Source organism: Mycobacterium senriense, from assembly GCF_019668465.1.
GTDB classification, from domain to species: Bacteria; Actinomycetota; Actinomycetes; order Mycobacteriales; family Mycobacteriaceae; genus Mycobacterium; species Mycobacterium senriense.
This window is the reverse complement of sequence record NZ_AP024828.1, coordinates 1656285-1771627: the sequence shown is the minus strand read 5'-3', so window position 1 is coordinate 1771627 and position 115343 is coordinate 1656285. Positions and strand designations below refer to the sequence as shown.

The 115343-nt window shown below is 64.8% G+C and carries 108 protein-coding genes and 3 pseudogenes (1 of these 111 only partly in view); 43 read left to right on the top strand and 68 right to left on the bottom strand.

Annotated features, from left to right (window positions below; genetic code table 11):
* A protein-coding gene (locus MTY59_RS08420) for a class I adenylate-forming enzyme family protein (protein WP_221045254.1) crosses the window boundary here: on the bottom strand, positions 1–247 show its beginning. 1253 nt of this gene lie to the left of the window's left edge; the window shows 247 of its 1500 coding nt (coding positions 1–247); its start codon is at positions 245–247; the stop codon falls past the left edge of the window.
* A 174-nt stretch (positions 248–421) separates the two neighbouring features.
* Here MTY59_RS08420 and MTY59_RS08415 point away from each other — a divergent pair, with 174 nt between their 5' ends.
* The 7 genes and pseudogenes from MTY59_RS08415 (at position 422) to MTY59_RS08390 (ending at position 8771) form a co-directional block, all read left to right on the top strand.
* Positions 422–1576 (top strand): thiolase family protein, encoded by a 1155-nt coding sequence (locus MTY59_RS08415; RefSeq protein ID WP_046183651.1) that lies wholly within the window; start codon positions 422–424, stop codon positions 1574–1576.
* Between the two features lie 26 nt (positions 1577–1602).
* Positions 1603–2823: a cytochrome P450 gene (locus tag MTY59_RS08410; protein WP_221045253.1), complete on the top strand. Its 1221-nt coding sequence runs from the start codon at positions 1603–1605 to the stop codon at positions 2821–2823.
* Positions 2824–2848: 25 nt separating this feature from the next.
* A complete protein-coding gene (locus tag MTY59_RS08405) occupies positions 2849–4339 on the top strand; it encodes a class I adenylate-forming enzyme family protein (protein WP_221045252.1) in 1491 nt (496 codons plus the stop codon).
* Positions 4336–5445, top strand: a pseudogene (locus MTY59_RS27825) (acyl-CoA dehydrogenase family protein); the annotation flags it as partial. The gene MTY59_RS08405 and the pseudogene MTY59_RS27825, both read left to right, overlap by 4 nt.
* A gap of 72 nt (positions 5446–5517) precedes the next feature.
* Positions 5518–6654 (top strand): acyl-CoA dehydrogenase family protein, encoded by a 1137-nt coding sequence (locus MTY59_RS27820; protein WP_413785355.1) that lies wholly within the window; start codon positions 5518–5520, stop codon positions 6652–6654.
* Positions 6651–7844, top strand: a complete 1194-nt coding sequence (locus MTY59_RS08395; protein WP_046183648.1) for an acetyl-CoA hydrolase/transferase C-terminal domain-containing protein — start codon at positions 6651–6653, stop codon at positions 7842–7844. The genes MTY59_RS27820 and MTY59_RS08395 overlap by 4 nt, the downstream gene beginning before the upstream one ends.
* A gap of 15 nt (positions 7845–7859) precedes the next feature.
* Positions 7860–8771, top strand: coding sequence for an SDR family NAD(P)-dependent oxidoreductase (locus MTY59_RS08390; RefSeq protein WP_221045250.1), 912 nt, complete (start codon positions 7860–7862; stop codon positions 8769–8771).
* Here MTY59_RS08390 and MTY59_RS08385 read toward each other — a convergent pair whose 3' ends face one another.
* The 4 genes from MTY59_RS08385 to MTY59_RS08370 are packed head-to-tail and all read right to left on the bottom strand — an operon-like array spanning position 8772 to position 13217.
* Positions 8772–9548, bottom strand: a complete 777-nt coding sequence (locus tag MTY59_RS08385; protein WP_036474128.1) for an SDR family NAD(P)-dependent oxidoreductase — start codon at positions 9546–9548, stop codon at positions 8772–8774.
* Positions 9549–9571: 23 nt separating this feature from the next.
* Entirely contained in the window at positions 9572–10516 is a 945-nt protein-coding gene (locus MTY59_RS08380; protein WP_221045249.1) for a VOC family protein, read from the bottom strand.
* On the bottom strand, positions 10516–11727 hold the full coding sequence (locus MTY59_RS08375; RefSeq protein ID WP_221045248.1) for a CaiB/BaiF CoA transferase family protein: 1212 nt from the start codon (positions 11725–11727) through the stop codon (positions 10516–10518). The genes MTY59_RS08380 and MTY59_RS08375 overlap by 1 nt, the downstream gene beginning before the upstream one ends.
* On the bottom strand, positions 11724–13217 hold the full coding sequence (locus tag MTY59_RS08370) for an aldehyde dehydrogenase family protein (RefSeq protein ID WP_221045247.1): 1494 nt from the start codon (positions 13215–13217) through the stop codon (positions 11724–11726). The genes MTY59_RS08375 and MTY59_RS08370 overlap by 4 nt, the downstream gene beginning before the upstream one ends.
* Positions 13218–13332: 115 nt before the next feature.
* Between MTY59_RS08370 and MTY59_RS08365 the strand changes: the two genes are divergently transcribed.
* From MTY59_RS08365 to MTY59_RS08345, 5 genes are all read left to right on the top strand, one after another.
* A complete protein-coding gene (locus tag MTY59_RS08365; RefSeq protein WP_221045246.1) occupies positions 13333–14538 on the top strand; it encodes an acyl-CoA dehydrogenase family protein in 1206 nt (401 codons plus the stop codon).
* A complete protein-coding gene (locus tag MTY59_RS08360; RefSeq protein ID WP_221045245.1) occupies positions 14535–15542 on the top strand; it encodes an acyl-CoA dehydrogenase family protein in 1008 nt (335 codons plus the stop codon). The genes MTY59_RS08365 and MTY59_RS08360 overlap by 4 nt, the downstream gene beginning before the upstream one ends.
* A 10-nt stretch (positions 15543–15552) precedes the next feature.
* Positions 15553–16695 (top strand): acyl-CoA dehydrogenase family protein, encoded by a 1143-nt coding sequence (locus MTY59_RS08355; protein ID WP_221045244.1) that lies wholly within the window; start codon positions 15553–15555, stop codon positions 16693–16695.
* A 109-nt stretch (positions 16696–16804) separates the two neighbouring features.
* On the top strand, positions 16805–17545 hold the full coding sequence (locus MTY59_RS08350; RefSeq protein WP_221045243.1) for a FadR/GntR family transcriptional regulator: 741 nt from the start codon (positions 16805–16807) through the stop codon (positions 17543–17545).
* Positions 17542–18366, top strand: coding sequence for a PaaI family thioesterase (locus tag MTY59_RS08345; protein WP_221045242.1), 825 nt, complete (start codon positions 17542–17544; stop codon positions 18364–18366). Before MTY59_RS08350 ends, MTY59_RS08345 begins: the two co-directional genes overlap by 4 nt.
* A gap of 12 nt (positions 18367–18378) precedes the next feature.
* Here MTY59_RS08345 and MTY59_RS08340 read toward each other — a convergent pair whose 3' ends face one another.
* On the bottom strand, positions 18379–20499 hold the full coding sequence (locus MTY59_RS08340; protein ID WP_221045241.1) for a tannase/feruloyl esterase family alpha/beta hydrolase: 2121 nt from the start codon (positions 20497–20499) through the stop codon (positions 18379–18381).
* 110 nt (positions 20500–20609) lie between these two features.
* On the opposite strand from MTY59_RS08340, the gene MTY59_RS08335 reads away from it, so the two are divergent.
* Positions 20610–21266, top strand: coding sequence for a TetR family transcriptional regulator (locus MTY59_RS08335; protein ID WP_221045240.1), 657 nt, complete (start codon positions 20610–20612; stop codon positions 21264–21266).
* Between the two features lie 52 nt (positions 21267–21318).
* On the opposite strand, the gene MTY59_RS08330 is transcribed toward MTY59_RS08335, so the two are convergent.
* Genes MTY59_RS08330 through MTY59_RS08320 form a run of 3 tightly spaced genes read right to left on the bottom strand, consistent with a single transcriptional unit; the run spans position 21319 to position 24518 of the window.
* Entirely contained in the window at positions 21319–22128 is an 810-nt protein-coding gene (locus MTY59_RS08330; RefSeq protein ID WP_221045239.1) for an enoyl-CoA hydratase/isomerase family protein, read from the bottom strand.
* Between the two features lie 12 nt (positions 22129–22140).
* Positions 22141–23301, bottom strand: a complete 1161-nt coding sequence (locus tag MTY59_RS08325; protein WP_221045238.1) for a thiolase C-terminal domain-containing protein — start codon at positions 23299–23301, stop codon at positions 22141–22143.
* Positions 23298–24518 (bottom strand): Zn-ribbon domain-containing OB-fold protein, encoded by a 1221-nt coding sequence (locus MTY59_RS08320; RefSeq protein ID WP_221045237.1) that lies wholly within the window; start codon positions 24516–24518, stop codon positions 23298–23300. The genes MTY59_RS08325 and MTY59_RS08320 overlap by 4 nt, the downstream gene beginning before the upstream one ends.
* A 148-nt stretch (positions 24519–24666) precedes the next feature.
* Between MTY59_RS08320 and MTY59_RS08315 the strand changes: the two genes are divergently transcribed.
* Genes MTY59_RS08315 through MTY59_RS08300 form a run of 4 tightly spaced genes read left to right on the top strand, consistent with a single transcriptional unit; the run spans position 24667 to position 28531 of the window.
* Positions 24667–25491 carry an SDR family oxidoreductase gene (locus MTY59_RS08315; RefSeq protein WP_415822208.1) on the top strand — a complete coding sequence of 275 codons (825 nt, stop codon included), beginning with the start codon at positions 24667–24669 and terminating at the stop codon, positions 25489–25491.
* A 5-nt stretch (positions 25492–25496) separates the two neighbouring features.
* The gene (locus MTY59_RS08310; protein WP_221045235.1) at positions 25497–26648 is read left to right on the top strand and encodes an acyl-CoA dehydrogenase family protein; all 1152 of its coding nucleotides are present in this window, start codon (positions 25497–25499) and stop codon (positions 26646–26648) included.
* Positions 26645–27742, top strand: coding sequence for an acyl-CoA dehydrogenase family protein (locus MTY59_RS08305; RefSeq protein ID WP_221045234.1), 1098 nt, complete (start codon positions 26645–26647; stop codon positions 27740–27742). The genes MTY59_RS08310 and MTY59_RS08305 overlap by 4 nt, the downstream gene beginning before the upstream one ends.
* 9 nt (positions 27743–27751) lie before the next feature.
* The gene (locus tag MTY59_RS08300) at positions 27752–28531 is read left to right on the top strand and encodes an SDR family oxidoreductase (RefSeq protein WP_046181857.1); all 780 of its coding nucleotides are present in this window, start codon (positions 27752–27754) and stop codon (positions 28529–28531) included.
* Between the two features lie 46 nt (positions 28532–28577).
* On the opposite strand, the gene MTY59_RS08295 is transcribed toward MTY59_RS08300, so the two are convergent.
* Positions 28578–29405 carry an enoyl-CoA hydratase/isomerase family protein gene (locus MTY59_RS08295; protein WP_221045233.1) on the bottom strand — a complete coding sequence of 276 codons (828 nt, stop codon included), beginning with the start codon at positions 29403–29405 and terminating at the stop codon, positions 28578–28580.
* A gap of 163 nt (positions 29406–29568) precedes the next feature.
* Between MTY59_RS08295 and MTY59_RS08290 the strand changes: the two genes are divergently transcribed.
* The 3 genes from MTY59_RS08290 to MTY59_RS08280 are packed head-to-tail and all read left to right on the top strand — an operon-like array spanning position 29569 to position 32382.
* Entirely contained in the window at positions 29569–30399 is an 831-nt protein-coding gene (locus MTY59_RS08290; protein WP_221045232.1) for a mycofactocin-coupled SDR family oxidoreductase, read from the top strand.
* 12 nt (positions 30400–30411) lie between these two features.
* The gene (locus MTY59_RS08285; protein ID WP_221045231.1) at positions 30412–31209 is read left to right on the top strand and encodes an SDR family oxidoreductase; all 798 of its coding nucleotides are present in this window, start codon (positions 30412–30414) and stop codon (positions 31207–31209) included.
* 60 nt (positions 31210–31269) lie between these two features.
* A complete protein-coding gene (locus tag MTY59_RS08280; protein WP_250160853.1) occupies positions 31270–32382 on the top strand; it encodes a cytochrome P450 in 1113 nt (370 codons plus the stop codon).
* Positions 32383–32386: 4 nt separating this feature from the next.
* Here the strand turns inward: MTY59_RS08280 and fadD4 are convergent, their stop codons facing one another.
* On the bottom strand, positions 32387–33913 hold the full coding sequence (fadD4, locus tag MTY59_RS08275; RefSeq protein ID WP_221045229.1) for a fatty-acid--CoA ligase FadD4: 1527 nt from the start codon (positions 33911–33913) through the stop codon (positions 32387–32389).
* A gap of 108 nt (positions 33914–34021) precedes the next feature.
* Here fadD4 and MTY59_RS08270 point away from each other — a divergent pair, with 108 nt between their 5' ends.
* The gene (locus MTY59_RS08270) at positions 34022–34639 is read left to right on the top strand and encodes an isochorismatase family protein (RefSeq protein WP_221045228.1); all 618 of its coding nucleotides are present in this window, start codon (positions 34022–34024) and stop codon (positions 34637–34639) included.
* On the opposite strand, the gene MTY59_RS08265 is transcribed toward MTY59_RS08270, so the two are convergent.
* Both MTY59_RS08265 and MTY59_RS08260 read right to left on the bottom strand, forming a co-directional pair.
* The gene (locus MTY59_RS08265; protein WP_221045227.1) at positions 34623–35234 is read right to left on the bottom strand and encodes a TetR/AcrR family transcriptional regulator; all 612 of its coding nucleotides are present in this window, start codon (positions 35232–35234) and stop codon (positions 34623–34625) included. The two genes, MTY59_RS08270 and MTY59_RS08265, sit on opposite strands and share 17 nt — an antisense overlap.
* Entirely contained in the window at positions 35224–36237 is a 1014-nt protein-coding gene (locus MTY59_RS08260; RefSeq protein WP_221045226.1) for a Rieske 2Fe-2S domain-containing protein, read from the bottom strand. Before MTY59_RS08260 ends, MTY59_RS08265 begins: the two co-directional genes overlap by 11 nt.
* Before the next feature lie 179 nt (positions 36238–36416).
* On the opposite strand from MTY59_RS08260, the gene MTY59_RS08255 reads away from it, so the two are divergent.
* From MTY59_RS08255 to MTY59_RS08245, 3 genes are all read left to right on the top strand, one after another.
* Positions 36417–37412 carry an LLM class flavin-dependent oxidoreductase gene (locus MTY59_RS08255; protein ID WP_221045225.1) on the top strand — a complete coding sequence of 332 codons (996 nt, stop codon included), beginning with the start codon at positions 36417–36419 and terminating at the stop codon, positions 37410–37412.
* 75 nt (positions 37413–37487) lie between these two features.
* Positions 37488–38270, top strand: coding sequence for a FadR/GntR family transcriptional regulator (locus MTY59_RS08250; protein WP_221045224.1), 783 nt, complete (start codon positions 37488–37490; stop codon positions 38268–38270).
* 37 nt (positions 38271–38307) lie between these two features.
* A complete protein-coding gene (locus MTY59_RS08245; protein ID WP_221045223.1) occupies positions 38308–39537 on the top strand; it encodes a CaiB/BaiF CoA transferase family protein in 1230 nt (409 codons plus the stop codon).
* A 30-nt stretch (positions 39538–39567) separates the two neighbouring features.
* Here the strand turns inward: MTY59_RS08245 and MTY59_RS08240 are convergent, their stop codons facing one another.
* The 11 genes from MTY59_RS08240 to MTY59_RS08190 all read right to left on the bottom strand — a co-directional run bounded on the left by MTY59_RS08240 (position 39568) and on the right by MTY59_RS08190 (position 51658).
* Positions 39568–40422 carry an acyl-CoA thioesterase gene (locus MTY59_RS08240; protein WP_221045222.1) on the bottom strand — a complete coding sequence of 285 codons (855 nt, stop codon included), beginning with the start codon at positions 40420–40422 and terminating at the stop codon, positions 39568–39570.
* Between the two features lie 269 nt (positions 40423–40691).
* The gene (locus MTY59_RS08235) at positions 40692–41393 is read right to left on the bottom strand and encodes a hypothetical protein (RefSeq protein ID WP_221045221.1); all 702 of its coding nucleotides are present in this window, start codon (positions 41391–41393) and stop codon (positions 40692–40694) included.
* A 62-nt stretch (positions 41394–41455) separates the two neighbouring features.
* Positions 41456–42187: an Mce protein gene (locus MTY59_RS08230; RefSeq protein ID WP_221045220.1), complete on the bottom strand. Its 732-nt coding sequence runs from the start codon at positions 42185–42187 to the stop codon at positions 41456–41458.
* Positions 42151–43626: an MCE family protein gene (locus MTY59_RS08225; protein WP_221045219.1), complete on the bottom strand. Its 1476-nt coding sequence runs from the start codon at positions 43624–43626 to the stop codon at positions 42151–42153. The genes MTY59_RS08230 and MTY59_RS08225 overlap by 37 nt, the downstream gene beginning before the upstream one ends.
* A 1-nt stretch (position 43627) precedes the next feature.
* Positions 43628–44758 (bottom strand): MCE family protein, encoded by a 1131-nt coding sequence (locus tag MTY59_RS08220; RefSeq protein WP_221045218.1) that lies wholly within the window; start codon positions 44756–44758, stop codon positions 43628–43630.
* 26 nt (positions 44759–44784) lie between these two features.
* A complete protein-coding gene (locus MTY59_RS08215) occupies positions 44785–46104 on the bottom strand; it encodes a virulence factor Mce family protein (RefSeq protein WP_221045217.1) in 1320 nt (439 codons plus the stop codon).
* A gap of 23 nt (positions 46105–46127) precedes the next feature.
* Entirely contained in the window at positions 46128–47450 is a 1323-nt protein-coding gene (locus MTY59_RS08210) for an MCE family protein (RefSeq protein ID WP_221046330.1), read from the bottom strand.
* Positions 47447–48475: an MCE family protein gene (locus MTY59_RS08205; RefSeq protein WP_221045216.1), complete on the bottom strand. Its 1029-nt coding sequence runs from the start codon at positions 48473–48475 to the stop codon at positions 47447–47449. The genes MTY59_RS08210 and MTY59_RS08205 overlap by 4 nt, the downstream gene beginning before the upstream one ends.
* A gap of 37 nt (positions 48476–48512) precedes the next feature.
* The gene (locus tag MTY59_RS08200; protein WP_221045215.1) at positions 48513–49982 is read right to left on the bottom strand and encodes an MCE family protein; all 1470 of its coding nucleotides are present in this window, start codon (positions 49980–49982) and stop codon (positions 48513–48515) included.
* A gap of 6 nt (positions 49983–49988) precedes the next feature.
* Complete coding sequence (locus tag MTY59_RS08195; protein ID WP_415822261.1) at positions 49989–50843, bottom strand: ABC transporter permease; 855 nt, start codon at positions 50841–50843, stop codon at positions 49989–49991.
* Between the two features lie 26 nt (positions 50844–50869).
* Positions 50870–51658, bottom strand: coding sequence for an MlaE family ABC transporter permease (locus tag MTY59_RS08190; RefSeq protein ID WP_221046328.1), 789 nt, complete (start codon positions 51656–51658; stop codon positions 50870–50872).
* 1491 nt (positions 51659–53149) lie between these two features.
* Here MTY59_RS08190 and MTY59_RS08185 point away from each other — a divergent pair.
* A complete protein-coding gene (locus MTY59_RS08185) occupies positions 53150–53698 on the top strand; it encodes a TetR/AcrR family transcriptional regulator (protein WP_221046327.1) in 549 nt (182 codons plus the stop codon).
* A gap of 307 nt (positions 53699–54005) precedes the next feature.
* The gene (locus MTY59_RS08180; protein WP_250160760.1) at positions 54006–54446 is read left to right on the top strand and encodes a lipoprotein LpqH; all 441 of its coding nucleotides are present in this window, start codon (positions 54006–54008) and stop codon (positions 54444–54446) included.
* A gap of 82 nt (positions 54447–54528) precedes the next feature.
* On the opposite strand, the gene MTY59_RS08175 is transcribed toward MTY59_RS08180, so the two are convergent.
* The 6 genes from MTY59_RS08175 to MTY59_RS08150 all read right to left on the bottom strand — a co-directional run bounded on the left by MTY59_RS08175 (position 54529) and on the right by MTY59_RS08150 (position 61718).
* Positions 54529–55200 carry a CAP domain-containing protein gene (locus MTY59_RS08175; protein ID WP_221046326.1) on the bottom strand — a complete coding sequence of 224 codons (672 nt, stop codon included), beginning with the start codon at positions 55198–55200 and terminating at the stop codon, positions 54529–54531.
* Between the two features lie 525 nt (positions 55201–55725).
* Positions 55726–56502: an SDR family oxidoreductase gene (locus MTY59_RS08170; RefSeq protein ID WP_221045213.1), complete on the bottom strand. Its 777-nt coding sequence runs from the start codon at positions 56500–56502 to the stop codon at positions 55726–55728.
* Between the two features lie 288 nt (positions 56503–56790).
* A complete protein-coding gene (locus MTY59_RS08165; protein ID WP_221045212.1) occupies positions 56791–57924 on the bottom strand; it encodes an Rv3169 family protein in 1134 nt (377 codons plus the stop codon).
* A 15-nt stretch (positions 57925–57939) separates the two neighbouring features.
* On the bottom strand, positions 57940–58707 hold the full coding sequence (locus tag MTY59_RS08160) for an SDR family NAD(P)-dependent oxidoreductase (protein WP_221045211.1): 768 nt from the start codon (positions 58705–58707) through the stop codon (positions 57940–57942).
* A gap of 62 nt (positions 58708–58769) precedes the next feature.
* Positions 58770–59825 (bottom strand): phosphotransferase, encoded by a 1056-nt coding sequence (locus MTY59_RS08155; protein WP_221045210.1) that lies wholly within the window; start codon positions 59823–59825, stop codon positions 58770–58772.
* A gap of 363 nt (positions 59826–60188) precedes the next feature.
* Positions 60189–61718 (bottom strand): CoA-acylating methylmalonate-semialdehyde dehydrogenase, encoded by a 1530-nt coding sequence (locus MTY59_RS08150; RefSeq protein ID WP_221045209.1) that lies wholly within the window; start codon positions 61716–61718, stop codon positions 60189–60191.
* 274 nt (positions 61719–61992) lie between these two features.
* Here MTY59_RS08150 and MTY59_RS08145 point away from each other — a divergent pair, with 274 nt between their 5' ends.
* Positions 61993–63393: an adenylate/guanylate cyclase domain-containing protein gene (locus MTY59_RS08145; protein ID WP_221046325.1), complete on the top strand. Its 1401-nt coding sequence runs from the start codon at positions 61993–61995 to the stop codon at positions 63391–63393.
* Between the two features lie 144 nt (positions 63394–63537).
* Here the strand turns inward: MTY59_RS08145 and MTY59_RS08140 are convergent, their stop codons facing one another.
* From MTY59_RS08140 to MTY59_RS08125, 4 genes are read right to left on the bottom strand one after another with little or no spacing between them, the layout of a single operon-like run.
* Complete coding sequence (locus MTY59_RS08140) at positions 63538–64374, bottom strand: NAD(P)-dependent oxidoreductase (protein ID WP_221045208.1); 837 nt, start codon at positions 64372–64374, stop codon at positions 63538–63540.
* A complete protein-coding gene (locus tag MTY59_RS08135; RefSeq protein ID WP_221045207.1) occupies positions 64371–64610 on the bottom strand; it encodes a hypothetical protein in 240 nt (79 codons plus the stop codon). Before MTY59_RS08135 ends, MTY59_RS08140 begins: the two co-directional genes overlap by 4 nt.
* Before the next feature lie 55 nt (positions 64611–64665).
* Positions 64666–65484, bottom strand: a complete 819-nt coding sequence (locus tag MTY59_RS08130; RefSeq protein ID WP_221045206.1) for a mycofactocin-coupled SDR family oxidoreductase — start codon at positions 65482–65484, stop codon at positions 64666–64668.
* Between the two features lie 4 nt (positions 65485–65488).
* Complete coding sequence (locus MTY59_RS08125; protein ID WP_221045205.1) at positions 65489–66322, bottom strand: mycofactocin-coupled SDR family oxidoreductase; 834 nt, start codon at positions 66320–66322, stop codon at positions 65489–65491.
* A gap of 152 nt (positions 66323–66474) precedes the next feature.
* Here MTY59_RS08125 and MTY59_RS08120 point away from each other — a divergent pair, with 152 nt between their 5' ends.
* The gene (locus tag MTY59_RS08120) at positions 66475–67164 is read left to right on the top strand and encodes a TetR/AcrR family transcriptional regulator (protein ID WP_221045204.1); all 690 of its coding nucleotides are present in this window, start codon (positions 66475–66477) and stop codon (positions 67162–67164) included.
* A 163-nt stretch (positions 67165–67327) separates the two neighbouring features.
* Here MTY59_RS08120 and MTY59_RS08115 read toward each other — a convergent pair whose 3' ends face one another.
* Positions 67328–68122, bottom strand: a complete 795-nt coding sequence (locus MTY59_RS08115; RefSeq protein ID WP_221045203.1) for a carboxymuconolactone decarboxylase family protein — start codon at positions 68120–68122, stop codon at positions 67328–67330.
* A gap of 118 nt (positions 68123–68240) precedes the next feature.
* Between MTY59_RS08115 and MTY59_RS27655 the strand changes: the two are divergent.
* A pseudogene (locus MTY59_RS27655) lies at positions 68241–68599 on the top strand (cytochrome P450); the annotation flags it as partial.
* Here the strand turns inward: MTY59_RS27655 and MTY59_RS08105 are convergent.
* Positions 68596–69867, bottom strand: a complete 1272-nt coding sequence (locus tag MTY59_RS08105) for a cytochrome P450 (RefSeq protein ID WP_250160757.1) — start codon at positions 69865–69867, stop codon at positions 68596–68598. The pseudogene MTY59_RS27655 and the gene MTY59_RS08105 overlap by 4 nt on opposite strands.
* Before the next feature lie 198 nt (positions 69868–70065).
* On the opposite strand from MTY59_RS08105, the gene MTY59_RS08100 reads away from it, so the two are divergent.
* The gene (locus MTY59_RS08100) at positions 70066–71091 is read left to right on the top strand and encodes a hypothetical protein (protein WP_221045202.1); all 1026 of its coding nucleotides are present in this window, start codon (positions 70066–70068) and stop codon (positions 71089–71091) included.
* 87 nt (positions 71092–71178) lie between these two features.
* Positions 71179–72207, top strand: a complete 1029-nt coding sequence (locus MTY59_RS08095) for an NHL repeat-containing protein (protein WP_250160756.1) — start codon at positions 71179–71181, stop codon at positions 72205–72207.
* A gap of 14 nt (positions 72208–72221) precedes the next feature.
* On the opposite strand, the gene MTY59_RS08090 is transcribed toward MTY59_RS08095, so the two are convergent.
* From MTY59_RS08090 to MTY59_RS08075, 4 genes are all read right to left on the bottom strand, one after another.
* Entirely contained in the window at positions 72222–73382 is a 1161-nt protein-coding gene (locus tag MTY59_RS08090; protein ID WP_221045200.1) for a thiolase family protein, read from the bottom strand.
* 73 nt (positions 73383–73455) lie between these two features.
* Positions 73456–73647: a hypothetical protein gene (locus tag MTY59_RS27290; RefSeq protein ID WP_250160755.1), complete on the bottom strand. Its 192-nt coding sequence runs from the start codon at positions 73645–73647 to the stop codon at positions 73456–73458.
* Between the two features lie 136 nt (positions 73648–73783).
* Positions 73784–74911 (bottom strand): amidohydrolase family protein, encoded by a 1128-nt coding sequence (locus MTY59_RS08080; RefSeq protein ID WP_221045198.1) that lies wholly within the window; start codon positions 74909–74911, stop codon positions 73784–73786.
* 131 nt (positions 74912–75042) lie between these two features.
* Positions 75043–75237, bottom strand: coding sequence for a ferredoxin (locus MTY59_RS08075; protein WP_221045197.1), 195 nt, complete (start codon positions 75235–75237; stop codon positions 75043–75045).
* A gap of 146 nt (positions 75238–75383) precedes the next feature.
* On the opposite strand from MTY59_RS08075, the gene MTY59_RS08070 reads away from it, so the two are divergent.
* Together MTY59_RS08070 and MTY59_RS08065 are read left to right on the top strand one after the other, a co-directional pair.
* Complete coding sequence (locus MTY59_RS08070; protein ID WP_250160754.1) at positions 75384–76220, top strand: SDR family oxidoreductase; 837 nt, start codon at positions 75384–75386, stop codon at positions 76218–76220.
* Positions 76220–77158, top strand: coding sequence for an alpha/beta hydrolase (locus MTY59_RS08065; protein WP_221045196.1), 939 nt, complete (start codon positions 76220–76222; stop codon positions 77156–77158). The genes MTY59_RS08070 and MTY59_RS08065 overlap by 1 nt, the downstream gene beginning before the upstream one ends.
* Here the strand turns inward: MTY59_RS08065 and MTY59_RS08060 are convergent.
* The 3 genes from MTY59_RS08060 to MTY59_RS08050 are packed head-to-tail and all read right to left on the bottom strand — an operon-like array spanning position 77155 to position 81185.
* Complete coding sequence (locus MTY59_RS08060; RefSeq protein ID WP_221045195.1) at positions 77155–78282, bottom strand: acyl-CoA dehydrogenase family protein; 1128 nt, start codon at positions 78280–78282, stop codon at positions 77155–77157. The genes MTY59_RS08065 and MTY59_RS08060 overlap by 4 nt on opposite strands.
* A gap of 16 nt (positions 78283–78298) precedes the next feature.
* On the bottom strand, positions 78299–79498 hold the full coding sequence (locus tag MTY59_RS08055; RefSeq protein WP_221045194.1) for an acyl-CoA dehydrogenase family protein: 1200 nt from the start codon (positions 79496–79498) through the stop codon (positions 78299–78301).
* Between the two features lie 16 nt (positions 79499–79514).
* Positions 79515–81185: a thiolase C-terminal domain-containing protein gene (locus tag MTY59_RS08050; RefSeq protein ID WP_221045193.1), complete on the bottom strand. Its 1671-nt coding sequence runs from the start codon at positions 81183–81185 to the stop codon at positions 79515–79517.
* A gap of 152 nt (positions 81186–81337) precedes the next feature.
* Between MTY59_RS08050 and MTY59_RS08045 the strand changes: the two genes are divergently transcribed.
* Together MTY59_RS08045 and MTY59_RS08040 are read left to right on the top strand one after the other, a co-directional pair.
* Positions 81338–82102 carry an SDR family NAD(P)-dependent oxidoreductase gene (locus tag MTY59_RS08045; protein ID WP_221046322.1) on the top strand — a complete coding sequence of 255 codons (765 nt, stop codon included), beginning with the start codon at positions 81338–81340 and terminating at the stop codon, positions 82100–82102.
* An 11-nt stretch (positions 82103–82113) separates the two neighbouring features.
* Complete coding sequence (locus MTY59_RS08040; RefSeq protein WP_221045192.1) at positions 82114–82908, top strand: SDR family NAD(P)-dependent oxidoreductase; 795 nt, start codon at positions 82114–82116, stop codon at positions 82906–82908.
* Positions 82909–82926: 18 nt separating this feature from the next.
* Here the strand turns inward: MTY59_RS08040 and MTY59_RS08035 are convergent, their stop codons facing one another.
* Positions 82927–84093 carry an acyl-CoA dehydrogenase family protein gene (locus MTY59_RS08035; RefSeq protein ID WP_221045191.1) on the bottom strand — a complete coding sequence of 389 codons (1167 nt, stop codon included), beginning with the start codon at positions 84091–84093 and terminating at the stop codon, positions 82927–82929.
* A gap of 4 nt (positions 84094–84097) precedes the next feature.
* Positions 84098–85123: an acyl-CoA dehydrogenase family protein gene (locus MTY59_RS08030; protein WP_221045190.1), complete on the bottom strand. Its 1026-nt coding sequence runs from the start codon at positions 85121–85123 to the stop codon at positions 84098–84100.
* A gap of 218 nt (positions 85124–85341) precedes the next feature.
* Between MTY59_RS08030 and MTY59_RS08025 the strand changes: the two genes are divergently transcribed.
* From MTY59_RS08025 to MTY59_RS08010, 4 genes are read left to right on the top strand one after another with little or no spacing between them, the layout of a single operon-like run.
* Positions 85342–86526, top strand: a complete 1185-nt coding sequence (locus MTY59_RS08025) for an amidohydrolase family protein (RefSeq protein WP_221045189.1) — start codon at positions 85342–85344, stop codon at positions 86524–86526.
* A 1-nt stretch (position 86527) separates the two neighbouring features.
* A complete protein-coding gene (locus MTY59_RS08020) occupies positions 86528–87772 on the top strand; it encodes a cytochrome P450 (protein ID WP_221045188.1) in 1245 nt (414 codons plus the stop codon).
* Positions 87772–89406, top strand: coding sequence for a class I adenylate-forming enzyme family protein (locus MTY59_RS08015; protein WP_221045187.1), 1635 nt, complete (start codon positions 87772–87774; stop codon positions 89404–89406). Before MTY59_RS08020 ends, MTY59_RS08015 begins: the two co-directional genes overlap by 1 nt.
* Before the next feature lie 12 nt (positions 89407–89418).
* A complete protein-coding gene (locus tag MTY59_RS08010) occupies positions 89419–89853 on the top strand; it encodes a pyridoxamine 5'-phosphate oxidase family protein (protein ID WP_221045186.1) in 435 nt (144 codons plus the stop codon).
* Positions 89854–90039: 186 nt separating this feature from the next.
* Here MTY59_RS08010 and MTY59_RS08005 read toward each other — a convergent pair whose 3' ends face one another.
* The 11 genes and pseudogenes from MTY59_RS08005 to MTY59_RS07955 form a co-directional block, all read right to left on the bottom strand.
* Entirely contained in the window at positions 90040–90537 is a 498-nt protein-coding gene (locus MTY59_RS08005) for a Dps family protein (RefSeq protein ID WP_221046321.1), read from the bottom strand.
* Positions 90538–91457: 920 nt separating this feature from the next.
* On the bottom strand, positions 91458–91967 hold the full coding sequence (locus tag MTY59_RS08000) for a MarR family winged helix-turn-helix transcriptional regulator (RefSeq protein WP_221045185.1): 510 nt from the start codon (positions 91965–91967) through the stop codon (positions 91458–91460).
* Positions 91968–92141: 174 nt separating this feature from the next.
* A complete protein-coding gene (locus MTY59_RS07995; RefSeq protein WP_221045184.1) occupies positions 92142–92981 on the bottom strand; it encodes an enoyl-CoA hydratase in 840 nt (279 codons plus the stop codon).
* A gap of 4 nt (positions 92982–92985) precedes the next feature.
* Positions 92986–93240, bottom strand: coding sequence for a hotdog family protein (locus MTY59_RS27285; RefSeq protein WP_250160920.1), 255 nt, complete (start codon positions 93238–93240; stop codon positions 92986–92988).
* Positions 93241–93349: 109 nt separating this feature from the next.
* Positions 93350–93463: pseudogene (locus MTY59_RS27925) on the bottom strand (acyl-CoA thioesterase domain-containing protein); the annotation flags it as partial.
* Positions 93464–93570: 107 nt separating this feature from the next.
* Complete coding sequence (locus MTY59_RS07980) at positions 93571–95214, bottom strand: AMP-binding protein (protein ID WP_250160753.1); 1644 nt, start codon at positions 95212–95214, stop codon at positions 93571–93573.
* The gene (locus MTY59_RS07975) at positions 95211–95951 is read right to left on the bottom strand and encodes an SDR family oxidoreductase (RefSeq protein WP_221045183.1); all 741 of its coding nucleotides are present in this window, start codon (positions 95949–95951) and stop codon (positions 95211–95213) included. The genes MTY59_RS07980 and MTY59_RS07975 overlap by 4 nt, the downstream gene beginning before the upstream one ends.
* The gene (locus tag MTY59_RS07970; RefSeq protein WP_221045182.1) at positions 95951–96760 is read right to left on the bottom strand and encodes an enoyl-CoA hydratase/isomerase family protein; all 810 of its coding nucleotides are present in this window, start codon (positions 96758–96760) and stop codon (positions 95951–95953) included. The genes MTY59_RS07975 and MTY59_RS07970 overlap by 1 nt, the downstream gene beginning before the upstream one ends.
* Positions 96757–97752, bottom strand: coding sequence for an acyl-CoA dehydrogenase family protein (locus tag MTY59_RS07965; protein ID WP_250160752.1), 996 nt, complete (start codon positions 97750–97752; stop codon positions 96757–96759). The genes MTY59_RS07970 and MTY59_RS07965 overlap by 4 nt, the downstream gene beginning before the upstream one ends.
* Complete coding sequence (locus tag MTY59_RS07960) at positions 97749–98876, bottom strand: acyl-CoA dehydrogenase family protein (RefSeq protein ID WP_221045181.1); 1128 nt, start codon at positions 98874–98876, stop codon at positions 97749–97751. Before MTY59_RS07960 ends, MTY59_RS07965 begins: the two co-directional genes overlap by 4 nt.
* A 15-nt stretch (positions 98877–98891) precedes the next feature.
* Positions 98892–99890, bottom strand: a complete 999-nt coding sequence (locus tag MTY59_RS07955; RefSeq protein ID WP_231588370.1) for a dihydrodipicolinate synthase family protein — start codon at positions 99888–99890, stop codon at positions 98892–98894.
* A 175-nt stretch (positions 99891–100065) separates the two neighbouring features.
* On the opposite strand from MTY59_RS07955, the gene MTY59_RS07950 reads away from it, so the two are divergent.
* Both MTY59_RS07950 and MTY59_RS07945 read left to right on the top strand, forming a co-directional pair.
* Positions 100066–100827 carry an SDR family oxidoreductase gene (locus tag MTY59_RS07950; protein WP_250160751.1) on the top strand — a complete coding sequence of 254 codons (762 nt, stop codon included), beginning with the start codon at positions 100066–100068 and terminating at the stop codon, positions 100825–100827.
* Positions 100828–100899: 72 nt separating this feature from the next.
* Positions 100900–102111: a CaiB/BaiF CoA transferase family protein gene (locus MTY59_RS07945; RefSeq protein WP_082122880.1), complete on the top strand. Its 1212-nt coding sequence runs from the start codon at positions 100900–100902 to the stop codon at positions 102109–102111.
* Between the two features lie 3 nt (positions 102112–102114).
* Here the strand turns inward: MTY59_RS07945 and MTY59_RS07940 are convergent, their stop codons facing one another.
* The 3 genes from MTY59_RS07940 to MTY59_RS07930 all read right to left on the bottom strand — a co-directional run bounded on the left by MTY59_RS07940 (position 102115) and on the right by MTY59_RS07930 (position 105350).
* A complete protein-coding gene (locus tag MTY59_RS07940; protein ID WP_221045179.1) occupies positions 102115–102810 on the bottom strand; it encodes a TetR/AcrR family transcriptional regulator in 696 nt (231 codons plus the stop codon).
* A complete protein-coding gene (locus MTY59_RS07935; RefSeq protein WP_221045178.1) occupies positions 102794–103588 on the bottom strand; it encodes an alpha/beta fold hydrolase in 795 nt (264 codons plus the stop codon). Before MTY59_RS07935 ends, MTY59_RS07940 begins: the two co-directional genes overlap by 17 nt.
* 232 nt (positions 103589–103820) lie before the next feature.
* Positions 103821–105350, bottom strand: a complete 1530-nt coding sequence (locus MTY59_RS07930; RefSeq protein ID WP_221045177.1) for an aldehyde dehydrogenase family protein — start codon at positions 105348–105350, stop codon at positions 103821–103823.
* 172 nt (positions 105351–105522) lie between these two features.
* On the opposite strand from MTY59_RS07930, the gene MTY59_RS07925 reads away from it, so the two are divergent.
* A complete protein-coding gene (locus MTY59_RS07925; protein ID WP_221045176.1) occupies positions 105523–106365 on the top strand; it encodes an SDR family oxidoreductase in 843 nt (280 codons plus the stop codon).
* A 19-nt stretch (positions 106366–106384) separates the two neighbouring features.
* Here the strand turns inward: MTY59_RS07925 and MTY59_RS07920 are convergent, their stop codons facing one another.
* From MTY59_RS07920 to MTY59_RS27265, 7 genes are all read right to left on the bottom strand, one after another.
* Complete coding sequence (locus tag MTY59_RS07920; RefSeq protein ID WP_221045175.1) at positions 106385–106633, bottom strand: hypothetical protein; 249 nt, start codon at positions 106631–106633, stop codon at positions 106385–106387.
* Positions 106634–107180: 547 nt separating this feature from the next.
* Positions 107181–107768: a helix-turn-helix domain-containing protein gene (locus MTY59_RS07915; protein ID WP_221045174.1), complete on the bottom strand. Its 588-nt coding sequence runs from the start codon at positions 107766–107768 to the stop codon at positions 107181–107183.
* Positions 107769–107945: 177 nt separating this feature from the next.
* A complete protein-coding gene (locus MTY59_RS27920) occupies positions 107946–108413 on the bottom strand; it encodes a hypothetical protein (protein ID WP_221045173.1) in 468 nt (155 codons plus the stop codon).
* Positions 108414–109581: 1168 nt separating this feature from the next.
* Complete coding sequence (locus MTY59_RS07905) at positions 109582–110205, bottom strand: Fic family protein (protein WP_221045172.1); 624 nt, start codon at positions 110203–110205, stop codon at positions 109582–109584.
* Entirely contained in the window at positions 110205–110348 is a 144-nt protein-coding gene (locus MTY59_RS07900; protein ID WP_221046693.1) for a hypothetical protein, read from the bottom strand. The genes MTY59_RS07905 and MTY59_RS07900 overlap by 1 nt, the downstream gene beginning before the upstream one ends.
* 910 nt (positions 110349–111258) lie before the next feature.
* A complete protein-coding gene (locus MTY59_RS07895; RefSeq protein WP_221045171.1) occupies positions 111259–112656 on the bottom strand; it encodes an AAA family ATPase in 1398 nt (465 codons plus the stop codon).
* A gap of 62 nt (positions 112657–112718) precedes the next feature.
* Positions 112719–113021 (bottom strand): hypothetical protein, encoded by a 303-nt coding sequence (locus MTY59_RS27265; protein WP_250160750.1) that lies wholly within the window; start codon positions 113019–113021, stop codon positions 112719–112721.
* A gap of 73 nt (positions 113022–113094) precedes the next feature.
* Here MTY59_RS27265 and MTY59_RS07890 point away from each other — a divergent pair, with 73 nt between their 5' ends.
* Entirely contained in the window at positions 113095–113730 is a 636-nt protein-coding gene (locus MTY59_RS07890) for a hypothetical protein (protein WP_250160749.1), read from the top strand.
* A gap of 90 nt (positions 113731–113820) precedes the next feature.
* On the opposite strand, the gene MTY59_RS07885 is transcribed toward MTY59_RS07890, so the two are convergent.
* A complete protein-coding gene (locus MTY59_RS07885) occupies positions 113821–114063 on the bottom strand; it encodes a hypothetical protein (protein WP_221045170.1) in 243 nt (80 codons plus the stop codon).
* A 614-nt stretch (positions 114064–114677) separates the two neighbouring features.
* Positions 114678–114938: a helix-turn-helix domain-containing protein gene (locus MTY59_RS07880; RefSeq protein WP_221045169.1), complete on the bottom strand. Its 261-nt coding sequence runs from the start codon at positions 114936–114938 to the stop codon at positions 114678–114680.
* Between the last annotated feature and the right edge of the window lie 405 nt (positions 114939–115343).

Genomic DNA, 115343 nt, shown 5'->3' with positions numbered 1-115343 from the left:
TCAGCCGATAATTCAGTGGCGTGAACGCCGTGTTCGCGCGCGCCGAAGAGAACAGCAGCAGCGGGAGTAGTACTCCGCCGGTGCCGACGTAAGCGACATGGGATGCCCCGGATGCGGCGATAACGCCTGCACCGCCGTCGGCGAGCTCGCTGAGGTCGGCAGTGGTCAATCGAATGTCGCCGTCCACCACGGCAACCCGGTCGGGATCACCCGACGCCGCCATCTCCAGCAGCAACGAAATACTCAACGCCCCTCAGCCCTCACCTGCGAGTTGATGCCCTATCGCCGTTAGTGCGTAGCGACCCGATTCTAGACCCGCACCGACTAATCAGATATATAGTTATAGGCTTAGTGGTATCTGAGTCAACGCGCGCTCCCGTCGACGGCGGGTCCAACAGTGACGCATGCTGAAGGGAACACAATGAGCAGCAGGCCCGAGATCGCCATCATCGGTGTCGGCCTTCACCCGTTCGGGCGGTACGAGGACCGGTCGGCACTGGAGATGGGTGCCGTGGCGATCAGCAGGGCCCTGCGCGATGCCGGGGTGGCGTGGTCCGACGTGGGCAGCCTGTATGCGGGCAGCCTCGAGGTGGCCAATCCCGAGGCGGTGACGGGGTTGGCAGGGATGACCGGCCTCCCGGCGCGGGCCACATTGAGCGGCTGCGCGACCGGAAACTCGCTGCTGACCCTGGCCGCGCGAGACGTCCAACTCGGCGAAGCCGACATTGCGGTCGGCGTCGGGCTGGACAAGCATCCGCGCGGCGCCTTCGGCGCCGACCCGTCGGTATCGGGGTTGCCGCAGTGGTACGGCGATCAGGGCATGTTCCTGACCACGCATTACTTCGGCACCAAGATCATGCGCTACATGCACGATCACGGCATCACCGAGGAGACCCTGGCCCGCGTTGCCGCCAAGAACTTCGACAACGGAGCGCTGGCGCCGCATGCATGGCGCCGCAAGCCGATGAGCGTCGACGCGATCCTGAGCTCTCCGGTCGTGAACGCACCGCTGCGTCAATACATGTACTGCAACCCGAACGAAGGCGCTGCCGCTGTCGTGGTGTGCCGGGCCGATAAAGCCAAGGAGTACACCGACTCTCCGATCTACCTGCGCTCCACCGCGCTGCGCAGCCGCCGCGAAGGCGCCTACGAACTGCTGCGTACCTCGATCGAGCTGCCGATCGTGCCCGGCACCACCGCTGAGGCCGCCCGCGCCGCCTACGAGTTGGCCGGGATAGGCCCCGAGGACGTCGACGTCGCGCAACTGCAGGACACCGACTCGGGTTCCGAGATCATCCACATGGCCGAGACCGGCCTGTGCAAGGACGGCGAACAGGAGGCACTGCTCGCCGACGGCGCCACCAAGATCGGTGGCCGGCTGCCTATCAACACCGACGGTGGCCTGCTGGCAAACGGCGAACCGGTCGGCGCATCCGGCCTTCGCCAGGTCTACGAGCTCGTCCAGCAGTTGCGCGGCACCGCGGGTGACCGTCAGGTGCCGAACGATCCGCAGGTCGGGCTGGCCCAGTTGTATGGGGCACCCGGAACCGCAGCCGTCGCCATCTTGTCCAAGTAGCCGCCATCCCGAAGGGAGTACTGCCGATGACCGACACCCAGGCGGAGTCGCGCCCGCGCGCCGAGGTCGACCTCGACCACCACTCACCCGGGTTTCGCGAGGACCCGTATGGCCGGTTCCGCGAGATGCGCGAATCAGGCTGTCCCATAGCACATTCCGATCACTACGAAGGCTTCTGGGCGCTGGTCGACTACGCATCGGTCTTCGAAGCGGCCCGCGACGACGACCTGTTCAACTCCTATCCGTCGGTGGGGGTGCCGGCCAGTGAGCTGCCACTGCCGATCCTGCCGATTGAGTCGGATCCACCAGAGACCCAGGAGTTGCGCGAGGTCACCCTCAAACGCTTCTCCCCGGGATCGGCGGAGCGATTCCGCGAGTCAGCCATCGAGATGACCAACGAGGCGATCGACGCCTTCATCGAGCGCGGCGAGTGCGACCTGGTCGGTGAGCTCACGACGCCGCTGCCGGCCCGGTTGATTCTGCGGCTGTTGAACTTCGACGAGTCGCGTTTTATGGACTGGGTCGGCTGGGTGCACACCACCGTGCACGACCGTGCTCACGACCCGGAGAAGGCCGCAATCGCCGGCATGGAGATGTTCGGCGAGATCGGCAAGCACATGGCGCAGCGGCGCGCCGAAGGGCTCGGCGACGACCTGTTCAGTGACATCCTGCGCGGAACGCTGAACGGCGAACCGCTGGACGACGGTCAGATCACCATGTACACGGTGCTGATGATGCTCGGCGGCATGGACACCACCAGCGGCTTCACCGGCAATGTGCTGTTGCGGCTGTGCAAGGACGACGAGCTGCGGGCCAAGTTCAAAGCCGATCCGAGCCTGGTGAAGAAGTCCACCGACGAGATGCTGCGCCTGTACACGCCGACACTCGGTTTGGCGCGCACCGTCTCGCGCGACGCCGACTTCCACGGCCAGCGGCTGTGCCAGGGCGACCGGGCGATCCTGATGTGGGCAGCGGCCAACCGAGACCCCGCAATGTTCGAGAACCCTGACGAACTCGACCTCGATCGCCCAAATGCCAAGAAGCACATGGCGTTCGGTGTGGGCATGCACCGCTGCCTGGGTTCGCACTATGCCAAGCTGATGTTCGACGTAATGATCACCCAGGTGCTCAAGCGGCTACCCGACTTCGAGTTGGCCGGTAATCCGAAACTGTTCGAGGACGCAGGCGAGGTGTACGCCGTGCGCGAACTGCCGGTCCGTTTCACGCCCGGGCCGCGGGTGGGTTGACGGCCGGCCGGGACGGGAGAACACGGTGACGGCTGGCACCATCGCCGGGCTGCTGGATGAGTGCGCCGCCAGCCGACCGGATCGTCCGCTGCTGCGCGACGTCGAAGGCGAGACACTCACCATCTCGCAGGTAGCCGCGCTGGCATCGGCTGCCGCGGCATGGCTGACCGATGCCGGTGTGCGCCCCGGCATGACGGTCGCCTGGCAGCTGCCCTCACACGTCAACGCCGCGGTGGTGATGCTGGCCCTTGCCCGCATGCCCGTTACGCAGGCCCCGGTATTGCACCTCTATCGGTGCCGCGAGGTGTGCGCGGCGGTCGACGTCGCGCGCGCGGACATCCTGCTTGTCGACGAGTCGACGGCCGCCAATGCGGCGCCGGGGCTACCGACAATCTCGGTCCCTGCCGACCTTGTCCGCCGGCTCCAGACGTCGCCGGCCGCAAGCGCCGACTACGAAGCGCCCCACGGCGCAGCGGAGCCGCGCTGCGTGTACTTCACGTCGGGCACCACCGGGCACCCGAAAGCCGTGCGCCACACCGACGGCACGTTGCTCAGCGCGGCCCGCGGTTATGTCGCTCATCTCGGTGTGGGCAGTCATCCGCGGGAAGTCGGCACCATCGCATTCCCCATCGCCCACATCGGCGGCATGGTCTACCTCGCCACCGCTCTGTTCGGCGACTTTCCGGTGGTGCTCATCCCTAAGGTTTCCGCAGCCGACCTGCCCCGGGTGCTCGCCGAACGCCAGGTGACGGTGACCGGAGCGAGCACCGCCTTCTACCAGATGCTGCTGACCGCCCAAATGGCCGCGCCCACAACGGAATTGTTGATGCCGTCGCTGCGGATGCTGATCGGCGGGGGGGCCGCGTGTCCGCCCGAGGTGCACAGACAGGTGCGTGAACACCTACGCGTTCCGGTCGTGCATGCCTACGGAATGACCGAGGCACCGATGATCTGCGTCAGCGAGGCCACCGACACCGACGAACAACTGGCCAACAGCGCGGGCCGGCCCATCCCTGGATCACAGGTGCGGATCGCAGCGAGCGGCGAGATCGAGCTGCGCGGCGACAACCTGACACCGGGATATCTGCAGCACGACCAGTGGGCCGACGCGATCACCGCGGACGGGTGGTTCCGCAGCGGCGACCGGGGCCACCTTCGCCCGGACGGCCGCATCGTGGTCACCGGTCGCACCAAGGATTTGATCATTCGCAAGGGCGAGAACGTCGCCCCTGACGAGATCGAGAACGAACTGCTGGCCCACCCCCTGGTCGACGAAATCGCCGTCCTCGGCCAGCCCGACGAACTGCGCGGTGAGCTGGTGTGCGCGGTCGTGCGTCGTTCGCCACGCCATCGCGACGTCACCCTCGACGAGCTCTGCACGTTCCTCGACGAACGCGGGCTGATGAAGCAGAAGTGGCCCGAGCGGCTCGTCCTCGTCGACGAGTTCCCGCTGACGGGGCTCGGCAAGGTCGCCAAGTCCGAGCTGGCCCGGCAGATCGCAGGAGGAACCCGATGACGGCGTTATCCGCCGACGAACGTCAGGAACTCGCGCAGTCGGTGCGCTCCGCCTGTGAGCGACTGGCATCCGAGGACCGAGTGCGCGCGGTTGCATACGGCGAGGTCGACCGGGGCGGCGTAGCCGGACGTTCCGGCTTCGACACGGTGCTGTGGGACGTGCTGTGCAACCAGGTGGGGATAGCCGCCATCGCGCTGCCCGAACACCTGGGCGGCGCCGGTTACGGCGCGTCCGCGCTGGGCGTGGTCGCCCACGAACTCGGTCGCGCGCTGGCCCCGGTGCCATTCGTCAGCTCCACGGTGCTGGCCACCGGCCTGCTGCTCGACTTGACCGAGCGCGACCCGGATGCCGATAAGCGACTCACCGGGCTCATCGAAGGTCGCCGCACCGCCGCCGCCGCCCTTACCGGCGACGGCGGGTTGTGGCGACCGTCCGCGGTGACGCTGAGCGCCACGCGCGCCGGGGATGATTGGAACCTCGACGGCACGGTGCGCCACGTGCTGGGCGGTTCCGTTGCCGACGACCTCGTCGTGGTCGCCATCGACGAAGATGGCGAGCCGGCGGTGTTCCTGCTCGACCCGACTATCGACAGCGTCGTCGCGAAGGCCGAACGCGTGCTCGACCACACCAGGCCGATGGCCTCCATCACGCTCAGCTCGGCCCCGGCACTGCGGCTCTCCGGCGACGCACCCCTGGGCGACGTCGTCGAGCGCAACGTCGACATCGCGCTGGCGGTGCTGTCGGCCGAACAGATCGGCGCCTGCGAGCGGGTGCTCGAGATCGCCACCGACTATGCCCGCACGCGTGAGCAGTTCGGACGGCAGATCGGCAGCTTTCAGGCCATCAAGCACAAGTGCGCCGACATGCTCGTAGATCTCGAGTGGGCGCGCTCGGCATCACAGGCGGCCCTGGAGGCTCTCGACGATCCGGACTCCGCTGCCGCCGGCGAAGCGGGCTGGCGGGCGAGCATGGCCAAGGCGGTCTGCTCAGAGGCGCTGCGCAACGCGACCAAGGCAAACGTCCAGATTCGCGGCGGCATCGGCTTTACCTGGGAGGATTCCGCACACCTGTACTTCCGGCGCGCCCGCACGGACGAGGTGATACTCGGCACCCCGGGCCAGCACTGGGACCGGCTATCGACGCTGGAGCCGTCGACTCAGCTGCCGGCTTCGCCAGAAGTGACGAAAGAACCCAACGACGTCGACGCCTTACGCGCGGAGATCCGCTCATTTCTGCACAGCGCACCGAGGCCCGCCGGTCTGCGGAACTACGGGCCCACGCCCACCGCGGATGATGTTGGGCCCGGCCGGATCTGGCACCGCTACCTGGCCGACCACGGCTACGCGTGCCTGCACTGGCCGCGCGAGTTCGGCGGTGCTGCAGCGACCGTGGCGTACCAGGCTGTGTTCGCCGAGGAATGCGCACGTGCCGAGGTGCCCCGCCAGCTCAACATCACCGGCGCGGACCTGGTCGGTCCGGTGCTGATCAAGTTCGGCAGCCAAGAACAGAAGGACCGCTACCTGGAGCCGATCCGGTTGGGCGACGACGTCTGGTGTCAGTTGTTCTCCGAACCGGGCGCCGGCTCAGACCTCGCCGGCGTTCGCACCCGGGCCGAACGCACCACGACCGGTTGGCGGATCGATGGCCAGAAGGTGTGGAGTTCGGCGGCCGCCTCGGCCCGATTCGGGCTGCTGCTCGCCCGCACGGGTCCAGAAAAGCACCGCGACTTGTCGATGTTCGTTGTGCCCATGGATACCTCGGGGGTCACGGTCCGCCCGCTGACCCAGATGGACGGCGAGAGCAAGTTCAACGAAGTCTTCTTCGACGGCGCCGAACTCGACGACGACGCCCTGATCGGCGACGTCGGTCAGGGGTGGACCGTGGCGATGGTGACGCTGGGACGTGAGCGCCTGACATTGGGTTCGCAAGCGGTCTCGATGTTCCGCCTACACGAACGCATGGTCGACGCCGCCCGCGACCGCGACTTGCTCGACCCGGTGGTGTCCAGGTCGATGACCCGGCTGTGGGCCCGAATGTGGCTGCTGCGCTACACCTGGCAGCGCGCCATCGACTCCGGCGACCTCACGTCGCCGGCCTTCTCGGTGCTGAAGTTGATGACCTCGGAAACCGACCAGGAACTCGGGGACATGGCCACCGAAGTGCTGGGCACCGACGCGTGCACCGACCCCGCGGACGACGGGCTGGTGCATCACATGCTGGTCGGGCGGGCGCAGACGATCCTGGGCGGCACCAGCGAGATTCAGCGCAACATCCTCGGTGAGCGGGTGCTCGGGCTTCCCAAAGAGCCTCGATGACAACAGCTTTAACCACAACTGAGTTGACCGCCGCGCTGCGCGCCGCGCTGCGCCCCAGAGCGACAGTGGCCCTCGGCGACGGGGTGGGCGCACTGCGCTGCCTCGATGACGGCGGGTCGGTCGGAGCGGCGCTGAGCGCCGCCGCCGGCGAGGTGGGCTCGGTGCGCTTGATACTGGGCTGGCTGCCCGCCCCGATCGACGGCCTCGACGCAGACGCGTTCGCCGAAGTCGTTGCGTTGATGCCCGGTTGGGGCGTGCGCGACGTATTGCGCAGCTCGAAGGTGCGATTCACACCGACGCGGCTGGCCGCGATACCCGCGCTGCTGACCGACGTCCTGCAACCCGATGTGCTGCTGACCCGGCTGGTACGTCGCGATGGTTCGCTGCAGTTCGGCACCGAAGTGTCCTGGCAGCGGGCGCTGGTTGACCGTGGCACAACGACTTTGGCGATGGTCGACTCCGCGTCTCCGGCAGCGGATGCCGGGCCTGCACTCGATCCGTCGAGTGTCGAGGTGCTCGGCACGGTCGCGGCCGGACCGCTGCGAGTACCGCACCGCGACCCCGAGCCGATACACGACGCGCTCGCCGACGCGGTACTGCAGTTGCTCCCCGAAGATGCCCGGATCCAGTACGGCCCAGGCCAGCTCGGCACCGCGCTGCTGCGCCGGACACAGGTGCCGTTGCACATCGACACCGGGTTACTCACCGACGCCGTCGTCGACCTTGACAACCGCGGCCTGCTGGTGGGTACACCGTCAGCGACCTATCTCCTGGGCAGCGACGCGCTCTACGACTGGGCCGACGGGCGCAGGATCCTGCGCGGGCTCGACTACACCCACGACCTCACCCGGTTGTCCCGCGGGTCACCGCTGGTCGCGGTGAACACCGCCATCGAAATCGACCCGTACGGACAGATCAACGTCGAGGGCTTGGGCGACAAGGTGATCGGTGGCATCGGCGGGCATCCCGACTATTGCGCCGCCGCCCGAATGAGCAGCGGCGGACTGTCGATCATTGCCGTTCCTACGAGGAACAACGGGCGCTCACCGCTCGTCGAGCAGCTCAGCCGTCCCGCCTCCACGCCCGCCCACGACGTGGACGTGATCGTCACCGAGTCCGGATACGTCGACCTGCGCGCAGCAGACTGGTCGCAACGCCGGCAACTCATCACCGGATTGTTCTCGAAGTGAAGGGGATAACGAGCAATGCCTGAAGGTCCGCTGACCGGCAAGGTCGTTTTGGTGACGGGCGGCGGCCGGGGAATCGGCCGAGCCCACTGCCTCGAGTTGGCCAAGCAGGGCGCGGCCGTCGTTGTCAACGATCCAGGCGTCGGCCGGGACGGTACTAGCAGTGACGAGGAAGGTCCCGCGGCGGAGGTCGTCGCCGAGATCGAGGCGTCCGGCGGCAAGGCCGTCGTGCACACGGGTTCGGTGTCGGCGTGGGACGACGTCGCCGACATGATCTCCACCGCCATCGACACTTTCGGTTGCCTGACCGGAGTGGTGAACAACGCGGGCATCCTGCGGGATTCCATGGTGGCCGCCTCCAGCGAGGCCGATTGGGACGCCGTCATCGCCGTACATCTCAAAGGTACCTTCGCCGTCACCCGACATGCCTGCGAGTACTGGCGCACTCAATTCAAGGCAGGCAACCCGATTGACGCGCACATCGTCAATACGGTGTCCGGCGCGGGCTTGTGGGGCAACGTCGGGCAGAGCGCTTACGGCGCGGCCAAGGCCGCGATCGCCAACCTGACGCTCGTCACCGCGATGGAGGCCCAGCGTTACGGTGTTGCAGTCAATGCGATCTCGCCACTGGCGATGTCGCGAATGACCGCCGATGTCTTCGGCGCCCGGGCTGACGATCCCGCGCTGGCTCCCGCCCGCAGCTCCGCTGTGGTGGCCTGGCTGCAATCGGCACAGTCGTCCTGGCTCACCGGGCAGATCCTGCGCATCAACGGCGACAAGCTCACCCGCATCGAGGGCTTCACCGAAGCGCCCGGCGCTTACCACGCCAAAGATGGTGCAGGTCTGGTCTTTTCGGAGATCGGGCAGGCCGTCAGCTGGCTCTACGGGACCTCACCCCGCGGACTGGCCGGCCCGCTCCCGACGGCCTGATTATGGCGCCCCGCCATCGGCGTAGATAGTCTGCCCCGTGACGAAAGCGCAGATATCCGAGAGCAAGAAGGCGATCAGCGCGCCGATCTCGTCCGGCTGGCCGGGGCGCCCGAGCGCGGCGTCGAACCCGAAGTCCTCCACCAGCGCCCGCTCGAGGGCCTCGTCGTAGGGATAGCCTTTGCTTTCGGCAACGTATCCGCGAATGGCATGCAGCGCATCGGTTTCCACTGCACCCGGGGCGACGCTGTTCGCCCGGATACCCGATTTCCCGTGCGTACGTGCGATGCCGCGGGTGAACGTCGCAACGGCCGCCTTGAGGCTCGCATACGGCAGCCGCGGCTCGTGAGGCGAGCGTGCCGAGTACGCGGCCGTGGTCACGATAGCGCCCCCGTTGACGGCGAGGTGCGGCAGCGCGGCCTGCACACTGCGAGTGGTCGCCAGTAGAACGTCGTGAAACGCGGTGTCCCAGGCGTCGTCGTCGGCGTCGATGGGCATCATCCCGGCGGTCCCCATCGTGATGGCGATGCCGTCGAGCCTGCCGAGTATCCGGGCCGCTTCGTCGACGGCGGCTGCCGCCGCTCCGGGCTGACTGACATCGAACGATAGTCCGTGTGCCGACTCCGCACCCGCGGCGGCGACTTCTTGGGCGGCGTTCTTGCCGCGGTCGGCGTCGCGCCCGACCAGCACGACGGCCGCGCCCTCGCGGGCCAGCGCGCGCGCTGCGGCCAGCCCCATGCCGGCTGTGCCGCCGACGACGACGTAGCCCTTCCCCGTCATCTGCAGATCCATCGGTCATCCACTCATCGTGTAAAGAAGCTCAGCGGCCGCTCGACGAATTCGAATACCACTCCGTCGGGTGAGCGCAGGAAGGAGATGTACAGCCCCTCGATCTTGGTGCCCGGCAACGGGCACCACACCGGATCACCCATGGCCTCAACGGAATTCGGGATCAACGCCATTGCCGCCTCGGTGTTTTCCACCCGCAGCGCGCAGCGGTACAGCCCTTGATGGTTCCCGCCCCACGGCACCGGGTCCACGTCACGGGTGCCGGGATGTTCCACAATGGTGAGGCTGAACTGATGGGCGTCCTCAGGAAGCGCGTAGCGCGACACCGCGCATTTGACGGCATCGGGTGACCCGCCAGGCGTGAGTTGGTCGCCGGCCACCTCGACTTGAGTCGGCGCCTGCACCTGAGTGAAACCGATCGCGGCAAGGAACTCTCCGGTGGCCACCGCGTCGATGGCGGCGATGCGGATTCCGGCGAACACCGCCCCCGGCTTATCGCTCGGGACTTCGGTGAGCTCGATGACCGCTCCGTCGGGGTCGACCGCGAGAACCGATTTAGAGCCGGAGATCAGGCCGTCGACCGGCCCGCCCACGGTGATGCCGGCCTCGCGCAACGCTATGACGGTTGCATCGAGATCGGCCACTGTCAGCAGCGTCGACCGGATGCCGGGACGAGTCGGGTCACTGTTCGGGTCGGCTTTCAGCGCCGGGTTGTGAAACTCGATGGCCTCCAAAGCGCAGCCGGCGCGGCCGCCTCGCGAATCGTAAAGAAACGATGTCTCACAGAATGTTTCGTCGCCGTCGATGCCGAGGATGCTGCCGTCGGTCGGAACTTTGGGATCGGTACGCATTCGCGCCGAGAGTCCGAGCTGCCCGACATAGAGCGCCTCGGTGGCGTCCAGCGATGCGCAGTTGAGATTGACGTGCAGGAAGCGCCGCGCAAGTTCCTCCGAAGCCACTACAGCACAACCGAATTGATTTTGAATTCGATGATTTCTTCCTCACTGAAGCCAAGCTCAGCGAGTAGCGCATCGGTGTGCTCACCGTGGCCCGGCGCACACGTCAGGTCCAGCGGAGCCTCGTCGAACTGCACGGGGCTGGCCGCCAGCGCGAACTCGTTGTCGTTCGCATCGGTGACTTTGGGCAAATACCCGTTGGCGATCACCTGCGGGTCGCTGTGCACCTCGTGAGCGGTGTGCATGACGTCCCACACCCCGTCGAAACCAGCAAATGCCTTCTCCCAGTGGGAGAGATCTTCGGACTCGAACACGCTGCGCAACTCGCCGATGCACTCCTGACGGTTGCCGAACCGCACGACCGCGTTAGCGAACCGTTCGTCCTCGATCAGATCGGTGCGGCCCAACCGGGTGCAGAAGTCCGCCCAGAATCGGTCGGCCTGCAGCAGCACGAAGGCGATGAACCGGTTGTCGCGGGTCTTGTAGATGCTGGCCACCGGGTTGGGCATCTCGTCGAGGTTGAACTTCGGGATGTCCTGACCGGTGACGCCTGATCCGACGATGTCCGGACCCAACTGCCAGATCGCGGCGTTGAGCAGCGACACGTCGACCACCGACGGTTCGCCGGTGCGCTCGCGCTTCAACAGGGCCGCGGCGATTCCGCCCGCGATCGCCAGCCCGCCATAGGAGTCGCCGAATGCCGGTCGCTGAATCGGCGGGTAGGTGCCGTCGCCGGCCGAATAGGCATCGCCGATGCCGCCGCGCGCCCAGTAGGCGGCCAGGTCGAAGCCGCCCTGCGAGGCGAGGTCGCCACGGGTGCCGTAGCCGTGGCCGCGGGCATAGATGATCTTGGGGTTGCGCGCCCGCACCTGCTCGACGTCGATGCCCATCCGCTGGCGCGAATCCGGCAGCAGATTCGTGACAAAGACGTCGGCGGTTTCGAGCAGCTTCATCAGCAGCTCGAGCCCGTCCGGGGTCGAGGTGTCCAGCCCAATGCTGCGCTTGCCGCGGTTCGGTTGCTCGATGAAGTGATTCACTCCCCCTGCGCCGGTGACGATCCCGGAGCTGATCAGGCCACGCTGCGGGTCACCGGTCTCGGGGTGCTCGATTTTGATGACGTCGGCACCCCAATCGGCGAGCACGGCGCCGGCGGCCGGAACGAATGTCCACGCCGCCAGCTCAACGACGCGTATTCCGCTGAGGATGTCGCTCACAGGGGGTATCCGATCGTCTTGGTCTGTAGATGCTGCTCGAAGCCCTCGATGCCGTTCTGCCTGCCTATACCGCTCATCTTGTAGCCGCCGAAGGGGGCGTCGGCGCCGTAGTACATGCCGCTGTTGATCATCAGTGAGCCCGTGCGGATGCGGCGGGCGACGGCCATGGCGCGCTCGTCGGAGCCCATGATGCCGCCGGCCAGGCCGTAGGTGGAGTTGTTGGCCAACTCCACGGCGCCGTCGTCACCCCCGTCGTACGGCGTGATGGACAGCACCGGCCCGAACACTTCCTCCTGGAAGATCGTGTGGTCCGGTGCGACGTCGGCAACGACGGTCGGTGCCACGAAGTATCCGCGGTCCAGGCCGTCGGGGACTCCGCCGCCCGTGGTGACGCGGCCTCCGTCACGCTTGGCTATCTCGATGTAGTTCAGCACCCGGGCCTGTTGCTTGGCCGAGACCAGCGGCCCGCAGAAGGTGTTCGGGTCCGCAGGGTCGCCGACGGCCAGGGAGCCGAATGTCGCGGAGGCGATCTCGACGGCCTGGTCGTAATGCGAGCGCGGCACCAGCATCCGGGTGGCCAGCGCGCACCCCTGCCCGGAGTGCATCAGGGCGCCGATACAGCCGGGCAGCGCCGTGGCCATGTCGGCGTCGTCGAGCACGAGGTACGCCGATTTGCCGCCGAGCTCGAGCATGTTGCGTTTCATGGTGTCGGCCGAGAGCCGCTGGATGAGTTTGCCGACCGCCGTCGATCCGGTGAAGGAGACCATGTCGATCCGCGGGTCGGTGGCCAGCACCTGGGCGATGTCGTTGTCCGACGCCGGGACGATGTTGACCACGCCGGCCGGGATGTCGGTCTTCTCGGCGATGATCCGACCCCACCGCAGGGCACTCCAGGGCGTCTCGATGGCCGGCTTGAGTACCATCGTGTTCCCGGTGGCCAGGATCTGGCCCACCTTGTTGCTGATGATCTCGAACGGAAAGTTCCACGGCGTGATGGCGCCGACGACGCCCATCGGCTCCTTGACCACGACGCGGTTGTACGGCACACCCATCTTCGCGTCCTGATCGAGCATCCGCTCCCACTGGAAGGTCGAGATCAGCTGGGCCGGCCACCGGATGGCGTCGGCCAGCGGCCATCCCATCTGTGCGATGTGGGTCATCCCCACCGTCGCACCGACCTCGGCGATCAGCTCGGCGCGAATGTCTTCGGCTTCCTCCTGCAGCGCGTCGTGCAACTGCATCAGGCAGCGTTGACGGAACTCGTGGTTGGTGGACCAGTCGGTGGAGTCGAAGGCACGCCGGGCAGCGGCGATGGCCTCCTCCATGTCTTCGGCGCTGGCGTCGGTGGCGAGCCCGAGGACTTCCTCGTTAGCCGGATTGATGTTGTCGACGGTCTTACCGGTCGACGAATCCCGCAGCCGGCCGTCGATAAAAAGCCTGGCCTCGGGATTGAACTGGACAGTTGTTGCGGCGACCGGTGAAGCCGTCATTGGCGCTCCCTCTCGCAGAATTGTCGGCGTGGGCTAGTGTACCTTGTTATAGATAACTGTTTAGCGGATTCAGCTCCGGCTGGCGAGACGCGAGAACCAACGAAAGGGCAGCCAGTTGTCCGCCCCTGTCGATAGCGCCCTGCACGACGGTCGCCAACCTGAATACGTGTCCAGCATCGCGGCCTACCGCGAGGACTTTCGTCGCTACCTGCGCGACCTGGACGCTGCCGACGAGTGGCGCACGGCGGCGTTCACCAGCGCCGAGGATGGCCTGACCCATGACGCCGCGGTGATGGCCCGGCTGCACGCTGACGGCTGGAACCGGTACGGCTGGCCGGAGGCCGCAGGTGGGTTGGGCGGCAACGAGATTCACCGTGCGGTGTACTACGAGGAACTGGGCCGTGCGATGCTGCCCATTCCGGCCCAACACTGGACGCTGGAGACACTCGGGCCCGCCCTGTTGAAGTTCGCCCCCGGTCTTGCCGCGGCGTATCTGCCGGGTTACCTCAGCGGCGCCGAGTGGTGGGGCCAGAGTTTCTCCGAACCCGAGTCGGGCAGCGACCTGGCCAGCCTGCGCACCCGCGCGGTCGACGACGGGGCCGGGGGGTTCGTCGTCAGCGGTCAGAAGATCTGGACCAGCCAAGGGCCCACCGCCACGCGCCTGTTGGCGTTGGTCCGGACCGGAACCCCCGAGAGCCGGCACCGCGGGCTGACGATGATCATGGTCGACGCCGACGCACCGGGCGTCACCATTCGCCCGATCGCGCTGGCCAGCGGGCGCCGCGAACTCGCCGAGGTGTTCTTCGACGACGTCCGGGTCGACCGTGAGCGGGTCGTCGGCGACGTCGGCGGCGGCTGGGCCGTGGCGATGCATCTGATGCAGTACGAACGCGGCATGTACGGCTACGCGGTGCTGAACAAGGTGCTCACCGAATTGGGTCGATTGCGTGAGCACATGGTGACCGCCGGCGCTACCGACGCGCAACGCCAGCGCTTCTCCAGGGTGTATGTCGACGTGGCGGCCGCCCAGGCACGCACTGCCACCACCGTGCGCCGATTGGCCGCGGGCGAGGCGGTCGGTGCCGATAGCAGCATCGACAAGCTGCTGTTCGGCCGCGCCGAGAAGGAGGTCAACGACCTCATCCTGGAAATCGAGCGAGAGCAGCTGATCGCCGGCACGGGCCGTGGCGGCGCGGAACTGGACACCGCGCGGGCCGAGTGGTGGTACTCACGGGCGGCGACGGTGATGGGTGGCACCGCCGAAGTGCAGCGCGGCATCATCGCCGACCACCTGCTCGGGCTGCCCAAGGAGAAACGATGAGGAAGGCGCCGGTGCCCGACGAGTCATGGCAGATGGTCGAAGAGGCGGTGTTTCGCCTCTTCGAGGAGCTGGCGGGCAAGACCGCCGGTGAGCACCTGGCAATCGGTGGGCGGCTGGCCGAGTTGGGCTGGTCGGAGATAGAGGCCGAGTACCCCGTCCAGGCGGGTGAGCTGTTGTTCCGCGCGCAAGGCAGATCACTGGCGCTGACGGACTGCTTGGACCGCATCATGTTGGCCGAACTGGCCACAGTGCTCGACGGTCCCGCGGATCACGTGCTGCTGCCCGACCTGTCCACCGGTGGTGTGGTGGCTTCCGATGCTGACCGGGTCTCGGGCATCGTCCTGGGACCGTTAGAGGGTCGAATCGTGGTGCCGGTGTCCGGGTCGACGGGCGCGGTGTCGGCGGCCGTGGTCGACGCCGGGCGGCTCAACGGCCACCGGCTGGACACCTTTGATATGTCGACGCACTGGACTCGGGTGAGTGGATCACTTGACGTCCCGCTGGTCGAGGCCTCCACCGAATGGAAGCACGCCGTCGCCGCGGCCCATCGGGGTCTGGCCACCGAACTGGTCGAACTGGCCGAGCAGGCGCTGCGCATCGCGGTCGAGCACGTCAGCGTGCGCGTCCAGTTCGGCGCACCGATCGGGTCATTTCAATCGCCGCGGCATGCACTGGCCGATGCCTCGGCGGTGCTCGAGGGCGCGCGCGCGCTGCTGGGCGAGTCGTGGCGAGACGGCGGCGAGCTGTTGGCGCTGGCCGCTAAGGCCGCCGCGGGCCGGGCACACCGCGCCGTCAGCGACGTGGCACTGCAGGTGTGCGGGGCAATCGGACTGACCGCCGAGCACGACCTGCACCGCTATGTCACTCGCGGATTCCAGATCAACGCGCTCTGCGGGTCGCACGATCAGCTCGAAGGGCTGCTCGCCGAGCGACTCTTCGAGGACTCCGGCGAGGACTGGGCACCCGGCCGCGCCCTGCCGGCCGTCGTCACGTGGGCCGAGTAGAAGGAAGCGTATGCGCCGCAACATTTTCGACGAGATTCACGACGAGTTCCGCGCCACCGCAAGGAGCTTCTTCGAACGCGAATGCGTGCCGAACGTCGAGAAGTGGGAACGCGACGGCAAGGTGAGCCGCGAGGCCTGGCTGGCCGCGGGCGAACACGGATTGATCGGTTGGGAGTTCGACGAGAAGTACGGCGGGCTCGGAGTCAAGGACTTCCGGTTCAACCAGATCATCTCCGAGGAAATGTTCCTGACCGGCTCGGTCGGCATCGGCCTGGGCGTGCAGAACGACATCCTGGTGCCGTACCTCAACGATCTGACCACCGAGGAGCAGAAGGAACGCTGGCTGCCCAAGTTCGTCTCCGGCGAGTACATCGGGTCCATCGCGATGTCCGAACCCGCGGCCGGGTCCGACCTGGCCGGCATCAAGACCACCGCGCGCGACGAGGGCGACCACTGGGTGGTCAACGGCCAGAAGACCTTTATCAGCAACGGCCTGCTGTCCAAGCTGGTGCTGACGGCCGTGAAGACCGATCCGTCGGCCCGGCACAAGGGCATCAGCCTGCTGATGATCGAGGACGGGATGGAGGGTTTCACCCGTGGCCGCAAGCTCGACAAAATCGGCCAATACTCCGCCGACACCGCGGAATTGTTCTTCGAGGATGTCAAGGTGCCCAAGCAGAACCTGGTCGGCGAGCTCAACCGCGGGTTTTACCATCTGGTCTCCAACCTGCCCAGCGAGCGGGTCGGCGTGGCCTGCTACGCGCTGCCGGCCGCCCGCCGCGCGCTCAACCTGACCAAGGCCTACGCGTTGGAGCGCACCGCGTTCGGGCAGCCCATCGGCAAGTTTCAGGTCAATAGGCACTTCCTGGCCGAAATGCAGACCAAGCTCGACGCCGCTCAGACCTACCTCGACCAATGCGTGCTCTCGGTCAACGACGGCACACTGTCGGATCAAGATGCCGCGGGCTTGAAATGGTGGACCTCCGAAGTCCAGTGGGAGATCATCGACCGATGCCTGCAGCTGCACGGCGGCTACGGCTATATCAACGAGTACGAAGTGGCCAGGCTCTGGCGGGACTCGCGGGTGCAGCGGCTCTATGCGGGCACCACTGAGATCATGAAGGACCTCATGGGACGGGCGATGGGGTATTAAGGGTGACGTTGCTAACTGACGGTCGCCAATTCCCGGCTCAACCGGCTAGTTCGGCTAACCTGCTAAATGGTTAGTTGATTCGCATATTCGCATAGCGGCGGAGGTTGCAATGGAGGTCACCAGTCTTCGAGAACCGAAGATGGCCGATCGGGTGGCCACGGTGCTGCGGCGGATGTTCATCCGCGGCGAGATCATCGAAGGCACCATGCTGCCACCGGAATCGGAGCTGATGGAGCGTTTCGGCGTGTCCCGGCCAACGCTGCGGGAAGCGTTCCGCGTGCTCGAATCGGAGTCGCTGATTCAGGTTCAGCGTGGGGTACGCGGCGGGGCTCGCGTCACCCGCCCCCGGCGCGAAACACTCGCCCGCTACGCCGGCTTGATCCTCGAATACGAAGGCGTCACGGTGAAGGACGTCTACGACGCACGAGTGACGCTCGAGGTTCCGATGGTCGAGCAGTTGGCCAAGGACCGCAATCCCAAGGTGATCGCCGAACTTGAGCAGATCGTCGAACGCGAATCGCAGCTGAATCCCGGCAGCGAAGCCGTCGATCAGCTCACCGACTTCCACGCCGCAATCGCGCGGTTGTCCGGCAACAGCACCCTGCAAATCGTCAGCGACATGCTGCATCACATCATCGAGAAGGCCAACCGGTCGCTGCAACCCACCAAGGGCACGCGCGCCGAGCAGGCGGTCCGCCGCTCGGCGAAAACCCACCGGATGGTGCTGGACATGATCAAGGACGGCGACGCCGAGAAGGCCGGCGAGCTCTGGAAGCGCCATCTGCAGAAGGCAGAGGAGTTCGTCCTGACCGGGGCCGAATTGTCCACTGTCGTAGACCTTCTCGAATGACCGGTATCGACGAAGAGGTAAACCAGCACGATCTCGAGACACCCGACTCGATACAGGTCCGGTTCGGTATCGAATACGTCGAATCACAGCCGGCCAAGGCCACCGCCGTGCTTTCGATGCCGATGCACCGATTCCGCAATCCGTACACCGGCGCTCCCACTGTGGGCCCCTTGGCGATCCTCGTCGACGCCGCTGCCGGGATCGTCAACCATTACCGCAGACGGCCAGGCCAGTGGACGGTGTCAAGCGAGCTGTCGATGGACCTCAGCCCAGACGTCCGTGACCTCGACGGCACGGTGCTGGCCAGCGCGCACTCGCCGGGTCCACTGGGTGCCACGTCGCTGGGAATCTGCACACTGACCTATCGCGGTACTGTCATCGGCACCGGCATAGTGCGATCGTTCTTCATCCACGCCGGCGACGTGGTCCCCCAGCAACGGCCGGAGACGCTGCGCCGGTCGGGCGAGACCACTTTCGCCGACCTGATGGCGGTGCACGTTGCGCAGGATGGTCCGGCGACGGTGCTGGCGCAGCGTGTGGACCGCAACCTGAACAACGACATCGACATCGTGCACGGGGGCGTCGCCGCCGCCGGCCTGGAGCTCGCGGCATCGGCGGCGCTAAACCGGGACCCTGCCGACGGTCTGCTGCGGACCGGCTCGCTGCGAGTGAACTTCCTGCGCCCCTTCTTCGCCGGCGGCAAATCCCGCTACGAGGGCACGCCGCTGCGGGTGGGCCGCAACACCGGCGTGGCCGATGCGCAAGCCATCGGCGACGACGGCAAGGTGGCGATCACCGCGCGAGCGACCGCCTACCGCTGAGGTCGGTCGCGCTCACACGACGATCACGCGGACCTGCGCGACGTTGGCGATCCGGCACGAGCTTGCGGCTGGGTCGCCATCCCGGTGCGAGTGGACCCGGCCAGTCACGAAGTACTCGCCGGGCCGATCGAACGCGTGCTTGGTGAACAGGGCTACGGAGGCTGCCGATCCGTCGATGCCCTCGTGGCTGAACGGGAAGGAGCCGGTGCCGTCGAAGTCCCAGTCGGCGGAGATGATCGTGCCGGCACCCGGAGGCACCGTCGCCCGCAGCTCCACCTCCACCGCTTCGCCCACCGCCGCCTCGGCTCGGTCAGTGCCGTTGACGGTGACCGCGATGACCGCTTGGATGCCTCGGCGCTGCGCAGCGTCCGGGGACAGGATCACCTTGTTCTCGACGTAGTCGTAGGCGGTATCGACGGGCTCGATGCCGTCCTCCACCCACGCGATCAAATCAGCCAGCGACTGCTCGATGTACGGCAGGTAGTCGATCAGCCAGGTGTTGCTGGCCCGGTTGGGCAGCGAGGGCACCATCATCGGGGGGGTGTGCTCGGCGTTCTCGATCCACCGGAGCCGGAAACGCTCCTTAGCGCCGGCCTGCCCCTGCGCCCGCAGCACGGCCTCGCGGTAAATGAGTCCCTGCGAGGGCCACAGCGAGGAGTCCTTGGTGTGGTGGACCCAGATGAGCTTGCCGCGGTAGAGCCCGGAGTAACCGACGCCCATGAGGGCCGACTGCCGCGGCACGGGGTGCTGCGGAAACACGGGATGACCGTCGACCCGCAAGGAGTCGAACTGTGGGTCGCTCATCAGGTGGTGCCGCGCGTAGTAGTGGAAGGCCAGAAAGTCACGGTTGTCGACCAGCACCTCGTCGCCGGGTTGCACATCTTTGAACCGGAGCAGGTTGGCCTCACCCGCACCGTCGCAGTAAAGGACGTCGTCGGCGTGGGCTCCGCAGTAGAGCCGCCGCCCGGCCGCCGCCCCCGTCAGCATGGTGACGCTCGTGCCGAGCCGGTAGCCCGTCTGCCCGAGGCCCTCGAGCTCGACCACCATGGGTAGCGAGGGGTCGGCTCCGAGGCTGGAGAACACCATGATCAAGAGCCGGAAGTTCTGGTGGCGGGGCTCGAGGAAGCGCGGATCCCCCAGGACGTCGGTGCCCGTGAGCACCTTGGCCACGGTGGCTCGAGTGTTCAGGATGTCGCGCTCGAGGAGGTCCGGCTGGTCGAAGCCGACGTAGCCGGGCTTGGTCCAGAAATCGTCGAAGTAGCTGGGGTCCTGCTCGAGCAGCGATGTGGCCATCGAGGTCCAGAGCCACATCTGGCCGAGGGGTTTGCCGATCATGTACTCGTCGCCGCGCGGGAAGCCCTGCCGGTACAGGCTGGCCAGTTCCTCGCGCTGGTGGGTGGTCAACCCGGCGAAGGGGTCTCCGTGCCCGCCGGGAGCCATGGCGGCGGCGATCTCCTCCGTCTTGTCGCCGAGCAGGCGCTGGCAGTTGAACATCGTGGCGAACGACATCACCTGGGCGCCTTCGATCTTCTCCGTGTTGCCATGCTCCACGATCGGGCCGCCGCCGGCGAACGGCAGCGCGCCGTCCCACACGTCGGGGGCGTTCTCGAGGCACAGCGGTGACCGCCGTCCACCGCCCGAACCTCCCCAGACATAGGTGTGGTGAGGTGGCTCGCCGTAGACCTGCGCGGCGACGAATTTGGCCAGTCGTGCCGTCTCCGCGCTGGCGCGGTATCCGTAGAGCGTCGGGTCGTCGCCGCCTCGGGGGTCGAGGTCGTCACCGATGTGGCCTTGATTGGACTCCACCATGCAGCCGCCGAGGCGCGCGCACATCCGTAGGCCCCCAAGGAAGTCGGCCATGAGGTCGTTGCCGAAGGCGTTCTCGTGGCCGCCGTGAGCGCCCTCGAGCGGCTGGAGGATCCGTCCGCGGTACTGCCCGTCGGTCGGGAACCAGAATGCCCAGCGAGTGGCGGTGTCCGCGAAGCCACCGTGGACGTAGCGGTGCGCGATCGGTTCCGATCGCTCTTCGCCGACGTCCACGTACGGCGTACCGAAGAACCCGTCCGTCGGCACGTACCCGGCCACGTCGATGGTGCCGCTTCCGACCTGCGAACGCTGACCGGTCTCGGTCATCGATGTCTCCTTACGTTTGTGTCGCCACCGCCTCGTTGCCCACTTGACACAAAGTTGCGGGTATCTGCCAACTTTTGCACCCTCTGACAGATGCTGTCTAGAGTCGTTCCGTGCTGACTAAACCCGCCGCGCTCGTCGAGGAAGGGGTCTGGGATCGTCGCCGTCGCCTTGTCGCGGGCGAGATCGAGCAGGTTGCGCTGCGGTTGTTCGCGGAACAGGGCTACGACAACGTCACAACGGACGATATCGCCCGGGCATGCAATATCTCCGCAAGAACGTTCTTCCGGTACTTCGCCGCGAAACGCGATGTGCTCCTGGCTGTCCCACGCCGTAGCCTGGTTGTCCTGTGCGATGCGGTGGACCAGCGCCCCGCAAGCGAGGACCTGCTCAGCTCCTGGCGCGCGGCCGCCATCGGTGTCCTCGGTGGCGACGAGGTTGATCTCGCCCTGATCGAACAGCTCAAGGCGCTCGTCCGTGACAGCCCCGATCTCATCGACACGATCAACGGCGACGCCGAACTCACTGAGCGATTTGTGCGGACCAACGCCGCGCGGCTCGGTGTCGACCCGGCGACCGACCTGCGTCCGATCGTCGTCGCGGGAGCCGTGCGCAACGCGCTCATCGCGGCATTGGACCAGTGGTCCTCCAGTCGCGCCGCCGACCTCGCGCAATCCTTCGGTGAGGCCTTCGACATCCTGGCTCGCCTTGACGCGATCGGCGGTCGACGCGCCGCCAAGACTCCACGTTCGCGGAGTCGGCCCGGGTAGCCAAATCGAATCGCGCTCGAACGCCGGTGCGCTGCAGTGCTTTACAAGTCCGCTACTTCTTCGATCGTGCCCGGAACGCGGCCACCCGCTCCTTGAACTCTGGGGTGGAGAATGACGTGTACTCCTCGGCCAGCGCGTACTCCAGCACACCGAGTGCGGCCCGCGACAGGTGCATGTTCATCGCAACCTTGCTGGCGCGCAGTGCTTGAGGCGGCAGACCGGCGAGTCGCTCCCCGATCACGAGCGCCTCGTCGAGCACGGTGTCATCGGTGGCCACCTTGGTGACAAGGTTCAGCTTGTCTGCGATCGCCGGGGTGATCCGATCCCCCAGCAGCACATACTCTTTGGCCTTCATCAGGCCGATCAGCAGCGGCAGCATCGCCGCGCCACCGTCCCCGGCCACCAACCCGACCGCGACGTGCGGATCGGCTAGATAGCTGCTCTGCCCCATCACGAGGAAGTCACTCAGCAACGCGATCGAGCAGCCGAGCCCGACAGCCGGGCCGTTGACCGCCGACACCAGCGGCTTGGGGAAGTTGATCACCTCCAGGAACACCGTGCGGGCCTCGGTGATCTGGAACTGGCGTGCCACCGCGTCATCAATCAGGCGTCCGAACATCACCATGTCGCCGCCGGCCGAGAACGCCTTACCGATACCGGTCGTCACCACCGCCCGTACGTCGTCGTCGGCAGTCAGCACCCGCCAGATCGTGGCGAACGCGTGGTGGACCTGTTCGTTGACGGCGTTGAACGCCTCGGGCCGGTTGATGCTCACGACGTGGACGTTGCCGCGCTTCTCCACCAGCAGCCACGGCGCAAACTCTTCGTAGCCGGGCAGCGTGGCGATCTCGGATGTGGTCATATGATGGTCCCGTCAGTTCTTCTCGTTGGAAAGGACAGTGACGGCGGAGACCGCGGTCGGCCCGCCGATGTTGTGGGCCAACGCAATTCGCGCACCGTCGACTTGATTCTCGGCTTCACCGCGAAGCTGGTTGAACAGTTCGTAGCACTGCGCCACGCCGGTAGCTCCCGGCGGGTGCCCTTTCGCCTTCAACCCGCCGCTTGGGTTGATCGGAATCGACCCGCCCACATAGTGTTCGCGGCCTTCCACCAATTTGTAGGCCTCGAAACGGTGTGCGAACCCCAGATCTTCGTAGCTGATCAGCTCGACGCCGGTGAAGCAGTCATGCACCTCGGCGACGTCGATGTCGCGCGGCGTCACCCCGGCCATCGCCATCGCCGCCTTGGCGGCGCGCACCGTCGGCGGGAACGTCGTCATGTCCGCCTTGTGCTGGTGCATCACCCGGTCCATGCCCAGCCCGACGCCGCGAACCCAGACCGGACGATCGGTGTAGCGGTCGACGACTTCCTCGGCGGCCAAGATCACCGCGGCCGCGCCGTCGCTTTGCGGGGTGCAGTCGTAGAGTCCGAAGGGTTCGACCACGATCGGTGCGGCCAGCGCCTGCTCCACGGTGATCTCGTAGCGCAGTTGAGCTTTGGGATTCTTCACTGCGTGGAAGTGGTTCTTCACCGCCACCATCGCCATGTGCTCCTTGGTCGCCGGCGACTCGTGCAGATATCGCATCACGTGCAGCGCGAAATTGGCGGGCGCAACCAGCCCCAGCGGGTAGTCCCACGCGTTGTCGCGCGTCATCGCCGCCCAGTCCCAGAACGTGGTGTTCGAGGAGGTCTCGCGGACCTTGTCGGCCCCGACCACAAGCACCACGTCGTAGAGGCCGGAGGCGATCGCCAGCGTTCCGTTCCGGATCGCGTCATTGCCCGTCGCACAGGCGTTTTCGACGCGGGTTACCGGGATCTCGGTCAGATCGAGGGTGTCGGCCAGAATGCCCGACGGGAACCCGTCGGTGGTCGACAGCTCGCCGAACCACGCGGCTTCGATCTCAGCCTTATCGATGCCCTTGTCGACCTTGGCGACCGCTTCGGCATACGCCATCGGAATCAGGTCCTTGACGCCGAGCTCGAAGTGTTCGGCGAAGGGCGTCATCCCCGCGCCGACGATGGCAACGTTTCTCATGCAACGGTTCCTTCCAGCGTGCGGCCCGGCCAGAATGCGTAACCATAGTCGGGGATGCCGGCCCGAATAGCGATCCTGCGCAGCACCACCGAGCCAGGCTCTCCGATCCTCGCCTCGCCGGCGGGTATACCGGTGACCTTCAGCAGCACCCGCACCGGGCTGCCGTCGAGCTGAACGACGGCCAGTGAGTAGGGGCTGGGCAGGTCGGGCACCGGGATCCGCACCGTGGTGTGGGTGTAGACGGTGCCGGTGCGCGGCAGCGGCTCGAGCCGGTATTCCGTGGCCAGTCGCCCGGCGTTGTTCACCCTCAGCCGCGGGGGGAACTGCGGCGCGGCATCGATTCCTGGGCTCTCGTCGAAAACCGCTGCTTCCCATCGGATTTTAGGCTCGAAGGCCCGCGCATACGCGGGCATCGAGATCGGTATGCCGACGCCGTCGGCGACGCGCATCTTGGGTAGTTCCCGCGCCGAAAATTCGTCGCGGGAGATCCGGGGCGTCGCGCCCCCGAACGCGAGGTCGGCCGCGCTGATGCTGGACTGCTCGACCGCGAGCAACAAGCCCTGCGTACCCGCCTCGATCGCGTCCGCGAGCAGCCGGATGATCGCCGCCGCGGAGACACTGGGGTCGGCGACGGCCCGCGACGTGTCGAAGTCGCTCGCGATTTGCGCCAGCGGCACACCTGCCACGGCGGCCAGCGCCGGGCTTCCGGTCAGGCCCAGTCGGGTCAGGGTGGAGCGCACCCCCACCTCGCGTTGCAGCCGGGGGTCGACGTAGGCATGGCGCGCGCCGTCCTCCCCTCGGGCCGTCAGAGGCAGGCTCCGCGTCTGGCGCGCCGCCGGGGTCAGCGTGACGCCGCCGTCTCCGGTGAGCACCGCCCCGGCCCCCGCCGCAAGATCGTTGTCGTCGGCGGCGATCACCAAGGTGCCTTCGCCGGCGCTGCAGATTTGGTCCAACACGGCGGGCGCACCGCCGAGGACCTCGGCGACGGGGGTGTCGGCCGGCAGGGACAACGCGGCCAATAGCACCGCGCCGTTGCCGCCCTCGAGCAGCGGAAAGTCACGTGACACCAACGCCACGCGTTGCGCCGTGGCCTCGGGATCGGCGGCGCGACCGGCGGCGACGGCCATGGTCAGCGTGTCCTCGTCGGGTCCCTTGACCCGCCGGTCACGCACCGTCCATGGCGGTAGGTAGGTGCCGATCGAAAAGACCCGAGTCATAGATCCCCGCTTTTGTGGATGAGCGCGCGTTACAGCGCGCAACAAACTAGCTATATAGTTATAGCATTCAACCTCACAGCCTAGCGACGGACGGAAGGGTCAACGAACCGTGGGCAATCCCCATCCTCGCAGTCTGAAGGATCGCGTCGTGCTGGTAACCGGTGCCAGCCGCGGCATCGGCGCCGCCATTGCCGAGCGTATCGCCGAAGACGGTGCCGCCGTGGCTTTGCTGGCCAAAACTGAGACACCGAATCCCAAGATCGCGGGCACCCTTGCCGAGACCGCGGACGCCGTGCACCGCGCGGGCGGCCGTGCCCTACCGCTGACCTGCGACGTGCGCGACGCGGGCGCGGTCGCTTCAGCCGTCGCGGCGGTCGCCGACGCGTTCGGTGGCATCGACGTCGTCGTCAACAACGCCGGGGCCCTGGATCTGCGGCCGACCGCGCAACTCCCGCCGAAGAACCTGCGGCGTCTGCTTGAGGTCAATGTGGAGGGGCCGTTCGCGGTTGTGCAGGCTGCGCTTCCGCATCTGCGCCGGTCTGCCAACGCACATGTGGTCAACGTCTCTCCCCCACTGAACATGGACCCCGGCTGGGTCGGCGCCCACGTCGGGCACACCGTGGGCAAGTACGCCGAGAGCCTGCTTACCTTGGGTTGGGCCGAGGAGTTCGCCTCGGCGCCGATCGCCGTGAACTCGCTGTGGCCGGCCACCACGATCGCCAGCACGGGGATGATGGTCGCGTTGGGAGAGGTAGCGGTACGCGCGCAGGCCCGTAGCCCACAGATCATGGCTGAGGCGCTCCACGCGCTGGTCACCCGCCCCGCCGCGACGTGCAGCGGCCACTTCTACACCGACGAAGAGATCATGCGGGAAGAAGGCCGCGACGACCTGTCGGCCTACCTACTGGCCCCGAGCGAAGAGGACCTGAAGCCCAACTTCTACCTCCCGTCGGCCCCGGTGCCTACGGTTTAGGAGCTGTGGTGAATTCGTTCGACGCGTTGAGCGCCCGTGTGCCCGAGTTGGTCAAGCTGCGCTCCGCCGTGCGGGACTTCTTACAGTCCGACCGCGCCGAATTCGGATGGCAGCCCGGCGTCGACTCGTGGCTGGCCGGGTGGGACGAGGAGTTCTCAGCGCGGCTGGGCGCCGCCGGATTCGTCGGCCTGACCATCCCGAAGCAATATGGCGGCCACGGTCTCGGGCATTTGCACCGCTATGTGGTGACCGAGGAGCTGATCGCGGCGGGTGCGCCCGTGGCGGCGCACTGGACCGCCGATCGCCAGGTCGCACCGGGTCTGTTGACCTACGGCAATGAGGAGCAGCGCGAACGGTTGTTGCCCAAAATCGTTGCCGGCAAGCTCTATTCGTCGATCGGCATGAGCGAGCACGGCGCCGGGTCCGACCTTGCCGCCGTGCAAACCAAAGCCGTCCGCGCCGACGGCGGCTGGTTACTCTCCGGCAGCAAGGTGTGGACCAGCGGCGCCCACCATGCGCACCAGGTCGTCGTGCTGGCCCGCACCAGCCCGCCGGATCCCGAACATCGCCACGCCGGTTTCAGCCAGTTCCTGGTGCCGTGCGATGCCGAGGGCGTCCGCATCGAACCCATCATCTTGATGTCGGGCGCACATCACTTCAACGAGGTGCTGTTCGATCAGGTCTTCGTATCCGATGCCGATGTGCTCGGCGAGGTCGGCAACGGCTGGCACCAGGTCACCTCCGAGCTGTCGTTCGAACGCAGCGGGCCCGAGCGGATCCTGTCCACCGGCCCTCTACTGTTCGCCGCCATTCGCGCACTCGGTCGTGGGCCGGTGCCCGATGACCGCACCGCAGCCGACATCGGCGACCTGATGGCGCGGTTGATCTCGCTGCGGCAGCTCTCGTTGTCGGTGGCCCGCACGCTCACCGACGGCGGCGATGCGGCGAATCAGGCCGCGCTGGTGAAGGACCTCGGCACCCGCTTCGAAGCCGAATCCGTGGGATTGATCGCCGATCTGCTCGAGGCGGTACCACCGAATTCCGAGCTGGAGACGATGCTGAGCACCGCGTGGCTGCACAAGCCCATGTTCACCCTGCGCGGCGGTACCAACGAGGTGTTGCGCGGCGTGATCGCCCGCGGAATGGGGCTGCGATGAGCGCCCTCGCTGGCGGGGTTTTCGCCGTGACAGGGCCTAAGGACGACGACACGCAGCTGCGTCAGCTGGTCGACGACCTTGGGCGGCGCTCCTACGACGCCGGTCTGGGCCATCGCGGCATCCCCGACCAGATCGACACCGAGCTCTGGCGCAACCTCGAGGAAACCGGGCTGGCCAGGCTGACCAGCACGCCGGACATGGGAGCCGGCCCGCACGAGCTGGCCATTGCGCTCTACGGCGTGGCCCGCCACGCCGGTGCGGTGCCGTTGGCAGAAACCGACGCGCTCGCCGGCTGGCTCGGCCAGCAGGTCGGAATCGAGCTACCCAGCGGCCCGCTGACCGTTGCGGTCGCCGATGGCGCAGTCGACGGCGACCGGATCACCGGCACCGCGGACGCGGTGCCGTGGGCGCGAGCGTGCGCCGCCGCCCTGCTGGCCGTCACCACACCCGCCGGCCTGCGGATCGGTGTCATCGACGTAATCCCCGGCCAACTGCGGGAAGGTCACAACCTAGCGGGCGAACCCCGCGATTCGCTCGTGTTCGACGTGCCGGCCGACCAGTTGCATGACGTGGACCCGGCGCTCGGCGCCGAGCTGGCTCGGCGCGGCGCATGGTCACGCTGTGTGCAGACCATCGGGGTGCTGGACGCGGCCGCAGCGCTGTCGGTGCAGCACACCCGCCAGCGCGTCCAGTTCGGCCGTCCGCTCAGCGCCTTCCAGTCCGTGCAGCAGTCACTGGCCGGGATGGCCGGGGAAATCGAAAGAGCCCGTGCTGCTGCGGAGTTGGCTGTCGCCGCCGCTGCTGAGCACGGCTTCGCTTCCCCCCACACCGACTACACCGTCACCGTCGCGAAGGTCGCGGTCGGCCGCGCCGTCGACCCAGTCACCAGCGTCGCCCATCAGCTGCACGGCGCGATTGGTGTCACCAGCGAGCACCCGCTGTGGCTGTTCACCATGCGCGCTCAGAGCTGGACCGGAGATTACGGCACGACCGCGAACTACGCGCGGCGACTCGGTCGGCTGGTCTTGGCCACGGACGATCCGTGGAGTTTGGTGACGGGCGATCCGGCTCAACTGGAAAACAACGGTATTTAAGGAGAATTGGTGACTGTAGCGAAATTCGAAGGCGCGTCGGCGATTGTCAGCGGCGGTGCGGGCGGCCTGGGCGAGGCGACGGTCCGTCGGCTCCATGCCGACGGACTCGGCGTGGTGATCGCCGATCTCGCCGCCGACAAGGGCAAGGCGCTGGCCGACGAGCTGGGCAGTGGGGCGCTGTTCGTGAGCACCGACGTAACGAGTGAGGACAGCGTTCTCGGCGCGATCGAGCAGGCCAACCAGCTCGGCCAGCTGCGCTACGCGGTCGTCGCGCACGGCGGTTTCGGTGTGGCGCAACGGATCGTGCAGCGCGACGGCAGCCCCGCGGACTTCGGCGGCTTCACCAAGACGATCGATCTCTATCTCAATGGCACCTACAACATGGCCCGACTCGTGGCTGCAGCCGTGGCCACCGCAGAACCCCGCGATGGCGGCGAGCGGGGCGCGCTGGTGCTCACCGCCTCGATTGCGGGCTACGAAGGGCAGATCGGGCAGACTGCCTATGCCGCCGCAAAAGCCGGTGTCATCGGGCTGACCATCGCTGCCGCCCGTGATCTGAGTTCGGCGGGTATCCGAGTCAACACCATTGCACCTGGAACGATGAAGACGCCGATCATGGAGTCGGTCGGCGAAGAGGCGATCGCCAAGTTCGCTGCCAACATTCCGTTCCCCAAGCGACTAGGCACTCCTGCCGAGTATGCCGACGCAGCAACGTTTCTGCTGTCCAACGGCTACGTCAACGGCGAGGTGATGCGCCTAGACGGCGCGCAGCGCTTCACTCCGAAGTAACCGGCGCGGGCGGACGGGCCGGCCTCGCGCCAGCGGTAGCGACGCGCTACAACCGGCCCTCCACCCGAAGTTTCGGGTGCACCCAGTCCGGCGAGGTCTTCTGCTTGAACGCGCGGAAGCCCTCGCGCGCCTCGGGGCCAAACATGCTGGTCTGCATCCCGATCCGGTCGAACAACCCCAGGTAGTTGTCCAGGCTGGCTTTCACCACACCCCGTGCGGCCGGGGCGGTTCGACAGCATTGGGCGAGAAGTTCTTTGGTGACGTCGAGCAGGTCGTCGTGCGGAACCACCCTGGCCACCATGCCCCAGTCGAGGGCCTCCTGCGCAGTGAGCGTCCGGCCGGTGAACATCAGGTCCTTGGTGCGGACCGGGCCGATCAGGCGCGCCAACACCTGGCTGTAGTAGGTGTCGGCAATCCCCCGGAACAACTCGGGCACCCGGAACGTGGCCTGATCGCTGACCACCGCAAGATCGCTGCACATGGCGATCTGCAGGCCGCCACCCTGGGCCAGCCCGTTGACCGCCGCCACAACCGGTTTCGGGGACTGCCGCAAGACGTCGAACGGCGTCGCGTCCATTCCCATGGTTGCGGCGAAGTCCATCCAATTGTCCTCGGCGGACTGACTCAGGTCACCGCCCGGCGCGAAGACGTCACCGGTGCCGGTGATGAGCAGGCCCGCGAGGTCGGGGTCGGCATTGACGCGACTCACCGCGTAACGGATCCCGAAGTACATCGCGGGCGTCATCGCATTCCGCGCCTCGGGGCGGTCCAAGGTGCAGATCGCAAACGCACCTTCACGTTCGAACCTCAGGTAGGGGCTCCCCAACCAGTCACCGTCGGGTGGGCGCGGACCGCCATTGGGTCTGTCGGACATGTGATATCCCTTCCAAAGCTCGGAGTGTTCCGTCGTCCACCAAATTAGCCAAATAGTTGTATGATTCCAATTCCGCGGCGTAACGTAGCGCACGTCACTGCGTCGCGTCCTCGCCATCCCGCAGAGCGCGGCCGATAGCGAGAGCTACTGGAGGCTTAAAGATATGGGTTCACTGGACGGCAGAGTTGTCTTCATCACCGGAGCCGCTCGCGGGCAAGGCCGTTCGCACGCGGTGATGTGTGCCGAGCAAGGTGCCGACATCGTCGGCGTCGACATCTGCGAGAACCTCGACATCGTGCCCTATGCACTTGGCACTGAAGATGATCTCGAGGAGACGGCCCGCCTGGTGGAGAAGACCGGCAGGAAGATGCTGACCCGCAAGGCGGACGTCCGCGACAAGGCTGCCCTGCAGGAGGCGTTCGACGCGGGTGTCACCGAGTTCGGCCACGTGGACACGGTGCTCGCCAATGCCGGGGTCGTGCTCACCAACGCCGATGAGCGCGACGCGTCGGAGGCGCTGAGGTTAGGGCTCGACATCATGCTCATCGGGGTGTGGAACGCCTTCCAGGTGGCGATCCCCCACATGAAGGAACGTGGCAAGGGTGGCAATCTGATCGCGACGAGTTCGATGATCGCCCTACTGGATCTCACCGACGGCCGTGGCGGCAGCGATGCCTACTTGATGTCCAAAGTCGCCGTCGTCGGCCTGGTCCGCGCGTATGCGGCCATGCTTGCCCCCGACCGTATTCGCGTCAATGCGGTGGCGCCGACGAATTGCGCGACCCCGATGATCACTGACAACCCGGCGCTGTTCAAGGTGATCGAGGACAACCCTCGTATGGTCAATGCGGTCCAGACCGCGCTGCCCGACTTGGCGCTGATCGAGCCACGCGACGTCAGCAACACGATCCTCTTTTTGATCAGCGACGCGGGCCGTTCGTTCACCGGAAGCATGCTCAAGGTAGACGCCGGCATGGACGTGCGGCGAGGCTAGTCGGCGCACCGGATGCATTACGGAATCGACGGTCGATCGGCGCTGGTCGTCGGCGGGAGCAAGGGAATCGGCTTCGAGGTCGCCAAACTGCTTGCCGCGGAAGGTGCGCGGGTTGCGATACTGGCGCGGACTAAGACCGATGTCGACGCCGCGGTCGACGCGATCCGCACTGAAGGGGGCACTGCCATCGGTGTCACTGCCGACGTGGCCGACGGCGGGCAGCTCACCGACGCCGTCCGCGAGATTGCGGCCCAGCACGGGGCGCCGCTGATCGTTGTCGGGCAGGCCAAGTACCAGCGGCCCGGCGATTTCGCCGATATCACCGATGTGAACGTCTACCGTGAGTCCTTCGAAGTGCACACGATGAGCCAGATCCTGCTCTTGCGAGCGGTTCTGCCGGCAATGCGGGACGCGGGCTGGGGCCGATTCGTGCACATCGGCTCCGCCACCGCCAAGGAGCCGGCGGGCAACATCCACCACGCGGTGGCCAACACCAGTCGGCCGTCGACGATCGGCCTGCTCAAGACGGTCTCCGACGAGTACGCCCAGTTCGGCATCACGATCAACACCGTCGCGCCCGGCTGGATTGAGACTGAGAACGCGCTGGCCTACCTGGAGCAGCACCTCGGCGCGAGCACCGATCAGGAGCGACGTGAGTTCATGCTGCGCGAAGCTCGTGTGCCGGCAGCGCGAATGGGCAAACCGAGCGAGATTGCCTCGCTCATCGCCTATCTTTGCTCAGAACCTGCCGGCTACCTCACCGGTAGTTGGATCGAAGTCGACGGTGGCTTACATCGGTCGGCGTTCTAACCTTTAGGAGCATACGTGGAAACCCTTGGTGCACCTGAACTTTCCTTTGCCAGTCTGCCGATGGCGGCCGACCGCGGGGTGGGGTGGAAGGTCTTGCGTGACGCAGGGCGGGTGGTGTCCGTCGACGGAATCTTCTATCTGACCCACCGCGAGGACGTGCTGGCCGCGCTGCGCGATCCCGAATTGTTCTCGTCGAAGAAGGCTTTTGACGTGCTCGGCAGCCCGCTGCCGTTGGTGCCCATCTCGTTCGATCCGCCGGAACACACCCGGTTCCGTAAGATCCTGCAGCCCTTCTTCAGTCCGCACACCTTGAAAGAGATGCTGCCCTCGCTGCAGCAGCAGGCGATCGAGATCATCGAGCGTGTAGCCGCACAAGGCGAGTGCGAGGTCGTGGCCGACGTGGCGATCCCCTATCCCTCACAGGTATTCCTGACCTTGTTCGGGCTTCCGCTGGAGGATCGCGACAAGCTCGTCGCGTGGAAAACCGCGGTCATCGCGATCTCGGAAGCGCCGTCTCTCGAGGATGCCGACCTGACGCCGGCACTGGAATTGGTCGCGTACCTCACCGAGGCGATCAACGCACGGCGGGCCGACCCCGGGCCGGACATCTTGTCGCAGTTGCTCAATGGTGAGGAGCCACTCGACGACGCCGAAATCATGGGCCTGAGCTTCCTTTTCGTCCTGGCCGGGCTGGACACCGTCACCGCGGCGATGAGTTCCGCCCTGCTGGAGCTCGCCCGCAACCCGGAGCTGAGGGCCACCCTCCACGACGATCCCGACCAGATCGATGTGTTCGTCGAGGAGATCGTTCGGCTGGAGCCGCCGGCGCCGATGCTGCCCCGCGTGACCACCACCGAGGTCACCATCGGGGAGGTCACGCTGCCCGCCGACACCATGGTGCGGTTGTGTGTCGCCGCCATCAATCGTGACGACAGCGACGAGATCTCGACCAACAATGTGGTGCTGGATGGAAAGGTGCACCGGCACTGGGGCTTCGGTGGCGGGCCACACCGCTGCCTGGGGTCGCACCTGGCCCGCCTCGAGCTGAAGTTGATCGTGGACGAATGGCTCCGGCGCATTCCCGAGTTTTCGATGAAAGTCGGTGAGGAACCGCAGATTGTGTTCCCCGCGAGCACCTTTACACTTGAGCGCGTGCCTCTGAAACTGGGCTGATCACCTATCCCTTCGCCGAATACTTGCCGACGAGCTGCTGCTTGTACAGCTTGCCGGTGTCAGTCCGGGGCAGCTGCGCCTCGAACGACAGCGAACGTGGGCACTTGTAGTGCGCCAACCGGTTTCGCAGCCACTCCAATAACTCTGCCGCGAAGCCGTCGTTGGCATCAGCCGGATCGACCGTCTGCACCACGCCTTTGACGGCCTGACCCATGTCGTCATCCGGAATACCGAAGACTGCGGCGTCGAGCACCTTGGGATGGGTGATCAGCAGGTCTTCGGCTTCTTGCGGGTAGATGTTCACCCCACCCGAAATGATCATGTGATGACGGCGATCAGTGAGATAGAGGTAGCCATCCACGTCGAGATAGCCGATGTCGCCGACGGTCACCCAGCCGTGCGGATCGTGGGCCGCCGCCGTCTTCGCATCGTCTTTGAGGTACTGGAACGAATGCCCTCCCTCGTAATAGATCTCGCCGGGCACACCGGGCGGTAGCTCATGGCCGCTCTCGTCGAGGATGTGGGGGACCCCAACCAAGGGTCGGCCGACCGAGCCGGGGTGGGTAAGCCAGTCCTGGGCGCGGATGAATGAGGCTCCCACCGCTTCCGAAGCGGCGTAGTACTCGTCGATGATCGGTCCCCACCACGCGATCATCTGTTTCTTGATGTCCACCGGGCATGGCGCGGCCGCATGCACCACCCGCTGCAGGCTGGAAACGTCGTAGGACATGCGCACCGCTTCGGGCAGTTTGAGCATCCGCACGAACATCGCCGGGACGAATTGGCCATGAGTGATGCCGTAGCGCTGGATGCACTCGAGCGCGTGTTCCGGGTCGAACTTCTCCATCACGACGGTGGTGCCGCCCAGCGACTGCACCACCATCGACCAGAATGACGGCGCGGTGTGGTACAGCGGCGCCGGGCTCAGATACACCGAATCGCTGGTGATTCCGACGGCATTCATCAACGGCATCAGGATGTTGGGTGCTTCGCTTGGTGGTAGATGCGGAAGCTCACGGCGGATCCCTTTGGGTCTGCCAGTGGTTCCCGACGAGTACTGCAGCAGATCGCCTTCACTTTCGTCGGGGATCGGCGTCTCGGGTTGGTCGGCAACACATTCCGGGTAGCGGTACCATCCGTCCAGATCGTCGTCGGCGATCAGCAGCAGCTCAGGTAACCCGCCGGGGGAATGCTGGGCAAGGCCTTCGCAGACGTCGCGAGTCGCGCGTGACCCGATCAGCGCCTTTGCTGAACTGTTGTCGACGATGTAGGCGGCCTCGGCGGCCGTCAGGTGAGTGTTGATCAACGCGTAGTACAGACCGCTTCGGCGCGCCGCCCACATCACGGCATGGACGTGTTCATTGTTCTCGAGTACTGCCGCAACCGTGTCGCCCTCGCGAAGTCCGGCGGCATACCAGAAGTGAGCCAGCCGGTTGGCACGCTTTTCCAGCTCGGCGAAGTCGATCATCGTGCCAGTCCGAGCGAGGACCAGGGCAGGTTTACCGGATGAGATGTGATCGCGGATCTCCATGATTTCACTTTAGAGTCTTCCGAGGTGAAGAAGGCGAAACTCCATATTTTGTAAGGGATCTACCGAATTTTTCGTCACAGGTGTCAAAAAATGGACTAGGGTGCAGGGATGGCTTCGACACTATGGGATCCTGAGACCACGGCCGTTGTCTGTGTGGAATGCCAGAACGGTGTGCTGGGCCCCGAGTCCGTCTTGCCCGCTTTGGCCGCCGACAGCTCTGAACTCGTCTCCTGTGTGCGCCGACTTCTCGATTCCGCCCGCCAGTTCGGCGCGCGGGTTGTGCACGCGACCTACGAGGGCAACCTCGGCGGCCGGCCGACCGGGGCGGCGCGCATCTGGCGGGCCCTGGGCCCCGCAACCGCTCACTGGGCCCCCGGAACCGCCTCCACTACAGTGCTTCCCGAGCTACTGGCACCCACCGATGTGGTGTTACCGCGCCACCACGGCCTTTTCCCAACGCTCGATTCCGAACTACTGCCCGTGCTCAAAGGCTTCGGTGTGAGCACCATCGTCCTTGCCGGCGTTTCGCTGAATCTGGCGATCACCCATGCTGCCGGGCATGTTACGCAGGCCGGTTTCGACCTCGTCGTCCCGCGCGACGCCGTCGGCGGCACCCCCAAGGACTATGCAGAACAGGTGCTGGACAACACTATTGCCGTGCTGGGTCGGCTGACCACGGTCGATAAGCTCATCGACGAATGGACATCGGTCAGGTCTGACCGTTGACCGTTCGCCACAGCATCTCGGTGGCCGCCATGAGCACCGCTTGCCGCGTCGTCGACGGGACCTCGTTGTGGCGAACCATCAGCCATGAGCGTTCGAGCATCGCCATAATCACCAGCCCGGTAGCCACGGGGTCATGGTCGGGCGGTGTCGGCGCCATCTTTGCGATGCCCTCACCGAGCGCGGCGGCGGTTCGACGGTGCGAGCGGGCGACCGCGGCACGGAATTTGCGATCGGGAGGCATGTCCTCGGTGGAGCGGATGACGAACGCACCGTTGCGGTCGAGGTAGTCGAAGTAGCGGGCAACCCAGGCCTCGACATCCTCCCGGCTGGGCGGGCTCTCCTGCTCCATGAAACCCTCGACAACCGCCAGCGCTTCGTGGTAGGTGTCGGTGCCGAGCTCGATGAAAAGCTCGGTCTTGTCGGAGAAGTAATAGTAGAAGTTCGCCCGGGTGACCGGCGCGAGGTCAGTGATGTCCTTGATGGTGACGCCCGAGAAACCCTTGCGCGCAAACGCGGTCCGCGCAGCGTCCAGGATTGACTCTCGGGTGCGGTCGGACTTGCGTGTTACCGGCGGGGGCGAGCCCTCAGACACCATGCGTGACCGGCTCGGTGGCGGCCTCCGGTTCGGGATAGAACCCGCTCGCCCACCGACGCAGCGCGCGAAAGCCTGCCGCCTCCGAGGTCGCCAGACCCGGAGGTTCGAGGTACTTCTGGTGCTCCCAGATCCGGATGTCGTCGGGCAGGGCGAGTTTCGCTGCGGCCAGACGCGCCTCGAAATCACCCGGGCCTTCTGACGTTTCCTCGCTGATCCAGTAGCCGGCGAAGATGTCGGATCTGGTGTCGTCCACCGGTGTCGCGCAGATGGAGATGACTCGGATTCCGTCGCGGACGTGTTCGCCGTTGTAGCTGAGCCCGATTCCTGACCAATAGATTTCGATCGTGTTCATCGTGTCGCCGGTGCGGTCCAGGCCGTCGCTCCACCTCCGGCCAAAGCCGACCTTGGCCGACCAGGTCGAGCTATCGGTGCTTTCACGCAGTACCACGGGACTGATCGGGGTGCGATGGACGAATTGGAAGTGGTGGGGATCGACGGCGTTCTCGGCGATCACCTGGGGATGCACCTTTACCCGCTCATGCCGCGTCCGGCAATCGGCACCAAAGGGGTGGAACCGCCGCGAGCGGACATGATCTCCGAGCACCGCGAAAGCGTCCGGCGCATCCCACAGCGGCTCCCGGCCTGCGCTGTCATGCCAGATCAAGATCGAGTCGTTGAGCTCCGCGACCGGATAGGAACGTACTCGTCGGGCCTTGTTGGGCCGATCCTGGTACGGGATGTGGACATTGCGTCCGGCGCCGTTCCACACCCAGCCGTGAAAAGGGCACTGGATGCCTTCTTCGACTACGCAGCCGCCGTAGGCCAGGCTCGCGCCAAGATGTTGGCAGTGCGCGTCAAGCACCTTCACCACCCCGTCCAGCTGCCGGAAGGCGACCATGTCTCGGCCGAAGTAGTGCAGTGGGACGACCTCGGCGACGGCGATGTCGGCGCTCCAGGCCACCTGGAACCAACCGGTGGGCAGCATGCTCGGCAGGGTTTGCATTATCCGAACGCCCTTTCCACGCGGAACACCTAAACAGCTGTGTTTCGAGGCTACTCATTTTTGACACTTCTGTCTAAACGAGCGTGCCGGCCGGCGAATTTCCCCGCGGCGACCAATCAGGACGTACAATCACTTGTCTTACTAGGTTAATGATGTGTTATCGATGGATGTGAGGACGCATGGACTGGGGTCTGCCGTGGCCGGGGCCTGCGCTGGCAACACAGGCGGAGACCGCCGGCGCGCAGGCGTTTTGTGCCGGTGAGTTCGCCGACCTCAACGCGTACATCACAGCGACCGAGATGGCCCTCGGCACTTCGCGGGCCTACATCGGACCGGGGATCGCATATGCATTCGCCCGGTCCCCCTTCGTGCATGCCGCGGCCGTGCGGCATCTCTGGACACTCGCGCCGGGCAGGATCTTCTTGGGACTTGGGTCGGGCACCTCGCGAATGAACAAAGATTGGTTCGGTGTCGACGCCACCCACCCCGCACCCAGGATGGCCGAACTGATCGAGGTGATCAGGGCGTTCCTGAACGTCGAGAACGGCGAACGCGTTCGATACGAGGGCCGGTTCTACACGATCGACGCCGACATCCGGGCACCCGTGCTCGGCCGGTTGGACGTGCCCATCTTGATCGGCGCCTTCAACAAGATCATGTTGAAGACGGTAGGTCGCACCGCCGACGGCGTGCTGGGGCACGGCCTGTTCACCGATCGCTGGTGGACCGAACTCGTCGAGCCCGAACTGGCCCGCGGCGCCGAATCAAGTGGGCGTGACGCGGCCGAGCTACGCCGCTGGGGCTGGCTGATCACCGCGATCGACAACGACGACCCGGCCCGGGCCATCCGGGACGCGCGGCTGCAGATCGCCTTCTACCTCACCGTGAAGACCTACGACTCACTCGTCGAACTGCACGGCTGGACAGACGAGGTCGCCCGGATCCGATCGGCCTTCCGCAGCGGCCATCCGGAAACGATCGCCGACCACGTCACTGACGATATGCTGTGGTCGATCGCGATCTGTGGCGACGACACACAGGCACGCGAAATGCTGGCGAATCGCAAACGGTTGCCCGACACGGCATTTGCCTCACCGCCAAGCTTCCTGGTCGGACGTCGACGACGCGCCGGCTATGGTGCGGCCGCGACGCACGTTCTTTCGCGACTACATTGACGCCAGCCACGGATGCCCCAGATAGGCGCCTTACATGGTGTACTGAGTACTACATGTCGAGTTCAGGAGGTCGCGATGCCCAAGCGGGAACCACTCGCGCCGATGGCCACGTCACAGAATAACGGTGCAGTGCGGTCGCCGAAGACGGCCGAGATCGTGGCGGACACGTTGCGGCGGATGATCGTCGAGGGACAGCTCAAAGACGGCGACTTCCTTCCCTACGAAGCCGAACTCATGGATCACTTTCAGGTCAGCCGGCCGTCACTGCGAGAAGCGGTGCGAGTCTTGGAGTCCGACCGCCTCGTGGAGGTGCGGCGCGGCTCACGCACCGGCGCCCGGGTTCGCGTCCCGGGCCCCGAGATCGTCGCGCGGCCGGCGGGCTTCCTGCTCGAGATGGCGGGAACGACGCTCGCGGACGTGATGACGGCACGGATGGGTATTGAACCGTATGCAGCCCGACTGCTCGCAGAGGATGGCACCGCGGCGGCCCACCGCGAGTTACGCGAACTAATCGAGGAGATTCCCGCCGCGTGGGAGACCGGGAGATTGGCCGCAGCATCCACCGCATTGCACCGCCGGCTAGTCGAACTGTCGGGCAACGCGACGCTGACCGTGATCGTCGGCATGCTGCACGAAATCTTCGAAAAGCACATGACTGCAGCATTTCTGAGCGTTCAGAACGTCGTGCCCAAGGCTCAGTACACCAAGCTGATGCGGTCCTACACCCGACTCGCCGACTTGGTGGCCGCCCGGGACGGCGCCGAGGCCGAGGCGCATTGGCGGCGACACATGGAGAACGCCAGCGCTGAGCTACTCAAGGGCCACGAGAAGACGAAGGTCCGAGACATCATGCATTGAGCGGGCACCGTGCCCACCCACACTTGAAGGACATCTGATGCGTAAACCGCTCACCGGAGTTCGCGTGCTGGAGGTCGCCCAGTTCACCTTCGTTCCTTCGGCAGGCGCTGTGCTCGCCGACTGGGGCGCCGATGTGGTGAAGATCGAGCATCCTGTCACCGGCGACGCCCAGCGCGGCTTGGTCAAAGTGTTGGGCGCCGCGGCAACCGTACCCGGATCGTCGTTCGCGCCGATCATGGAGGCGCCCAACCGCGGAAAGCGCAGTGTTGGGCTGGCCCTCGACAATTCGGAGGCGCGTCCCCTGCTCGACGAACTGATCCGGCGGAGCGACGTGTTCCTGACGAACTACCTGCCGTCGACGCGGAAGAAGCTGTCGATCGACGTTGACGACATCCGCCGCGTCAACCCCGACATTATTTATGTCGTCGGCAACGGTTTCGGCTCCAACGGGCCTGACCGCGATGCCGGAGCCTACGATGCGACGGCGTTCTGGGCCCGTGGTGGCAGCGCGCACGGCCTCACGTCGCCCGATGCCACACACAGTCCGTTCATGCCCGCCGGGGCTTACGGGGACAACATCGGCGGCATCACCATCGCCGGCGCCGTGGCGGCGGCACTCTACGGCAGACAGGCCACCGGGGAACCGTCCGTGCTCGACGTCTCGCTCTTGGCGGTCGGCGCTTGGACAACCCAGTTCAACGTGAACATGGCAATGCTGATGGGCGGCCCGCTACCGAAGGTAGAACGGCGAACCCAGGCCCCGGGCAACCCGCTCACCGGCGCTTATCGGACTTCGGACGGAAGGTTCGTCCAGTTGTCAATGTTGCAACCAACGCGATACTGGCCGCAGTTCTGCCGGCTGATGGGTCTGCACGACGTCGCTGAAGATCCGCGGTTCACAACGCTCGACGCGATGGCCGAGCACAGCGAAACTGCCCAACAAATCGTTGCGGACGCGATCGGCAAGTTGAGTTTCGCTGAATGCCAAGCGTTATTACGAAAGGGCAGAGGGCAGTGGGCCCCGGTGCAGGATGCCTGGGAAATAGCCAATGACGAAGCACTGACTGCCAACGGTCGCATCGCCGAAATCGTCGATGCCGAAGGTCATCCGCAGAAGTTGGTCGCCAGCCCGGCGCAGTTCGACGACGATACAGCCAGCCTGACCAGAGCACCGCAATTCGCGGAGCACACCGACGCAGTACTGCGCGAACTGGGCATCGATGACGACCGCCTTATTGAGCTCAAGATCGCCGGCGCGATCACGTAATCTGAGTGCTGCCACCGCCATTGATCCGCTTCACTGTCGCTGCTCAGCGAAATAGCCCTCCTGGGTTGCGATGCACACCAATTCGCCCGACCGGTTGTACAGGGTCCCGGTGGCCAAACCGCGGCGGCCCACAATACTCGGCGAGAACTGGTCGAAGAGCAGCCAGTCAGTAAAATTGGCAGCGCGGTGAAACCACATGGTGTGGTCGACAAGCGCCGAGAGCCGAGGCCCCATCGGTGTGGTGCGCATCGTCGTCATCGCACACTCGAGCAATGTGAGCGCGCTGAGATAGGCCACCACACAACTGTTGACCATCGGATCGTCGGAGACCTCGCCGTTAGCGCGAAGCCAGATCCGAAGCCGCGGGGGCGGCGGGTCGGAGAGATCAAGGGCGACCCGCGGCGGCGCGTCGAGGTACCGCATGGTGAATGGACGTTGCTGCGGCCACCAGTCACCGAATTCCTCGGCGTAGGGCGTCAAGAGATCCTCGAGTCCGTGGACCGCGTCCGGCCCAGCCACGTCAGGCATTCTTTGTTGCCAGTCGACGTCGTCGGCGATGATTGTGAATGAGGCGAGCGCCTCGAAGAGGACGACTCCCGACTGGCTCGCGGTCACCCGACGCGAGGAGATGGTGCCGCCGTCACGTAGCGGGGTCACGTCATACTGGATCGGCTGCCTTGCGTCACCACGCCGCAGAAAGTACATGTGCATGCTGTGCCCCAGTCGCCCGGGTGTCGTCCGCCCGGCCGCCATCAACGCCTGAGCGGCGACCTGGCTTCCGATGATGTGGTGGTTGGGGGTGTCGGGTTGAGTGCCCACGAACGCTGCGTCATCGATCTGCTGCAGGTCCAACAGACTCAGCACGTCTTCGAGCGTCGAGATCATGTAGCCAAGCTAAGCACGCCGCAGCTGGCCGCACCCGGCGGCACCGCAGTTCTCGACGAACCCTTCCGACCGCGGAAAGCTAGCGACTCCAAAGGCAAAGCTATTCATGCAAATTCGTAGGGTGTGCACACATCGGGGGCTGGACCGACGCACCGCACGTGCGTCCGCTCCAGATTAATACCACTGTTGTGCTGCGTCATCCGGGAGCCATGTCGCGGTTTATGACCCAGTCAGACCTGCAGGAGATATCTGTCTGTCCCATCGCGGCCTCAAACTGGGTCGAATGAGGAAATCAGCCAACGGTTTCCGACCTTGTCCATCGTTACCCGGACGGTAGATGCGGTGTCGGTAGGTGCATCGTCGCCAACGGTCACAGTCTGGTCGACATACACCAGCGCGACCGCGTGGTTTGGGTTTGCCGATACCGAGGCAGCGGCGGGGACGGTAGCGACCGCCGAGATGTGGTCCTTTTTGGCGCCTGGTATCACCACGTCGTGGACCAACTGAGTGTAGGAGTCCTTGAACTTCCCGGTCAGCCGATCGCGGGCGGCGCCGAGGTTCTTTTCGACGTTGTCGGGTTGGTAGGAAAGTATCGCAACGCTGGAATCCTTGGCGGCGGCGACTGCCTCGATTTCGGCCGCTCTAGACGAACGGTTCCACGCGTCTTGCCACTTGAGGAAGCCGGTGGCCGCCGCGATCAACAAAGCCAGTATAGGCAGCACCCCGAAGACCAGCACTCGCGACCAGTTGATCCGGCGCTTACGCGACTGGGATCCAATGTCTTTGGGATCTTCCGTTTCAGGATCGTCGCCGGATGCGTCCTCCAATTCGGCAACGTCCTCGATATCGGTCGTGTTCGTGCCGTCTCCGGCTTCGTCGGCTTCGTCTGTCTCAGTATCGATTTGCTGAGTGGTCTGCTCATCGACCTGCGCGTGGTCCTGCTCTACGGCGGGATCGGATCTAACCGGCACTGCGATGGTTCCTTCTCTGGTTCGTGGGCTTACTCGTCGGCGCTGGCCAGGGTGCGGCCCCGTCATGGTACGAATGCAACGTTGGAGACTTTCAGCTCGTCTCCGACCTTCTGCACGGTGATTCGCATCCGCCAGTGTCGCGGGCCCTGTTCGGCCGCACCGAGATTCGAGGTCTTGACGGACACCGCCACCAGCACTTGGGCTTCATTGCCTGTTTGCGACTCCAGACCCGCCTCGGTAATGGTCCCGACCGATTTCGACTGTGCTTTCTTGACGACGTCGATGAAGGGTTTGGATCGATGAGAGAAGTCGTCGTAGAAAGTGCCCGTCGCTGAGTCCAGGATGCGCTGGACGTCGGCGTCGGCGTGCTGCCAGTCGATTGTCGTCAGGTTCAGCGCGCCTTGCCTGCCGATGCGAACTAGCAATTCGCGCTGTTGTTGGGCCTGGTGTGACTGATATGCCTGATACCCGAACCAGCCCCCGAGCACGGCCAATCCAACCACTGTGACCAACCCGAAGGCTGTCGCCAATCGCGTAGTCGAGATTGGTTTCTTCGCCGGCGCAGCGGGTTCGGCATCCGGTTCGGCAGCGTCATCAACCGAGGCGTCGTAATCCTCGACCTCGTCGGCCTGCTCCTCCACTATGGGGTTGTCCGAAGCGGGCGCCTCAGCGATCGTCTCATCAGCAGTAACCGCTTCCGGTGAACCCTCTTCTGAGGGACCGGCCGATGGTGACGTGGCCTCCGGGCCCGACTCGCTCAATTTCTCTTGGGTGGCATCAGCATGCTTTGCCATGTTTGCCCTTTCTGAGTACCGCCGGCTAGGTCGGTCTGGGTGTACATCCGGCCGTCTGGCCCCATATACATGCCCGTGGCGGGATCGTATTGAACGGCCGCTATCGGCAGTGGCGGCGGCCCCGGCGGCGATGGTGGAGGGACCTGTCCAGGCGGCTCATCCCCCGGCCTGAACTGCGGTATGCCTTGCCCGGAGTACGTAGCGTTCGGATCACCCTTCCAGTTGAAACCGTCGTTGAGCGGAACGTAAGTTTGGTCGCTTTCGCACAACTTGACGGTCGGCGCGCGTTTGCCGGGGCGCGTCTCGCAGGGCAAGTTATGGGCACCGCGCACGTTGAGCATCGAGTCCTGCGGCACCCGGCAATAGATGTCCCCGTTAGGGGAGTCCGGATAGTCCTCATAGCTGGCAGCGCGTTGCTGCTGGATGGGCAGGAATCCGGTGGTACACGGGGGGGGCCAGTTGAGATTCAGATTGAAGCTCAGGAACGCACCGTTGTAAGCCTGCTTGGTGTTTTTGTTGGCCACACCGGTCGCTTGGATGTCGGCTGTCCCCTGAGGCAACTCGACCAATAAGGATTCGAGGTTGTCCCGGTATGTGACGCCTACCTGCCCGACACTGACCAGGTTGGCCAGCACGATCGGCAGCGTGGGATTGAGCCGGTCGAACAACTGCCGGGCCTCGGCGGCCGCCGGGCCGCCCTCTCGTATTAGGCCTGCGACCGAGGAGTCGTTATCGCGCAGCTCGGAAGTGAGCGTCGCCAGATGGGCGGCCCACCCTTGGACCGCATCTGCTGACTGGGTCTGGCTGTCCAGCAACGGCTTTGACCCATCGATCAGATTCACAAGCGCATCGAGGTTCTGGCGACTGTCGGTCGCCAACTTCGACGTCCCGCTGATCAGCCGGGAAAGCTCCGGGCCGAGCCCGCCCACGGCGGTATACGACTCGTCCACCACCGTCTTGAGGTTGTCACGCGGGATCACGGCAAGGCCGCGGTTGGTAGCTGCCAGCAGCGAATTGATATCTGGTGGAACATAACTGCGGTCGATCGGGATCACGTCACCGTTCTTCAGCGACGGCCCCTGCCCACCACGTGGCAGCAGCTCGACGTATTGCTCGCCGACCGCCGAGACACTGTGTACCTGCGCATTCAGGTCGGCAGGAATGTGGACATCAGAATTGAGCTGAAGCACGGCCTCGGCGCCGGTCGCGGTCAGCTGTACCTCTTGCACGCGACCCACCTCGACGCCTCGGTAGGTGACGTTGCCGCCTGGGTAAAGCCCGCCGGCCTGAGGCAGCTCCACAGTGACCGTGTAGCGATCGACCCCGAAGAACACCGTCGGGATCTGCATGTAGTTGAAGAACATGAGCGAGGCTGCGCTCAGGCTGATCACCGTGAAAACAGTCAGTTGGATCTTGATGCGCCGGGTCAGATGCAGCATCTCAGCGCCCCTGATCGAAATGGTAGGGAACGACCAAGGGGTTACCAGGGTTGTACTGGCTGCCTGCGGTGCAGGGGCTGGGCATTTGCCCGATGGTGCGGCCCCACTGCAATTCAAGCTCGGTCAGATTGCACTCGAACCGGGTGCCCGTGAAGAACCCCGCGTCGAGCCGACTCAGCGTCAAGTCGATGACTGCCGTCAAGTTCGCGTAGTCGCCGCGCACCCAGTTGCTGAGTGTCGATGCGGGGAACGGAAATGTTCCGAGGAAGCCCAACGAGCGGGTCAGCGCCGGACCCGCGTCGGCCAGCGATTGCAGCACGGGGCCAAGGTCTTTCAATTCCTTGATGAGGTTTTCCTTGGTCTTGTTAACCGAGTCGGCGGCGAGCGCGCTCAACTTGCCGACTTGGTCCAGGGCATTAGAGAGGTTCTCTCGCTGGTCCTTGAGCACCGTCAACGCTTGCGGAATGGTCTTCAGTGCCTTGTCGATAATCGGTTTCTGATCGGCGAATTGACCGACGAGATTGTTGAAGTGGTCCGTTGCCGCAATGATGTCGCTTTTTTGGTCGTTGAGGTAGCCGACAAACGTATCGAGTTGATTCAGCAGGTTTCGCAGATCTTGCTCGCGCCCACTGAAAGCGGTACTCAGAGTCTTGGTGATGTCTTGAATCTGACCCAGGCCACCGCCGTTGAGTAGCAGTGACACGGCCGCCAGTGTCCGCTCGGTGGACGGATAGGCGCCGGCCGACGACAGCGGAATCAACGAACCGTTTCTCAGCTTGCCCTGCGGGGCTACCCCGACTGGAGGCGCCAGTTCGACATGCACCGAACCGAGCAAGCTGGTTTGACCAAGGGTAGCGGTCGCATTGGCGGGCAGGTCGACATCGCGGTCGATCGTCATGGTGACCAGTGCATTCCAACCCTGAAGTTCTATGTCGGTAACGTTGCCGACCGTCACATCGTTGACCCGGACCCGCGAATTCTGTTGCAGATTCTGCACATCGGGCATCTGCGCTCGGATGGTATACGCGCCCGGACCGCCGCCTTTGGTCCCGGGCAAACTGATTGAGTTCAGACCTCGAAACCCGCAACCGGACAGTGTTGTAAGCGTCACCGCTGCCAGAAGCACCATCATCGCGCGACGACAAAGTGGTGATCGGCTCATTGTGCACCTCCGGACGGCACCATCATTCCGCGTAAACCGTCGGCCGGGTTCGTTGGCGCCGCCTGCGCAGGCGGCGGTGCGTCGGCTGCCGGCGGTGGGGTATCGGCCGGGGCCGGCCCAGCGGCCGGCGGTCCCGGGTCGCCCTGCGTTGGCGGGGAGTCAGGGTGCGGCGGAACATAATCCGGGCGCAACCAGTCCTCGCTATAGGTGATTTCGTTGGGGCGCGCTGCCGCCCCGACGAAGAGGTTCTCACCTAACGGCGGAAAATTCACTTGGCGGTTTTTGATAATCGGCGCCAGGTACTGCACACATAACTTGGCTGATTCTTTGGCACCGAGACGTGATGCGGCTTCAACTGCCCCACAAAGGAATTGGATTGTGTTGGCGAAGTTGTTGAAGGCCAGCGCACCGGTCAACGTCCCTTGTGCGGGTTGATAGATGTTGAGGAAGTTCTGAAAGGCCGTCGGGGCGGTATGCAGCAGTTGCTTAACATCGCCGAGGCTGTCGTTCACGGCTTGAGTCACTGACGCCAATTTGTCCGTCGTCGTACCCAGCGCTTCCCGGTTCTCGGCGACAAAGCCTCGGACGTCGCCAACTACGTCGTTGAGGTTGCGGACAGCATTCGCAACCTCGCTGGGGTCGTTGGCGAGCAGACCTGTGACCGCGGCAAGGTTCTGATTCAGATGTTGGAGTAGGTCGCTGCTGTCGTGCAACGCGGAGACCAGAACGGACAGGTTTTTCACGGTGCTGAACAGGTCACTGCTATGGTCGCCGAGCGCTGAAATCGCCTGCGAGAGTTCGATGACAGTGTTACGGATGTCTGGACCCCGGCCCCGCAGGTTGTCGGCCGCGGTGTTGATGAACTCCCCCAAGGTGCTGGTTCCACCCGGTGCAGTCGGCTGCAGCACCTGCGTCAGCTTCTCCAGCTGCTGGCGGAAGTCGTCGTATTCCACTGGTACCGCGGTACGTTGCTGCGGGATCACTGCATGGTCTGCTAGCACCGGACCGCCCGTATAGGCGGGGGTCAACTGAATGGACCGGGGCGTCACCAGCGAGGGCGACAGGATGGCTGCTTTGACGTCCGCGGGAACCTTATATTTGTCGTTGAACCAGAAGGTGATTCGCACATGATCGGGTTGGGGTTCGATTTTTTCGATCTTGCCGACAGGCACGCCGAGAACAACGACGTTGTCACCGTTGTAGAGGCCAGTGCTGTTGGCGAAGTATCCGATGACAGTGGTGCGACCGACCCCCGCGGCCGACCGTACCACGGTGACAATTCCGCCGAGCAGCACCGCTATCAGAGCGATGGCCATACCGATTCTCGCGCTGCGGGTATTCAACGTAAGCCACCCCCTTCGCCTGGCTGCGCTGGCCCCGGCAAGGGTGCTGACTGTCCGGCGCCCTGGCCCGGCAGCGCCGGCGGCCCCGGCGGCGGCCCACCGGGGGGCGGCGCGGGCAGCGGCTCCCGGTAGGGATAACAGCCGGGGCCCGACCCCGCTGCGCCCAGGCCACAAGGATGGTCACCCGGATTGCCGGTGATGGCGTCGGGCAGAGTCATCCGCGGTGGTCCGCCCTGGCCGGTCCGCGGGAACGGCATCGGCAGCGGCGGTGTCCCCGGCTGGCCAACCTGAGGGTCTGCGCGTTGACTAGGCAGCAACACATTCGGGTCCAGGCCGAGGTCGGAGAACGCCGCATCGATGAAAGGCTGCACAAACTGTCCAGGGAAAAGATTGACGACATAGGCCTTGAAAAAGGGCCCGGAAGAGACCGATTCACCCAGACCCAGAGCGTACTTATTGAGCCCGACGAGCGCCTTCTGTACGTTCTCCTTGCGTTTGTCGACGATCTCCAGCACACCGTTAAGCTTGTCGAGGGCGGGTTTCATCGTGTCGCGGTTCTCGGCGATGAAACCTTTGAGTTGGCGGGCCAGCGCAGCAAGGTTGTTGGAAATCTGGTCCAGCGCGCTGCTTTGGCTTCTCAGTTGCGTCAAAAGCGAGTTGGTGTCGCGGACGAGCTTGGCCACTTCGTCGCTGCGCTCGGCCAGGACGGTGGTCGCCTTATTGGCGTTCCTCAGCAGGGTCCGCAACTGGCCGTCGCGTTCATCCAGGGTGCGCGAGAAGCGCGCCACCCCCTGCACCGCTGCCTTCAGGTCGGGTGGGGTGTCAGCGAAGGTGTTGGCCAGTACCGCAAGCGATTTCGACAGCTGGTCGGTGTTGAGACCGCTGATCGTCGCGGTGAGGTCACCGAGCGCGTCAGGCAGCTGATAGGCCGATGTGGTCCGCTCCAGCGGGATCGGTCCGCTCAGCTGACCCTCACCACGAGGGCTGACCTCGAGGACTTTGCTACCCAGCACTGTCCGCAATTTGATCGCTGCCTCCGTGCGCTCACCGAGTCGGACATTTCTGGCGACGGTGAACTTGACCAGCACGCGCGGTCCGTCCAAATCGACGCTGTCGACCTGCCCGACCCGAAAACCCGATATCTGCACGTGGTTGCCGCTCCCCAGGCCGCCCGCTTCGGCGAAGTATGCCGAATACGTTCTGTCGCTGTGGAAGAACGGAAGCTTGTCGTAGTTCAAGGAGAGCAACATAAGGGTGAAAACCACGCCCAGCCCGATGGCGCCGATGAGGAACGGATTGCGTTCGGAGAACGTTTTCATCGCGGCGTGCACCTGCCGCTGGCCTGGCCGGCCACCTTGATATACACCGGCTGCCCGCCCTTGCCGTTGACCTTCAGCACGATGTCACACAGGTAGAAGCTGAAGAAATCTCCATATAAGCCTTGCCTGTTAAGTATCTTGAACGCGTCGGGCCAGTTGTCGAGGTACCTTTCCAGCCAGTCGTGGTCAGCCAGCACGGTCGTCGCGGTCCGATCCGCCTCGTGCACAACCGTTTTCACGGGCGGCCGGGCTTGGGCCAGCAGATCGCTGATCGACCCAGCGGCGGCATTCGCGTACGCCACGCCGTTGCTGATGTCCTGCTTGCGGGCCTCAAGCCCTGCCACCAGTTCGGACAGTGAGTCGACGGCACGCGCGAACTGGCCGCTTTGGCCGCCGAGCGAACCGAGCACGGTGTTCAAGTTGACAATGACCTGGCCGATCAGCTGGTCGCGGTCGGCCAAAGTGTTAGTCAGGGCGGCAGCCTGGGTGAGAAACGAGCCAATCGTGCCGCCCTGACCTTGGAAGGCCGCGATGAGTTGCCCGGTCAGCTTGTTGACCTGGTCTGGGTCCAGTGCCCGGAACAGCGGCCGGAAACCGCCTATCAACGCGTCCAGATCAAGCGCCGGTTCGGTACGAGCCAAGGGGATGGTCCCGCCCGGACTGAGTCGCCTGATATTGCCCGCCCCCTCTTCTAGTGCCACGTACCTGCCGCCGGTGAGGTCGGCGAAACGGATGGCGGCCCTCGTTCCCTCGGTGAGCACGACCCTGTCTGCCGCAGTGAATTCGACGAGGACCGTGGAGTCAGGCTCGATGGTGATGTTCTTGACCTTGCCGACCTCGACACCGGCGATCCGGACGAAGTTCCCACCCTCCAACCCCGACACGTTCGCAAACTGCGCTTTGTAGGTCTTCTCAGACTGGAAGCGCAGCTGCCCGAAAACGGCGACCAGCGTGAACATGCCCAGAACAGAGACGACGACGTAGATGGCGAGGCGCCACAGGGTCCCGGTTAGGTTCTCTTTCATGTCTGCGCTCCCCTAACTCTTCTCAAGGCGACCGCAGTCATGGGCCTGGGACATATGGTGGCGGCGGCAGCGGGTCGCACACCTGGGTGACGACTCCGCAGGTCGGTTCGACTGCCGGCGGCGCTGGCGGCACGAAGGGTTCAGACCCCGCCGGTGGCGGGCCAGCTTCTCGCGGTCGTCCCGGCGGAGGCGCGGGTGGCAAACCCGGGTACAGCGGCGTTCCATCCGGCGCGTACTGCGGCGCCCCGTACGGTGGCGCGCCGGGGTACGGGATCGGACCAGGTGCCGTCCCTCCCGGGTGGCGAAGGCTGGGCGGCTGCGGCGTTCCACGGGTGACCGGGGCGTAATCGACGTATCCGGGGAAACCGATGCCGGGGTTGGGTCGCATATCGAGGCCGCCCCCCCACCCGGTGTTGGTGACGAGATAGCGCTGCGGGAAGTTCTTGGAGACGTCGGGTAGCGATCCGCAACCAGGCTGCCCCCCGGGGCCCCCTTTGGCCCCGTTGATCGGGAGGTTATCGGGGAATCGGTACGCCTCGTCACCCAGCAGCAATGCGACGTCGAGGGTGACCGAATACCCGTTGTGGCCGCCCGACACGTCGGAGAAAAACTCAGAGTCATACTTGGCGCCGAGCAGCGTGCAGGTCAGTTCGGGGTTGTACTTCATCAGCAGCCGAGTGGTCGACTCGAGCAAGTTGACGCCGTGCACGAGGTTGTCCTTATTCGGGCCGATCAAATTGATTCCGCTCTCGGAAAGCCCGACGACGTTGAGCAGCAGCGAGTCCAGCGCGCGAGCGTTCTTGCTGACGGTTGCACTTGTGGTGCTGGCCGCATCGAGCACCGTAACGATGTCGTGAGCGGCCGCGCTGTAGGTGTCACTGAATCCTTGGAGTGCGCGAAAGTCGGCACGGATCGTCTCGCTGCGAGGATTGATCGCCCCCAGGACTTCGTTGAGGTCACTGGTGGCCTGACCGAGGGCTGCACCTTTCCCGCGAAACCCGTCGCCCAGCGCGGTGAGTATGGCGTTCAGCTTGGGGGTGTCGACCTGATTGAGCACCGCGACAAGGTTCTGGAACACGGTGTTGACCTCGGTGGTCACGTTGCGTGACCGCACGACAGCGCCCGACGCCAGCCGTTTGGGGCTCGGGCTTTCAGGGATCTGAAGATCGACGTATTTGCCGCCGAACGCCGTGGTGGCGGTGATTTGAGCGGTGACGTTGGCCGGGATGTATTTGAGCTGCTCGGGGTAGAGCTCCAGGCGCAGCGTCACGGGATCGCCTGAATGAATCGAGGTAACCCGGCCAACCTGAACACCGCGCAACTTCACCTTGGCGCCGGGTTCCATGATGAGGCCTGAGCGATCGGAGGTGAGTGTGACCCTCGCATAGGGCCTCAGGTCCCTGTTGAACGCCGCCACCGTGAGCACCACCAAGCCGGTGATCGCGACGAAGAGGATGAGAGTCCACAGCGCTGGGGGCAGGCCAGCTTCACGGTGTAGCTTCTTCATCGCACGCTATCCCGACAGATTGAAGTCGCCGGACACCCCGTAGGCGGCCATTGCCACCGCCAACTGCACCGTAACCGCCACGACCAGTGAGGCGCGCACCGAGCGGCCGACAGCTTCACCGACGCCGGCTGGGCCGCCGGTGGCGTTGAATCCGTAGTAGGTGTGCACCAGCATGACTACTGTTGCCGTCGCAATCACTTGCAGCAGTGACCAGATCAGGTCGGTGGGCTGCAGGTAGGTGTGGAAGTAGTGGTCATAGACCCCGGTGGGCTGCCCGAAGCCGAAGACCACCAGAGTTCGGGTCGCCAAATATCCAGCCAGCGACGACAGGCACCACAACGGAACGGTAACCAGTACGCCGGCCACGATTCGCGTTGAGGCCAGGTAGCTGATCGCACGGATGCCCATCACTTCAAGGGCGTCGATCTCCTCGTTGATGCGCATAGCTCCTAGCTGTGCCGTGGCTCCGGCGCCGATCGTCGCGGCAAGCCCGATAGCGGCGGTCAGGGGCGCGGCGAAACGGGTGTTGATGTAGGCCGAGGCGAACCCGCTCAAAGCCTGCACACCGACGTCGGAGAGCGATCGGTAGAGCTGGATACCGACGAATGATCCGGTCGACATGACCAGGGTGGTGACAACCACCACGGTGCCGCCGATGATGGCCAGCGCACCGATACCCATACTCATCGTGGCGATCAGGCGCAGCGTCTCAGCCTTGTAGCGCGCGACCGCATCCCACATCAGGCTCAGTGCCTTGGCGTAGAACGCGGTTTGGCTTCCGAGCCGATTCCACCCGGCGCCCCAGCGACGCAGGGTGACCGAGAATCGCGCGAATCGCGGCGGTGCGGGCACCACGCTCATCGCGTGGTGGCGGGCGGGGGCTACAGTCACATCGTCACCTTCGTGCCGACCGCAACTAGCACGACGTTGATCACGAACAAGGCCATGAACGTGTACACCACGGTTTCATTGACCGCGTTGCCGACACCTTGGGGTCCCCCACCGACCGTGACGCCCTTGTAGCAGGCGATGGTCCCAGCAACCAGGCCGAACAACGCCGCCTTGAAGAAGGCGATGGCCACGTCGGCGATCTTGACCAGTAGCGTCAGGCTCGCCGCCCAGGCACCCGGAGTGACGTGCTGAAAGTAGACCGAGAAGAAGAAACTGCCGACCAAGCCGACGATGGTGTTGATCGAATTGAGCAACAACCCGTTGAGGCACAGCGCCAGGACCCTGGGTACCAGCAGTCGCTGCACCGGGTTGATCCCCATCACCCGCATCGCGTCGAGCTCTTCGCGGATGGTCCGAGCGCCCAGGTCAGCACAAATCGCAGTAGCGCCGGTACCGGCGACGACCAGCACCGTGGTTATCGGGCCGATGTATGCCACGCTCGCCAACGCGGCCCCAGCACCTGATGCGTCGGCGGCGCCGATCTCGACCAGCAGAACGTTGATGATGAAGACGCTGAGCGCGTTGAACGGAATCGACAACAAGATCGTCGGGGCGATCGACACCCGAGCCACGAACCACGCCTGATGGACGAATTCCCGCCACGCGAACGGCGGGTGCACCAGTTGCACCAAGACGTCGAGGGTCAATGCGAAGTAGCTGCCTACCTCGCGCAGTGGCTTACCGCCAACCGCCAGCCGAGCGGTTCCCGGCGACTCGACCACCACGCCCTCCTCCGGCGGACCAGTCAAGGCGGGAATAGGTGCTGTGTCCGCCACTACCACTAGCGCACTCGTTTGTAACCAGCCGGAGCCGACATTAGACGATGAATCCTCCCCGCAGCAGGTATGACGTGCTGCTTCCTTTCGAACGTTGTGGCCCAGAGCACAGCGGGACGCTACACCATTACATTAAGGCAAGGCAACATCGACAAACGCCATTTTGGACAAACCCGCTAAGTGACGCGAGCGCAACTACCATGGTTTGCTGTAGGTTCCGACATTTTTGGCGTAAATGTCGTAATCTCCCCAGGCGGGACGGTCGTGTCCGCTGGGCCCCGCTGCATCCCTGTCCAACAGTGCCGCACCCATCAGACCTCGTAGATATCGCAAGCATCGGGTGATCGGCCGCATCCAACCGGATGAGAGGCGCCCCTGCAAAGCATCACCCGCATCGCGACCAGTCCAACACGCTGAGTTTGCTAGGGATTACCTGATTTGGCTATAAATAAGGAATTACGCTCAGCAGTCAGAAACTATAAAATTCGTAGATCTGTTTCCGGTCGTCGCTGTCGTCATTTTAAACCTCGGCCGCTCGATAATGGTCTTTGCTCCAAGGAATGATGCTTCAATAAGCTTTCTTATTGGCATCGGAGATAATAAATGGGATTGCGACGTGAATCGGCGCAATAATGTGTGTATTCATCTTTTGCATTTCCACCATCGCAGCTCGCAGTGGAGCAGAATCGAGTGCACACCGGCCCGCCTCCGAGCTCTTATCGACGGGGCGCTCGCAGGGCGCGTCGGGCCGCCGATGGGGTCCTGAACTGCGCTTACGCGCAACGGCACGACTGCGAACCTTCTAGCGTCAGTGCGGCCTTCAACCCTCCGGGCGCCAAACCCGCTCATGCGGCGCATACCAGCACGGGTCAACACCGACCCCCGCAGGGCACCGCAATTAATCGCCGATCGCGACTAACTGGCCTCCCGCCTGAGCCTTACTCTGCCGCACGGAGGACGGTGATCCAGCGCACAAAAGCGGCCGACCGAAGTGGCGGGTAAAGCTAAATAGTTATCTATATATCGGTTTGTATCGTTAGCTCATTTCTCGGAGCATTGCTGGAGAATCTCGAGGAACTCTGCACCGCTGAGCAGCAGTGGGTCAGGCACGCTGCTGGACAATTGCTAACCGGTTAACTCGCCGGATGTCGCCTACCTCATTGGCATGCGGGCTTGCCTTCATCGCCGGATTCCCGGGCAGCCGGCCAAGCTCGCTGGGCCTCACCCATCGGGGAACAGGCGGTGGTGCCGCCACGAGTCCGCCGTGCCTCTCGGAGCGCAGCAGCTCACACCGCCACCGAGGCCGTGCCGCGCCATTCGCATCGCGTCACCGCCACAGCTCGCAGGCCGTAGTGTGCTGGTGTGACCGCCCAATCCAGAGGCCGTCGCCCGAGGCCAGCCGGGACGGACTCGCCGGCAGATGATGAGGCGCGCGAACGGTTGCTGACCGCGGCCGATTCCTGCTACTCGGATAAGGGGCCCGTGCACACCCGGATGGGCGACATCGCCCGGCGCGCAGGCGTGCACCGGTCGACGGTGTACTACTACTTTCCGAGCAAGGACGCTCTGCTGGCGGCCTCCTTCATGCGAGTGCTCACCGTTACTCTGCACGCCGTCGATCAATGTTGGCAGACTGAGGAGCCCTTTCTGACTCAGCTTGTCGCCGCATGCATGCGGGGAATCGACATCGCCCGGGGCTCACCGGTGATGCGATCACTGATCGACGACCATCAGCATGTCGGTGATGCCTATCATGCCGCCGAAGGCTCTGAGTTGTGGCGAGCCAAGCTCGCTGACGCGCTGGTGCGGCGCGTCGAGGCTGCTGCCGCGGCCGGCGACATTCGCCGCGATGTTCCCGCTGATACCCTCGCTCGCTGGATTGTCCGCATCAACTTCAGCCTTATCGCTGAACCCGCCGACCCTGATGACGGTGGTGACGAGGGCGTACTGCGCGACTTGCTCGTCGCCTCGCTAACTCCTCGGCGATAACCTCGCGGCGATGTCAAGTCGCGGCTGTAACGGCCGCCCTGTCAGCACTTCAACCTGGTTGTCCTCGTTGATACGACGCATCATCGACGTGGTGATTGACTGAGCACCCGACCGGTCTGCGCACGAAAACGGTTGTCAACGAATACATCGCGATCGCGGTGACCACGACGCCAAAGTCGGATACCGTTGGTTTTAACCTAGCCGGCCGCTCGCCTTGCTGAGCAAGCCGGCGCTGAGGGTCTGGCGGTGTCGACCTTGCTCTTAGTGCGGAGTCGGGGAAGACGGCGAGATGGAATGGGGTGCGCCCGTGCAGAAGCTGTTCCGCAACGCGTCCGCGATCGTTTTGGTGGCAGTGAGTGTCGAGGCATGCTCACCGTCCCGCGCAGCCGCACCTCCGCCGGGTACGTTGCCCCCGGAAACCGCGCAGGTAACGATTAACGATCATGCGCTTCCGGAGACCCATGTGGTGAAGTGCATGCCGATGGGATCGCTAACTGCGGTTACTATCGGTGACGCTGCGTCAGGAACAAAAGTGGTTATTTCCAACGAAAGTTCGCTGGCCGCCAAGTCGGTCAACATCAGCGATCTCGGCGGCTTCACCGGCGGCTACGCCGAAGACCTCCAGGGCGCCGCTGAGGTAACCCTGCAGGGACACACCTACACCATCCGTGGACATGCCGAGGGCTTTAACACCGACAACCCCAGCTTGAGGGCAACCGGCACCTTCACAATTAAGGTCGCCTGTTAACGCGACCCAGCTGCCTTTAGCCGAACTACGTTGACTCCGCAGCCTTTTGACTCGCGCTCATCAACGACGGGCGAATCAGTGTCTACTGCGGAGGATTGCCGGGCGGCGGGTACACACCCCTTAGGATCCACGGGAACCAGTTGAGACCGAACTGGACTTCGTCGCTGGCGTCATAGTCGGGACTGGGATCGAGCGGAATGTTCTGTCCGTCGGTGTTCAGCGGTGTTGCTCCCCGTCCCGAAGGATCGGCTTGTGGCTGTCCGTAGACCGCAACCACAACCGTACGATCCGGACTGTTCAACGACCATACCCCCATCTGGCTATTCGCACAGCTGGACATGATCTTGAAATAGTCGGGGTTGTAGTACCACCGGTTGATTAAGTCATTGCCGCTGATCGCGATTGACTGATTGATCGCCACCGTCTCGGCCACCGGGCCATGGAAACCAGCCGCATTGGCACGGTCTTGTGGGCCAGACCCGTCCGAACCGATATCACCATCGAGGGCCCGGTTGTTCAACACATCCTGGGTGTGCCGTTGCGCAGCGGCTTGCAGTTGGGGGCTGATTCTGACGTCGTTACTGCAGCCCGCCTGATGCTGCACGGTGAAGACGTTAGCGACGACACTGTCGTTGAGCCGCTTGTTGTTCGGTATGAGCGTGTTGTTGTCATTATCCGCATGCGCGACGGGAATGCTTAACAGCGCGCCGGCGGCAACCATCACGGCAGGCAGCCGCTGCGGCCGATACTGCATGTCCAAGTCCTCCTTGTTAGCCAGCAAGCGGTGGTCGGCGGTGCTGCGCGGCGGACGCTCTGCAACCAAGTGCCGACCTGGCTGATCGGATCGACTCACCTAGCCGATGTAGGACCGAAATTAGCCTGACATGCAAGTAGGCTACCCACGGCGCCGCGAAGTCGTCTAGAGGTTTTATTACTTAAATGAATATATGTTTAGGTTGGCTGTTCAGCCTGTCGTGATCCCGAGTGGCGAGGTGGGCTTACAATATTGATCACCAGCAACAGGCGAGCGCTAGATGCGTGGATTACGTTGCGTGCGAGCTCAGATGTTGGCTTCGATATCCCCCCAATATCGATCACGGATGCGCCGTTTGAATGGCTTGCCTGAGTCTTCGCGCGGCAGATCGCTGTCGAATCGAGCGTCTTCGGGACCCTGAAGCCGGCGAGTCGCTAACGAATGAACACTCGTACGTCCTCATCGGTCAGGGTGAAACCGTCGCCAACGTCGATATGGGCGGCCGGAGATTCCCCGCACTCGTCCTCATTTCGGCGGCATCCTGATCCCGCCGTCCACCCGGACAACCTCGGCATTCACGTAGGAGTTGGTCACCAATTCGACGACCATCGAGGCCAACTCTTCGGGATCACCCAGGCGGTGCGGGAACAGCACGGACTCGCCCAGCTTCGCCTTGAAACCCTCTGCCCCCTCCCCCTCGCCGTAGATCGGGGTGTCGATCAATCCGGGCGCAATGGTATTGACCCGTATGCCGACGGCGGAGAGATCACGCGCCACTGGCAGCGTCATGCCCACGATGCCGCCTTTAGACGACGAGTAGGCGGCTTGTCCGATTTGGCCGTCGAAGGCGGCGACGCTGGCCATCGACACGATCGCTCCGCGCTCACCGTGGGCCAGCGGCTCAGTGCGGCCCATCGCGGTTGCAGCCAATCGGATGCAGTCGAAGGTGCCGATCAGGTTTATGGCGATGACCTTCTTATAGGCCTCGAGACTGTGCGCCGAATCGAACTGCCCGTCTTTGCCGATGGTGCGTTGTGCCCCGCCGATGCCGGCGGAATTGACCAGTACACGCAGCGGCCCCAGCTCGGCTGCGTTGTCTACCGCCGCCTTGATCTGCTCAGTGTTTGTGACATCGACGTTGACGAACGTGCCGCCGATACTTTCGGCAAGCGCTGCGCCGCGGTCTGCTTGTAGGTCGGCGACGACAACCTTTGCGCCCCTTGCGGCCAACTGCCGTGCAGATGCCGCACCGATGCCGGACGCGCCGCCAGTGACTATTGCGCTAGCTCCATTGATATCCACCGCCTCAGGTTAGCCATCGCGTCATCATGGAATTCAACCGAGTCGTCCTGCTGACAGTCCCGTACCTGGTTTCGGAACCGAATGTCATGCGAACAGCCAGCCGAGACATAAGAGACGTGCGATCCTGTTGGCCTGCAACCGCTTCCGCGTCCATCGGTTTGTCGCGCGGGTCTCCGGCCGACGTATACTCCTGAAGCGAGCATTCGAAGTACCGTCGTCGACTGGCATTCCATCGGTGGGCGGTCGAAGCACGGATGCATCGTCCGTGCTTGCCCAGACACAGAATCGTCACTGTGACGCGTCCGCAGCTCGATGTCCGTCCAGCAGGCCGGTTAGCCCGCTCGGTTGATGGGGCCCGATGGCGATCTGCTCGACGACGCCGACGCCGCGCCGGTCACCCATCGTTGCGGTTACGAGGTTTTGGATATGAATTGAGGCGAAGTCGGTGGGATCGAAGTCGTCCAGCCTGATTGACTCGCGCCCGGTCTCGAGCGTGCCGTGCATGTTTCCGTGACCCCAGTGGGGGTGCCAATAGCCGATTCCGCGCATGCGGAAGGTGAAAACCTTTTCGACCTCGATGAGGACTTCGCCCTCGTCGGGGTCATCGAACCACAGTCGTGCGCGTTTGATTTCTCGACGGCCGGGCTCCCAGTCGAGTTCGTAGCGGATGTCATGACATTCGCGGACGCCGGCTGTGCTCCATGCGGGTGCGCCGTCGGGGAGGGGATCGACGACCAGAGCGGTTTCGAGCCACCGCCTGCCGTCTTCGTGCTCGTGCACAGCCAGATGAGTGAAGCGGTCACCGAAATGTATTGGCGCCCAGAGCCAGAATACCTGGAACGGCATCGGCTGCCGAATGACCTGAATCTGCTCACCAATGGGCCGCACGCCCCAAGAGCGATCCCGCGTGCCCGAAACGTCATGGGGGTCGATGCGCAGCTCCTGGCCGTCGACGGTGACCGTGCCTTCCCAGGTACCCCACTGGGTCAACCGCGTGTGATCGGTGAGCAGGATTCCCTCGGGCGTGCGTCGCTGCTGGCGGGGTTCCTCGACGGCGACGGTTGTCGCGCGGAAGACCAGGTCACACGCAATGCCGTGCTCGTTGGGCTCGACGACATAGCGGATGGTGCGCATGGGGTCGACCACGTCGACGCGAATTGGCCCGATGGTGGTGGAGCGGTCGGTCGGCATCGCACCGGAGGCGAAGATCGAATGCTCCACTCCGTCGTACACGATGCTGAATGCCGCGTCGATCACCCCGCGCACCGGGTAATGACCCATTGCCGCGCCGAAGTAGTACCCCCCGTCGCGTTGATGTCCGTTGAACCAGTACCGGTCGTAGTGGTTGATGTCGCCCGTGGCGGGGTGGGCGATCGGATCGGCCGAGGGGTGGATCGGGAAGTCGTCGAATGGGCTTAGCACTATTCCTCCAAGTGGTTAGAGTTTGGCGACTGCGCCGCCGTCGACGTCGAGGACTGCGGCGGTAATGAAAGCTGCTTCGTCGGAAGCCAAGAACGCCACGGCAGCTGCGACGTCCTCAGCGCGGCCATGGCGTTTGAGTAACTGAATGTCCTGATAATGGGACCAGAACAGGCCATTTTCGCCGAGGAAACCTTGCCACTTGTCGGTCAGGATGCGCCCTGGACGCACCACGTTGACTCGCAGTCCATGCTCGCCGCCGCGGCCTGCGAGATGCTTTGCGAGTCCCTCGATCCCGGCCTTGCTCGCCTGGTAGGCGGCAGAGGGCTGAAAGCCACCCATCCGTTCCATCTCGTGCGCGCCGACGCCCATCCACGCCGAAAGCGACGAGATGACAACAATGTTTCCCTTTGTCGACACCAGATGCGGCCACGCGGTCCGACACGTGAGCATCGTGCCGTGCAGGTTGATGTCGACGAGCTCGCGCCATTGCTCGACAGGCTCATCGGGCCAGGGTCCGATATTGGCGCCGCCCGCGTTCGCGACGACAACGTCAAGCCGTCCATAGCGGTCCACTGCCGCATCGGTGACGCCAGATACCGACGCCTCGTCGGTGATATCCGCGGCAATAAAGGTCGCTCCGTCGGGCAATGCGGACTCCGGCGCATGGCGTGCACAGGTGACGACCGAAGCCCCTTCACCGACAAGGCGTTCGACAATACCGCGCCCGATTCCCGTTGTCCCCCCAGTCACGATCGCAACCCGGCCCCGGTAACGCTCAACCATTGGAGGTCACCAGATTTGTGCGTTCGCTCGTTGACTTCACAAGCTCCCAATCGCGAATGCCGTCACAGCAGAGACAACGCATCTAGGTCGCTGATCGCCGTCGACGAACGCTCGGCCATGACGGTGAACATCCGGTCCCCCCGTGCGGTGGGCTGAGCGACGGACGAGCCCAGCACGGTGATGAGGGGGCCTTGGAACAACCCGTATCGATAGTCCTCCCAGCACTTTTCGGCACCGTAGCCGTCGACTCCAAGCGCGACGAGGCGACGATGGTAAGCCTCGACAATCCCCTTCTCGCCAGCACGGCGACTCGCGGTCGACAGACCAGTGGCGACAAGGAAGGCGACATCGCGCAGCGGGGACCCGACCGTGACAACCTGCCAGTCGACAGCGACCACCGGACGGGAGGCATCGGACGAAGCGAAGAGCAGGTTATCCAGGCGGTAGTCACTGTGCAGCATTGCGAACGGCTCGGGTCGACCGGTTGCCCACTCCACGAATCGATCAGCGAAGCTTTGCAGCGTCGAGGCGGTGTCCCGGGTCACCGCATAGCGGTCCAAGAACTGCTTGGTGGCGTCTACCAAGAACGCGGCAGCGACCGCTGGGTACGCCGCGAGATCTGGTATGAGCCAGCCGAGTTCACTAAGCGACGGGTCATTCCATGTCGGCGCGTGCAATCCAGCGACGTTGACCGCGGCCGCCCGAGCCTGATCCACAGAGCATCCGGCGATCTGGTCGCCGGGTTGCGCGGGCGCAAGGTCCTCCAACACGAGCGTAAATCCGTCGCCGCGATCGTTCATCGCGGCGAAGTAACACCGAGGGATGTCGAGGTGCACCCGATTGGCAACCTCGCGGTAGAACGTCGTCTCACACCGATAGCCGAGCTGGCCCGCAGCACGACTTGCCGCATCGGTGGCCGGCAGCTTCACGATCAGCCGGTCCGGACCATCGCCCGCCTCGTAGTCAATGAACAGCCGATAACACGAACCCATCTGGCCGTTGCCCACCGGCACGGTGGTCACGCGGCACGCAGTGGCAGCGATGCCGTTCTCCGCAAGGACAGCGGTCGTCCACTCCGGAGTGAGGTCGTCCACGGACTCCAGGGCCGCGGCCTCCATCAGCTGGCCGGCTCGAGATCTCGGGCGTCGACCGTCTCGGCTTCGGCTGCCATAGACCATCCTTGCGTCATGTCACAGATCACACGGTTGCGAGTTTCGTTACGCTGTGCGCCCTTTCAGTTATCATAGATTCCTCTTTGACAAGACAAAAGCAGAATCCATGATTACGTCGCCGATGTCGACGGGTTCTGGCCCGCGTGTGCCGCGGTAGTCGATTCCCGATGCGCGATCGTGCTGCCTCATCGCGTTGCCAGCCGAATCAAGCTCGTTGCGCAGACAGCGGCGAGCATCTCAACTTCGCTGCGCGAGCAGCCGTCGTCGTCGTCGTCGGGGCCAAAGTAGTGCTGGGTGTCAAGGGTTGGCCTATTTCATGGTGGGGATGCTGAACTCGGCGCCGTCCTTGATCCCCGACGGCCACCGCTGGGTGACGGTCTTGACCTTCGTATAGAACTGGATTGACGCGGGCCCGTGCTGGTTGAGATCGCCGAAGCCGGACCGCTTCCAACCGCCAAAGGTGTGGTAGGCCACCGGAACTGGGATTGGCACGTTGACACCGACCATGCCGACTTGGACCCGGGACGTGAAGTCGCGCGCGGTGTCACCGTCCCGGGTGAAGATCGCCACGCCGTTGCCGTACTCGTGCTCGCAGGGAAGCGCGAGCGCCGCCTCGTAGTCGTCGGCACGGACAATGCAGAGCACTGGACCGAAGATTTCGTCGGTGTAGATCGACATGTCGGGGGTCACGTGGTCGAACAGCGTCGGTCCGATGAAGTAGCCCCCCTCCAGGCTGACGTCATCGAAAGCCAGTTCGTCACTGGCGCGTTCGCGACCATCGACGACGGCTTCGGCACCCGCCTCGATGCCCCGGGCAATATAGTCCTTTACCCGTGCCAGTGCCGCCGACGTGATCAGGGGCCCGTAATCGGCCTTCGGATCGAGGCTGTGACCGACGCGCAGATTGTTGATCCGTTCGACGAGCCTGGCGCGCAACCGATCCGCGGTGTGCTCGCCCACCGGGACTGCGACACTGATGGCCATGCACCGCTCGCCCGCGCTGCCGTACCCGGCGCCGATGAGCGCGTCGACAGCCTGGTCGAGGTCGGCGTCGGGCATCACGATCATGTGATTCTTGGCTCCGCCGAAGCACTGCGCACGCTTTCCGTTGGCGGCGGCGGTCGAGTAGACGTACTGGGCGATGTCGGAGCTGCCGACGAATCCGACTGCCTGGATGTCGGGGTGGTTCAGGATGGCATCAACCGCCTCCTTATCGCCGTGCACCACTTGAAAGACGCCCTGGGGCAGTCCTGCGTCGAAAAACAGCTCGGCGAGCCTGACCGGAACAGACGGGTCCCGTTCGCTCGGCTTGAGGACGAACGCGTTGCCGCACGCGAGGGCGGGGCCGGCTTTCCATAGCGGGATCATCGCGGGGAAGTTGAACGGGGTGATGCCGGCGACGACGCCCAGGGGCTGACGCAGGGAATAGACGTCGATGCCGCTGCCTGCTCCTTCGCTGTGCTCGCCTTTGAGCAGATGGGGGATGCCGATGGCGAACTCGATGACCTCGACGCCGCGTTGGATATCGCCACGCGAGTCGGCGACCGTCTTGCCGTGTTCCATCGAGAGGAGTTCGGCGAGTTCGTCGGCGTTCTGGTTGACCAGGTCGATGAATCGCATCAACACCCGTGCCCGACGCTGTGGGTTGAAGGCGGCCCACTTTCTTTGTGCTGCGACGGCGATCGCCACGGCCTCGTTGACCTCCGCCGCCGAGGCCATGGGCACCTGTGCCCGCACCTCACCCGTGCTGGGGGTCAGTACCTCGACCGTGCGACCGGAGCGGCCTGCGGTGCGCCGGCCGTCGATGAAGTGCGGGATCAGCGTCGTCTGCGTAGTCATTCAGTCTTGTCCTGGCGTCGTGTGTCCGGTTGGCGGTGTCGTGATGATTTCTGGCGTAGGTGAAAGCTAGATGCAACATAAGTAGAGTAGGTAGTGCTTTTTATGCTAGTCATCGGATGCGCTTTACGAAAGTGTTGGTCTACTAATGGAAGCATCTGATATCTCATGGCTGTCACGCCAGGCTTCCAGACGCAGAGCCGCGATTCGTCTTGGAGCCAGCTATGCCGCCGCCCTGACCTCCGCGCACATCCTGGCCGCTGGCGCAGTCTCGTTGATGATCGTCTCGCTAACCCGTAACACCGGCCCGGACCCCGGCATCCTGTCCAGCAGAAAGAACCTGATCGTCCTGTGCGGTCTGGTCGCAATCTCGGCGACCGTCGGTGGTGTGGCGGGCGTCCTGAATATGGTCCCGTCCTTCCGTTGGTTCGCCGACGGCGCCGAACCAACGCCCGCTCAACAGCGCGCGGCTATGCGCATCGCTGCTCGCCAGACCGTCGTCCAGTTCGGCATCTGGGCCGTCGGCGGGGCGGTGTTGGTTTTGGTCAACCTGCACGCCGGCGGCGCCGTCGCGTGCGTAATCGGGACCGCCATTCTGTTCGGGGGTGCAGCCACCGCCTCCATGGGCTACCTGATAACTCAACGCATCCTGCGGCCCATCCTGGCGGCATCAATGAAGACCGCCGCACCACCTAGTGAAATGCCGGGAGTACTTGCGCGAGTCATGATTACGTGGGTCCTCTTTAGCGCACTGCCGATCGCCGGGATCGCGCTGATCGTCCTCTCTCGCTCCAACGGCTGGCTTGTGCCGAGGTCAGCGCCAATCGAAACACCTATTCTGGTGCTCGCTGCGGCATCCCTCGCCTTGGGGTTTCGCGCGATGATCTTGGTTGCCCGGTCAATCTCTGACCCCGTTCGCGAAGTCGTCATCGCCATGACGGAGGTGGAGCGCGGTCAGGGCGGGGCGCTAGTCGAGGTGTATGAGCCCTCCGAAATCGGGCGACTTCAGGTCGGATTCAACAGGATGGTGGCAGGCCTTGAGGAAAGGGAACGCCTCCGGGACCTCTTCGGGCGCCATGTGGGCGCCGACGTGGCTCACCAGGCGCTTCAACAGGATGGGTCCCTGTCGGGTGACGTCCGAGACGTCGCAGTACTGTTCGTCGACCTGGTCGGGTCCACGGCGATCGCCGCCGGCCGGCCACCCGAGGAAGTCGCGGGTATCCTCAACGACTTCTTCCGCATAGTGGTCGCTGCCGTGCACCACCAGCACGGCCTGATCAATAAGTTCGAAGGCGACGCCGTCCTGGCCGTGTTCGGCGCACCCATCGAGATTGATGAACCGGCTTCTGCGGCACTCGCGACCGCACGCGAGCTCGGGACAGAACTGAGGAAGCTACCCCTCGTGGACTTCGGCATAGGAGTGGCCGCCGGTGCGGTGTTCGCGGGGAATATCGGCGCGGAAAACCGCTACGAGTACACGGTAATTGGAGACGCCGTCAACGAGGCCGCGCGTTTGGCCGACCACGCCAAACAGTGGGATTCCAGAATCTTGGCGTCTGGCACTGCACTCGCTGGTGCCCAGGCAGAGGAGCGCGAGCACTGGACGTCACGGGGCTCGGCATCGCTTCGAGGACGATCGGCGATGACCGAACTGGCCGAGCCACTGTTCTACGACTGAAGGCGCCCTCATCTAGATCCGGATGAACACATTTTTGGTTCGCAGGAAGTCGAAGAGTCCGTCCCGGATACCCCGTCGACCGAATCGTTTCTGCGTGCAGTAGCGGTCAATCCGGTGCACGCGGGCGACGTCGGGCGGTCGAGGTCAAAGGTCGTGTCCCATCGCCGCCAGCATCCGGTGGGCGGCGGTCAGCAAATGGTCACCGGCGTTGGCGTTTTCCGCGAGGTCTCCGGCGATGGCGACGTCTTTGCCGAGCAAGCCCGCGATGGTGCGCACGCGAGCCGACGGCGGCCGAAGGCCCCCGACCAGCCCGGCGTACATCTGCACGGCGTAGCTGCGTCCGCTGGCGTGCTGCAGGATGCTCATCAGTGCGGTCGCATCCACGCCCAACTCGGCCGCGAGCTCGGCAGTCTCATGCGCTAGACCCAGCGTTGCCGTAAACAGCAGGTTGTTGAGGAGTTTGGCCAGCTGGCCAGAGCCTAGGGCTCCGACGTGCACGACAGGGTCGCCGAAAGCGGACAGCACAGGCGCGACCTCGGTGTAAATGTCGCGATCTCCGCCCACCATCACGAGCAGCCGCCGAGCACGGGCTGCGTCGCCGCCGCCGCTGACCGGCGCGTCCAGCACGTGGGCGCGGCGTTCGCTGAAGCGGTCGCCCAGTTGCCGGCAGGTGGTCGGGTGCACGGTGCTGTGGATCAGCACCGTCGTTCCCGGGGTGATCCCGGCCAACAATCCGTCCGGACGCAGCGCCACCCCGATCACATCGTCGTCGTTGAGCACGCAGATGCCGACTACATCCGCCAATTCAGCGAGTTCGGCGGGGTTGGATGCGACGCGCGCGGTGCCGGCGAAGGGCTCAAGGGCCTCGGGCCGGCGAGCCCACAGCACGGTCTCATGACCAGCATCGATGAGCGCTTGGGCCATCGGTGCCCCCTGACTCCCGAGGCCGATGAATCCGACGGTCGGCTTGGCTGAGGTCATGGGGTGGCCAACGCGGCGATCTGAGCGCTCAGGAAGGCGTCGACGTCGTCGGCGCGCTTGCGCACGACGTCGCGAACTTTAACTTTGTTGTGGGTGGCGAGGAAAAAGCTGTCGTGCTTGATGGCGTCGACGACGAGACGTCCCACCTCGGTGGCAGCGATGAGCGCCGGGGTGGACGCCTTGCTCGCAACGCAGGGCAGGCGGTCGCAGCCGAAGGGCCAGCCGCCTTCGCCCATGCCGACAGCGGCGGATCCTCGGGCACGCTGACGGCGATGGCACCGGATGGATGTGTCATCGGATGGTGACGCCGGCGTCGACTTTGAACTGCAGGCCGGTGACGTATCGTGCTTCGTCGGACACCAGGTACAGCACCGCATTACTCACATCAATGGCCTCGATCAGCGGTACGGGGAGCGCATTCCCGAAGATAGGACCGAGGTCCGAACGGTCTTCGAGGATCAGCTTGTGCATGGTTGGTGGCGCCATCCCGGTCCACACCCCGGTCGGATGGACGGTGTTGACGCGGATGCTTTGAGCGGCAAGCTCGTTCGCGAGAGCGACGCTCATGCCGACGATGCCTTGCTTGGCTGCTGTGTACGGGATGTGCAGCGGGCTGCCTTTGATTCCGGCCGCCGAGCTGATGTTGATCAAGCTGCCACCGCCTTGCTCAAGCAGGTGCGGTATTGCTACCGCGCACGTATTCCATGCCCCGATGAGGTTGACGTCGGTCACTAATCGCCACTGCTCTGCCGTCGTGGTGTCCCACGTGCCAGCGGTCAGCACGCCGGCATTGGCGACGGCGGCATCCAACCCCCCCAGCTCGCCCGCGGCTGCATTGACGGCTGATGCCAAGCCCTCGGCGTCGCGAACGTCGACGACCGCGGTGATCGCTTTGCCGCCACGCTCGGCGACCAGGTCGGCGGTTTCTTGAAGCTCGTCCTCGGTAGCCAGCTCGTATTCCAGCCCGGGCGGCGTTGCGCAGATGTCGAAGAGGATGACGTCGGCGCCTTCTTCGGCCAACCGTAGGGCGTGGCTACGGCCCATGCCGCGCGCAGCCCCGGTGATTAATACCCGCTTTCCGGCCACTCGGCCGGTTGACGTCTTTCTCATGGGGTCAAAGCTTGTTGCAGAAGCCGGCGTCGACTGGGAAGGTGACGCCGGTGACGTACTTGGCCTCATCGGACGCCAGAAAGGCGATGGCCGCACTGACGTCCTCGGGTTCTATCATGTCGATGGGCATTGGATTCTGCAGATGCACACCACCCTCTGGGTAGTGCTCTAGGAATTCGGTCATGGCTGGATTGACCGCCATCATGGTCCGCACGGCGGTCGGGTGCACGGTGTTGACCCGAATGCTGTGGGGCGCCAGCACATTCGCCAGTGTGCGCATCAGTCCGACGATTCCGTGCTTCGCCGCAGCGTATCCGAGTCCTCCGCCCTGCAGGCCGCCGAAGCCTTTCAATCCCGCGGTCGAGCTAGTGAACACGATCGACCCACCCCGTTGGCCAGCGATGAGATGCGGTATCGCCGCCGAAGCGGTGTGGTAAGAGCCGTCAAGGATTACCCCGGTCGCGGCGCGCCATTGGTCGAGTTCCTCCTCGAGGGTTAGCTCGCGGAAGGCGACCGGCGCAATGCCGGCGTTCGCGCACACGATGTCAAGCCGACCGAAGTGCGCTACGCCGGCGTCCAGTGCAGCCTTGACCTGGTGGAAATCGCGGACATCAGCCACGCTGGCGACGATCTTGGCGCCCTCACGCTCGACAAGTTCGACGGTTTCGTCGAGTTCATCGCGCGATGCCATCGGATAGTGGTTGGCCGGGATGTCGGCGCAGATGTCGATCCCGATGATGTTGGCGCCGTCCCGGGCCAGACGCACCGCGTGACTGCGGCCCTGGCCGCGGGCGACCCCGGTGATGAATGCGACGCGCCCCTCGAATCGTGCTGACATTTGCATCTCCTTATGTCGGCCACCGCCGACTCTTCGATGTCTACTGTGCGATTCAGTGACGCGGGTACTCGTCGATAACGAGTTGCCTCTCAAACCTTCGACTGGATGTTAAGTTATAGGACTTAATCCGTCTAGTATGAGATTCTGGTCAAATGTCCACGTCGGTCTCCAGCCCGGTAGGCGCGTCGGCCAAGCAGCGGTTGGTGCTCACCGCAGAGCGACTCTTCGCCCAGCACGGTCTCGACGGTGTTCCACTCCGACTGATTGGCACCACGGCAGGAATGGCGAACAAGTCTGCCGTGCAGTACCACTTCGGATCGAAAGATGCACTCGTCGAAGCGATCCTGGCGAACCGACTCGAACACCTCACCCGCCGAAGACAATTGCTCGGGGCGCGCATGTCCGCGGACGACCTGCGAAGCGTGGTCGAGGCGCATCAGCTCCCACTCATCGAGCTAGCCGAAGACGAAACTTGCTACTACTTGCCCTTCCTCGAACAACTGTTGCGCTACGACTACCGAACCAGCCCGCTATCCACCCTGCCAGCTCCCCATCGCGAATCGCATCAGGCGTACATCGACCACGTCGGCGCCCTGATCGACCACGTGCCGCAGCCGCTGCGCGACGACCGCATTCATCGGGTATCGGCGATGTGCGTGCACGCCTGCGCCGACCGCCACCGTGCGCGCGTGTTTGGGACGACCATGTCGACTTACGCCGTCCATGTCAGCGCACTGCTGGACGGGATGGTTGCCTTTCTTACAGCGGTTCCCTCGGCCGAGACACTGACCGCGCTCCAAGGATCCACGTCCGACCGTCCGCGAATGCGGGCCCTGCCCTGAGCGGATGATCATCGCTCCCGAACGCGACATCGTGGCCAACCGTCCCAGCTGGAGGAACGGGGGAAGGGACGTTCATCGCGGCAACGGAGCGAGCGGCTACGGCGATCACCGAGAGCGTGAACCCGATCGCAGAACCTGGCATCACGCGGGCATCGCCGCCTCGTCAGTTGTCTGTGCCGGTATTCTTCGCCGCCGCCACCAGGAGGTGATCGAGGCGACGCGCCACAATCCAACCGAGATATACCGCGATGTGCATGACGACCTCTTGCAGCTCGTCGAACGTGAGATCGCCGCTGCGCAAGGCAGACTCGAGCTGATCGGTCGTCTCCGCATCGATCCCGAGGGCGGCGCTGCAAGAGATTGCGACTAGCCGTCGGTCGCGCGGGGTGAGGTACTCATCGCGGCTCCAGATCTCGCCGTAGAGGTAGTCGAGGTCGCCCACGGCTTGAAATGAGGTGCGTGGCGGTGCAGGCGCGGCTCCGTGCACTGCCGCGTATGCCGCCTCACCTCGGGCTCGGCGGACGCCGTCGGCAACCGGATCGGCCCACGGGACGAATTTCGCGAAGGTCAGCGCCTCGCCGTCCTCCTCGGCGATTTTGGCGAAGGCAGCCATGATGTAAGTGAGCATCGACGAGCCCTTGGGCCAACCCGCCTGGGTGCCGAAGAAGAGCAGGAACTCGTCGATCTCCTCCTTCGTCACGTCGTTGCTCTTGAGGGCGGCGTAACAGTGGGTCTCCATGGGCACGGGTGCGTCGGCCATCCCGACGCACGCAAGGGTGATCCAGCGCCGATCGCGAGGCGTGAGCACACCGCGGCGCCACATCTCGGCGAAGACGAACCCGATCACTCCGCCATCAATGTAGGCGCTGACCGGGGCAGGGGCCGGCGCGCACATGATGTGCTCGTACTCCGCATGGGCGACCCGTTGACGGTCATCGCGATCGGTCCATTCGCTCATGCCGACTCCGTCCGGGGATATGGAAGCCGTGCGTGCACGGTCGTCTGGGACGACAACCTAACGGGGCTGTGTGAGTAAGTCAAAAAGATTACGAACCAGTCGCATACCTTAATACGAGCTGTGCGGAGTGAATCTCGACGCGAGTTCTCGCCTGTTGTCGTCGGGGGGCGGCCAACCGGGATCCGTCGCATTTCGAGGATCCCCAAGAGTTCGGCTAGACCGTCGCAATGGCAAGGGTCACATCACTTTTGGCAAGGAACACACTGCTGCATCGGGGCGGCACTCGCTCGGCTGGAGGCCCAAATCAGGCAGCTTCTTGAACGCACCTCGAAGATCGAGGCCGCTCATACTGCGCGGTGGCCGCCCCGCGGGCCTCGACAATGCTCACCGTGGCGCGGCGCAGACATGGAGAAGAATCAGGCCTTCAACGTGGCCATGGGCGCCCTGCGTTCAACGGCGATTTCCCGCACGCACTAGGACACCCACGCTAGTTCGACCCGTTGCCATCCGTTGAGCAATGCTGTCGGATTACGTTGCAGCGCAGCACCGGTCAATTCGAGGCGGTCGAGGTGCGGTAGTAAGCCGCCGATCGCGGCCCGTACTTCTTGGCCGGCGAGGTGGGCGCCCAGACAGAAGTGGATGCCGTGCCCGAATGCCAGGTTCTTGCCAGGGGGCCTAGTGATCAGGAAGCGGTCCGGGTCATCGAAACGACGCGGATCGCGATTGGCGGCGGCCATGTGCAGCGCAATGATGGCTCCCTTCGGGATCGTCGTATCGGCAACCACGGTGTCTTCGATCGCCTCGCGAAACGCGAACTGGATCGGCGTTGTCAGCCGGTTCGCCTCATCGACCGCGTTGGGCAGCAAGGACGGATCGTCGAGCAGCAGCTTGAGCTGGTCGGGATTGGACAGCAGTTCGACTACGGTATTGCCGATGAGGTTTGTCGTCGTCTCGTTGCCGGCGACCATAATGGTGATCGCCACCATCAATGTTTCGACATTGCTCAGGGACTCGTTGTCGATCGCCGCGACCATCGCGCTGACTAAATCGTTCCTCGGCTCAACTCGCCTCGCCTCGATCAGCGGCACGAAGTACGTGCTGAACTCCTTGAGATTCTTCAACATCAACTCGTGGCGTTCTGCGGCACTGTTGAAAGTGTTGCCAGCTGCGGCAGCGAAGGCGTCGGACCAGCGCTTGGCGCGCCCGTACTCACTTCGATCGATACCAAGTATGTGGCAGATCATCTCCACCGGCAGCGGAACGGCCAGCCGCTCAACAACATCGAAGCTGGGAAGCTCGCCGATTCCGCTGAGGCAACGGTCGACGATCTCAGTGATCGCGTCGGCCATGTCCTTGATTCGAGGGGGCGTGAAACCCCTGCTCACAATCCTGCGCATACGCGTGTGTTGGGGCGGGTCGGCGGCCGCGATCGTTTTGGCGGACGCCATCTCCTCGAGATCGACGGGGATTCCCGCAGTCAGGGCAATGAGCCGCTCGATGACTTCGGGCTTCATCTCGGCGTCCGCCGGTACGGAATCTCCCTCATAGGGGTTGGGGCGCGACGAGAAGACCGCAGGATTCGACTGCACCGCCTTCACGTCATCAAATCGCGATATCACCCAGATGTTCGACGCACTCCGGTAGACGGGAAACCGCTCTCTCAGCTCCGCGTAAACCGCGGGCAACTCCTCCCGGGGACCAGGCTTGAACGGCTCGAACTCCAGCACACTTCCGTCGGCCGACAATGTCCCTCCTGTTCATTTGGCGAATGCGCGCGGGTCGTTTTTTGCACACCGGACGGCAGCTCACGCCAATACAGCAATGTTCGCTATAGTAGGACGGTATTTGCGAATGAAGCAAGGAGCAGTAGAGTTCAACAGCACGTAACGTCATCAGCTGCTCGGCCAGTCGGAGTGCCGACGTATCGATGAGGAGACCAGATTGTGTTCGCCGTTCGCGTTGCAGAAGTGGTGATCGGCTCTCCCGACAACACCGACAGATTCCGCGCCGCCATTGGTCAGGCTCTTAATTGGTGGAACGCTGCAGCCGGGCAGCGACACGAGATTGTGCTCGTGCCCGCCGAGGCGCGGCGGCTCAATGCTTCAGCGGAAACTGCCCAGATCGTGGACCGCGGCGACATCTTCATCGCAGTATTCGACCCGGCGCGCCGCGATGCCGATCAGGTGATGGACGAAGTTGATCAGGCAAAACACGCCGGCAAGTTGGTACTCGCGTGGCTTCTCGCCGAGTCGCCTTCCTGTGGCCTGAGCGACCAGCAAGCCTGGCTTGGCGACGTGACGCGTCGGCTGGCCAGGGCGGGCGTTATTCCGCGCTACGTCGGTCGGGGTGATGCCCACCTCGAGAGCCGGCTGCAGACAGCCATCACTGCCGACCTGACACACCGCAACCTCAGCAAGCTGGCCAGCGAGTTCGAAAGAGCCTCCCCGGCACGCCGATTGAGGATTTACCGAACGCCCGTAACGTTGCTCGGGCCCCAGATCTGGGCCGTGACGGTGGTGAATCACAGCACTTCTTTGGTCGTCGGATTGCAGGTCTCGGTCGGCTCGGTCGACTCCGCCGGACACGTTCGACCCCGAGGCGCCGAACGCTCCCGCCAAGGGATCGCAGACGTCGCCGCCAAGCTCAGGACCGGTCGGTGGCCGGACGAGCATCACCCGCTGAGTGACCTACGCGGGGTGTTACCCGAGCGACAGCCAATCTTCCTCGGCAGCCGGACGGACCTGCTCGCTGCGCACAATATCCTGGACTTCCCGCGCTGGCTACGGCCAAACCAACACGCGTCGGCCCTGTATTCGCTGGAACCGAACACTTCTCCCCACGTGCGGATCCAATTCGAAGACGACGCGGGCTACGTGTGGTCCAGAGTGAACGACGCTGAACCCGAGGGGCTTTCGCCAAAGTCACCCAGCTCCGGTGAGCGGCGCGACAGCGCGATCGCCGGCGTCTAAAGCGACGGAAAGGCCCGCGTGTTGTCATCAGATACCTCTTGGCCCAACACCATCCCACCTCATGAGGTGATCAGTGATTGGGCAGATTTGTCCGCAGTCCCAGGCGCCACGTCCTGTTGGGTGCACAACGCCGTCGTCGTCACCGACACCGACACCGACACCGACACCGACACCGACACCGCGGAGATCATCGGTTTTCACGCCGGGCAACTCGTCGCGTTCGACACTGAGGGCCGTCTGCTCCGCGTGGTCGACACAGACCTCACCGAAGGCCACGGCATCACTCTCGTGCGCGAGGGCGATGACGAATTCCTCTGGGTCAGCGATCCGGGATTCGTGTTCACGTGCGGCGCCGACGACGGCGACCCCAACTGGGCTCCGATGTTCGGCAAGGGAGTCCACTGCCAGACCCGGGTGCCCAGAGTGGTGAAGATGGCCCTGGACGGAAAGATCCACTCCGAGTTGCCCGTCCCCCAACAGGATCCCGCGATCCCGGCCGGTCCGATGGGGCCGTATTGTCCGTGTGGTTGCGCCGTGGACGAGGAGCGGTTCGGCGGATCGGGCGACATCTGGGTGGCGGACGGCTACGGGTCGGGTGTCGTGCACCGCTTCGACAAGCAAGGAAACCATCGGTCGACACTGACTGGAGAGGAAGTCGGCCAGAGACTCGCGTGCCCGCACGCAATCTTCATCGATCGCCGCAAAACTGCCCCGGAGCTCTACATCGCCGACCGAGTCAACACCCGCGTGCTGGTCTACGATCTCGACGGCCGCTATCTGCGGACCTTCGGTGAGCAGTTCCTCAACAGCCCTAGTGATTTTGCACAGTGGAACGACCTTCTGGTCGTCGCCGAGCTGTATGGGCGAGTGGCCGTGCTCGATCGCGAGGATAATCTGCTCGGGTACATCGGCGACGATCCGACCGCAGCCCCGGGGTGGCCGAGCCGGCCGGGATGGCCCAATGCGCTTACCGGCAACGGGCGTGCGGAGATTCCCCATCTCCCCCGCGATCGCTTCAATTCGCCGCACTCTGTCGCCGGGGACTCCGACGGCAACCTTTACGTGTCTGAATGGTTGCTGGGCGGCCGATACACCAAGCTCATCGCCCAGCGCTGAGCGTTCGGCTCGAGCTAGATCCGTTCGACCACCAACGCCGAACCCATCCCTCCCCCGGCGCACATCGCCACCACCCCGATGCCCGAATCGCGCCGTGCGAGTTCATGAACGATCGATACCAGCATCCGGGCGCCGGTCGCTGCGATGGGGTGACCGAGGCTGATACCGCTACCGTTCACGTTCACGATTGACTCGTCCAGTCCGAGGTCGCGCGTGCACGCCACTGCCATCGTGGCAAACGCTTCGTTGATCTCGAAAAGGTCCACGTCTGCCAATGTGAGACCACTGCGCTTGAGTGCCAACGGGATTGCGGTCACCGGGGCCATCCCGGTGTGCTCGACCTCTACGCCGACGGATGCCCAACCCCGGATTCGTGCCAGTGGTGTCAGGCCGCGGGTGGTTGCGAAGTCAGAGCTGCCGATAACCAGCGCGGCGGCGGCGTCGTTAATGCCCGCGGAGTTTCCCGCGGTGACAACGGCACCGGCTATTTCCGGGTGCAGCACCTTCAGCCCGGCAAGGATTTCGGGCGTAGTGTCCCGCGGATGCTCGTCCGTGCCAAACACGACTTTGCCGTGGTTGATGGGAACGGCGACGATCTCGTCGTCGAAGTACCCCTTGGCAATCGCATTGAGCGCTCGCTGCTGTGAGCGAGCGGACCAGGCGTCGGCCTGCTCGCGGGTGACATGGTGCAGCCGGGCCGTGTTTTCGCCGATGGTGACAGACATGTCGAAGGCAGGAACGCCGGGGGCATCCGGATGGCTCTGCGGCGACCACGGGGCTGGTTCCTGCGCACCGGGTGCCAACTTGGTCAACCGCGGCATGGTGCTTGCGCTTTCCGTTCCGCCCGCGACGATCACATCTGCCATGCCGGCCAAGATGGTGGCGGCAGCCAACTGCACCGCGGTGACGCCGGAGGCGCAGTGCCGGTTGATCGCCACCCCAGGCACGTTCGTCATCCCGAGCCGCACCGCGATGTTGCGACCAATCACCCCGCCGCCCTGCAGTGACTCCGCGAGGAACAGGTCCTCGAGGTCCGCGACGGGGATCTGTGACCGTTCGACTGCCGCACGGACGGCGATCTCGGCAAGCTGATAGGCATCTACGGATATCAGAGAGCCCTTGCGGGCCCTGCCAATTGGCGTTCTGGCGGCGGAAAGAATGAGGGCGTCAGGCATTGTTCTCGCTTCCGTTGAGAGTTGAGTCCGGCAGTTCGGGGCGCAGAGCTTTTTCGGAAGAGGTTTGCGTCCCTCAGTCCGACGCCGGTAGCGCATTGGGCGCCTTGATGGTGAGCTGTCGTCCGTCTGCGCTGAGCACACCCGATCCCGCCTTGGTACACAACACTTCTAGCCCGGTGTCGGAGTCGACGTAACGCTTGCCGAGGACGATGTCGTTCTCGGCGATGGACGCGTCCGCGTCCACCGGCGCCAGATTCGCCGTCATCGGTTGACCGCCGCACGACAACTCGACCGGGGTCGCGGGAGATCGTACGACGATGACTTCTGTACCACTTACGGTGCTGCGCAGTCGCTTTCCTTGCCTGAGTTCGGTCATCGATCACCTTCCGCCGCGCGGACGTTTAGGCCCAGAAGTTGTAGACGGTGCGGGCGTTAAGCTCGACGATTTTGCGCGCTTCGTCGTCGGGCACGTCCACCAGGTGTTCGGCGAGCAGCTTGCCGGTGTGCGGCCAGTTGGAATCCGAATGCGGGTAGTCACTTTCGAACATGATGTTGTCCACGCCGATGCGATGACGCTGCTCGATCCCGGAACGGTCGGAGATGAAGCACCCATAGATGTGCTCGCGAAAAAGCTCCGACGGCAGCTTGTCGGCGTTGATGTTGCACCAGTACTTGTGTCGGCCGAACGAGTAGTCGATGCGCTCCAACAGATAGGGCATCCATCCGATTCCACCCTCGGAGAGCGCGACCTTGAGTTTGGGAAATTTGTAGAACACCTCGGACATCAGCAAGTCGACGGTGGCCATCATCGAGTTCAAGCCGAACAATGCGATGCCGATGAACAGGTCCCCGTCGGGAGCAAGGCCCAGCGGCATCCCACCGGAGCCGAAATGCATGGACAGCGGCAGCCCAGCTTCCTCGCAGACGCGCAGCAGCGGATCCCAGTGGTCGGTGTGAAACGACGGCAGTCCGACCTTGTGCGGCGCCTCGATGAAGGAGATGGACTTCGCGCCCTTGGCGGCGGTGCGCTCGACTTCGGCGACCGAGGCCTCGATGTCCCAGAACGGAACCATCATCAGCGGGATCTGACGTTCCGGGGCGTAGGCGCACCATTCGTCGAGGATGAAGTCGTTGTAGGCGCTGATGCAGAGCTTGGCGAAGTCCTTGTCCTTGGCCTTGTGAAATGTGCTCCCGGCGAATCCGCCGAAGTTGGGGAAGCACAACTGCGCCCATACGCCCTCGGTGTCCATGTCCTTGATACGGTCGGCGATTTCATGACACCCGGGCAACATGTCGTCGTAGCTGCGCGGGTCCATTCCGAAATCGCGGGGATGCTTGCCCGCGACGGCGTTGAGGGCAAAGTTGCCTGACTGGCTGCCCTCATAGAGCCAGGTGTCATTGCCGTCGGGGAGCTTGACGATGCGTGGAGCCACGTCGGCGTACTTGGCGGGAACTCGATCCAGCCACACTCGGGGGTGCTCGATGACGTGGTCGTCGACGGAGATGATCTTGGCGTCGTCGGGCAGCATACGTACTCCTCGTGGCACAGCCGGGTTAACCGCTTTCAGTCAGCCGAAAACTGACTTTCCCCCAGAGTAGAACGATAAGTGCAAATTCCGCAATGCGGATGTGCGTCAGCGGGCCGCACTGAGCACGGCGATCACTCCGCGAGTAGTCGCAATGCCTGCTTAGGGCAAGCAACCACCGCCTCAGCGACCGCCGACTCCATCTCCGAAGGCGGTTCTGGAAGGAGGATGTCGACGATGTCGTCGTCGACGAGGTCGAACACTTCGGGCGCGGCTGCCACGCATAATCCGTTGGCTTCACAGAGATCGGGCTCTACTGTCACCTTCATCAGTCGAGTAGACCATCACATTCTTTTTCGGATAACTTAGGTCTCCTTTATCGCATGCTTTAAGTTACTTAAATGACCCACCTCAGCATGTCGACGGATTCGTGGCAGCTGGGTTGGCAGGTGATCCACCGATAGGAAGGAGCCGGATGACCGTGGACAACGTTCTGGTGATCACCGGAGGTGCGGGCGGTATGGGGCTGGCCTGCGCCCGCGCACTGGCCGATCGTGGCCGCCTACTGCTCGTGGACGTGCGCGAGGATCTACTCGACCAGGCGCGCAAGGCCCTGAGCGGACACGGGGCTGACGTCGAGACGCTGCGCTGCAACGTCTCGTTCCCCGCCGACGCCGCCGCGGTCGCCGACCGCGTACGTGAGCTCGGGCGGCTGCGCTGCCTGGTGCACACCGCGGGCGTCTCACCGGAAATGGCCGATGCGGCGACGGTGCTCGACGTCGACTTGGCCGGATCGGTGCGGATTACCGACGCCATGCTCCCTTTGGTCAACCCGGGAAGCTCCGCGATCCTGATCGGATCGATCGCCGGATACAGCGAGGTCCCCGCCGACGTCGAATCGTTGCTGGACGACCCGCTGGCCGATCGCTTCCTCGCCGCGATCGAACGGGCGATGGGCCATGCGCTCGACAGCGCCACGGCCTACGTCCTGGCCAAACGCGGGGTGGTCCGGCTAGCGGAACGACTGGCCACGCCTTGGGGCAAGAGGGGTGGACGCACCGTCGCGATTTCGCCCGGCCTGATCGACACGCCCATGGGCCGGTTGGAACTGGATCGTCAGGAGATCATCCCGGCCATGATCGAGGTGACCCCGGTCAAGCGCCCGGATCGGCCGCTGCCCGGGCGGCCCGAGGACATCGCCGCCACGGTGGCCTTCCTGGAGTCCGACGCCGCGGCGTTCATCTCCGGCTGCGACATCCGCGTCGACGGTGGACTTGTTGGCGCGGGTAAGCACCTGATGGGAGTCGGCTAATGCCGTCGATTCCAGGCACCTGGATCGACCCGGAGATTCGCGAAAGCCTCGTCGGATTCCCCGATTTCGACTTCTGCACCGAGCACCTTCCGGCGATGCGTGCCGGATCGGCGTTCGAGCCGCAGTCCGCGCCCGACATCAAGCGCGTCGAGCTGACCACCGAACGTGGCGATGTCGCACTGTCGTTGCTACGGCCGGTCGAATCCGCGGCCGAGCCGCCCGTCCTGTTCTGGATGCACGGCGGCGGAATGGTGATCGGCAGCCGGCACATGGACGATGCCCGTCTGATCGAATGGTGCCGCTGGTTGGGCTGCATCTGCGTCAGCGTCGAGTACCGGCTGGCGCCCGAATCGCCTTACCCCAAGCCGTTGGACGACTGCGAGGCTGGGCTGCGCTTCGTCATCGAGCATGCCCGCGAGCTAGAAGTCGACTCACGGCTGGTCGGTATCGGCGGACGCAGCGCCGGTGGGGCGTTGGCGGCGGGCTTGGCCCTGCGGTGGCGCGATCATGCAAACGCCCCCTTGGCATTTCAATACCTGGAGTATCCGATGCTCGATGACCGCGGCCTCACCGCGTCGAGCCAGCTCGAGGGATTGCCGGTGTGGACCCGTGAATCCAATGCGTTTGGCTGGCGCAGTTATCTCGGCGACCGATGTGGCGGTGATGACGTGCCAGTCGATGCGGCGCCCGCACGGGCGACCGAATTAAGCGGCCTGCCATCGACTTTCATCGGTGTCGGCACGGCCGACTGCCTGCGCGACGAATCGATCGATTTCGCCGCGCGACTGTGCGGGGCGGCGGTGCCCACCGAACTGCATGTCTACGCGGGCGCCGTGCATGGCTTCGACATGTTCGCCGACACGGCGGTCGCTCGAACCGCGGCACGTGATAGCGCCGACTGGCTGGCCCGCCAGTTCGGCCGGCGCACCACCGTCTAGGCAGTAGCGGTTTCCAGGGCGGCCGCGAGCCGCTCGTGGTGCAGGTACGGATCACCGAACAGGACCTGGTTCGCCTTGGCCCGGCGATGATAGAGATGCAGGTCGTGCTCCCAGGTGAAGCCGATACCGCCGTGCACCTGGAGGGCCTCACTGGTCAGAGCGGCGATCGCCGAAGAGGTGTAAGCCTTCGCGACGCTCGCGGCTTCCTGGGCATCATCAGCCTCGGCAGCCACGGCCATCGCGGCGTAATACGTGGCCGCCTTCGAGGCCTGTAGCCACATCCGCATGGTCGCGCACTTGTGTTTGACGGCCTGGAAGCTACCGATGGGGCGTCCGAACTGCACCCGCAGCTTTGCGTACTGGACGGTCATCTCCAACACGGCTTCGCCGACACCGATGTTGTCGGCGCTGACGAGTACTGCGCCACAGCGGTTTTGGTGCGCAACAGCTGCTTCCGCGGCCTCACCTGCGTGCAGCAGCGCCGACGCCGGCACCACGGCATCATCGAACACGACCTCATCGAGCTGTCGGGTGATATCGAGGGTGCGCTGTTGCCGCACAACGATTCCCGCGGCCTGTCGGTCGACGAGGAACTGCGCCAACCGGCCTCCCAGTTGGGCGGTAACCACAATCCAGCCCGCGCCGTCGGCATCCTGCACGGCGACCTTGACGCCGCTCAGCCGGAAACCGTCAGTGTGCTCGGTAGCCACCGTGCATACTCCGTCGGCGTCCCACGGCTGGCGCGACTCCGCGAAGGCCCACGCGGCGACGCCCCGCCCACTGGCAAGCAGCGGCAGAATCCCCGAGCGCAGGTCATCGCGTCCCGACTGTGAGATCGCCACTGCCGCAAGGGTATTACCGATGAGTGGGCCCGGCTGCACCGTCCGGCCGTGTTCTTCGGCGATCAGCGCGACGTCCACCAGATCGCGCCCCAGACCGTCATACTCCTCAGCGATGAGTAACCCGGCCCACCCTAGTTCCGCGCCCAACTGCCAGACGCGCTCGTCGTAGCCGTGTCCGTCGTCGGCGAGTTCACGCACGCGGTTGATCGGCGATTCGCGTGCCAGCAACTTACGGCTGCTTTCCAGGAGCATCCGTTGTTCATCGCTTACGGTGAAATCCACACTTACCTCCGAAGACTCAAGAACCGCGCGGTTCCCTGGGCAGTCCAAGCGAGCGCTCGGCGATCATGTTGCGCAATACCTCGTTGGCGCCACCGGCGATCGTCAGAGCCCGCGAATACAGGAAGGCGTCCTGCCACCAACCACCCGCGATCGCCTCGGGGTCATCTTCGGTGAGCAACGCATCGGTGCCCTGCAACCCGAGCCCGAACTCGGTGAGCGCGAGATTGGTCTCGCTGTAGAGCACCTTGGCCAAGGGAGCATCGCCTGCATCGGAATCGCCACTCATCGCGCGCGACAGGTTGTACTGGCCCAGCCGAACGCTGACTCGCGCGGCCGCATAGAGCCGGCCGATGTCCTGGCGGACCGCTTCGTTGTCCAGCGCTGGGCCGGATCCGCGCCGCAGGGACCGTGCCATCGCCACCGCGTCACGCACCGCACGCAACTGGATGATGCCCGCGGTGCCCACACTGGACCGCTCCTCGACCAGGCTGGTGGTGGCGACCTTCCAGCCTTGGTCGACTTCACCGAGCACGTTGTCCGCGGGTATCCGCACGCCATCGAAGAAGACTTCGTTGAAGTCGCTGGTGCCGGTGATTTCGCGTAGCGGCCGCACGTCGACGCCCGGGCTCGTCATGTCCAGGACGAACGCGGTGATGCCGGCATGCTTGGGTGCATCGGGGTTGGTCCGCGCTAGCAGGTAGCCGAGTTGGGCGTGTTGGCCGTTGGTGGTCCACACCTTTTGACCGTCGACGACGAAGTCATCGCCGTCGCGACGCGCGCGGGTGGTCAGGCTCGCCAGGTCGCTGCCGGCGCTGGGTTCGCTGAAGAGCTGACACCAGATGTCCTCGCCGGTCCGGATCCGCGGCAGGTAGCGCTTCTGCTGGTCGGGGCGCCCGCAGTGGATGAGCGCCGCGGCGGCCAGCAGGCCGGCGCCGATCGGCGCGGGTACCCGAGCCCGCGCCATTTCTTCGCCGACGACCGTCGCGCGCAGCGCGTCCTTGGTGCCGGTACCGCCCCATTCGGCGGGCCAGTCAGCGCCGACATACCCGGCCTCGAACAGCTGGGCGGTCCATGTCCGCAGGGCCGGAATGTCCTCGGCGTCGGGCGCACGCACCCCGGCTTTACCCATCGTGCGCACCGGCGGGCGGTGCTTTTCGAGGAAACCTCTGACCTCGGCGCGGAATCCCTCGATTTCGGGGTCCTGTTCCAGCTTCATCTGTCCGTCCTCCGCATCAATTCTCCCGTCGCAGCAGTAGCGCTCCACCGGGCGTGCCGCCGCCGGTAGTGACGACCGCAACCTGGGCGTTGGCGACCTGTCGCTCGGCAGCCTCGCCGCGCAGTTGCGCGATGGCCTCGGCCAGGAACCCGAAGCCGTGGGTACGTCCGGCCGACAGCTGACCGCCGTGGGTATTCAGCGGCAGCTTCCCGTCCAGCGCGATCGTGCTGCCGCCGTCGAGAAAATCCGCGGCCTCGCCGAGACCGCAGAATCCGAGCGCCTCCAGCCACGAGACGGCATTGAAGGTGAACCCGTCGTACAGCTCGGCGACATCGACATCCTCGGGCCGCAGGCTGGTTCTGGTCCACAGATGCGTCGCGGGGCCGAACACCTGCGGTTCGTGAGTGAGAGTGTCCTGGTCCCAAGAGATTCGATCGAGCACTTGGGTACCGACGGCTTCAACGAGCACTGGAGGTTTCGGCCGGTCGGCTGCTGTGTCAATCGACGACACGATCACCGCAATCGCCCCGTCGCACGGCACGTCGCAGTCGTATAGGCCGAACGGCGAGCTGATCATGCGTGCCGACAGATAGTCGTCCAGGGTGAGGGGATTACGGTAGATCGCGGCCGGATTGCGCGACGCGTTCGCGCGCGCCGTCAGGGCGATGGGGGCGAGCGTGGAGGCGCGGTCGCCGCCGTAGCGCCAGAAGTAGTGCGAGGCGTTGACCCCGATCCAGTTGGCTGCCGACATGGCCCCGAACGGCGCGCGCCACTCGAATATGCCCGACGCGCGGCTTTGTCCTCCCACGGACTTCGCGCGCCTGGCCAGGGCGGTGTGGGTCGATTCCCAGACCGTCCGAAAGCACAACACGTGCCGGCACAGTCCGGCGGCGACGGCGAGCATGGCGGACACGACGCTGCCACTGGGCCCAGGGACCTCAGCCCCACCCGTAATCCAGGTGGGCCGAATGCGCAACGCCTCCTCGACGGCGGTAACCCCGCCCTCCGACATCCCCCCGGCAAGCCCACCCGGATAAGTGGCCAGGCCGTCGATGTCGTCCAACGTCAGGCCCGCGTCGGCCACGGCGCGAAGGCACGCAGTCACGGTCAGTGACAGCGGATCGACCATGAGGCGTCGCCCGATCGTCGAGCTCCCGACCCCGGTGAGGGCCACCTGGTCTTCGAACTTGCGCGTGGACGACATCGGCCGCACATCACGCGCGAGATCACGGGGTCTTGGGACCGAGCCGGCATCGGCGGCTTCGGAATCCGGTTCGAACAGTGGAATCCAGACATCGTCCTGCCGCTCGAAAATTACTTTGACCTGCAGACCGATAGCGACGTGTCCGGGTGCGCAGCCGACGATGTTCGTGGTAAGCCGGGCCGACGGGTCTTCGGCGATAGCGACGACCGCGACCACATAGGGCGGCGGGAAGCGCGGCAGCCACTGCTGATTGTTCACGGTGAAACCGGCGACCGTCCCGCGTCCGGACACCGGCGTCATCAGTACCTCGACACTGCGGCAATGCGGACAGCTGGGAAGCGGGGGGTGGTGGTACCGCTGGCACGCTTGGCATTGGGCGATCCTCAGCCGCCCGTCGGCGCCACTGGTCCAGAACGCTTCGGAGCCAATGCTCAAATGCGGCAGCGGTCGCACCACCTGCTCGGCGGCGCCGGGCTCTGTCATCACACCTCCGGTCACAGCCGACGAGCAACCGACACGAACCCTAACAGACTACGAATATATGATCGGTCGCCATGGTAGACCGACACTCTACTTATGTGTACTGTGATGACCTCGTAAGAGGATAATCATTCGTGACTGCAGACGGGGGCCCCGTGAAAGTCAAGGACAACGCCGCGGTGGTCGTCGGAGGCGCCTCGGGCATGGGACGGGCGACTGCCCAACGGCTGGCAGAGCGGGGCGCACGAGTCGCACTGCTGGACCTGCCTACGTCGGACGCGGCCGCGGTGGCCAGGGAATTGGGTGGTGGAGCGTCGTTTTACCCGTGCAACGTGACCGACAGCGACGGCGTGGAGACCGCGCTGGCGGCGGCCGTCGAGAACTTGGGTGCACTGCACATCGCGGTCAACACGGCCGGGGGCGGGATATCGGCGCGCACGCTGTCCAGGAACGGACCTCACGCCTTGGACGCCTTCCGGTCCGTGATCGAGCTCAACCTGATCGCCACTTTCAACCTGAACCGGTTACAGGCTTGGCACATGAGTCGAAACGAGCCCGACGACAACGAGCGGGGCGTCCTCGTGAACACCTCCTCGATCGCGGCGTTCGAAGGGCAGATCGGACAGGTCGCCTACAGCGCCGCGAAGGCCGCGATCGCCGGCATGACCTTGACCATGGCGCGTGACCTGGGCAGCCTCGGCATCCGCGTTACGGCCGTCGCACCGAGCCTGTTCGCGACGGGAATTACATCGCGAATTCCGGAGGAAATGGCTGACGAGCTGACTCGCGACGCCGCCTTTCCGCGTCGGATGGGCCGGCCCGACGAGTACGCCGCCCTGGCAATCGCCATCGTCGAAAACCAAATGCTCAACGGCACGGTAATCCGCCTAGACGCCGGCCAACGGTTCGCAGCGAAGTAACGGCGGACGTCGTGGACCTTGGATTCGCTGATGCCACCGCGGTGATCGCGGGGGGCACCCGCGGCATCGGGCTGGCGACGGCCTTGTGCCTGGCCGAACAGGGCGCGCGGGTGGGCGTCATCGGCAGGGACGAAGCCCGGCTGAAGGAGACCGAAACGACATTGGCGGACGCCGGCAGCCCGGAGGTGCTGGCGTTGAACGGGGATCTGACTTCGGCGTCGGACGTCGACGCAATCTTTGCCACGGTTGGCGCGCACTGGGGCGGACTCAACGTGCTGGTCAACGCCGCCGGGCCGACGGGGGCAGGTCGGTTTGAGGACTTGGGCGACGCGGAGTGGACGGCGGCGTTCGACCAGGGCGTGTTGTCGGCGGTTCGGTGTATGCGTGCGGCCTTGCCGCTGCTGCGAGCCGCGGAGTGGGCCCGGGTGGTGAACGTGACGGCGATGTCGGTGCAGCACCAGTCTGCGGGATTGGTGAGCTACACCGCGGCCAAGAGCGCGCTCCTCAGCGTGACGAAAAACCTCGCTCGCAGTCTCGCCGGCGATGCCATCTTGGTCAACGCCGTCGCCCCGGGGCCGATCCTTACCGATTGGGCGCGACCGGTGCTCGCCTCCGCCGGGATTGCGACGAATGACCCGGTGGGCGCCTTCGGATTGTTGGGCCGCGGTCACGGCATGTCGGTGGACCTGGGTCGGCTCGGGCTACCGCACGAAGTTGCCGCCGTCATCGCATTCTGCGCCTCACCGGACAACACGTATATGACCGGCGCCCACATCAACGTCGACGGTGGCAGCGATTTCCTTTGAGCGCGTTGCCTTTCTCGGTCACCGACGGGGACGGCTGCGCGGAAAGCCCAGCCGGTTCTCCACGATGAGGCTGCGCAGCACCTCGCTGGAGCCGCCGTAGATCGTCGACGCGACGGCGCTGCGGTAGTGCGCGTCCAGGCCGCCGTCCACCGCCGTGTGCGGATCGGTCCAGTCGATCATGCCTTCGGCCCCCGAAATGTCGATCGCCGCGGCCGACGCGCGCACGTAGCTTTCCGGGCCGAACAGCGCCGACACCGGGCCCGGCTTCTCCCCCTCCGCGTCCAGGAAGGCTACCCGTAGGTCCAACAGGTCGGCCACCTCGGCTTCCATCGCCATCCGGGCCAGGCGTTCGCGAACCAGGACGTCGGCGATCAGCGCTGCACCGTCGGGGCCGCGGTGCGTGCGGGCGAACTCCAGCGCATCGTCGGCGACCCAACCCGTGCGCGAACCGGGCGCAACATTCTGTTCGGCCTCGAGCGCCGCCCGCATCACCGCGAAGCCCTCGTGTGGCTCACCGACTCGGTTCGCATCGGCTACTCGCACATCGTTGTAGAACACGATGTTGGTGCGCTCGTGACCCATGGTGCGCACCGCCTGGATCTCGATACCGGGCGTATCCAGCGGTACCAGAAGCATCGTCAGGCCGCGTGACCCCGCTGAACCGGGCTGGGAGCGGGTGAGCAGGAAGCAATAATCGGCAAGATGGGCAAACGTCGTGAAGATCTTTTGCCCGTTGACAACCCATTCGTCGCCGTCGCGCTCAGAACGGGTCGCGCAGGCGAACACGTCCGAACCGCCTGCGGGCTCGGTGTAGCCCAGGCAAATCAGAACCTCACCCGCTGCGACGCCAGGCAGGATTCTGGCCTTGAGTTCCTCGGACCCGGTGGCGCGGATGGCGTTGGCCGGCAGCATCGTCGTGCCCGGGCCGGCCGTCGGCACACCCCCTTTGCGCAACGCGTTCCACAGCGCGGCCGCCTCGAACGAATCCAGTCCTGCGCCGCCCTCCTCGACCGGCCACCCTGATGCGATCCAGCCGCGCTCTCCCAACTTCCGGGTGAGCGCGCGATCAACACCGTCGCCGTTTCGGCGCTCGTGCTCGATCACGTCCCGAGTGACGTGCTCGGCGGTGAATTCCTCTGCCTCGCGGCGGATTCGGGCCCAGTTCTCGGGTTCGCTGAAGTCCATCGAGTCACCGACTTTCGGTTGTCACGGGGCCGAAACGCCGGTCGGCGACGGTGAGCAGCTCGCGCCGCGGGTCGGCGAACGCGGCTGCCCACGCCTTGGCCCTGCGGTAGTAGAGCTGAATGTCGTACTCCTCCATAAACCCGTAGCCGCCGTGCACGTGCAGACTGTGCGTCGTCGCGTGATACGCCGTTTCGGCGGCGAATACGAATGCCATCGCAGCCAGGGCGCCAGCGTCGTCTTGCGCGGAATCCATTGCCCAACAGGCCTTACGGACCAACAACTGGGCGCCATCCAGGCCGGCGACTGCGTCGGCGAACGGATGCGCGACCGCTTGGTACATCCCGATCGGCTGGCCGAATGCTTCGCGCACGATCGCGTACCGGGACCCGATTGCCACGGCCTCCGAAGCCAACCCGACCAGCGCGGACGCGCGTAGCACGCGTACTTCGTCGAGGGCAGTGTCGAAAATCGCGCACGCCTCACTGCCTTGGGCGAGGACGGTGATTGCGCCCGGGGTGCGCCACTGGGCCAGCGATAGTCCGCCGAGGTTGCGGTGCGCGGCCTTGGGCAGGCCATCCGGGCGGTTCATGTAGATCAGGGCGTCTCCGTCGAGAGCCAGCACAGCATCGGCGATTGCGCCGTCGACCAACCACTGCTGCGTGGGCGGGCAGGGCCGGGTGGCCAGTGACACGATGATCGATCCGTTCAGCACCGGCCCCAGCAGCTCCTTCTCACGCAACCGACCCAGCAACCGCGCCGCGGCCGCGGTCTCGGCGACGGGGATCGGCGCGAGGCGCCGGCCGGCTTCCTCGGCCGCCAATGCCAATTCGAGGAGGCCGCCGTCCCCTCCCCCACAGTCCGAGGGCACTCCGATACCCAGCGCACCGACATCGGCGTAGTGCCGCCACAGGAGCAGGTCGAAACCGGTGGCTTCGGCACCGCGCACCCGCTCTGGCGTGGCCTGTTTTCCGAACAAGGCCGCGAATGCATCGCGGACAGCGCGCTGCTCCCGCGTCAGCGATAGATCCACCTATACCTCCTCGCAACCGCAAGCCCTCGATATCGGCAACCCGCGAGCGCCGCTACAGAAGCACGTTACCCGGAAACGGACGGATGTACGACGAAAAAGGAAATGCATATCCTCTTTTTACGCACTCGGTGCTATAGTCAATCGCACATCTTATTGTCGTAGTGTTGAGTAGTGACCGTTCTGCAATGCAGGTATGGCGAGGCACGAGGAGGATTTCAATGACGTCGCGATTGGGCTATCCGGTCTTCGATGGCGATAACCACATGTACGAGACACGCGATGCGCTCACCAAGTTCCTGCCGCCCGAGTACCACGGCGCGATCCGGTACGTCGAAGTAGACGGACGCACCAAGATCGCCACCTTGGGGCAGATCAGCGACTACATCCCCAACCCGACTTTCGACAAGGTCGCCGCCCCGGGCGCCCAGGAGGACTACTTCCACAACGGCAACCCCGAAGGAAAGTCGCACCGCGAGATTCTGGGGAAAGCGATCGAGTCGACCCCGGCGTTCCGTGAGCCGGGGCCCCGCTTGGCATTGCTGGACGAACAGGGCATCGACAAATCGATGATGTACCCGACACTGGCGAGCCTGGTGGAAGAACGCTTCCGGGAGCACCCCGAGGCGACCCACACGATCATTCACGCCCTGAACGAGTGGCTGCACGAGACTTGGCAGTTCGACTACAAGGGCCGCATCTTCACCACGCCGATCATCACCTTGCCCATCGTCGAGAAGGCCATCGACGAGCTGAACTGGGTGGTCGAGCGTGGCGCCCGCGCCATCCTCATCCGGCCGGCGCCGGTACCCGGGCTGCACGGACCGCGGTCATTCGCCCTCCCCGAATTCGACCCGTTCTGGAAGCGGGTCGTCGAGACCGGCGTGCTGGTCATCATGCACGCGTCGGACAGCGGCTATTCGCGTTACGCCAACGACTGGGAGGGCTCTGGCGAGTTCCGCCCGTTCCAGCCTTCGCCGTTCCGCTCCTACTACAGCCTGGCCCGCAACCCGGCCGAGGACGCCGTCGCCGCGCTGGCCTGCCACGGGCTCCTGACGCGGTTCCCCGAACTTCGTATTGGCATGGTGGAGAACGGAACCACCTGGTTGCCGCGGCTACTGGAGAACCTCAGGGACACCCGCAAGAAGATGCCGCAGCTCTACAGCGAGGATCCGGTCGAAGCCATCCAACGCTGCATTTACTTCAATCCCTTCTGGGAGGAGAACGTCGCCGAACTCGCAAAGCTGGTGCCGATCGATCACCTGTTCTTCGGCTCGGACTACCCGCATCCCGAGGGCCTGGCCGACCCGCTGAGCTACCCCGAACGACACCCGGAGCTGAGCGACGCCGAGATCGCCATGGTGATGGGCGGCACGCTGTCGAACATGATGCGGATAGACGCCTGAGATGTCGACTGACCGCGGCGCGGGACCGGCCACTAAGCCACGCGAGGACGGCTCCCCGATGGAGTTCAATCCGTATTCCGACAGCTTCTTCGACGACCCCTACGAGACCTACCGCTGGATGCGTGACGAGGCGCCGGTCTACTACAGCGAGCGATGGGACTTCTACGCGCTGACCCGGAATGAGGATGTCGTTGCCGCCCACCGCGACTGGGAGACGTTCAGCAGCGCCTACGGCGTCACACTGGACGCACTGTCGATGCGCCACAGATTCGACGAACTCAAGATGTTGATCGTCATGGATCCGCCCGAGCACGAACTGCTTCGCAAGCTCGTCCGTCAGGTATTCACAAAGGCGGCGATCGCCAACCTGGAGCCGCTGGTGTCCGAGGTCGTCACCACTTATGTCGACGCCCTAAGTGGCAGAGACAATTTCGATATAGTGGCCGACTTCGCGGCGCTGTTTCCGGTCGAAATCATCTCCTCAATGCTCGGCGTCCCCCCGGGAGAGCGCCAGCAGATCCGGCATTGGACCGACGGGTTCCTGCACCGCGAGCCGAACAACCCCTTCGCCACCGAGAGTGGCGTCGCCGACTCGATGGCGATGAACGCTTACTTCCTGGAGCTGTCCAAGGAGAAACGCCGCCAGCCCGACGACCTGATCATCAGCAGGCTGGTGGACGCGACCTACGAGGACGACACCGGGATGACGCATCGGCTCACCGACGAGGACATCGCGACGTTCGCGGTGCTGATCGCGGCGGCGGGCAGTGAAACGGTTACCAAGCTAATTGGCAACGGCACCATGGCTTTACATCACAATCCGGATCAATGGGAGTTGGTGCTCGCCGATCCCGGGCTGATCCCCGGCGCGATCGAGGAGATGCTGCGGCTGAACCCGCCCTCGCAGTATCAGGGCCGGTTCACCACCCGTGAGGTGGTACTCGACGGCGGCACCATCCCGGCGGGCTCTCCGACGCTGCTGGTTACCGGGGCCGCGACCCGCGACCCGCGGGCCTACGACAAGCCCGACGCGTTCGATATCAGGCGGGGCGGCTCGACCACCCTGGCTTTCGGGTATGGCGCGCACAGCTGCCTGGGCTCCTGGTTGGCGCGGCTCGAGACTCGGGTCGCCTGGCACGCGATCCGCGAGCGCTGGCCGCGGTTCACGGTGGACACCGACGGGTTGCGGCGGGTGACGATGTCCAATGTGGCCGGCTACTCCCATATTCCGGTGCACGTCGGCTGATGGCCGCGGCGCGCACCGCGTCTGACTCGTTCCCCAGGCTGCCGGGCAGTGTCCCCGAGCTGCTGGCACGGCGGCGCGCCGAGCCTGACGGCGAGTTCCTGGTCACCGACTTCGAGCGGCTGAGTTTCGCCGAGGCCGACGCGCAATCCAGGGCACTCGCCGATGCGCTGCTGGCGTCGGGCGTGGGCAAGGGAACCCGCGTCGGCATCCTGTTTCCCAACTGCGCCCAGTGGCTCATCGCGTGGTTGGCCGCGGCACGCATCGGCGCGCTCACGGTCCCGTTGTCGACCTTCGCCCCAGGAGCCGAACTCGCTCGGCTGTTGCGCCACACCGACACTCAGGTGCTATTGATGGGCCGGTCGATCGCCGGCCACGACCTCGTCGCCCGGGTCGCGGATGCGTTACCGAGCTTAGCCGACGGTGGCGCGGCGATCGCTCTGACCGATGTGCCCTATCTGCGCCGGGTGCACGTCTGGCCGGACTCCGAACACGCGTGGGCAACGCCGTGGCCAGGTAGCACCGGCCCGGTCGCGCCCCTGTCCGGCCCGGCTGAACACGAGGTCCGACCCGCCGACGAGCTCGTCCTGGTCACGACGTCCGGGACCACCGCGCTACCGAAATCCGTCGCGCACACCCACGGCAGTGTGGTGCGCCACGCGGCGATCCTGGCGCAGCATCGCGGCGTCACTTCCACCGATCGCATCTACTCCCCGATGCCGTTCTTCTGGGTGGGTGGGCTGACCATGGTTGTGCTGCAAGCACTCTCGACGGGAGCCGCAATCCTGGCCCAAGATGTTTTTGAACCCGGAGCCACGCTGGCGCTGCTGGAACGGGAGCGGGCCACCTTCATCTCATGCTGGGCGCAGGCCAGCCAGGCCATGGCCGATCACCCAGACTTCGCCAAGCGCGACCTGTCCAGCGTCCGGGGCGGCACGATGCTGCAAGCGCTGCCGCCCGAACGTCGACCCAGCGAACCCGAGCTGACCCCGAACCTGCTCGGCATGACCGAAACCGGCGGCCCGCACACCATGGTCGAGGTGCCCGACACTCCCCTGCCCCCAGAACGGCGCGGCTCCTGGGGGATCCCACTGCCCGGGCTCGTGCAGCACCGGATTGTGGATGCCGCTGGCCTCGAGGCGCCACCGGGGCAAGAGGGCCAGATCCACGTACGCGGCCAGATCTTGATGAGCGGGATCTACAAGCACGAACGCCACGACGTGTTCACGGCCGACGGTTGGTATGACACAGGGGACCGTGGATGGTTCGACGACGCCGGCCATCTGCACTTCACCGGTCGCGCCAGCACCCTGATCAAAACCGCGGGGTCCAATGTCTCTCCGGCAGAGGTCGAATCGGTCCTGGACGCTATGCCCGGCGTGTTGCACAGCTTCGTCGTGGCGCTGCCCCACCCCGTTCGCGGCGAGGTTGTCGGAGCCGCCGTCGTGCCCGCGCACGGCGCCCAGTTGTCCACCGACGCCGTCGCCGCGCATGCCCGCGCCAACCTCTCCGGATTCAAGGTGCCGACCGTCATCGCCATCCTCGCCGAGAGCAAGGTACCGATGCTGCCCACCGGCAAGCTCGACCGCCAGGGGCTGATCAGGCTGTTGACGAGGGACCGGCTTCGTCTTGACTAGGAAAGCAAGGCCATGGATTTCGCAGCCTTCCGTCTAACTGATGACGAGCGAACGCAGTTTCTCGCAGTGCAGAACGAATGCAGCGTCGCCTGGCTCAACAGCGACGGTTGGCCGGTGTCGGCATTCCTGACCTTCGTGTTTGAGCGCGATGCGTTCTGGGTGACGTCCTTCCGCGACCGTCCCCGGGTCGACTGCTTAATCGCTGACCCCCGGAGCACGGTCGCGGTTTCCAGCGCAGGTAAACCAGTCGGCCATGGCCGGATGGTAAGTGCCCGGACGTTGGCAGTCGTGCACGATGACGTGTCCACAGCCGAATGGTTCTACCCGAAATTCTGCAGAATGACCGGCCTAGACGCCGCGGTGTTGGCGCGACAGGACCGCGTCGTCATCGAGCTTCGTCCGCAGGCGTGGAACAGCTTTGACAGCAAGCGAATGCTCCGCCGATAGTCAGCTCCCAAAACCCGATCAGCCCGGCTCGTCGCAATCAGGTCAACGCGAAAGGGGCAGTGGGACATTCGGTTTGGCGGCTTGGTCGGGAAGTCTGAGAATCGTCGGCGAACGGATCGGCGTATCGCGCCGCAGGCGCTGACTCGCTCAGCAGACCGACGTGGAGCCGGCGCCCGGTGCGCCTCGTTAAATCTTGCGGTTCTCGGACTTGATCATCCAGGCGAGCTTCTCCAGTGAGTCGATGATCTCGTGGAGCAGATCGCTCGTGCTGGGGTCCTCGGCGTCGACGGCGTCGTGCACGTCACGAATGGTGTCCACCGTTGCGTACGTCTGTGTGGTCACCAAATCGACGACGTCGCCGGTGTTCATCTCGGTGCCCGGAAGCTGCGGCAGGCTCGTTGTCGCTGCGACCGTGTCGGACCGGCCGTCGGGAACGGCGTCAAGGGCACGCATCCGTTCGGCAACGGTGTCGCTGGCCTCGCGGGCGGTGTCAACGAGCTCGTCCAGCTCCAGGTGCAGGTCGCGAAAGTTGGAGCCGATGACGTTCCAGTGCGCCTGCTTGCCTTGCAGGTGCAGCTCAACGAGGTCGACGAGCACACGCTGCAGGTTGGTGGCCAGTTGTGGGGACGCCGTGAAGTTCTGGATGTCGTCAGCGAAACGACGATTTCCACGCCGATAGGTCATTGGGGCTGCGGTCATAGGTCAGGATCCTCTCGGGTTAATTTGCTTGCGCTAGCAACTATATCCTGCCCGGCGTTAACAAACAACCGCTGATCGCAGACGCCGAACGGTGGCGTCGCTCACACGTGGGTCGACCGCAACGACTTCCGGCGAGGGCGCGGGTCGGGCCCGGACCGCCTTGGCCTTCCTGAGCCGTCGGCGGCGGCACCGCACTGCTGCGCGCTACGGGGGCAGGCGCAACCGCTTGCTTGTGCGCGCTAGCAAGCATAAGCTTGCTAGCGCAAGCAATCCGATGGCGCAGCGATGGGACGTCCGTTCGTCCCAAGGAAAGAAGATGACATGACCAGTCAGCACCGCCGAGTGATCACGAAAATAGTGGTTAGCGCTGCGATCGCTCTCGGCGCCATCGCTGGGGCAGCCCCTGCCAACGCCGGCCCGAACGCGATCGGCGGCACCAACCCTCCTGGCCCGTTTGGCGGCCTCAGCTGTAGCTGCCAGAAGACACCCCCACCCGGCGCCAGCCCAGCCCAGCGGGCGGAAGGGATAGAGTCGGGAATCCGGGCGGGTCTCTCTGCCCCGTTGCCGGGACTGCCGCCAACGACCCAGCCCAGGTAACCACGTCAAGGTTAAAGTCGCCGCGGCACAACGGATCCGATAAGCCGTGCGCCTCCCCGGCGGGGCGCCGACCACGGCGGCGATTATCCTCTCCACCGCTTCACGTCACCGGTGCTCGCGGACGGCATCAGCGCACCTTGGCGCCATATAACGGAATTCGGCTCCGCGCGGTGGCGGTCAGAGGGGCGCCCGTGGGGTTGGCGGCGGCAACGCGTAGAGCATTGTGATGTCGTGCGCTAACTTGTGGCGCCTCCGGCGTCAACCAACCCTACGCGAGTAAGGCCAACCCGGCGGGGCGCCATAGCCGTTCAGCCCCTGATGTATCGCCCCACCGGCGTGTCTGGTGACGGTTGATCGGGAACTATGTGGGGGTCTCCGCTCGCGGCGGCCGCGATGCTTTCGAATGCATTGCCGATGGCTTTGAGGTCGACACCGTCGAGGTGATCGAATAGGTGGCGACGCAGGCTGACGACGTGGGTGGGGACGGCTTGCTCCAATCGGGCGAGCCCTTCGTCGGTGAGCACAGCGTTGTAAGCGCGGGCGTCCTGGGACGACTGCTCACGGCGGACCAACCCATCGGCCGCCATCCGCCCGATAGTGCGGCTAATCGCACTCAGCGACTGCTGGCAGCGCCGAGCCAATTCGCTGAGCCCTAGCGTACGGTCAGGAGCCTCGGACAAGAACATCAACGCGACGAATTCCGCGTGCGACATGCGATGTTCGTGCTGCAAGTCAGCATCGAGTTGCCGCATCATGGTCGCAAAACCCGGGTGTAAGGCGCGAATCACCTTGGATTCACCCGCGCTAAGCGGGGTCACCCCGTCGACCTTCGTCCTTCGTGCTCTCTTGCTGCCCGGCTTCCCAGCTGCCATGAGTCCCAAGATACGTAATATCTGTTCGCGCGAGCAAGTAAAACATCGGGTTCGCACCGAGGGCTTGCCGCCGACGTTAGCGCCTGCGACCCCCGGCGCGACCGGGTGGCTTACTCACCGTTACCGGGCGCGGCCCGCGGCTTTCATCCGTTCCAGGTCGGCCATTACGACGGTCTGCCCGTTGGTCGCGGCTAGCGCCCGGGTGTGGCCGAGATGATGCATGTCGAAACATGACGCGATCGCCGTCGAGAAACCCATGGTGTCCAGGGTGTGGTTGACCGCCCGCTTGGCCATGCGCAGCGCCCACGGGTCGGTCTGCGCGACGCGACGGGCGAGCGCGATTGTGGCCGAGCATAAATCCTGCAGCGGCACAACGTGGTTGACCATCCCGCATCGTAGGGCCTCCTCGGCGCTCACCGAACCGGCGGTGAACAGCATCTCCTTGGCTTTGCGGGGCCCGAGTTCCCAAGTGTGAGCGTGGTATTCGACGCCCATGATGCCCAGCAGGCCGACCGGGTCGGAGAACTGCGCGTTGTCCGCAGCGACAATGAGATCGCACGGCCAGCACAGCATCAACCCGGCCGCAATGCACTTGCCCTGCACCGCGGCGATGGACGGCTTGGGGACGTCACGCCAGCGCTTGGCGTACTCAAGGTAGCCGCGAGTCTCCCAGTCGTAGTAGGTCTCCGCGAGCAGCTTGCCGTCGGTGCGCGCAGGACTCAGGCTGCGCCCGTCGGCGGAAGGATCGGTCCCGGACATGTCGTGTCCGGCGGAGAAGTGCTTACCGGTGGTCTGGAGAACGATCACCCGGACCTCGGGATCCTCGTCCGCGCGTCGCCAAGCGTCGTCGAGATCCTTGAGGATTCCCGGGGTTTGTGCGTTGGCGGCTTCAGGGCGGTCCAGGGTGATGACTGCAACCCGGTCGTCGACCTCATAGCGGACGAAGTGTTGAGCTGTCACGGCTTCATTCCTTTCGGGGGATCCTCACGACGCTTTCCTGCGCGAACGACGCGACGGGTGTTCCGGACTGGGTGTAAACGTCTGCGGTGCCGAAGCCGCGGCCACCGACCAATCGCACGCCCCGGATCTGCACACGAAGCCACTGTGCGGCGTCGAACGACTGGGCACACCTGAGCAGGGTGCCGATCAGCGGCCAGTCCGAGATGTCGGCAATCACGGGTTGGGCAAGCGCGGTATCGGCGAAGTCCGGGCAACGCATCTAGAACGCCAGGTCCGCGCCCGCCGCGTCCTCGACATCCGGGCCATCGCCGGTCCTGCCAAGCCACCGCGCGCCGATGCCCCAGCGAGCGCCCGTCGTGGGTTTGCTCCAGGTCCAGGTACAGCGGGTCAGCGGCGCGTCCGGCGCGGGGAAACGCGATCTGGAGTGACTTCACCGCTTTGGCCGATCCTGGCGGTGCGGCGGCCGCGATGAGCTGGGCCATGATTTGTCCGCCGAAGATCCGCTCGACGCTCGGGTCCGGGACGGGCAGCACCGTACGGCCCTCGGTGTCGTCACTCGGGGCGAGCATGGCGCGAAATTGATCGAGGTTCATCCCAGCCTCTCTGCTGTGTTCGCCGTTGCGACCAGCTCAAACTTCTTGACTTTGCCCGACGGTGTCATCGGCAAGGCGTCCACGAAATGCCATGCGACGGGCGTCTTTTGACGGGCCAGCCCGGTAGCGTGCAGGTGACGGGACAGGTCCTCGGCAGACGCTTGGCCCGGCCGGTCGAGCACGACGAACGCCACGGGCACCTCGCCGAACCTTGCGTCGGGTCCCGGCACTACGGCGGCGTGGCGCACCGCGGGGTGTTTGACGAGGAGGTCTTCGATGTCGCGGGCGGAGAACTTCTCGCCGCCGCGGTTGATCACGTCCTTGACCCGCCCGGTGATGGTGACGAAGCCGGCGCCGTCGACGAGACCGACATCTCCGGTGCAGAACCATCCCGCGTCGTCGAGGGCTGCCCGGTTGGCGTCGGGATCGAGGTAGCCGAGCATCTGTTCGGGTCCGCGCACTAGCAGTTCGCCCGCGCACCCCGCTGCCAGCGGCTCGCCGTCCGTCCCGACGACCCGGACCTGCACCCCCGGGGCGATCGCGCCGTCGGTCTCGGCGCGCAGGTCGAACGGGTAGGCGCGGTGCATCACCGTCACGGTCGGGAGCTCGGTCATGCCATACACCCGAGCGGCCGGGATTCCTTGCTCTTCGCTGCGTTCCATGACGGCGCGCGGCACCGTCGCGCCGCCGCAGGCGAACATCCGCAGCGGCAGGTGCACGCGTGCGGCACGGGCGGCAGCGGTCAACTCCTGCAGGAACACCGTCGCCCCGGCTGAGTACGTCACCCCGTGGCGCATGATGTCGGCCACCGCGACGTCGGCTTCCCACCGGTCGGCCAGCACCGCGCAGGCGCCGACCTGCAGCGGGATGGTCATCGCGTTGAGCACACCGGTGATGTGCTGCAACGGGGCGGCCATGTAGGCGACGTCCTCCCAGGACAGGCCCCACGCATCGACGAGCTGGCGGGTTTCCGCGAGCAACGTGCGCGACGAGTGCACCGCGGCCTTCGCGCCCGACGTGGTCCCCGAGGTGAAGAGGATCAGGCAGGGATCATCGGCCCCGACCGAGGCGGATTCCTGGCGGCGACCGTGCGAGACGACCGCGTCGAACGGCGCCCAGCCCGGCCGGGTTCCCCGCAGCACGATGCGGGCGACGTCGCCGAGACCAGTCGCCGCAAGAAGGTCGTCGAACGCTTCGGCATGGGCGAAGCCGCGAAACGTTTCGGCGCTCACCACAGCGGCCGGGCGTACCTGCTCGATGACCTGACGCAGCTCGTGTTCCCGGTAGAACGGGGCGATCGGGCAGCTCACCGCGCCGGCATGCCAGACCGCCAGACCCAGCGCGTGCGCTTCCCACCAGTTCGGCGTCTGCCAGCAGACCACGTCACCGGGCCCGATACCCGCACCGGCCAGCCATGCGGCAGCACGTTCGACCACCTCGAGCAGTTCCTGGTAGCTCAGCTGATGGCCGCCTTCGACGAGGGCCGGCTGTGAACCCCATTGACGGGCAGCCCGGACGACCGACGCAGAAATCGTCTGGTCGCTGACGTAGCCGAAGCGGCGATATTCCGCGAGGCGGTCCGGGGCCACCGGCGGCGCCACGATACCGGCCGCGGTGACTCGAGGTCGGTTCATCCTCATCCGCCCATGCTCATTCCGCCGTCGACGGTCAGGACCGCTCCGGTGACGTAGGACGCGAGGTCGTCGAGCAGGAACGCGACGGCATGCGCCAGCTCCTCTGGACGGCCCCAGCGCCCGACCGGGATCATCGACGTCACCGCAGCCCGGTCGGTGTACGCCAGCCCGGCCGACATGTCGGTGTCGAAGCTGCCGGGGACCACGCAGTTCACGGTGATGCCCTTGCGGGCGACCGCGCGAGCACACGATCTGGTCAGGCCGACGATGCCGCCCTTGGCAGCGCCGTATGCGACCTGCACCGGGCTGCCCAGCAGCGCCGTGACCGAGCCGATGTTGACTACCCGCCCAAAACGCTGCTGTGTCATGTGCGCCAGAGCGGCCTGGCTGAGGAAGAACGCCGACGACAGGTTCACCGCGACCTGGCGGTGCCAGTCCTCGGGGCTTACCTCGCTGAGCCGTTTTTCGTTGACCATCCCGGCGTTGTTGACCAGATAATCCAGCCGCCCGTGCTGCTCGAGAACCTCGGCAACCAGGCTCTGACAGGAAGCCGGTTCCCCGACATCGGCCTGATGCAGGGTGACGGCGGCCCCGCACCGCGCGGCGTCGTCGCGCACCGCATGTGCGGCGGCGGCATCGCGGGCGTACGCGGCGGCCACCGTGATTCCGGCGTGCGCGAGCCGATCGGTGATGGCACGGCCTATCCCCCTGGTCCCGCCCGTGACCAGGGCGACGCGGCCCATTACGGGGTCCCCGTCTTCTTGGTTGCCACTCGCGCGCTCAGCCGCTCCAGCAGCACGCGATGCTCCTCGGTGTCAAAACACTCGCTTTCGGCGCGCGCACAAAGTGGCAGCAACGGGGCGACCCGATCGATGTGGAAGTTCAGCAGCTGGCGCGCCTGCTGGACCGCCCGCGGCGGCAGCGCGGCGAGGCGTTCGGCCAGCTGCAGCGCCTCCCCCAACACCTCGGACGCCGGAACCGCGCGGTTCGCCAGCCCCAGGCGGTGGGCTTCGACGCCGCTGACCCGGTCTCCCAGGAGCAGATGTTCCTTGGCGGCCGACAGGCTGGTCAGCAACGGCCAAAGCAGCAAGCCGCCAGCGCCGTCGAGCAGCCCCAGCGAGACCCGCGGGTCGCTGAAGAAGGTGTCTTCGGCCATGACGACCAGGTCGCACAGCAGCGCCACGGTGACCCCGGCGCCGACCGCGGCGCCGTTGACGGCGGCGACAGTCGGAAACGGCACGCGCATCATTGCCCAGAACAGTTCCTGGTGGGCGGCCAGCACGGTGTCGCGTAGAGGACGATCAACGCGCATCGCGCGGATGGTCTCGAAGTCCCCGCCGGCGCTAAACGCGTTGCCCTGACCGGTGAGCACCATCGCGTGCACGTCGGGGTCGTCACGCAGCGCCAGGACCACTTTGAGCAGGGCATCGGTGATCTCGGCGTCCATGGCGTTGGCCTTCTCCGGCCGGGCCAGGGTCACGTGGGCCACCGATCCGACACGGTCGACGACGACGGCCGGGTGCGTATCCGCGCTGGACAGATCGCCGCTCACAGCTCGACCAGCCGGGGGATCGTCCCTGCCGAAATCAAACGGGCGCCGATCACAGTGGGCAGTTCGCTGGCCGAGCCCAGCACTGAATCCAGCACCAGCGCACGGGCCAAGAAGCGGTGGAAGGGATGCTCGGCGGTGAAGCCGATGCCGGCCAGCACCTGCTGGCACTGGGTCGCGGCGACGCGGGCCGCGCGCCCCGCCAACGACTTCGCGAGCAGTCCCGCCAAAACCGGGTCGTCGGCGTCCCAGGCCGACGCGAGGGCCGCGGCGGCGCCCTCGCGAGCGACGTGTGCGTCGGCCAGCCGGGTGCGCACCGCTTGAAAGGAGCCGATGGGCCGGCCGAATTGCACTCGGCTGCAGGCATGTTCGACCGCAAGGTCGATCATCTGCCCGACAGCTCCGACGATCTGGTATCCGAGTGCCAGCCGGCCTGCCGTCGCCACCGCATCCCAAGCCGCCACCGCTTGCTCGCCCGCCAGGATCACGTCGGCCGGCACGTCGACGCCGCTGACCTCGGTCATCGCCAGCGCCGGATCAAGACCATCAATCCGTCGCGTCGAGACCCCCGAGGACTCCTGCAGGCCAACCCAGGCCAGCTCACCGCCGATCGCGACCGGCGCGACATAGCTCCGAGCCGGCCGCGCCCCGATGACCAGGCCGCGCACAGCGAGCGAGTCGCCGCTGGTCGCGCCGACCAGGTCGGCGCCGACTCCCGGCAGCACGACATTGCATCCTGTCGTCGCCGCAGGCAGGTATTCGGCGAGCGGTCGCAGAAGCACATCCTGTAGTGACGTCGACATCGATCCGGCGCGACCAAGCGCGGCGAACAGCGCCGACACCGCGTCCCGGGGCGCCTCGGCGAGCAGGTCCGCGAAGCCGAACGCATCGAGTGCCTGCGCCAGCTCGGCTCCGTCAAGTTCCTCCGCCAGTCTGCGGATCGTCGTCGCCATCAGCGCCCGCTCGGCGGCGTCGAAGGTTTGGACCTCAGTCACGCGCTTCTCGGCAATCCGAGCAGCCGCGAAGCCACGATGTCTTTCTGAATTTCACTGGTGCCCCCATAAATGGTGGCGGCGCGCGAGTAAGCCCACTCGCGGCGCCACGCCCGGCTGCGCGCGGTGTCACCGGTTTCCATGCCGCCGCGCAGCAATTCGCGCGCCGCATCGAACACGGCCTGATCGGCGGCGGCGATCATGATCTTGTCCACCGAGGCTTCCGGTCCGGGCAGATCACCCGCTGCGATGCGGTCCTGCGTGTTCTTCGAGGTGGCACGAAAGGCCCACAACAACTGATAGGCCTCACCAAGCGTCGACGCCGCCGCGCCGTCGACTGCTCCGTCGAGGAGCAGGCCGAGATGATGAGCAAGCCAGCCGCCGCGCTGCCAGAAAATCGCGCCGCGTTCACAGGCCAAGATGAACTGTGCGACCCGCCAGCCGGCGTTGGGCTCCCCGAGCAGGCGCTGCGCGGGCACCTCGACGTCGACGAACGATGTCGAGCAGAATTCGTCAACACCGGCCATCGTCTCCAGCGGGCTCGCGGTCACGCCCGGTGTGTCCATATCCACCAGAAAGGCGCTGATGCCCCGCGACCCGGCGTCGCCGGTCCTGGCCAGAACGACGCACCGCGTGGCGTGGTGGGCCCAGCTGGTCCACAATTTTTCCCCGTTGATCACCCAGCCACCGCCGCAGGGGCGCGCGGTCGTCCGCATGGATCCCAGGTCGCTGCCCGCATCGGGCTCGGAGAACCCCTGACACCAAAATTCCTCGCCCCGCAATAGCCGCGGGAAGATCTCCTCGACCAGCTCGGCCGGGCCGAATTCACCTACCGCCGGTCCGAGCACTTCGTGCATCGACCAGGACGTAGTGTGTACCAGCGCTCGGCTGGTGAGCTCCTCGCCGAGCACGGCGCGCAGCATCGGCGACCCCCCCAGGCCGCCGAGCCGGGTCGGCCATCCGCAGCGCATCCAGCCGGCATCGAACAGGAGTCGCTGCAGTCGAAGTTGGTGGTCCAGCTGGGCCCCTGCACTCCGGACACTTTGGTCCTCGATCGCGGGAACCAGCGGCTCTCCTACCTCTTCGATCCATGCACGCACACCAGCGCGAAATTCGCGCACCTCCACTAAAATCCTCCGTTCTCAGGACTCGATGAACCCAGAGTCGACATAGGCCTGACGGATCGGCTGTTTCAACTCCTCGGGGAACGCGGTCTGTGGCGGCCGGGCCGGGTGGTCGCCGATGGGGAGTCCAAGCAGCGAGGCGCCGAATTTGAACCCGGCTCCCCAGTGCGTGAACATTCCGGGGCGGGCAGGATGGGACTGGTAACGGCGGCTCGCCTCACGCATGGCGGTCAAACCGGTCTCGGCCGCGAAGGCGTCAGCACCCTCGAAATCGCCTTGCACCAGCAGTGCTCGCCACTCGCTGAACAGCAGCGCGCCCCGCTTCTCGTAGAGATAGAGCGCCGACCCCAGGGCTCCGGGGTGGGGTATCCCCAACCGGATACCGGCCTCGTCGGCTGCTTCCCATAACACCATTTCCGGGGCCAGCTGATGGATCGCGAGGCTGTGCTGCGCGTCAAGCAGCCCGTTCTTCAGTCCGCACAATGCGGGGATCTCACGGTAGAGCTCGACACATTCCTCGGGGGTTAATACCAGCCCTGTCGAATGGGAGTTGAAGAAGCCCAGCGGCATGTCGGTGCGATCGGCGACGTAGCGCAGGTATTCCAGGACGCCAGGCTTGCCGGAGCACTCGAAATAGGGTGTCAGTATGTAGCAGATGTCGGCCCCCAGCTCTTGGGCGTTCAGCGTGAGCTCGACAGCCTGCTTGGCGGTGTCGGTGCTTGACATCACCTGCACCAGGGCGCCGGGTTTGACTCGTCGGGCCTCCTCGATGGCGACCCGGACTACTTCTTTGAGTTCCTCGGTGGTCAGTGACCAGAATTCGGCGATGCCGCCGGTCAGCCAAATACCGTCCTGGTCCAGCTCGACCAGGCAGTGCCGTACCAATGCGCGCAGCGCCCCGTAGTCGATTTCGTCGCCGTCGAGACCGCAGAACGGAGTGTAGAGCGAACTGCAGTTGCCCCACAGGTGCTCCGACGCCCAGTCCTTCGCCTCTTTGCCAGTGACACCTGTGGCCACAACCGACTCCTTCTGCACTATTGCCGGACGCGAGTTTCTCGGGCCAGGTGATGACTATGACGTACGCGTCATGGTAGAACGATATGTGCGTCAGGTGCAAGGAACAGGTGCATCGATGATGCACCGTGGTCCGCGGATTTCGATAGGGCCGTAGCTGGCCAGCATGAGGAGCTTGATGTCGCAGAGCATGGAGGGCCGAGTCGCCGTGATCGCCGGCTCATCGATGGGCGTCGGGCGTGCCACCGCGATTCGCCTTGCGCAGGACGGCGCCACAGTGGTGTTGCTGGCCCGCCGCAAATTGCTTCTCGACGAGGTCGTCGAGATCATCGGGACCAGTGCCGTCCCGATCGTCACCGACATCACCAACAGCCACGACGTGCAGGCCGCGTTCGATCAGATCGCGACGCAGTTCGGCCGCATCGATGTCCTGATTAACTCCGCTGGTGCCAGCCGGATTCGACTGATCGAAGAGGCCAGCGACGACGATATTGCCGTCACGATCAACACCAACCTGGTGGCTCCGATTTACACCACGCGCTCGGCCATTCCGCTGCTGCGCGCGGCCGGCGGCGGCGACATCATGAACATCTCCTCGGAAATCACCCTCGACGACATGCCCATGATGACCCTCTACGCCGCCACCAAGCACGGTCTGAACGGTTTCACCGGAGCCATGAGTAAGGAGCTGCGACGAGAGGGCATCAGGGTCACCCTGGTCGTTCTCGGCGCGGTCGACGATACGGGCATCCACGAGAACTTCGGCCCGGGCGATCTCGAGAAGGCCTGGCCGCTGTGGGAAGCCGACGGCTACCTGACCCGAATGAGCGGCACCAAGCGTCTCACCCCGGGCACCGTTGCCGATGTGCTGCACGACGTCATCACCCGGCCCCGCGAAGTGATGATGGACGTGGTCCACGTCCGTCCGGCAAGCAGCTGACCCGCCACCGACGCGAATGGCTCAGTCCGGGCCGAAAACTGAAACTGCAAAGGAGACAAAGTGATTCGACCGATGGACGGCGTCCGGGTGTTGGAGGTGGCACAGTTCACCTTCGTCCCCGCCGCGGGTGCGGTCTTGGCCGACTGGGGCGCCGACGTCATCAAGGTCGAACACGCCGAAAAGGGTGACGCCCAGCGCGGGCTGAGCGCTCTGATGGGCATGCCGGTCGGCAGCGGGTCCTTCGCTCCCCTGATGGAACACCCCAATCGGGGCAAACGCAGTCTCGGATTGGCGCTGGAGGAGGCCGGGGCGCTGGAGGTTTTGCACGAACTGATCCGGACCAGCGACGTCTTCCTGACCAACTTCCTGCCCGCAGCACGCCGGCGGTTGGGCATCGAACTCGACGACGTCCGCAAGATCAACCCCGACATCATCTACGTCCGCGGATCCGGCTTCGGCAACAGCGGCCCCGACAGCGAAAAGGGTGGGTACGACAGCACCGCCTTCTGGGCACGAGCCGGCAGCGCGGTGGGGACCACCCCGGTGGACTACGGCGGCCTGTGCAAGATGCCTGCCGGGGCCTACGGAGATTCGCTAGGCGGAATGACCATTGCCGGGGGAATCGCCGCAGCTTTGTTCGCGCGGCAGCGCACCGGCGAGACTTCTGTCATTGATGTGTCCCTGCTCGGGGTCGGCGCCTGGGCCAACGCGCTCCCGGTGGGTTTCGCACTGTTGGAGGGCGGCCCTCCTGAGCCCCGCCCAGCAAGCAATTCGGCGCCGACAAACCCGCTGGTCGGCAACTACCGGACTGCGGACGACCGTTGGCTCGTTTTGGCCATGCTGCAGCCCGGGCGGTACTGGCCAGAGTTCTGTCGGCACATCGGCCGCGAGGACCTCATCACCGACGAGCGATTCGCCACCGCCGAGGCATTGATGGGCAATGCGGCGGTGGCGGCAGAGATCGTGCAAGAGGTACTCGCCGCTCGGCCCCTTACCGAATGGGTCACCCGGTTCGCCGGCATGGAAGGCCAGTGGGCGATCGCGCAAGATCCGTGGGAAGTGGGCCAGGACGCGGCGTTGCGGGCTAATGGACTTATCGCAGAAGTGCTCGACGTTGAGGGCACTACGCGGGAACTGGTCGCCAACCCAGTCCAGTTCGATGAGAAACCGGTACAGCTCAAGCGCGCACCGCAATTCGCTGAGCACACCGACGACATTCTGCGGGCGCTCGGCAAATCGGACGACGAACTGATCGAGCTCAAGGTCAGTGGAGCGGTGACGTGAGGACTAGCGCTCGGTTGCTACGCGAAGGATCGCCGCCGAGCAGAAAGCCCACAGATCATCGACACTGGTCGACCGCCCGCCGGACAGTACCGCGGAGTGCGACGTCGCCAGCAGGAGCTCCTGGAGCAGGGCAGCCTGGGTGGCCAGCGGCACGTCGTCGCGGAGCAAGCCCGCGTCGGCAACCTCTTCGAGCAACTCAACGATGAAGGAGTGCAACGGTTCCAGAGCGTAGGTGAGGTCATTGGGGCGCGACTCGGCCAGGCGCAGGTGCAGGACACTGAGCCCGCGCGCCAGTCGGGCCGGCATCGCGGTGATCTCGGACAGCGCCTCCATCAAAGCCCGCAATCGCTGCACGGGATCGGGGATGTCCTCACACCGCTCACGGATCATCGGCATCGCCGTAGTCCGCAGAATCGTCTCGTACACCGCCAAGAGCAGGCTGTCCTTGCCGTCGAAAAAGGTGTAGAACGTCCGCTGCGACATGCTGGACTTGTCGACGACGTCCTGGATGGTGAAGTCGCTTTCGTCTCGCTCACCGAGGAGCTCTATCGCTGCCGAGACGAAACGGTCGCTGCGAGCCTGGGCACGCGCGCGAGCGTTGCGTAGCGACCGATCGACGCTATCCCGCTGCCAACTCGGCACGGGCGCATCCCCCGGCTGATGAACTTTCTTCGCCTTCAGCTCAGTTGACCGCGCCATGACGCTCCGCTCTCTCAAGGTCGACTTCGGCCAGGAAGTCACCGATGACTCCCCTGACGGTATCTGGGCACTTCTGATGGGCCGAATGCGCCGCGCCCGCGATCTCTACAAATCGGGCCCGGGGATTGACTTGTGCGAACCGTCGACCCTGCTGCTGACGTGTGAGTTCGTCCCGCTCGCCTGCCATCAAAAGAATCGGGCACGCGATGCCAGCCAACGTGTCATCGGACAATTCGGGCCAGGACACACTGTCCTCGTGCATCGCTGTGACCAGGTCGCGCCAGTGCTCGGGACCATGGGCGGCTTCATGCAGGCGTCGTAGCGCGAAGGGCCACGTCCGGTGCAGATGCTCCAGCCGCGGAGCTCGGTAGTCGCTGGGACGTCCGGTACCAGGGGAGATGAGGATTAGAGATCGGGCCGTTCCCGGTTTGTCCAGCTCTAAGGTCAGGGCGATCTCCGCGCCATACGAGAAACCCACGACGTGCGGGCGCCCCAGGTCCAGGCGGTCAATGAGATAGCTCAGGTCGGAGCGGACGGCGGTCCCCGTCGTGGCCGTCGGCCGGAATTCCGACCGGCCGTGGCCGCGCAGGTCGGGCAGGATGCAGCGGTAGCCGGGTCCTAGGGCGCTGGCCAGGCCAGCCCACTCGAATTCACCCGTTGCGGTGGCACCATGGACGAACAAGATCGGCTGAGGCCCGTCGCCGACCACTGTATAGGCCAACGTCAGCCCGTCGTGTTGATAGGTGAAGGCGCGAGGCGCGCCCGCTTCCTCAGTCATCCACGCCCCGGAACAACATGGTTCTCGGCCACCGGCAGACAAGAGCTCCGTTCGAAGACCGATGACTCCAATTGCGCCTTCATTTGTCGCCCCTGTGCGCTCGGATTATGTCTACCAAATTCTTGCATGACGCCTATCACGTTCTACCAGTGTGAAACGCTTAGGTGCCACCTCGTGAGATTAACATGCTCAGACCTAGCCGCGCCCAGCGGCTTGTGATTGTCACCGCAACTCAACTCCAGGCAATGGATTTGAGTTCGGTGAACTCCTCGATTCCGTGGTGACCCCACTCCCTGCCAATGCCACTCTGCTTGAACCCGCCGAAGACACCGGTAATGCCCACCCCGCCCGGCTGATCGGCCGACCAGCCTGGACCCGAGCTTCCGAGGGCCTCGGCGTTGACGGTGGGCGACCCCACTGTCTGCACCGAGACGTTTCCGGCCCGGATCCGACGGGCGACGTTGAAGCCGCGCGCGGTATTACCGGCGATGACGCCGCCACCGAGTCCGTAAATCGAATCGTTGGCGATGCGAATTGCTTCGTCTTCGGTCTTGTAGGTGATTGCGGTGAGGACCGGGCCGAAAATCTCCTCCTGCGCAATCCGCATGTCGTTGCGGGCGTTGATGAAAAGCGTCGGCTCGTAGAAGAACCCCTTGGCCAGGTGCGCGGGCCGCTTGCCGCCGAAGACCAGCTCGGCTCCCTCATCGAGACCGGCCTGCACGTATGCCTCGACTCGGGCTCGCTGCTGTTCTCGGATCAACGGACCGATCAGCGTGTCAGGCTCCCGGGGATCGCCGACCTTGAGCGACGCCGCCGACTTCCTGGCTCCCTCGACGTACGCGTCGAGCAGGTGCTCGGGGAGCAGCATCCTGGTCTGGATGGCACAGCCCTGCCCGGCGTGAATCATCGAGCTGATGATGCCCATGTTGGCGACATGGTCTTCGGGGACGTCGTCCAAGACAATGCACGCACTTTTGCCGCCGAGCTCGAGCTGCAGGCGCTTGACCGTAGGGGCTGCGGCCGCCATGATCGCCCGCCCGGTGGCGGTCGAGCCGGTGAAAGTGACCATGTCCACCAGCGGGTGGGTGGTCATCTCCGCGCCGGCCTCGGGGCCACCCGCGATGACGTTGAACACGCCCGGCGGAAGGTCGGCATCCTGGGCCGCTTTGGCGATTTCGAAGGCGTCCAGGGGAGTCCACTGGTGCGGTTTGAGCACCACGGTGCAGCCGGCCGCCAAAGCTGGCAGGACCTTCACGATGTTGAGGAAGAACGGAAAGTTGAACGGCGTGATCGCGGCCACCACACCAACCGGCTCCCGGACGACCGCGTGTCCCGCCATCCCAGTTGGACCCCCGGCCGGCGGCGACACTTCGGTCCAGCGCACCGCGAGTTCCATGGCCTCCGCAATCCACTCGGCGATGTCAATCGTTCCGCGCACCTGGATGATGTCGGCGAGGAAGCCAACCGACCCGGACTCGGTCATCACCAGCTTCTTGAGGAAATCGTGGCGCTCATCAAGGATGGCAGCGAATCTGCGTAGGACCTTGGCCCGATCTCGCGGCGACGTCCGTGGCCAGGGCCCGTCGTCGAACGCCCGCCGGGCAGCCAAGATCGCCGCGTGGGTGGCCTTAAGACCCGCATCGGGAGCCGAGCCGATGACCTCCTCGGTGGCCGGGTCGACGACTTCGATGACCCCCACCGTGTCGTCCGCCGTCCAAGCGCCGTCGATGAACATCTCGTCGTAATCCCAACGGTCACCCACCCCGTACTACCTCCAACTCGCCTAAATTTGACGCCCGTCGCACCACCGAGCAGGCCTCCATGTCACAGGACGCTAGCAGCCTATCCCCAATAGGAGAACGCTATCTTCCTATAACAGCACCTGTTATATCGTTATTTGGACAGACGATACTCTCAAAGACGCCGGAGGAACGATGGAAGACGTACTGGGATATGCGGGACGCCACGTGGTTGTAACCGGCGCCGCATCAGGCATGGGCGCTGCGACCGCCTCAATTCTGCTCAACCTGGGGGCGAGAGTCACCGCGCTCGACGTGCGCCCCACGGACCTTCCCGTCAACCGGGTGGTCGAGGTGGACCTGCGCGATCGCGGATCCATCGAGCGGGGAGCCGAAGCCATTGAGGGGCCGGTGGATGCCTATTTCGGCTGCGCGGGCCTGCCTGGACCGCCGTTCTCCGGCCTCGACGTGCTACTGGTCAACTTCGTCGGGGCGCGGCATCTAGTGAACCTGGTCCTGCCCAAGATTCCGCCCGGCGGGGCGATCGCCGTCGTCGCATCCAATGCCGCAATGGGGTGGCAACTGGAGCTCGAACAGCTGATGGAACTGGTGTCCACAGACGGCTTCGACGAGGGCAAGCGGTTGTGCGAAGCCAATGACGAGATGGGGGCCGTTGGCGCATACCCGTTTTCGAAAAAGGCGATCAACGCCTGGGTTGGCTCCCGGGCCGCCACGCTGATCACCGATGGCATCCGGCTCAACTGCATCAACCCAGGCCCCACGGAGACCGCGATGCTGCCCCACTTCGTGGAATTCGCGGGGCAGAACATCATCGATGCGTTCGTCGGCCCGATTCGGCGGCGCTCAACCGCCGAGGAACAGGCGTGGCCGCTGATCTTCCTCAACAGCCCCCGATCCAGCTACATCAACGGCGAAGCACTGGTGACCGATGGCGGATTCTTCGGCGCCGTGCAGTCCGGCCAGCTCGACCTCAGCAAAGTGTTCGCCGCCCCGGACACCGCTTCGGCTGGGTCCTAACGTTCGGTGCCGCATCGAGTCATCCTGTGGGATGTGGGCAACGCCCCGAGGGCACACCTTGCGCTTCCTGCTCGAAGATCCGCCTTTCGACGTCGTCGGGGTGTGGGTGAAACACGCCCAGAATATCGGGCACACGACCCACCGCCGATGATCCCTCAATAACCGTCATCGAGGCGGTATCAGGCAAGTCCTCGCCGCGCAGTGTGGTGATGTGCCCGATCAAGCTGCGCGCCCCGTCGTCGACCACCTCGCGGACTTCGACGGACATGCCCTACACCCGGCGGTAGACCCCTCCGAGGTCCGTTCGCAGTAGACGACGTGCGCGCCTACCCGATGCCGCGGGCGTCACAACAATCGTGTCGGCCGGATCCTAGATGCTGCCGTCGCACCGGGCATCAGAGTCATTCGAGGAGAACGCAAGTATAGGCCGACGTGTTGCCGTGCAAGCACGCCTCCGCGGGTCGGTTTGCCTGGCAGTCGAGATTCAGAAATGGGCGCGGTGCCCCGCAACGGCCGTCGCGTCAGCCAATCAGCCCGCCCCCTCAGCACCGGAGCGAAAATAATTCTGTGCCGATAATGACCAACTACGTCGCCGACCGGACCTCGTCATTCGCTACTTCCCGACTAGCAGGACCCGGGTGTAGGTGCCACCGCGCGCGGCCGCGGCCCCTATCTAGGTGCGCAGCTTGTTTCCACGGCTGAGGCACCTTCGGTGCGGTGGACCCGCCATAGCGCGCCGGTGTAGTCGGCAATGTGGTGGCTTCCCTGCTGAGTGTTCGGGGGCCCGTTCGTGGCGCGTTCGGTGGGCCGTAGGTTCACCAGCGCCCGAGGTCGGCGATGAATCCGGCAACTAGCGCCGGGTCGCCGCCGCCGGCCAGGTGCTCGATCGCGGTGCGGTCGTCGAAGTCGGGCTGCGGGGTGTGCATGAATATATCCAGAACCGCGGGGGTGATGCCCCGTGGTATCGCGCGCACGATCGTGTCCAAGCCTGGGAGCAGTTCGTCACCTAGGAACTGCCAGCGCGGGATGCGTCGGCTTCCTTGAAGATCGAAGGCCCATAACGCTTTTCCAGTGATGCGCCGCGCCACCCGGGAGCGGTCGACGCCGAGCATCGCGGCGGCTTCCTTGATGCTGACCGATCCTGAGAGCGCGCTGCTGAGTTGGCGCACCGCAATGTGGGCGCGGGTCCGACGTTCGTCATCGGCCGACCAGGCGTCGATCACGGATGCTGCCTGGGGTTCGACGCGCATGCGCAGGAAATCCACTTCTGTCGCCGACAGGGTGGTTGCCCAGGGGATGGCCGCAAAGGCGGAGTCCAGCTCGTCCAGGACCTCGTCGACGGTCAGATCAATCTGATGTTTAGCCAACAGCACATTAAGCGCGCGACCCGTCGACTCATCCACCCTGCACAGGGTAGCGCGGCGATGCGGGGATGTGTGTGGATGTGATCGGACGTTGCATGTCTGGGTCCTCCCTGAGCCGTCACAGCCTCGTATGTAATCCAGGGTTGGGATTTACATGTCCAGCCTGCTCACCGTCTGGGGCTACGTCGACAGCGGCGAGCGCTGCCGGTGCGCATGTCAGCAACGGCTACCCGAATCCACGTTCAGCCAGAACGGCTGACTAGCAATGCGTTTCGCGGCACGATCGAAATCCGCCACCATCAAGCGAGACAGCTCCAGGCGTGACTCGTATCCGACGTGGGCACGCTCAGTTGCGCACCAATAAAGTCCCGAATAGTTGCGCTGACCCAAATACCACGGAAGTGTCCGCCACGGTCTACCTCTCGCCACAGCGTCAGCATCAAGCTCAGGCCAATCGACCACGATCTCCGAGCCGCCTAAAGTCTTATACGATGCGTGTATGTAATCGCGGGAGAGTTTTTTCATCAACGACACCATCCATTCCAAGCAACTTCGGCTTGTTGATGGCGCGCGCAGCTTGACCAGGCATGGAAGCGTCGTGGTGAATTTGTGATGCTTTTGCAGATAGAGCGCAATATGGTGGTCGCTTTCCAAGGCACTAGAAAGCAAAGCGGTTATGTCCACGAATTCCAGAGTCAGCTGGCCACGAATCCGGAACCACGGCGTCCGGCGCCTAGATTCTAAAGCACAAAAAATGCAAACAAATCTAAAGCGCACGAAAGGTGGACAGGGTAATATGCAATCCATGGCACCAGATACAAGCGCCATTCAGGTGCCGGCCCCAATTCACGACAAGCTCGCTGCGCAGGCTCGCCAGCGCGGCATCTCGATCGCGGCTCTCCTCGAAGACCTAGCTGAACAGGCTGAGCGACAAGCCGCATTCGCGAGCTGAGCGCACAGCCACCATGGCCGACACGGACAGGTCCGGGATCCAAGACGAGGACCTGAATTGGGACACCTACCACAGGTGATGGCATTCAGTGACACCCGGCGCGCGGCGCTTCGGCTGGTTACACACGGAGCAGACCGACCTGGGAAACCAAGTGAAACGCCGCCCGGCAGCGTCGCCGGCAACGCTCGTCGGAACCAGCTTCTTAAAGCAATTCGGGGCAGAAATAATTCAGCAAGACGTTGCAACACCGAGAATTGGCTCGGGCCCCACAGCGCGGCGCTCGTTGCCCGAAACTTCAACTCCGTTCCAAGGATCCGCATACACCGAAGGGCCGGGTTAGCTCTTTTTGAAGTTGCTGATGCACGCTTCTGCCGGTCTCGGCGAACAACGACTCCTGGGATCCTCGAGGACTTTGCGACGAATTACAAGACTTCCCCGTATTCGCGAGCACGGCGAGCACAAATCCAACCTTGATCCGATACAGGCGGTATCAAGCCCTACTAATTCGGGGCCATCGTTGATCACCCGACGCTCGGATAGCTCATCGACAAAACCCGAGCAACCTGGATCCAGCCACCCATCGGATGACGTAGATGTCGGAAACTACGTCGAATAGCCAATCACTCCGGTCGGTTTAGAGGCGAAGTCACCACATTCAATTCGGAGGGCTACGGTCCTCCAGCGACAATCGGCATTATCCATGAAATTAGTCTGCATATTGCAGCAGATGAAGCCCGATCAGCTGCGCGGAAACGGGTCAGCATTCAGGGCGCCTCCCCTAGCTGCACCTTCACCTTCTCGCCGCGTCACGACAGGGGCGACACCGACGGAATCGGATATGCAGCCTTACCGGTAAAATACGCCGCCTTTCCTATTACGTTGTGTAGCAGGGTATTTCAGTTAGGGCTCGATAGGCTCCACACCAATGAAAGCCGCTAGATCGGCCACGTCGCGGTGTCCGTCGTAGGCCCGAAGCAGCTCGATATACCGCGTCTTGTCAAGGTCCCAGTCGTACTGCAACTGGGTGGGATTCTGAGCTGCCGCGAACACGAGGTCAGCGAGAAACCTTGTGGTGCGCCCATTTCCGTCCACGAAAGGATGGATTCGCACGGTTTCGGCATGCACGACGATACCCAATTGCCGAGGCGTCCAGTCCTCGGTTCGTTCCCACCGGTAAGCAATAGTGTCGAGCGCGTTTCGCAGCTTAACGGCAATCTGCTCAGGCGCGACGCCGATGTTGAGCTCTAATCGCCGCCACCGACCGGCCCAGTTCCATACCGGGCCGAACAGTCGCGCATGGAGACCGCGCACGAAGTAGTCGCTGAGAAGCTCATTGAGCGGCAACGAGCCGTCGAGCGCCGACGGCATCAGTTCATCGAACAGCCGATCCTGAAGACCCTGTTCGAGATCATAGACGGCAGCGCGCGTGACCGGCTTGTCCAGGACCTCGACGACCTCCGGGAGCAGGGCAGTGAGTTCGTCATGCGGAAGTGGAGTCTCACCGTAGCCCGGCGTCAGCGGCATCAGCGCTTAGGTGACTGCTGCTTCGCGATGTAGGCCTTCACGCTGGCCGACCGGCTGTAACCAGCGGGAACCACCCTGCCTTCCAACTTGGCCGAGGCCTTCGTGGCGCGCATCCCCGCCTTCTTGACGGCAGCCGTTGACACGACCACCTTCTTAGGTGTCCGACGTTCCACAGCTGCACCTCCTCAAACTCAAAGCCTTGGCTCATCCTACCGGCCGACCGTGGCCTTCAACCAGGCCGTTTACGGCTCGCTGCCCGATTCCGAAGTCACAGACGGACCCACTGGTTTTAACAGCGCTACTTCGCGCACACAACGATCGTGTGGAACACCGCGGCAGCGTGGTTGATCCGGAACCACCGGCATGGTGTGTCGGTCTGAGCTGCAACAATCGTGCCCGCCGCATCCTCAACTCGGCGACAGGGGTCTTGAATGTCGGCTCAACGCGACCTACGCCCGGTTCTTCCGGTCGCTGAACTACGACTACATTCACGCTTCATCGGAGACCTACCCGCCCCGGGTGGCCTTAGCCGTTATCGCGTAAGGGATGACGCCCGTTGAGCGGGCGGCGGTGTTCCCTTGCCGAGACGCATGCGTTCAGCTTCGTCGATGACGTCGGGGAACGCTTGTTGGAGCGCGATGCTCGCATCATCGCTGGGCGCGCAGTAGTAGCGCAGGGCACCGAATTCCTCTTTGACTCGATGGTCGACGTAGTCGGATCAATGGCGGTCGGCCGTTCATCGGGGTTGGAGACGATCGGGTACCAGCTGGCGTCGTGGCTGATCCAGCGGCCCCAGCCGTCGGGGATTCTGCGCAGGATGCGCTCCAGCACTTCAACGTACCGGCCAAGCATCGGGCGGGACGCACGAGGTGTTGCACACGTCTCGGGGTCGATGTCGCAGAAGATAACGCGGCTGAGTGCGGCGTGCATGTCCTCTGTGGCCGCGGTGCCGTCGCAGACACGCTCTGCCTTTTCGCTCAGGTCGGAGGTCGCGGCCCGCCAAAGCATCTTCTGCGCATCGGTGAGCTCAGGGAGGTCGTGCTCCTCGCTGATCTAGAGGTACATCCCTTCAGGAATCGTGGGGCGGTAGCGCCCGCTGCCCACCTCCGCCAAAAGCGTTGCGGTGCTAACGCGTCTGTCATGACCGGCCAGCACGGCACGGCGCACGATCTCACGGATGTCGCTGCCGCTGGTGCGCTCGGGAAGCGCCGCCACCACACCCGCACAGTCGACCGCGCGGCCGCCAGGCAGATCACGGATCAGCGCCGCCAAAATCCGGGCGGAATCAGTTGGGTTCGGATAGCCGACTTCGACGATGGAGTCGAACCGCCCGGTGCGAATGGCCGCCTGGTCCAAAGTGGCGGCGTCGTTGGTGGACGCCAGCGTCAGGATGCGGGCGTCGGGCTGAATGTCCATGGCCTGCAACAATTCCGACAACCCGGCACCGCCGGTGCTGCGGTCTCGGCACCACAGGTCAATGTCTTCGAGCACGAGCAGCACCGGGCCGCCGAGGTGCTGCGCTTCCTCCACGACGGCGCTGAGCAGCTGGGTACCGGCTTTGGCCTCGAGGTAGATAACGGTGAATTCCCCGACGACCTCGCAAGCCACGACGGCGCTCACGGCCGATTTCCCGGTGCCTGGCGGACCGCACAACAGCACACCACGGCGCGCACCGAGGCTGTGGGCGTTGAGCAGGTCGTGGCGGTCTCGCACCGCGCGGACGCCGAGATCGATTTCAGTCCACACCTGGTCGGCGACAATGACGTTCTCTCGGGTCGCGGTCGAGGGCAAGTCGATGACGGTCAATGTCAGTCCGGCGGTGTGGGTGGCGCGCACCGCGTGGCCCCGGTAAGGATTGAGCTCGTTGGCGCGTTCAGCGAGCCCGTCCAAAAGCACGCGGGCGCGGTCCTGGTTGGCCGGCGCCACGTAGGCGCTCACACCGACCGACCGCAGCATGCTCTGCCGGCCCTGCAGGGCGATCACACACCCGGCATCGTCGAGCAGCGTCCCTGCGGGAAAATACACCCGCAAACATAGCGGGTGGCGGTAGTCCTGACCGCCGATCCGGGTCTGCGTCCACCTCGGCGGGTCGGCGTACTCACCGGGACCGACCTGACAAACCCGCGCATACTTATCGATCCACTCGGCCAGCGCCAGCGCGACGGTGAACCACGACAACGGGTTAAGGCCGCGTTCCTCGTCAACCAGTTGCCCGCAGCCCGCCACTCCCAGACAGCGGGCGGTGAACTGATCGGCGTTCACCGGTTTCTCGGCGCCACTGTGCTCAGCGACACCGACCAGCAGCTCGCCCAGGGCGCGCAGCGCGGGCCGCACACCACCGTCGACGCTCTCCAGCCACGTGCCGACGTCGGTAATAGGTCGCCGATGCGCCTCCGCGCCGCCCGCAGGCTCCGCGGTCAGGTCGCTCAGTTCGTCCTCAGTTCGGTTCATCGCCTCATTCATCATGTCGGAAAAAGGGCAGTCGAACAGCATCGCACCCACCGAGTCTGTCGTCAACCTTGTCTTCCAGCAAGCGCTGATTCAGCTTGCCACGCAGCACCATCCACACGGAACGCATTGCGGCCCACCCCGCAAACGCTGAAGGTCGACCCGCTCCACTGACCCAACCAATTGAGGCGACACCACGGCGCGCTCATGCCATCCTCGATGGCATGGATGAAGAATCCAAGGAGCTTTATGTCGCCGACTTCTCTAACACTCCCGGAGCCGCCGACCACCAGAAGCAGCTCGAACGCGCCCGCATCGAAGCACGCCAACGTTACCGCGACCACCTGACCACAGTGTTCGACCTGCACGGCACCGCCGACCCCGACGTGCTCGCCGACGTCACCCTCGATGCACTCACCGTCTGGCGCTACATCGACACCGGTGAACGCTGCCGGTGCTCGTGTCACCCACGGGCTGCCCGAAACCGACCTGCACGACTACGGATTCGCCTGCCCCTGTGCCCGCACTCCCCAAGACCGCCGCCGCGCCTGGGGGGAATGGCGCAACGACATCAAAGCCTTCTGGGAATCACCAGCGGGCCAACAGATCACCGCCGATGAACAGGCCGCCGAAGCCGCCCTCCAAGCCTGGCTGGCGACACAGCACGAGGTCGTCGTGAGCAGCCACGGCGGACTGGCACCTGAGCAGTGGGACGGCGCCGTGGACGGCCACAGCTTCTACTTCCGCGAGCGCCACGGTGAGTGGCGCATCGAACTCGACCTGCAGCCCAGTGGCCGTTTCGCCCGCACTATCGCCGGCACCCACACCGACGGCACAATCCACTACAAGGATAAAGAGCTAGACGAAGGCGACGTAATCGCCCACGGCACAACCGATGACGACGGCTACGGCACCACGCCCGTTGAGCGGGCACAGTTCATCATCGACACCATCCGTATCCACCTCGCCCGCCAGGCCTGCACACTGCACCGCGACGATCTGTCCTCGATCGAAGCATTGCTCGGCACCAACGTCACCTGGTGTCCTGCCTGTGGAACTCGCCTGCCCAACCCGTGACCGCGCGGCCACGGGACAGGGCAAAAGCGACGACATTTCGCTGCGGCCGAAACAGCCGCGACGAGGTCAAATCCTTCAGATCCACGGGATCTAGCAGCCGAACCGCCGCGCCTCAATACCGTCGAGATCCGCAGCGAGGCAGTCTTTATCGTCGTAAGCCCTTAACTCTCCATCGATCAGCGCCACCCGGTACGGCGCGCCGCTGTCCAGGCTGTCATCCGCTGCAGCGATCAGATAGGTCACCTCGTGGCCACGATTCGCCGCAGAAGCCGGCCACTCATAGACATCGCCCGCCCAACTACGTTCAACCAGCATCCAGCCGCGGTCAATCAACAGTTTGTCGAGGTTCGCGTCGACGGCTCGGCGAGCGTCGCAAGTCCTTGGGTGAGCCTGGCAACCCGCGTCATTCCGCCCGAGCTGGCGCGCTCTGCGCCGCGCGGCTTTGCGTCGGCGATTCGCTGTTTTCACAATCTGCTGTCCGCCGCCGCGCCCATACCGTCGCATTCTGCGTCTTCCCCGCGTCGAGCCCCACTCTGCAACAGGAAGAACCTCCGAACGTCGTCGTAAAACCCTACTAGTAGGGCTAGCAAGCGTATCTGCACTATAGCCATCGGAAGGGCGATTTCGCGCTCAACCCCGGCCGGGCGGAAGTGACCTCGTTGGCCAAAGGAAAGGCGTCGTCCTTGCCGCCCAAGAACCACACCGCTCGCTCAACACATTTTGGCCGAGACACCGTTTTGCGGATCACCCACCTGTCCCGCACCCGCGGCCAGGGTGTCACATCGGACCGGGGCAGCGAATCGACCAGGCGGCCACACATCGGGTGAGCGGGGCTGAGCCATCACGGCATCCTGACCGACTTAGAAAAAGGGTGGTTTTGCGTGGCCGACGGTTCGCAGTTGAACTGCGGTTCGCCGAACCTGGCCGGGTCGCATCGCTGATCGCTCTCAGCGAATGCCTTCGAGGAGATCAACGGCCGGTACGCCCAATGCCTTGGCGATGTCGAAGAGCCGCTCATGCAGTATTCCCCGGCGGCCATGCTCGACATCCATCAACACGTTGCGCGAGACCCCCGACAGCTGCGCCAGTTGTTCCTGAGTTAAGCCGCGCTCGATACGCAAGCGTTGGATCCGTGTCCCGACCATCCGACGTCGGCGCTCCCATGCGGCGACGCGCTTGGGGTCGTTTTGACTGGGGCGCGTCGGCACGCAATCCAGTACTCACGCTCAAACCCTAGAAGTCAGCCCTACTAGTAGGGCTTTCTGTGGATGGTACGGCGATCGGGTCTTTTCCCGCCCTCGCCGCACCGTCCCGTTGGACACGGCGAAGTTGTTCCGCATCGAGAGGTGTGCGATGCGATCGCGGCCGGCAGCACTTAGCGATGACAGATCCTTACGGGCCGCGGGGGCGCCGCCGAGCCGGGTTGCCCTTGCGACCCCGGAGGCCCTGACCCCTACCTGGGCGGCTAGCGGTGGCGAACCACTTGCCGTTGACGTGGCCTTGCGCTTGTGATCGACCCGGCGCGCCGGCGTCTGTCGTCGCAGATTGGCCACACGCCCGACTCACTCCTAATGCCCTACTAGTAGTACATTGCGTTGGTGGGGGTACTCCTC

What these genes read in the sequence shown, in the direction of transcription:
- MTY59_RS08270 (WP_221045228.1), top strand. Translation starts at nt 34,022, where the DNA reads ATGGCTTCGACACTATGGGATCCTGAGACCACGGCCGTTGTCTGTGTG.
- MTY59_RS08355 (WP_221045244.1), top strand. Translation starts at nt 15,553, where the DNA reads ATGCGCCGCAACATTTTCGACGAGATTCACGACGAGTTCCGCGCCACC.
- MTY59_RS07935 (WP_221045178.1), bottom strand. Translation starts at nt 103,588, where the DNA reads ATGACTGAGGAAGCGGGCGCGCCTCGCGCCTTCACCTATCAACACGAC.
- MTY59_RS08395 (WP_046183648.1), top strand. Translation starts at nt 6,651, where the DNA reads ATGACAACAGCTTTAACCACAACTGAGTTGACCGCCGCGCTGCGCGCC.
- MTY59_RS07980 (WP_250160753.1), bottom strand. Translation starts at nt 95,214, where the DNA reads ATGAGGATGAACCGACCTCGAGTCACCGCGGCCGGTATCGTGGCGCCG.
- MTY59_RS08330 (WP_221045239.1), bottom strand. Translation starts at nt 22,128, where the DNA reads ATGACCACATCCGAGATCGCCACGCTGCCCGGCTACGAAGAGTTTGCG.
- MTY59_RS27290 (WP_250160755.1), bottom strand. Translation starts at nt 73,647, where the DNA reads ATGACGGCGAATCTGGCGCCGGTGGACGCGGACGCGTCCATCGCCGAG.
- MTY59_RS08240 (WP_221045222.1), bottom strand. Translation starts at nt 40,422, where the DNA reads ATGATCTCGACGCTCGAAGACGTGCTGAGTCTGTTGGACCTGCAGCAG.
- MTY59_RS08415 (WP_046183651.1), top strand. Translation starts at nt 422, where the DNA reads ATGAGCAGCAGGCCCGAGATCGCCATCATCGGTGTCGGCCTTCACCCG.
- MTY59_RS08410 (WP_221045253.1), top strand. Translation starts at nt 1,603, where the DNA reads ATGACCGACACCCAGGCGGAGTCGCGCCCGCGCGCCGAGGTCGACCTC.
- MTY59_RS08195 (WP_415822261.1), bottom strand. Translation starts at nt 50,843, where the DNA reads ATGAGCGTGGTGCCCGCACCGCCGCGATTCGCGCGATTCTCGGTCACC.
- MTY59_RS08130 (WP_221045206.1), bottom strand. Translation starts at nt 65,484, where the DNA reads ATGAGAAAGACGTCAACCGGCCGAGTGGCCGGAAAGCGGGTATTAATC.
- MTY59_RS08305 (WP_221045234.1), top strand. Translation starts at nt 26,645, where the DNA reads ATGAGCGCCCTCGCTGGCGGGGTTTTCGCCGTGACAGGGCCTAAGGAC.
- MTY59_RS08320 (WP_221045237.1), bottom strand. Translation starts at nt 24,518, where the DNA reads ATGACTCGGGTCTTTTCGATCGGCACCTACCTACCGCCATGGACGGTG.
- MTY59_RS08115 (WP_221045203.1), bottom strand. Translation starts at nt 68,122, where the DNA reads ATGAGCGAATGGACCGATCGCGATGACCGTCAACGGGTCGCCCATGCG.
- MTY59_RS08025 (WP_221045189.1), top strand. Translation starts at nt 85,342, where the DNA reads ATGACGTCGCGATTGGGCTATCCGGTCTTCGATGGCGATAACCACATG.
- MTY59_RS08090 (WP_221045200.1), bottom strand. Translation starts at nt 73,382, where the DNA reads ATGCCTGACGCCCTCATTCTTTCCGCCGCCAGAACGCCAATTGGCAGG.
- MTY59_RS08245 (WP_221045223.1), top strand. Translation starts at nt 38,308, where the DNA reads ATGCGTAAACCGCTCACCGGAGTTCGCGTGCTGGAGGTCGCCCAGTTC.
- MTY59_RS08075 (WP_221045197.1), bottom strand. Translation starts at nt 75,237, where the DNA reads ATGAAGGTGACAGTAGAGCCCGATCTCTGTGAAGCCAACGGATTATGC.
- MTY59_RS08255 (WP_221045225.1), top strand. Translation starts at nt 36,417, where the DNA reads ATGGACTGGGGTCTGCCGTGGCCGGGGCCTGCGCTGGCAACACAGGCG.
- MTY59_RS08230 (WP_221045220.1), bottom strand. Translation starts at nt 42,187, where the DNA reads ATGGCAAAGCATGCTGATGCCACCCAAGAGAAATTGAGCGAGTCGGGC.
- MTY59_RS08200 (WP_221045215.1), bottom strand. Translation starts at nt 49,982, where the DNA reads ATGAAGAAGCTACACCGTGAAGCTGGCCTGCCCCCAGCGCTGTGGACT.
- MTY59_RS08280 (WP_250160853.1), top strand. Translation starts at nt 31,270, where the DNA reads ATGGCGGCCGACCGCGGGGTGGGGTGGAAGGTCTTGCGTGACGCAGGG.
- MTY59_RS08225 (WP_221045219.1), bottom strand. Translation starts at nt 43,626, where the DNA reads ATGCTGCATCTGACCCGGCGCATCAAGATCCAACTGACTGTTTTCACG.
- MTY59_RS08385 (WP_036474128.1), bottom strand. Translation starts at nt 9,548, where the DNA reads ATGACGGGGAAGGGCTACGTCGTCGTCGGCGGCACAGCCGGCATGGGG.
- MTY59_RS08150 (WP_221045209.1), bottom strand. Translation starts at nt 61,718, where the DNA reads ATGACTACGCAGACGACGCTGATCCCGCACTTCATCGACGGCCGGCGC.
- MTY59_RS08345 (WP_221045242.1), top strand. Translation starts at nt 17,542, where the DNA reads ATGACCGGTATCGACGAAGAGGTAAACCAGCACGATCTCGAGACACCC.
- MTY59_RS08285 (WP_221045231.1), top strand. Translation starts at nt 30,412, where the DNA reads ATGCATTACGGAATCGACGGTCGATCGGCGCTGGTCGTCGGCGGGAGC.
- MTY59_RS07940 (WP_221045179.1), bottom strand. Translation starts at nt 102,810, where the DNA reads ATGGCGCGGTCAACTGAGCTGAAGGCGAAGAAAGTTCATCAGCCGGGG.
- MTY59_RS08295 (WP_221045233.1), bottom strand. Translation starts at nt 29,405, where the DNA reads ATGTCCGACAGACCCAATGGCGGTCCGCGCCCACCCGACGGTGACTGG.
- MTY59_RS08220 (WP_221045218.1), bottom strand. Translation starts at nt 44,758, where the DNA reads ATGATGGTGCTTCTGGCAGCGGTGACGCTTACAACACTGTCCGGTTGC.
- MTY59_RS08210 (WP_221046330.1), bottom strand. Translation starts at nt 47,450, where the DNA reads ATGAAAACGTTCTCCGAACGCAATCCGTTCCTCATCGGCGCCATCGGG.
- MTY59_RS08360 (WP_221045245.1), top strand. Translation starts at nt 14,535, where the DNA reads ATGAGGAAGGCGCCGGTGCCCGACGAGTCATGGCAGATGGTCGAAGAG.
- MTY59_RS08145 (WP_221046325.1), top strand. Translation starts at nt 61,993, where the DNA reads ATGATCGTCTCGCTAACCCGTAACACCGGCCCGGACCCCGGCATCCTG.
- MTY59_RS08205 (WP_221045216.1), bottom strand. Translation starts at nt 48,475, where the DNA reads ATGAAAGAGAACCTAACCGGGACCCTGTGGCGCCTCGCCATCTACGTC.
- MTY59_RS08055 (WP_221045194.1), bottom strand. Translation starts at nt 79,498, where the DNA reads ATGAAGCTGGAACAGGACCCCGAAATCGAGGGATTCCGCGCCGAGGTC.
- MTY59_RS08215 (WP_221045217.1), bottom strand. Translation starts at nt 46,104, where the DNA reads ATGGCCATCGCTCTGATAGCGGTGCTGCTCGGCGGAATTGTCACCGTG.
- MTY59_RS08135 (WP_221045207.1), bottom strand. Translation starts at nt 64,610, where the DNA reads ATGGGCGAAGGCGGCTGGCCCTTCGGCTGCGACCGCCTGCCCTGCGTT.
- MTY59_RS08005 (WP_221046321.1), bottom strand. Translation starts at nt 90,537, where the DNA reads ATGACCTATCGGCGTGGAAATCGTCGTTTCGCTGACGACATCCAGAAC.
- fadD4 (WP_221045229.1), bottom strand. Translation starts at nt 33,913, where the DNA reads ATGGAGATCCGCGATCACATCTCATCCGGTAAACCTGCCCTGGTCCTC.
- MTY59_RS07950 (WP_250160751.1), top strand. Translation starts at nt 100,066, where the DNA reads ATGTCGCAGAGCATGGAGGGCCGAGTCGCCGTGATCGCCGGCTCATCG.
- MTY59_RS07945 (WP_082122880.1), top strand. Translation starts at nt 100,900, where the DNA reads ATGGACGGCGTCCGGGTGTTGGAGGTGGCACAGTTCACCTTCGTCCCC.
- MTY59_RS08175 (WP_221046326.1), bottom strand. Translation starts at nt 55,200, where the DNA reads ATGCAGTATCGGCCGCAGCGGCTGCCTGCCGTGATGGTTGCCGCCGGC.
- MTY59_RS08010 (WP_221045186.1), top strand. Translation starts at nt 89,419, where the DNA reads ATGGATTTCGCAGCCTTCCGTCTAACTGATGACGAGCGAACGCAGTTT.
- MTY59_RS08015 (WP_221045187.1), top strand. Translation starts at nt 87,772, where the DNA reads ATGGCCGCGGCGCGCACCGCGTCTGACTCGTTCCCCAGGCTGCCGGGC.
- MTY59_RS08080 (WP_221045198.1), bottom strand. Translation starts at nt 74,911, where the DNA reads ATGCTGCCCGACGACGCCAAGATCATCTCCGTCGACGACCACGTCATC.
- MTY59_RS08035 (WP_221045191.1), bottom strand. Translation starts at nt 84,093, where the DNA reads ATGGACTTCAGCGAACCCGAGAACTGGGCCCGAATCCGCCGCGAGGCA.
- MTY59_RS08340 (WP_221045241.1), bottom strand. Translation starts at nt 20,499, where the DNA reads ATGACCGAGACCGGTCAGCGTTCGCAGGTCGGAAGCGGCACCATCGAC.
- MTY59_RS27285 (WP_250160920.1), bottom strand. Translation starts at nt 93,240, where the DNA reads ATGCGTTGCCCGGACTTCGCCGATACCGCGCTTGCCCAACCCGTGATT.
- MTY59_RS08370 (WP_221045247.1), bottom strand. Translation starts at nt 13,217, where the DNA reads ATGACGGCTTCACCGGTCGCCGCAACAACTGTCCAGTTCAATCCCGAG.
- MTY59_RS08120 (WP_221045204.1), top strand. Translation starts at nt 66,475, where the DNA reads ATGTCCACGTCGGTCTCCAGCCCGGTAGGCGCGTCGGCCAAGCAGCGG.
- MTY59_RS08020 (WP_221045188.1), top strand. Translation starts at nt 86,528, where the DNA reads ATGTCGACTGACCGCGGCGCGGGACCGGCCACTAAGCCACGCGAGGAC.
- MTY59_RS08125 (WP_221045205.1), bottom strand. Translation starts at nt 66,322, where the DNA reads ATGTCAGCACGATTCGAGGGGCGCGTCGCATTCATCACCGGGGTCGCC.
- MTY59_RS08350 (WP_221045243.1), top strand. Translation starts at nt 16,805, where the DNA reads ATGGAGGTCACCAGTCTTCGAGAACCGAAGATGGCCGATCGGGTGGCC.
- MTY59_RS07975 (WP_221045183.1), bottom strand. Translation starts at nt 95,951, where the DNA reads ATGGGCCGCGTCGCCCTGGTCACGGGCGGGACCAGGGGGATAGGCCGT.
- MTY59_RS08290 (WP_221045232.1), top strand. Translation starts at nt 29,569, where the DNA reads ATGGGTTCACTGGACGGCAGAGTTGTCTTCATCACCGGAGCCGCTCGC.
- MTY59_RS07925 (WP_221045176.1), top strand. Translation starts at nt 105,523, where the DNA reads ATGGAAGACGTACTGGGATATGCGGGACGCCACGTGGTTGTAACCGGC.
- MTY59_RS08260 (WP_221045226.1), bottom strand. Translation starts at nt 36,237, where the DNA reads ATGCAAACCCTGCCGAGCATGCTGCCCACCGGTTGGTTCCAGGTGGCC.
- MTY59_RS08325 (WP_221045238.1), bottom strand. Translation starts at nt 23,301, where the DNA reads ATGAGAAACGTTGCCATCGTCGGCGCGGGGATGACGCCCTTCGCCGAA.
- MTY59_RS08070 (WP_250160754.1), top strand. Translation starts at nt 75,384, where the DNA reads ATGACCGTGGACAACGTTCTGGTGATCACCGGAGGTGCGGGCGGTATG.
- MTY59_RS08050 (WP_221045193.1), bottom strand. Translation starts at nt 81,185, where the DNA reads ATGACAGAGCCCGGCGCCGCCGAGCAGGTGGTGCGACCGCTGCCGCAT.
- MTY59_RS08265 (WP_221045227.1), bottom strand. Translation starts at nt 35,234, where the DNA reads ATGGTGTCTGAGGGCTCGCCCCCGCCGGTAACACGCAAGTCCGACCGC.
- MTY59_RS08155 (WP_221045210.1), bottom strand. Translation starts at nt 59,825, where the DNA reads ATGGAGGCCGCGGCCCTGGAGTCCGTGGACGACCTCACTCCGGAGTGG.
- MTY59_RS08390 (WP_221045250.1), top strand. Translation starts at nt 7,860, where the DNA reads ATGCCTGAAGGTCCGCTGACCGGCAAGGTCGTTTTGGTGACGGGCGGC.
- MTY59_RS07920 (WP_221045175.1), bottom strand. Translation starts at nt 106,633, where the DNA reads ATGTCCGTCGAAGTCCGCGAGGTGGTCGACGACGGGGCGCGCAGCTTG.
- MTY59_RS08065 (WP_221045196.1), top strand. Translation starts at nt 76,220, where the DNA reads ATGCCGTCGATTCCAGGCACCTGGATCGACCCGGAGATTCGCGAAAGC.
- MTY59_RS08140 (WP_221045208.1), bottom strand. Translation starts at nt 64,374, where the DNA reads ATGACCTCAGCCAAGCCGACCGTCGGATTCATCGGCCTCGGGAGTCAG.
- MTY59_RS07895 (WP_221045171.1), bottom strand. Translation starts at nt 112,656, where the DNA reads ATGAACCGAACTGAGGACGAACTGAGCGACCTGACCGCGGAGCCTGCG.
- MTY59_RS07905 (WP_221045172.1), bottom strand. Translation starts at nt 110,205, where the DNA reads ATGCCGCTGACGCCGGGCTACGGTGAGACTCCACTTCCGCATGACGAA.
- MTY59_RS08160 (WP_221045211.1), bottom strand. Translation starts at nt 58,707, where the DNA reads ATGGTTGAGCGTTACCGGGGCCGGGTTGCGATCGTGACTGGGGGGACA.
- MTY59_RS08250 (WP_221045224.1), top strand. Translation starts at nt 37,488, where the DNA reads ATGCCCAAGCGGGAACCACTCGCGCCGATGGCCACGTCACAGAATAAC.